We start from the raw sequence: 91,733 nt of genomic DNA, 5'->3' as shown, positions 1-91,733 counted from the left end.
TTACCGAAGCAGCGAGAAGTAATATACCATACTCATTTTTATTGTGCAACTAGTTTTTTTCTAGTTACTTTCATCAGCCTATCTTGCGGCCGGAGTGATAATATAACATGGATTACAATTACATAGCAATGTTTTATTCTTCCAATTACAAAAAAGTTTTTAAGGTTGATTCTTACCTACTCTTATAACATCTCCCTACTAATAGATCCTTATAACAAAAAAAACACCTGCTGCTTAAGCACGTGTTCATTATAACTCATCAATTTGAAAACAATCGTCAAACCGATTAATGTTTATTAATCCGAAAACAGAGGCATTATAATTTTGTTCACTATATTAGAAGCTTCTCTTCAAAAAGCGCTAAGTAACTTATTCGGCTGCTTTAGTTTCCATTGTACATTCATGAACCACATAACTGTTGACAATGGCAGCTACAAACGTTGCCCGGTTGTTTCGAAAGAATTGAAATAAAATACGAGCTTTCGGAGGATTCTGCAATTAGACTAGGGATAATCGGCTTTTTTATCGTTGTCAAATTCCCACTCCATGGAGTATATTCAGATACCGTTTATTACCCGTTTTTGCCCACATCAGAAAACAATAGCGATTATTTATAATAACGGGATTATTGGATGGAAGAATCGGCTTCTTTTGATTGGCTTTCTTCAACATGTTAAGATCACCTCCTTACTTACTCCTGTATTTGTTATTCAGTTGTATTTATTACTCATTCTAACCAATCTATTAATCTATTAATCTATTAAACATGAGATAACTATTAATTTTGATCTCACCCGAATCTCGAAGCAAACAAAAAGGAACAGCATTAACTGCACCTTCATACTGTATTTTCAATATTCCATTGTTATGATCGGAGTACCTACGGTTAGTCGCAACTTGCCAGTCGTAGACTCTTGATGCAAAGCAATCTGCAGATTCACCTCTTGGTTACCACTCTTAATAGAAGATTGGAACTCTCCAGAAGCTAGTGAAGCACTTACCGTGTTCTGATCCTTGTAGCTTTCTACGGTTTTACCTTTAAAAGCTAGAGCTATAGCATTTACCAGCTTTATGGAGCTCTCTTGACTAGACTGTTCTTGCTCATTTACATAACCTTGCACCATAACATTCCATTGACCATTTATACCGAGCTTCTTCAATTGTTCACTTGCTTGTTCCTGCCACTTGATCAACTCCGACTGTTCGGCTTCATGAGAAGCGTCTAATCGCAAGACGACATAGCAGGCCGATTGTCCTTGTGGACTTGCAACTATTACGGTGACGGCTGCTCCGGGTACAACCTCAGCTTTCGTTTTATATGTCGGATGTGAATTGGATTCACTCAACACTTCTGCCTGAGGAATTCCAAAAGCTCGGGACAGTTTCTTCCCAGTTTGTAGCATATCCTGAGCTACACCACCGCAGGTTCCGTAATTGCTTGTATATTTGAAGGTGATTTGATTCTCACTCGTCATATACGGTCTAACTGTGTTCAATAACTGAAATGCTTCTTGCTCGCCTTGTGCATCAGCATGACGAACCCACCCAAAAATAATGCTTATAATGGACATACAAATGATCGATAATAACCAAGATTTCTGCATATAAAAAAGCACCTCTTTACTAGAATCTTCAACTCTAGTAAAAGGATGCCCATATCTAGCAAATTTTAAACTGAGGAGGTTTTCTCAAGCTCTTTTTCTCGTCGTACGATTTCTTCCATAGAAGTGTTAAGTGCGGCCTGCGGGCCAGGGAAGTAGTTTTTATAATAAGCTAAGTCCATTCTCCTGCAATCACTCTCGCCGGTCCTTCGCCGTGTCGTACAGCTTTAACCTGGTTGCTCGTTTAAGGGGATTCCGGCTCTTTTTCAAGTACATATTCAACGCTTGTGCGAATCGCCGGCTGCGAAGCCATCCGAGCTCAATTTATCTTCGCCTCAACGTCGGATAAAAACTAGTGTGTCTGGCCATCCCGTTCCCTCCTCTCGTTTATATAACCATCATACATTCTGGATTTCAGAGTAGTGAATTCCGCTCCCTATAAAAATAAAAAGACCAATAGCTGGAGGTCCTATGCAATTGCACACTAGACAGTGGCATTAAGCGGGCCACCGGACAAAGCGAAAGCCCGAGGGAAAGCATCCCCGGGCTTTTATTTTTATTCTATAACATCAGAGCAAAACGCAAACACCATCGACATGACTTCTCTTTCGTAATCATCTTTCACATAAAAGCAATGACGTTTCCAGTCTAGAAGCCGTAGAGCCCCATCAATATCTCCAGCAATTGCATCATTAAAAGCGGCCTCAACCTGTTCCAAAGAAGGGATTCGTTGATGTTTACGGTGAAATCCAATGATTCTCGATAACTCACTACTCTTGTACTTCATCAATCAAATAGTACGCCTCCATATTTGTATCAAAAACAACTATTCGGTCGGTTACGTCATAATCCATATCATTCACATCTAAATGACTCAGCGTTTTCTCCTCGCCTGTCTCCTTATGCTTAACTCGGTATTCCATAAAAGTCATCCCCTAAACAATAAATTCCTCAAAGACTGGAAGCCGCATCGCTCCAGACTTATACCAATCCCTATATTTAACTTTGCAGCGCACCACAGGCTTTATATATACGTAATCCTTGCTCTCACCACTTTTAAATGAACGAAATACTGGCCACATTGATTCACGAGCAGATTGGGTTATACCAAGCTCCATAGTGCCGATCGGGCGGATACGTTCCCCATTTTGATAGCCGAGCAGCCAAGAACTTTCCTTCTTGCTGTAACCGGTTATGTAGACCTCTGCCTTTTGGTAGTTAATAACTTTTTGCCATGACCAGGAGCGTACTCCCTTTTCGTATCTCGAGTCTTTTTTCTTAATCACAATACCTTCAAGACCATGCTGGCATACGATTTTATAGAAGTCCTTTGCGCTGCCTTTAATCGGCCGAACAATTCTATAATGCTCCGTCTCCTGAAGTATCTCTTCAAGCAGCTGCTTGCGTCGCTCTAATGGCAATCCAGTCACGTCTATGCCGCAGTGGTACAAGATGTCAAAAGCCATGAATACGACTGGCTTTCGCTTCTTACTGGATCGGAAACCTGCATTTGTCTCTTCGAAGTCCGCTCGCCCTTGCTCATCAAGGACAACGATCTCTCCATCAAGAATAGTCCCTTTCGGAATTGGTGGATTGTGGAGTTCCGGATATTTTGCTGTTGCATTCGTGTTCTTTGTGTATAGGTTAATCTCTTCCATATTTGATACAATCAACCGAATGCCATCCCACTTTAGTTCGGCAAATGTGGAAATACCATCAAACGGTTCATTGTTTTTGGCATATTGGAGAAGCATTGGAGGAATAAACATTATCTTCATCACCCATAATAATGGTACACCTTAGAACTATCTGTGACTAATGGGATTTGAAGGAAGCAAGGAGCCCTATAAATGAAGAAATTAATAACCCCCAGTTCTTTTGTTTGTTTGAGCATAGCAACCGCCATTACATTTCCAGTGTACTACGCTCTTAAAAGAAGATAAATTGCAATAGGTGAATAAGCTCGGATAGCATTATTGTCCCTGGGCTTACTTGGAATCAACTCGAATTCAGGTAGTAAGGATTATGTATTACACAAATCTGACGATTGTACTGATGAAAGGCTAAATAGATAGATCACTACGCTAACGAAATAATAAAAGAAGAAGGCAGCCCAACTATAATTGGACCAGTTGCCTTCTTCTTATCGGTCAGGATAATATAGAAACAATTTCGGGATTTTATTTCACAATGATCTCTACTCTAGTTCCATCCGGGTATTTTTCAAGTTGATTTGAGATCCATGAGCCAGCGCCACGGTTGTCGGCTGGTGTGACGTACATAATATCAGCCCCTGCACCACCCTCTGCGCACATTGCCATTGGCCATTCGTCGCGGTCATATCCCTTCTTCGTTGGTACACCCTTAAGCGATAAATCTCGGTTATGATCTGCCCCGTCCCTATTGATTGTACAAATGTTTGATTCTCCATGTTCTATGGCGGACTTGATATGGGCTCCTGTTTCCGGATAACGTTCCTTCGGGAAGACGAGTGTCACTACTGAACCGTTTTGAACGGTTGTTTTGCTCTCGAAGATCCCAGATTGAGTCAAATATGATGCTGTAGAAATGAGCACCACTAGCACGAATAACCAAAATAATTTCTTTATGGTTCCATCTCCATTTCTGCTTTAGTACTGAATACCATTACTCAATTTCTGCTTAGCTTTTGTACGACTTCTCTTAGATCCACTTGCCTTAATCGTTTGAATCGGAGCGGGTCCACCCCTTGCTTATTGCACACTTCATCATCTATAAATACCCGGTTGTATTTTTCGAACAGGACTTTAGGATTCTTCTTTGCAATTCGGTGAAGCTCCGCCTTTCTGGATGCCGCCCATCGCAGATAGTGATATCCGAAGAGTAAATACAAGGATATAACCATCAATGAAAAGCATATGGCGAATTCCACTCGCCCCTTGCTGCTGCCGTCTTGAATGTGCAGGATCAGGAACACAATGTTAGTTGCAAGGAGAGCCGCTACGATTGGATAGAGCGCCCACCCCCACGATCTGGTTGGAGGCTTAAACAGCGGCGGGCTCAAGAACGCGCATCTCCTCTTCAGTGAATCCCAAGTTCAGCGCGGCGAGTTTGAATGCGTGAGGATCAACGTGTTGCGCAAGGACCTTGGATAATCGTTCGCACTCTTCCCGAGCAACTCTCTTTTCCTCCGGTCTTCCGAAATTCAACTTAGCCAGCACCACACTCATTTTCGTTAGTAAAATACCTGTTTCCATTTGATCAATACCTCTAAGCATAATGATTCCTCCTGACAGGTTAATTTTTTATATGGTCCCATTGTTCGATAATTTCTTGTGGAATGGAGCCAGCTTCGACGAGTACCGATAATAGCCGGCGCGCGTGTGCTAGAATCGCTTGTCGCTGCTCCAGACTATCTGAAAGCTGGATAGATGTGTTCAATTCCTTCAGGGCATCTATGATCAGATCATTCCATCAAATCTCCCTCTCACCAAATTGAAATTTGAAAAACTGTCTTTCTACATCTTACCGTTGCCAAGAACATATATTTCTATAAATCCCTGTTTGCTTCCTGCTTCATTGTGTCCGCTTTGGCCAGAGCTACTAGCGTTTGGTATAACACTCCACAAGGCGTTAATTCGGATACAACGAATCCTACATATTGGCGGAGACTTTCACGTGTCAGACCGCCAATTTCGATAAGTTGATCGCCGCATTCATGTCACGGTCAATCCTCAACCCGCAAACACATTCGTAGGTGCGCTCAGATAGTTTTAATTCGGCCTTTATTCGCCCGCAACACGAACACAATTTAGATGATGGAAAGAACCTGCTTGCTTGGATAAATCGTGCACCAATCTTTTCACATTTATATTTCATTTGTCGTACAAACTCATACAGCTTTTGCTCTGCAATCGCTTTGCTTATGTGGCGGTTCTTCATAAGCCCACTCACATTCAATTCTTCCATCACAATGACGCATGGCTTGGTTTTCGCGATTGCACTCGTTGCCTGGTGAATGTAATTGGTACGAATGTTCGTCAGTCGCCGGTGAAGCAAACGAATGGATGTTTCAACCTTTACAATGTTGCCTGTCTTGACGAAACGGCTTCCCTCCATGTTCATTTCGTATTTGCGAGAAACCTTACGCTGCAACCTACGCAAGCGTTTTTGCGCATTTCTTACGGTAATAGACTTGTTTATGTTTATGAACACCATGCCGTTACTGCATACAGCGAGATCTTTAATGCCTACATCAATTCCAATGACCCCACCTAACAGCTCTTTCTTCTCCTGCCCCTGCTCTATACCGACTGTTACATACCAATACTTCCCATCAAATGAAACTCGCGGATTGCTGTACTTGTCATGCTTGGGAAGGTCTTCACTCGTTTGCACCCAACCGATCTTCTCCAGATAAATGAGGCACCCGTTCACCTTAAAGCGATCATACCTGCTGTAAAAAGACGGTTTTGACCGTTTCCTGCATTTAAATTTCGGCTTCCCAGATTTGCCCCTAAACATCTTTATGTAGGCACCACATGCATCTTTGACGGCCTGCTTTGTCGTCTGTGCTGAAACTTCATTGAGCCACGCATATTGTTCCGTCTGCTTCAACTTTGTCAGTTCTTTCCGCAGCACGGCATCGGAAAGGAACTTCCCTCCGTATGCGTAGTTTTCTTCCTGTCGGGCAAGCGTCCAATTATACGCCCAACGAGACACACCGGCACAACGCCATAGCTTTTGTTCTTGTTCTGGAGTCGGTCTAATTCTTACTTTTTTTGCTAAAATCAACTTACATACACTCCTCAAACTCCGCTGTCCTTTTACTGATGTCGAATACTTGTTTCTATTATACGAAGAGCCACATTACCTAGCAATTTTACTACCATTATAAAGATTAATGCTGATCAAAATGCAAAGAAGCGCCTGAACAGATGTCAGGCGCTTGCTTGTTTGGATGTTGCCATTTCAAACTCGATATATACTGTCCGAGCTTATGTAGTTGAGAACTGATTATTTCCCGCTCTTCCTTCGTTTCTGCCAGCTCATCATCTCTACTCCATTCATGATGTAAAGGGTTTGGGTATGTTTAGATTAACAACTTCCCGGATGAGTAAAAAAAAGAAGCCGGGTAACCGGAGGTTCCCAACTTCCTAGGCAATTGCTTCCCCGTATAACAATGTGTTAAACGAGACTTTCTCCGGAAGAGGCATGGCAGCTGGGCGGTTGATTCGCTCACTGACAATCTCCTCGACGATACTTTCTACTTCCGCGGCCAGACCAACGCTGATCGTCGTGTTGCCGCATTTACTGCAAACTTGTGCCGGGAATTCCGTCACTTTGATTTCTTTTTGTTCATCGCCGATTCTGAATAACATACTCTCCGTCACTGTATTCGGAATCAACTCATGCTCTTCGTGGCATTGAAAGCAATACCCTTTCGAGGAAGTCGGCTCGGGCTGATCTCGTTCCACAAGTCCTTTTATGTAATCGGTAGTGGTTTTTCCACGCATGATGGCCTTTAGCTTTAACATGCGAATTTCCTCCTTACTCCATATGCTGAAATCCGGTATTGGGTATAACGCAGTCATGTTCCATCGTCCTTTCCGAACAATATCGTTACACCCATTTTACCCTTCAATCTCTTGCATCGCAAAAACAATTTCGACGCATGTAACCATTCGCCCACTTATATTCATGGGATCTTGGATCATACTCCGTCACGATAGTCCAGATATCAGGATTTTTGTCGCTGAATCCACAAACCACATGCATTGGACGAAACGTTTTCGGCCCCACTTTCAGATTGTACATGATCAAGATGGTCCGTTCTTTTGTTTCCTTGTTGTAGCCAGATTCAATAGCCCAACCATTCTCAACTGCTTCTCTGATCTCACTAATCGAAAAAGACCGCTCGAATTGACGGCGATCACCGTGTCTGCTCTTAATGAGAGCATTCACGTTTTGCTTCAAGACTGCCTGAAATTTTTCAAGACGATCTTGAGCATCACTCAAAAATTTCTCTTGGTGCTCATTGTGGTTCTTCGCCTTCTGAGCACATAATTCTGGACATGAGCATGTTACCCTCATCCCTTATACACCTCCTTTTGGACGCAAAAAAGCCTACCTAAAGGAGCTTCGTCTTCCTAAAAAGGACAGACTTAGGCACCTATAGGTAGGCGTTTTGGCCAGTTAATGAATCTAGCAACGGTACTCCATGGGCCGCTTGGCAGGAGCAAATAAAAAAGAAAAAGTATGCCTATATTTTAAGCTATCATTCGATAGATTGGTAGAGTCATAAAGCTCATTTGAAGTAAAAAAAAACGGATTGCCTCGGCAACCCACTCCACTTATTTGAAGTCATCAAAGTTCTTTTTGTCGTTCCAATTGTCCATGAGAATAATTACCGTTGTAATGTTCCTCTTCAATGTGATTACCTATTGCTTTAATTATATTTGACTCCGATTTGAGCCAGTAAAGTTACGCATGGGTAACTTGCTGCTCCGCAAACCGAATCCGGTCCGGGTGCAACTCTCCTATGCAGCTTTCCCCGGTATACGAATCCTGGATATAAGCGACATGGGAATTCCCTTTCCCCCACTCCTCGTAAAGTAATGGGCCGAAGAACTCTTCATGCTCATCGGTGAGCATATCGAAGTCAGATTGGTAAGTTTGAAGATACACCCTCGTTCTGATCCCGAGTTCAGGTATCGGAAACATCGTCTCTAGGGATAGCATGAGACTCATCGTGATCTCATCGGAGAGACTTCGCATAACATCGAGCGTACGGAAAATATGATTTTTAAATTCGGATTCGTGTTCTCCAAGCAAGATGTCCTTGTCCGGCTCAATGATCAGCATAAATTGCTGAGGATTATCAAGACGACAGATTTGTGCCCAAAAGCTCCACATGGCCAGTACCATCGCAGCAGCTTTCTCATATACCGATACACCCGCAGGGATGATGAATTTCCGACCTTCGGGCGTCACATGCCACTTTACTTTGCAAGTGTCATTGATGGCATGAAGCAGCACTTCTTTGGCACTTGAATTGCCCATCGATTCGAATATTCGGTGATATCCATGTGTCGGGCCTTCCATATGAGCTCGGTATGATACGGCCGGCACATACTCACGGAAATTGAATCCCCCCTTGCCTTGTGCAGTAAGATCAAAATATGTAGCTGGGAAAATGCCTCGACGGTCACGAAAGTATTGGTTTGGATCATGCGCTGCGGGCAAGTCCGGTTTCTCTTCGAGCCAGGCAATCGAATCATCGGTTTCTGTAGGATAGCTCTCTCCGCTCAGATCAGATGTGATCCAGAAAACCACTTTATCATCGTACAGATGAATGTTCCGAGCAACCTTACTGACAATGTTCTTGCGGGCTGACTTTTCCTTGTCGCCCAAAAAGGCGATTGTCGCATAGTCCGGATTCATCCAGTCCCAACGAATCGGAGTATTGGCTTGGTGTCCTTCTAGTACGCAACCCATAATCATTTCTCTTTCCAACTGGGTGTTCCTATATTCCATCTTAATCCTCCTCCAAAATAAAAAAACACCGGTAGGCATGGTTCTCCCATACGCTAACGGTGCTTCCGAGCGCTCTTTAGTGATTTGTCTTACCCCTATTATATTCATTTTTGATTCAGGAGATCAATGGATCAGCGTCGTTTCGATGGAGACGGTATTATATGTCGGATTCTCATATCAATTTACCGCCACATCCAACTCTATTCTACCTACCGTTCTAATGGACAAAGGTAAGACTGACACTAAAAAAGAGGAGCTGTGCTCCTCCTTGTTTCTAGTATTTCCGGTGGAATCGGAAGTAGTCGTTCCAATCACCTGCGATATTGATAGTAACAGTCGTCGTTTTTTGGACTCCGTTAGAGTACGCCACGGTGAAGGTGAAATTATAAGGCCCATCACCCAGCGTCTCTAAGCCTACCGAGGCATTGTCTGCTCCGATATATCCGGTCCAGTTCAAGACGGTCACTTTCGAAAGACTCGTGCTTCCGATACCCGTCGCGACAACACTAATGCTCGTTGCGACCGTACTGCTCGTTCCTGTATCAGTTGGAATGCCAACAAGATCAAACTGTTCGCCTGCCCAGAAGGTTTGAATGCTCCTTAAACTTCCGGGGTTAGCTGCATTGTATGCTTGTCGGTTCGCTTCCCACTGAGTCGTATGATTGACTTGTCCCATAACCCCCAGCTGGCCGACAACAATGTTATGCGTTACCGTACTGGATAATCCGTAAGGGTCAATCGCCGTCAACGTAACTCTGTAGGTGCCGGGTTGATTGACGGTATCGCTACCAAAAATCGATGTGTTTTGCGTAAAGGCTGTTTTGCTGTACCCGCCCGGTCCCGTAATGGTCCAAATGTACGCCAAAGCATCCCCATCTGGGTCGGTCGAAAGATTCGTAATCGTGATCGTATCGCCTTCCCAAGCTGGTTGCGGATTCCAATTGAATTCAGCGGTCGGCGGACGGTCGATGTAGAGCCATGTCTGAGCCGACCAGTTGGACCACACATATCCGTCATGAACTCTTACCCTGACTCTTAACTTCTGGCCAGCTGGCAAATCGGTAGGAGCTATCCATGATGCGGTTGTGTCCGTAGTGTTTTGCGGTGTTATCCCCGAATCAAGCACAACAACGGTATTTGCTTCGTTAGTGACTTCGATCTGGAAGAAACTGAAAATCGTTCCCGCATCCGTATCCGTTTGGCTCCACTTGAAAGTTGGCTTCGTTGTGCTAAAAATTGTTGGAGCTGCTTGCGTTCCGGCCGGATCGATCATGGTGGCTGTCGGAGGACTATTCGTTGTCATCCAGCCGATATTACTCCAATCGGACCAAACATTATTTTCATTCATGACGCGGAGCTGAACTTTCAACTTCGATCCTCTTGGAGCATCTACGTTCATTATCCAGCTATCTGACAATTTGGTTCGATCAGCTATGGGAACGCTAATATCAGCACTAGCAACGATAGTTGCACCATCCTCTGCCCAGACACGAACTTGCTGATAAGCAATCTTTCCTGTATCATCGTCCTTTTGGTTCCAGGTAATTGTTGGACGCAAATCAGTTACAGGTGTCGGGTTATCATAAGTTCCTGTTGGGTACGTCAGCTGAACCGTTGGTGGTCTGCGACTGCCTAAGTACCCATCATTTGACCAAGCAGACCAAGTGGTTTCATCCTTAACTCTAACTTTAATATGCCACTTATCGGTCAAATTTCCTACGATGCTTGTTGCCAAGTAACTGTACATTTCAGCTTTGGTACTAAATGTTTTTACACCTTGGCTCCTATCGTACTCAACTTCACTCCCCCACCAATCCTTTGTTACCTGGCCAATATATACCTCATAAGCGGTATAGGTCGTATCAGGGTCAATGTCCGATTGATTCCAAGTGATCGTTGGATTAGTTCCTACTGGAAAAAAGTCCGGCGTGTCCTTCGATCCCGTTGGGAAAGTCAAAACTGCCTTCGGCGGGTTATTTGGTTTTAGACCAACATCAATTGTATTTGTTTCCGGCCATGACCAAGCGCCAAATTCGTCTTTAACCTGTAACCCAATCGTGTACGTACCAGAATCATTAACCTTGTCCAATTTCGTTTCAGACATTGTTCCGTCCGGAGCAATGAACCAATATTTTCTCTCTACAATTCCTCTGCTCGTTTCATATCCCGGCTCAATATGCCCGGTTGGAACGTTGTATCTGTCCGGATCGAAGCTTGTGTCTGTCCAAGTCACCGATCCGTTTGTTTCCATCACGAGACTGAACTGCGCGACCGGACGCCGATGGACAATAATGCTCTTCTTGAACGAATTAGAATTTTTTCTGTAGGCATCAAAAGTCATGTTTGGAAATTTGTACTGAGGTATCGGATACGGATCATCTTTTGCTCTCAGTGAAACATCCCACTTCCCTACCCGGTCAAATGTCGGCATCCCCGAAGTGTAGCTTTGGCCGCTCAGTGGAGATACGCCGCCATTATCAATGAACATCGGTGTATGAACATAATTCCAGCTGAATGAACCAGCAATAGGGTCTTTCTCCGGATCATCGAAAATGACGTTATCATACTTTAGTTCCGCTTTTCCGGTTTGATCATCCAGGATCGCGTAATCAGCATTCCAGAGATCTGCTTCGGCGTATGGCTTCATGGTCATCCCTGAGTAATTCACGAATGACTTATTCGAGAATGGCCCGAATTTCCCGCTGACCGCATACGTATTATCTACGATATCAGCGAAGTAATTGACCTTGTTAATCCAAACGTTGAACGTGTTACCGACTGTCCGGATCTTCACGCTGTAGCCCTTGCTGTCCTGGATGTTGTATGCGGAAGTTGAGATAACTGTCCTTACGCCATTCACATATTTGGCCAGGTAGGTATTTGCTCCATCAAACTCCAAGGCGTAACGATTCAAGCCATCCTGCATCCGGAACGAAAATCCAAAAAGTTCCGTATCGATTTTAACTTGCTCGGTCTTGAAGTTGAACATGATTTCTGCATCTGTGGCTGTTGGTCCGGACAAAAACTGTCCGTATTGATATCTCGGTGTAATCGCTGGGGCTTCTGCTACCGGCCCCTTGTCAATCCAATATACGGTATCCCCATATGGTGGGCTGTTGTATCCAGTAGCCCAGCTATGGTACATCCATGCGCTCAGAATCAAGCCATCGCCCATGTACTCTTGGAAGCCTTTTTGATTTACAGTTTCAACTGCACTCGAAGCAAATCCGACACTTCCACTAAGAATCCGTGTTGATCCTCCGGTATTAACATCGGTACACTGGTTATAAATGTTGGCAGCGCAATTTCCTCCACCGACATAATTACCAGCACCATCAACGTGCATGGCGGTTGACATCCCGGTAACAACCGGACCTCCCCATCCCCAAACTGCTCCACTTGTCATGTCAATGGTATTATTGACAATGCTTCTGCTATCTCCCCAGGAGCCGCCAACTGTGTAGAGTGTCTTGGTCACAATGGTATTATTGAGTGAATTGACAATCATCGTATTGATGTTGTCTGCCCAATCATACGTCCAAGCAGCGCTGAAATATAAGGAGTTACCCCCCGTTCTCGCTCTCCAAACTATTTTGTAGTCTTTATCGTACTTGGCCACGTAGATTCCTAATGCAAGTTCAGGATATGCCCGCATGTTATATTCGGAATAACCCCTCATCGCACTTCCATCTGGTGCGTTGCAAATCTTTTCCTCATAAAAGTAAGTGTTGCCATCCCGATCTTTATATGGGGTGCTCGTTTGATTGAATCTACAAGAGGTATCAACATACTTTTTAGGATCATAACTTCTTGGCGTACTGGTATACGGCCATTGTACATATTTCGCTTCATACGTCACTGGAACCCAAGGATTATTCCCGATAATTGCTCCGGTGTTTACAACGTTACCGTATTGGTCAACCTCTGCAAAACTATTGCCGAAATAACCGTTTGTTGAGTAATAACCATCACTATCAGAATAAAAAAGAAGATGATCATTTTTTGTAATTGTATCTTTGTTACCACCAGGAACGTCGAAGCAGCCAATCAATGAAGCGTCCTGGGCTTTGAACGAACATGCCATTGGTGATTGTGAGTAATAGACTCTTATCGATGTATAATCATCTGAGTCAGTATAATCATATTGCTTGACTGGTGTATTCTTAGTAAACAATAGATAAACAGTCTTTTCAGCAAATTTAAAATTTACTGAGCCATAATTTAATGACTCCTTGATAGTCACTTGTCCCTTTGGACTGCCGTATTCAGTAGTGTAAGGAACCGTCTTATTTTGTAATAACTTATCAGCCGGGATGTTACTATAATTGAGCGTATAATCGTATGGATTCCCATCCAACCATTTATGTTTATACGTTCCATAGGGAAAGCATCCACTACAACCGGTAGTCCAAACTAAGTCTAACTGATACCGGCCAATCTTATTTTTATTTAAGGCATAGAACGTATTGCCGGTAGAAGATTCGGAATATCCACTGCCAAGTTGGAAATACATATGAACCTTATCCGTTTCAATCGGCGTTCCCCCAGCAACAAAATTTCCCGGTTGGCCATCTGGACCAGGAACCAATAACGGTTGTGCATAGCTCGGGTCTGGGGATGTCATCCCCTTATAGATCGAAAGACCATTCTTACCAAAACCATTGTCATTAAACGGTGAACTATAAGCCGTTGCTCCCGCAAATCCATATGGGGTTGAAACTCGATTTGCAGAGGTGTACTGCCTTTCCTTTCCCTTACCAGCCCCGGACAGTAGTCCTTCGTTTTCATTCTGCCAATTATAGGTCGGGCTTTTGCTCAGAACACTATTGGTATTTGTTGCAAACAACGTCCAGAGCCTTAAAATATCCGAAGCTTTGTAGAGCTGCGGTGGATTCGGATCCGGATTCGGACTGTTCCCCGAAAGATCAAAGCTAACTTCCGGAGCTTGGTTGATTACGTCCATCACGCCGGATTCTGCTTCTGCCCAAGCGCCGTATTCTTCAATCGCGCGCAGCTTGAACTTGTATTTACCGACTTTCGTAGGATTAAACACATATTTTGTCAAAGTGCCTGTTACTGTTATCCAAGGCTCAGTAGCATCGGAGAAAACACCATCATTGTTTGCATCATTTCTTTGGTACCAGATCGTTTGCGTCAGATTATCGCCGTCCGGGCTGTAAGATTCATTCAGCACGTCATAGCCTTCGCCACGGATCCCCAATGTAGGGGCATTGATCTTAGCGATTGGCGGGTAATCCGGATGAACAATGATGTTACAACTACTCGAATTTTCAGAAGCCAAACCAGCTGAATCATAGACCTTATTCAAGGTTACTGTGACTGTGATATCGCTCATCGTGGTGTTCAAGTACGTTGATTGCTTGTTCGTCCACTCGTCTTTCGAGTGATCGATTGTTCGGCCCATTGGGCTTCGGCTTTTGTCGGCGTTAATGGCTGACGGTGCTAATGGTCTGTTTGACTTCATTTGTGCCGGAGCTTCACAAGCTGCAATCGGATTAGGCTTTACGACATTGATCGTAGCCGATCTCCAACCGCTTTGTGCGCCCCTTGTATCCGTCAATTTCATTTTCACGGTATGGACACCTAAAACATCGGCCTTGATATTACTAAATCTTTCGTCGTGTTCGTTAAATCCGTAGCCATCCCTGTCATCACCCAATTTTTGAATCCATGGGTCCGAACTACCGGCAAAATTCCATGTTGGGAAAAATCCATCGCCTTCCGGATCGTAAGGTTCTTCTGGGGTCTTGAACTTGTCCTTGATAATACCCAGATCGATATAGTTATCTACGACAATTTCATCTATGGCAGGAAAGTTATTCGTATTACCCCTAGCAAACCAACCAGGAGAACCGAAAGGTGGGTTGTTATTTGCTGCGACTGTGATCGTGAAGCTCTTTGGCCCGACAACCTTTGTCGTTCCGCAAGTCGAAACAATTTTCATCGTGACGTTTACAGATCCTTCACCCATTCCCCCAGGATACGGAGGCCCGGAGAAGCCTTGGGTCGTCGCTGACGATTTGGCTCCAACGTAATCCCGAATGATGCCGTCTTGCTCGAAAATGAATCCGAATTGGCTGATTGCACATGACGTTCCACCGCTGGAACCACCTACACTAACGCCAACCGGGTACATCGTGTTGCTCTGACCGTAGGGCATCGTCAGCTTTTCAATCGTGAAATCACCCGTAATAAACGGATCCAAGGGAACAGCCGCGCAGCTGAGTTTCGGGACCACAGTCACCGACTTACTGTTATCATCCGTCTTGTTTTCCCCTGTGACAGTATCGACGAACACAGCTACGTTATAAAGGGAAGTCCCTGCAAACGTCTTAGTGAACGTTTCGGTCTTACTGCCCCCAGCTGCAAGTCCAGTGTAGTCAAAAGTTTTGAACGTGGCTCCGTCAATTACAACTTTCGCCTGAAATGGTGTCGTGATATCTGTTCCACCCGTGTTTGAAAAAGTAAATGAAAAGGATGATGCCGCATTAACTTCAACGCATGAAGGAGCCGATACGTCAGAAACTACAAGGTTCGGCGCGTTTGGCGGGTCCTCGTAATAAACAGTTACCTTGTCGTCGTATTGGTATGTCTTACCGGCCAGATCGACGATGAAAGCTGCATAGTAAGTAATGACCTTCGCACCAGCAGCAGGTAAATCTCTGGATGATTCATAGGAACTATTAAAGTTAGTAAATCTCTGTTGGAAGGTTACTCTATACTCCCCTGCATCATTCTTGTTAGGTGTAACGTTTATACCACTAATTATGCCAGGTTTTGGATAACCTTCGTGATATGAATCAGGTCCAGTTATCGGACCTTGTAAATTTTCATTTACTTCTGCATAGGTCGCGATGACATCAGTTACTGCCGAATCAGGAATTTTTACCCCGTTCAACTTAAAATCTTGATCTTTTCTCGCTCCCAAACTTAATGCACCTAGTTTTGAAAAAGCTGGATCCGTAGTAGAACATCCAGGAAGTGTCGGCATCGAGTATCCATTGATCGATTCCGTAGAAGCACTAGAAGTATTTCTGTAGGTCGCAGGACCATAGTCATCCGGACCACAGCTTATCTTCACGATATTTCCGTCTATATCCGGTACATCAGCGTACCAGTTTCGACCTTGGGAACCACCTGGGCTATAACGATACCAAGCATAATAACCTTTTGTTCCCGATGCATTACCAATGGATGTTACATCTTGAACGGTCCCTGAAATATCATTCAATTCCCCTTCATAATAATTAACACCGATTGCTTTAGGCGGTGTGATGTCCTGGCTACCTTGCATGATTTTAGTTATTACCTTTCCATTTGGAACAGTAACATTTATTGTAGCACCGGACATTTTTGGATAGGATGAATAATACTTATTATCCGATCCAGGACTAGCTCCTCCGTATTTCCACATTACAATAGGAGTTGTCATGGATTCCGGTGTAGCTGCAAAAACCTTGTTGAGCCATTCACCAAAAAACAATGTGGTTGGAGAATTGAAAAACATTACGATAAGCATAAACACACTTATCAATCTCGCACGTTTTCTGGTCTTATTTAAGCGCAAACAGATCCCCTCCCCCTTATAAAACGAACATCCTATTTACCGGAAGGAACCCAGACAGATGTGATAGTACGAGTTGAGTCATCTACTGGTGGTCTTGCAGGAGCATTCAACTTAATTGAGATATACTCCGCTGTTTCAAACCCTGATTTGGGCAAAATCATGCATTGCATATCCCCACGTCTATTTTTGAATACTGTCGCAAGTGTATTAAGCTCTCCTTTAGCTAAAGCAGTTGGATCTGGACTTTTGAATCCATAAATAGATAATCCAACCTTGCCATTCTCAGCATAGGCAGCCGTATCTTTGACATAATCCACATGACTCTTAACCAAGATTACATAGCTGTCCGGATAATCTTTCACCAAAGGCATTTCCCCTTCTCTACCAGGAGCAAACCAATGCAAATCATTGATATCCCCAAGAAGTCCTCGATTGGGGTCGTTTGGATTGGCCATATCAATTACTACGACTTGATCAATTTCGCCCTTGAACTTACCATCTGCAGTTTCCAAAACCAACTTATCCGGAGTCCATTCACTGGATTCACCCTTAGTACCGGCAAAGATTGGAATCATCGAAAACAGGTTCGTGCGCCTAAACGCAAGCTCTGCATTCGATATCGCCAACTTGTCGGTTTCCAGCTTTCCGCCACTATTCAAGCTAAGAATGCGTTCGATGATAGTAACGGATTGGGCGCGGGTCGTACTTCCATCCGGAGCCAATTCCCCGTTCGCAAGTCCTTGAATCAGCCCCTTGCTTGCAGCCGTGTACATTGCCCCTTGATCATTAATGCTAACGTATTTTTGCTGCAGTGTAGGATCGGTTGCTCTGACTGCAATTTTCGACATTTCAATCCTGGAAATCGGCTTGTTGATGATATCGGTATTGATAGAATCCTCTCTCACAATACCCTTCTCTACTGCCGCCTTAACATAGGGAACGTACCACTCCCGACCATCGGTACTACCGATAACAGGAAGCTGAGTTGCGGTTACAACCATTTTGATAAACTCCGCGGTGCTGACGTAATTCTCCGGCCGGAACGATCCATCGCCGTAGCCGTCAACGTATTTTTTCGTAATCGCCGTTGCTACGGCCTTTTTTGCCCAGTGATCTCGCATATCTGCGAAACCTGTTGGGTTATCGTCTGCTCTTGTAGGTACTGCGTTTACGGTAGACGCAAGCAGAACCAAAGCAGAAAATGTCAAAATGTTCTTTTTTAGGCTTTTCAATTTGAACAACTCCCTTTACCCTTTATGATTTATGAGAACATCCTAGTAAAGCTTTCCTAGGATGGACCGAATCAACTTCTATACTCTCACTATATCATCGGCACTTTAACACTTCATTTTTGAGACATGCTGAATTTTAGATGGGCTCAATTCAAACCGTCAACATTTCTACTAATCATCGCGGTTCCTCCTTCCACTATCTCGAGGTGCGTGGGTGTCGATATTTTACAAACAGAAAAAGCACCAGCAAACAAGGGTATCCCCTTGAATGCGTGGTGCTTCCCGCATCGGTTAGTAGCTTATACGTCTATCAGATATTATAAAAGGGTGTTTCTCTTTTGGCAACCACCTAATACCCTTTGTATTCGTGAGAACTTCCTACAATAAAACTACGGTCCGTAGAAAATGCAAAGGGACGCGGATGGCGCATTGAGATGATCGCCACAATACTCGGACCCACGATCGTATCAACGTAGCCATAGGTCGTGTTATTGTAGGTACACGGAAACCCCGCAGGACTACCGGGGCAGCCGGTTTCAAGTTTGTCAACCACTAAGACTTTCAATTGGTCAGACGTGCGAAACATGTTCGGCGCAATCGGTTGATTGTTTACATCAAATTTCAGATTTTTTTGTAGCGTTGAGTTCAGCACGTTATTTGAGTTGGTCGTGAAGATAATTTTTCCGTTTTTCGCAAGTTCATTCTTATCTATTTGCATGGCGGCATCATGAGTTGCAAGATCGAGAGTGTTTTTCAAACGATTATAAGCCGTGGCAGTTGTATGATTATCCATCTGCCATATCCAGAGCATCGCACATATTGCCGAGGTAAATAAAAGAAAGATCGCCCACTTCATGGTTCTGCCTCTTTTACATTATGGGATATATTCTGACATCTCCGTTGCGCTGAATTTGTAGTTTCCCGATGGCGTGTCCGTTCCAAACCAGTTCAGCAAGATAAACATTGATCCTATTGGGTATTGTACTGTAACGTTTACATCTATGCCTCGGGCTACCCTCCCCGATGTGCTTCCGGTGACAACAAGACTTGCTGTATTGAATTTTAACGCCTGCAGCTCCGTCCGCATGCTGTTGATGAGGGTGGGTGATAAATACCCATCTCGTGAAGCGAGTTTCGCATATTTGTGAGTAATATTTTCTAAAACAATTCCCCTCATGTGAACCACTTCACTCAGAAACGGTTGAAACATAAAAAATACCATAAAGGGAAACACAAGTAATAAGGTTATCGCCTGTTTCATAGTTTTCGAGGGAGAGTATTGCCCTCCCCCTCTACCCTCCATTTATTGAAACATATTTTGGTAGTGCTGTTTTGACCGGTCTTTTACGTCCTTTCCGTCCTGCCAAACGGTAGGAAAGGCTATAGCGACCAGACAACTCAGGGCAAGCGCAATTAAGAGTATCTTTACAATTACTTGCTTCATTATCTGACGCCCTTTCTGCCCTTGTGTTAGTGAGGGACATTTTTCTCCGAGAGCTTTACAGAGATATTAGTTTCAGTGGTTTTCGCTGTCGGGAACATATCCGAAAAGATGAATGCTGTAAAGGCCGAGCATACAAGAGCGATTATTAGAATCTTCATGATCACTTGTTTCACAGTCTAACCTCCCCGCTGATTAGTTTTTGCGGGATCATTGTGCGTTGTGACATCGCGTGTGTCGTCGGTTAAGTGATTGCTTCCGTTATCTCCAATGCGGAGAGGGGGGCGTCATGTTTGTGGAATCACAGAGCGTGTCACTTCGCTATCCTTGCGTCCATCAACCGTACCGCTGTCAGTCCAGAGTCCAGTTGCAACCCATAAGGTGAATGCTGATAATCCGATTGCGATAAGCAAAACTTTAATGATTACGTCTTTCATAGTTTGTTCTTCCTCTCTTATGATTCTATTTTTTTTGCAAATTATGGCTAGAGAGCCACCTTTGAAAGCTCAGTATTAGGTTTGCGGAATCGTGGAGCGGGTAACCTGAGTGTCTTTACGAGTGTCAACCGTACCCCCGTCTGTCCATAGTCCAGCTGCAACCCATAAGGTGAATGCTGATAATCCAATTGCGATGAGCAGGACCTTAATGATTACGTCTTTCATAGAAATTGCCTCCTTTGTTGTCAGTTATTTATTTCAAATCTGAAAAACAGATAGTTGATTAGGGTGGGGGAGGGGCCAAGCTAGTCGAAACTCTTGTGTGCGATCGGTCTCTGATTGTTTTACTGTCTCCCCAAAGGCCAGTTTCACTTGCCGCATATACGGTTATCGCTGAAAGAGCAATAGCGATAAGCAAAACTTTCATAATGACTTCCTTCATGTTTCCCGCACCCCCAAGCTAGTTCATGTTATATGTATAGGACATCATATCCTTATACTCCAGGTAGTAGACAAACAGCCCACATATAATGACCATCATTACCCCCGAGAAGGTTAGCATATAAGCAATAACGCCTCTGTCCCTCATCGCTCCCCGGTAAGCTTCCTGCCTCTTCTTCTTCAACTCCTCATATCTTTTTTCCAGAATCTCGGCCACTTCATCTGGTGAAGATTGCTCGACTTGAAAGAGTATTTCGGCAAGCGATTCCGCTTCCCGCGTACCTGCGATCTTTGCGAAGCTCCGGAATGCTTTTTCCTTGTTGTACGGATCCCGCGGATATTCTTCGAGAAACCGATCGACTGCTGGCCGAATGTAGTTCAGGAAGCGGCGCATATACAGAAACATGTGGTAGACATTTTGCTTTGTCGTATTCTTATCCGCATACTCATTGGAGATAAGTTGTTGAAGAATAAAAATTTCAGCATTCTTTTTCCGCTCAAATTGAACTTTCATGCCTTTCATAAGGTATTCGATTGGAAACGACTCCCGGAGCTGCAAAGCAATATACAGAAGTACCAGCAGGACAAGCCCGAAGATCGGGTACCTTTGATCCATGTTCATCAGGTAACGAATATTGAGGATCACAGCCAACGATAAAAAAGTGATATCACGGAGCAACCGAAATTTCGTTGGCGTAATACCCGCAGCGATTAATCCTGCTTCCTCAAACTGCTGAATCATATCCGCCCGTTTATAGAATTCGACGACGCCTTCTTTCTGGGCCTCGAAGTATTGCCTCATTTGTGTCCAAACTGACAGCCTTCCTGGGGCAATGATCAACCGAACGGATCTGAGAATATAAGCGACGAGTATGAGAGGCAGGACATAAAGACTAACAAGGATTATGGTATTAGCTTCCATCCCTCACACCTCATTTCGTGGTTTTTGAATGATGTAAGCAACAAGAGCACATATCAACGTAAATAACAGGGTGAACACAACCATCCGTATGCCCTGCGTTGTCTGGAAGTAGTAATGCCAAGATTTACCCATCGATGGAAATTGATTCAAGTAGATCACTGCTGGGAAGAGAAATGCGGGCAGATATGCCAACTGGATTGTCTCCCTGTTCTCGGACTTGATCTCCTCTGTTATCTTGGCCACTTCACTCATATCTGTGACGAGCCATCTAAGCCCCTGTTCGATATTGTCGCCCTGTTCTTCGGACTTATGGATCAGAATTCCTAATTGTATTGCCCACGTCGTATTAATTCTGAAAATGAAGAGCTCGATCGCGTCCTCGATTTTCGCAGTCCCTTGAAGTGCCGGTAGCAGCTCGACGAGGGCATTCAAAATATCTCCTTGCAATCCTTTCGTCGTTTCGAAAACCGCATAATACAGATTTCCTCGGTATTCGGAGTATTTAAGGATCAGCGTGTTTACAGCCGGTACAAGGTCATAACTGTTTTTGACCCGAACCCGATGAAGTCTCATACGCAGAAAGCAATATGGCAGAGAGCTGGCCATCAACGATATGAAGATAAGCCACTTGTCGAACAGATCCGTGTAATGAAAGTTGCTTCTATCGAACAACCCCGTCCAAAAACCATACACAAGGTATGTCACCACAAAAGAAGCGATCGTCGTCATGATGAATTGTTGAAGTAATTCCTCATCACTCTCATCACCGGTCTTGATCGATCGAGATAAGAGTGTCAGGTGTCTTGCCCATTTTGCTGTGGGTTTATCAGGTTTTGCCTGCGCATTGGACGTGGGTAATCCTCGGAAACGTACCACACGCAGAACCTTAGATACAGGGAATAACAACCTTCCCAACAGATACACCATTATTAAGGGAACACCAGCAATAAGAATAGCTCGTATTGCAGGGTCAAGTATTGTTTTGATATGTTCCAACATTGTATGCGAAATCATCTTCACCTCACCCCTTGATCGGATGTTTTAACGACAGCTTTTCAAGAAGCTTTTGCATGTGTTCGGTTTCCGTTGGGGCATATTTTTCTAGAATTGTCAGAATACGCTCCGGAATAAAGTTGGAGTATCTCCACATGCCTTCTTTCCGATCCCACTCCACCAAATCATGCGTCTTAAATTCTTTTGTGTTCGGGTTCCAGTCGAAGACAGATAGCTTAACAAGCCGCTTGCTCCTGTCCTTCATCTCTTCCATCACGAGTGCAAAGTGGATGTTTTTTGCTGCCCTCTCATACTGTGCAAGATGAGCTTTATTAGGATGCTCGTCCAAAATAACGTCTGCCAGCTGCGATGGTATATTATCCGGATCTGGAGTATGGTAGGTCGTAAGAGCTCCCGGCAACCCCCGCTCACATGCTTTCAAGAAAATTTCGGCTTCCAGTGAACGGAGTTCGCCGACAATGATATACTCATAATCGCTTCGGAGCACAAGGTCGAATATTCTCGATTTGTTGTCCTCTGTCATAATGAACTCCATGACTTCGTTCTTGGGATAGTGTTCGGAAATCTTCAGCTCGTCAAAGTCCTTTTGAATAATGATCATCTTGTCATAACTTTTACGCTCAGCGATCATTGCCGATAACAGGGTACTCTTTCCGCTCTTTACCGGCCCGCAGAGCATTGTAGTGCCCCGCCCTTTTGCAATTGCTCTAAGTATGTCAACCACTTCGTATGGGAATGTTCCGTAGTCCGCAATATCCTCCAAGTTTACGCGTTTGATCGTGTAATGCCTAAATACGATCATCGGGCGTTTTGTCCATGGAGGGATAACGATTGTCACGCGCGTCCCATCCGCCATATCGATCTGGAGTGACGGGTTATGCGGGTTAAGTGAAGTCAAGGGACTTCGGAGGCTGAGTTGCTTTGCGACCCTCAATACATCTGCCTCAGAAGCATATGAGATATCCTGCAGTTCCTCCATCTGGCCGGGGATTTCGAAGAAGATATTGGTTCCAATAATCCGGGCGGCTTGGGAGTCTTGATATTTATCGTGTTTCCACCAGGTTGAGATTGGTCCAAGTCCATATGTCTCTTGATATACCGCCTCCACGATGTCCGTGTAATACGAAGGATAGGAGCTTCCGAGCAAGTTGTTTCTGCGCAGATATTCTTCGATTTCCCGTTTGAACCAATCAATTGCCGTCTTCATACCAATGATGGATTCGTGCTGTTTGGTGAGCCACGATGTTTTCTCGTGATCCTTGCTGTTTTCAAACCGTTCAGTAAAATGCTCAGTGGTTGCCCGCTTTATCTTGTTGAAGAGCGAATCCGATTCAACGCGAGGGGTCGGATCTGCTTTTCTGTCCTCCTCCACAAGAAATTGCTGTTCTTGAAGGTAATCGCGGACATTAAACCGCTCTTCGCGCCAACCCCACTCTCTTACGACAGTAGCTTCCATAAACCCGTCTTCTCCTTCACTGTCGTTCTCCCTTGGGTTCCGATCAGTCGCCCAAGTACAATGTTGCCGAGCGCATCAAAACCTGCATTCGCCTTCTTCTTCACGTTTTTGTCTCGACTCTCGCAAAGCAGTTTCTTTTCAATTTCGCAGATCATGCCTTGAACACCGAAGTCTGGAATTGCTTCGATTACCGGCACTTCCATGATATTTTGAAGAGCATTTGAGTCGATTGGGAGATCCAAATTATAGCGGTTTACAACGAGCAAGAACTCGTCTGTTGTAATCCCAAGAAGACGTAGGATATCGTTGTTCATCTGGCTCCACAGTTTGGCCGACACAGGTTGTTGACTTCCAACGAGTAATTTAACTTCTGATTTGATTAACCCTTGAAGTGTAACGTTATTGCACGGTGAGAAACCGACATCGAGAAGTACGATATCAAACTGATCGGCAGCAGCCGAGATGACATGCTCGACTTCCTCCGACTTGAAATACCCACGCTTTGTGAAGTCTTGATTCCCTGCAAGGTAGTGAAACTTTCTTTCGTCGTCATAATGCATGTAATTTACCAGTTCACTTGGCTTAATAATTTGCCGGTTGTCAACGATTGAGGCGTACATCTCGTCAAAGCTGTTACCGACATAGTTCTCGACGAACGTAATTCCAGGATTGTATTGGTTTAGCCCGAGAACGCAAACTGTATGTTCGTTACTTTCTGAAATCTTCTTGGCGAGGTTAAGTGCAATTGTTGTTGCTCCAACTTGGGGGTGCGTACCTAGTACGGCGCAAACATTTCTGAGGCCCCTCGTTTTACTTGCAATGCCCAAAACTCTCTGAATGATTTGAGAGTTCGTTTGTCTCGGGTGGATCGGCTTTATCCCATGCTGCTTACAGAGGGCAATTTTGTTTTCTATAATCGAATTCTTCGGACTATTGGAGATCAGATAAAATTTCTGTTTAGCTTTGAAATCTTGGGCAAATGCAGATAGCATAAGCGGCTGTACTTCCCTGTCCGAAATAATCAGAATGTCGTACTCCTCATTCCGAGAAGCTTCGGAAGCTTTTGCAAAGATAAAATCTGTTTCAGTGTCAAATTGCTGGTATTCCCTGCGTAGGTTGGAGTCTTCGCCGATAAACATTACCTTTTTCATATAAAGGGCCCTCCTTTTACTGATAACTGATGACGAACTTATACGTGTTTTGAGTCAACTTATAAATCATCGCCCATTGTTCCGGGGTAACGGCTAATTCCAGACGTGCACCAAGATTGGATGAATTAATCCTCGGAGCAGAATCTTTTACCGCGTTCGAGTTCGCAGGCAGTGCATCAGTGATCTCATTTGCCGTGTTGTCTTTGAAATAAGCGACTGTCAAACCCTTAAGTAGCTCTCTTGCCTCGGCCAATATTGGCGCGTTTGGATCATCTTTCATCCCTCCCGCCGTAACGCTTGCGCTTCCCTGCACACTATTTGACTGCTGATTTGCAGTTGCCGTGAAGTCAACCCTTGCGTTCTTGGTCGTATCGGCTACCGGCAGCAGAGATACCTTATCCAATCGGCGGAGAGATTTGGGGAATGACATAACCCATTCTGTCGGGATCTCGATGATCATTTCGCCTTCCTTCTTGACCACCGTATTGATCTTATCCGCATTGAATTGCTCGTTCTTACCCATCGGTGCTTGAGTTTCTTTGCCTACGATTGTGTCTGGATCCACAATAGCTCCGCCAACCAAATCGCTTAATCGTACTCGTTTAATCGTTAGGTCTTCCGTACGGATAACTGTATGAAGCGGTATTTCCTTTGTTGTTACAACAACTTCTTTTGAATCAACTTTTTCAGAGTAATTTTTAACATAATAATTTACCCCTGCCACATGACCTATAAAAATCGCTGCATAAGTTACGACAACAATTAGCAGCCTAACCGATTGCGGTAATTTGATGAACCAGTTTTTCAAGTCGTTCATCCTTCCGGTTTTTTGTTAGTTAAACATCTGTTTTATTCCGATTTCTATGTCCACCTCCGAATATGGCACTCTGATATACCAATCGATGCCAGCAACGATGCTCTGAAGTATTTCGTCTTCGGATTTGCTCTCAGTAACCCACACTACTTTACATCCTGATGATAGCTTTTGTGTTCGGAACTCCTCAAATTTCAAACGGTCCAAGTTTTTGTTCAATGAGATAATGCATATATCGGCATGCAGGAATTCGACTTCCTCATAACCCTTAAACTCAACAACTTCAATCGGCAGTCCTATCGCATCGCTTTTCAACATTGATGTAATTTCCGTATTCCCGATGACGACCGCGTGGATCGGCTTGATTTCGTCCGCCTCAACTTGGCTCATGTTTATGTTGGAGAGAATCACTCGATTTCGGCCTTGTTCCTTGGCAGCATAGACCCCGTCATCCGCAGATTTTATCCATTCAGGGACAGTCATGCCGGTTTTCCATTCGCAAACTCCGCACGAGAATGTAATGAAGTATTCTTTACCTTCATGCTTAGCGATTGGTGTCTTTCTTATGTACTCCAGGATTTCATGCACCCTCTGGGATGCCTGCTCACCGTTAGAATTAGGAAGAAGGATAACAAATTCCTCTCCCCCATAACGAGCTACAATATCGGAGGACCGCACTTGTTGCTGCAAAGCGGCACTCAATCCTTGAAGAACAAGATCCCCGATATGGTGGCCATAGTTATCGTTGATCGATTTGAATTTATCAGCATCGATAAATGCAACCGAAATCGGGTATCCATTCCTTTGTGAACGTTGCAGTTCGAGCATGATTTGATGGTCAAAATAGCGGCGATTGTACGCTTTGGTCAGCGGATCCCGAAATGCCATTTCTTCGAAGCTGCCAATTCGATTGATCCATCCCCTGACTCTTGCCAGCAATTCCTTCTGATTCACCGGCAGAAGCAGGAAGTCGTCCGCTCCCTTATTGAAGCATTCTATCCGGAAAGCATCGTGGTTTTTGCGTGACAGGATAATAAGCGGCAGCCATCTTGTTTCTTGTTGTCCTTTCAATGCCCCGATAAATTCAAGGTGATCATTATTCGGACCATCATTGGATAAAAGCAACGCCTTAACGTTCGTTATGCTCAGGCATGTATTTGCTTCTTCCAGAGAAGCTCTAATGATCGCTTTGAATCCTCCATCGGAGAGAATCTCTGCGATCTCGTTCGCGGTAGACGGGTCTTCTTCTATGAGCAATACAGTTAGTTCCATACAAGTCCCCCCTCAACCGCCGAACAATTTGCCGATAAGTCCGCCTCGGCGCTGCTTTTTCAATTGGCTTATTGGGTAATCCTTGGGAACAATTCGATTAATTACCCCATACAAGGCATAGATCAAATCACCCCGAATGTCATCGTCATCAGCGATTAACTTGTTGTTCCATATTGAGTCGATCACGGCACTATACGGAAACTCCTGAATCACCGATATCGGAGGAAGCGGCAATGACCGCAACCATTCATTGCGGTTGGTGACCTTCACATCACGATTAGCAATGATGTTTGCCGGCTTACCCATATTGCGAATTTCAAATATGACATCCGTATTTTTCTTGGTTTCTTGCCTAAAGAAACGGATAGGAAGAAGCGGATCTACGATGCAGAATATTTCATCTGCGCTCAGGCAAGTTTCTCGCACCGTTGGATCACTCCATTTGTGCGAAACATCGAGCAGCACAATTGGCTCTTTTACGTGGTATAGCATCTTCAAAGTATCATCGGAGGACCACTCGTTTGTCCTTTTCAAACCTTCCGGATGAATCGGATACCAACTTGTATTTCCCTCGTTCCACTCCACCCTACGGTTAACGATGACCCCATTCTGCTGAACCTGCTCCGATAAGAACTTATATTCATGGGGGCATTTTTTTTCTCCAAATAACAAAGAGTATAAGACCGGATCTCCAGTTGGATGTTCTACAACTGCATTGCTAATTCCGATGTGGTGAAGAATGCGTGATAGCGCCAATGTCACAAAAGTTGAGCCGGCTCCGGAATACGCGCTGCCAATAGCGATTAATTTGGGCAAAACCTTAATTTCGCGGACCTTTTCCACGATTTGCACTACTGGCTTTTCAACAATCCGTTCTCGCTCAACAATTTTCTCTTTCTCAATAACTACCGACTTGCTTGTTGTCTCTATGGCAACATTTATGCTTCTCGCGCCATCCGTCGATGCAGTTCGATTTCGCCACTGGAGATCTGGATTTACTTCTCGCAGATGCTTCACATCGGCGAACGTTTTGGCGTACTCCATTAGCGTCACGAACTCGTCAATGTTTACATTGGTCGATGCGTTTCTGGTGAATATGTTATATATGCCAAATGAAACAAGCTCCGCTAACAAGGGATGTCCTTCACTTTCATCGCTCAGGAAGAGAAAGCGCATGTCGGATTGCCTTTCCCGAATTGTCAGGATCGAGTCCGAAAGAAGTTCCAGCCTCTTTCCAAGCACGTTGTTCTTTGCAATCGAACTGGAAATAATCAAGCCGTAAATCTGTGTCCCTTGAGCAATTTTCTCCTCGATGGTTGGAAGCAAATGCTCAAGTACGACGATGATTTCTATTACTTTCAAACCTCTATGCTCAAGTTTCTTTTTCATTTGCTCGGCAAATTTCAGGTCTTGGTTGGCTATGATGATATTTTTTGTTTGTTGTACGCTTTCCATATCAATCCCCCCTTTTACCGTTTAGCTTCCTTGTTATGCTGATTCCAGATTGAGTGCCCCAACACACGCTCGATTGCAGATTTTAATTGCTCATTAGGTTCCTCTATACCCGCCTCAATGCGACTGATCTGCATTTGGTAAGTGAGCTGTTTGGGATCCGTCTCATTTATAGCCATCGCCAGCTTTTCTTGACTCATCTTCTTTCGAATTCTGCACAACTTCATCATTTCGCCTGAATGTAGCTCCACAGGCAATTTACTCCTTTCTCGAAGCAAAAAAGCACGCCGAGCAACCCAATTACGGGTTTCTCGGCGTGCTTCGCCTACATGTGATTTATATTCGATTTCGTTTATTTAAACAGATTCATGTTCCTATATTACCGCCATCCACCTATGGTGTCAATGTTTGGATGATCGCACGAATTAGAAGGCAATATCGAAAGATTTCTTAAAAAATTTATTGCCCCTCTCGGGCATCTTCTCATGTCCTCTGGCAACACTGTTTAAGATAAAATATGCATCACTTGGGATGCCCATTTTCTACTCCATATATTCTTCTTTTACAACTTGCTCATAGTTTTCCCGTTTATACTTCCTAATAAAATTTTCTCGTTCTTCCCAGTTTTGATCCTTTCGGAAAAAACCAACTTTTTTCATACGAACTGACTCTGGCTGCGCATTCCACGCAGCGATAGCTCTTTCTTCGAGTTTATTATCAATCTTCATTTTCGTAAGCATGTCGTTGGATCTTTCATACGTAAGTTCTTCAAGCGTTTTTACTGCTGGCAGGTATTTATTGATATTTTGCTCAATTGTCGATTCTGCAATCTTTGTTGCTGACTGACGCAGTTCGTCGGAATCTCCGTATGATTCCAACTTACCCTTTAATTCTGTCACGTTTTCGTTAACACCGACTATTTCTTCTTCATACTTCCGCGTTATTTCATCTAGAGCCCCGCGATCCTTCTCACTTTGATCCTTAAGTCGGCTGATTTCATCGTCGAGGTGCTCCAATTTTTGCTGAGTCTGCTCTGTTTCTGCTGGAAGAAATGATGGTGCCATTAACTCAATTTGTTTCTCGATCAGCATTCGTAGATCAACTTGAATCTTTCCATCTACCTGAGAAACTGCACCAGCAGCTGTAAGTTGTGTGAACAGTGATTCCATAAATTGTTCATATAAAATGTCCTTCTGTGACTTCGGAGTTGCTGGTGATTGAGGGTTGTTCGTACCCTGCCCTCTTTGAATAACAGATGGGCTATAAGCCTTTGTTCCGGCTGTCTCATAGATCAATGCCGGCTTCATTCCATTCTTTCTTAGCAATAGAGCCATTTTGAGTTTGATTACACCTTGGTAATCAATGATTGTAGTTCGTGAAAGGTTCCTGGTTTGCAAGTAGCTAGACAGTTCTTTAACAAACGCACGCATAATACCAGGCGTTGATAAGTAACGAGAATCAGCTTCATTTAAGCAAAACCATTTCTCAAACTCAGTGGTTGTATATTCATGGCGTTCCACAAGTACCGATAGGGTTTCATGATCAAAAAGCTCGTCCACAAGATTCATTCGTTGAATCGCATCGAAAAGCGGATCACTACCAAATTCCGCTTCGAGGCGTTCCCTTGTAATTTGTTCAACTAACACACCAATGCCTCCGATCGACTGCTGCCTACTTTCTGCTAACTACCTCTATTTTATAAGATTTTATTAGTTTTTATCAACGTAAATTTTCAGATATTTCATTTGATTTTGTTACATTCAACTTATTTTTATGATCTTTTAAATATTTCTTTATATTTTTACGATTTTTTCATTTTTTTTAATTTTTTTTATAAAATTTTATGATGATAAATTTTAAAAAAATTTCATAAAAACCTATGTAATAGGGGAGAGGGCGCTTTGGGAAGAGTACTTTGAATGACAGGGTGATTCAGTAACAACTGGCCTCTACTGAACAGAATGCCGGCTCCGACCGGGAGAAAGGGGAGAGGAAGCAGCGCTAAGCGACCGTACCGAGGCGGATGGAATTCTGTTCGTGGCTAGCCACTAAAGGTAGACTTCAAAGGGAAGAGGGGCATTAGCTCTAATATTGACTCGAATTGTGTTTTCACCCATTTTGTTTTTTATGAATTTTTATGATTTTTTATTAGATTTTATTGGAATCTTCGTGTATTCGTTGAATATTTTTGTGGTGTTGCAGATGTTTTCCGTGCTGCTTTTAGACTAAAACTCTTTATTCGAAAGTTGAGGATTTTGTAATTCAAAAATACGGTTGGCAGTAACCACTGAAAAGAGTTCGCAGGGAACATTGATTCCGTACCGGCTGCGCCGTTACTGATCAGAATGCCGGCTACCAACAACTGACATTCGCTGACGGATTTTTTAAGCTTCCTAAGCCGTTTTTTTGACGTGATCTTATTGCATCAATAATTGCATCGATTCGCTTCAATTATTGATGCAATAAAAAATCCCCAGGGGAGGCATATACCTATGTAATTATTCTTCTTACTTTTTAGTATAGAGAAAAAATCTACGCCGTCGTCATTACTTTATTTAGTGCTTGCACCTTCCAAGCTTGAGGTAGAGGAAGACTGTTCGGTGGGCTTCTTTCTTGTGAAACCATTTAGAGCTGATAGAGTATTGACTACCTGGCTAAAGACGTCATCTTGCCTTTTCTTGAGCTTCTTTTTCTTTCCACTAGCTGATTCAATCGATTCGGAAAGGCCAAGGGACGGAATTTTGTTCGTGGTGCTAATATTGGATACGAATTGTGTTACACCCATTTTGTTTATTATGAATTTTTATGATTTTTGATTAGATTTTATGGAATCTTCGTGTATTCGTTGAATATTTTTGCTTTTCGTAAGCGTAGCACCAACCTGGCAGAAGCGGGGGTGGGATAGTCCCAGTGGATCGTAGTTTGCAGTAGCGGCGCAGCGGTACGGAAACATGTTCCCTGTGAACTCGTTTCAGTAGTGCTTCCCCGGGCCGCTTGCTGCTACACGTTTTATTGAATTATAAAATTGTCAACACCAACAACTGGCATTCGCTGACGGATTTTCTAAGCTTCCTGAGACGTTTTTTGACGTGATCGTATTGCATCAATAACTGCATCGATTCGCTTCAATTACTGATGCAATAAAAAACTCCCCCTGTCAGAAATAGAAGGGGGAGGGGAAGCTGATACCTATGTCATTATTGCTCTTACTTTAGTATAGAGAACGGATCAACGTCGCCGTCATTACTTTGTTTAGTGCTTGCAACTTCCGAGCTTGCCGCGAATGGGTCGTCTGAAGTAGAGGGAGACTGTTCGAATGGCTTCTTTCTTGTGAAACCACTTAGAGCTGATAGGGTACTGTCTACCTGGCCAAAGACGTCATCTGCCTTTTCTTGAGCTTCTTTTGCCTTGTCCACTAGTTGATTCACACGATTCGGAAGGCCAAGGCCAGCTACGATTGTATATATCGAAAGATCTACACCGTTGGGATCTTCGTAGGCAGCAACTGGCTTCTCTTTTGCCATAGGGGATAACCCTTCAATGGTCGTTTCTATGGAGTTAATAAACGACATTGAGAAGATACGTTTTGCGGCGTTAGGATGAGCAACCATACTTACAGCTATTCTGGAGGATTTAGCTAAGTTATATCCATCAGAGAGTGTGCCGCGTTCAATGGATCTCTTGAAGTCCGGTAAAAAAGTAGATTGGTTCGCGGTATCGATTGAGTTAGATGCGAATTCCAATTTACTTATAGAGATAAGGCCAGGTGTTCTAAATGTGTTGAGCAGCTCTGAGCTATCAAAGTGGTAGCCGGCAATGGGATTGAAGCTTGCTGTTACCACGTTAATTTCATGGAGCGCTGTTGCAATGTATTTATTACTGTAATCAAGGTATTCAGAGATACTCGCTTGAGATTGTTCTTTAATGAAGTCATTATAGAGCTTCTGATTATCGACAACGAGAATGCATCCTAGATTATTCATGGCTTTTGCAATCATTTGAAGTCGATCAAGAGCATTTTCAATAACGGTTGAACCTTCATTATCCCGAGGAAGAGTGATCATTAGACCACAACGATCCTTGAATCCATTTGCGTAAAGCATTCTGATAGCTTCGAGAATACTTCCTGTGCCAGTTCCACCGCCTAGACCGCCTGTGACCCACACAAAATCTCGGTCGGCAAAGTATTCGACTGCTTCTCTCTGGATTGTCTCTCTATGTTGTTTGAACGCTGCCTCACCAATTGCAATATCTCGGCCAGCGCCTTTCTCAAAACCAGTTAGTTGCAACTTGCGGACATTACTATGTTCTTTAAACTTTCTCAGGTCAATTTCATTGGTATTGATTAAGAGTGCTGTATAAGGATTATGATTATTGGTGATTTGAGTGCGAATAGTGGCGCTCTCATAGGCTATTGAGCAGCCACCCATTCCTAAACCTAGAAAACCAAACTTCAAGCTTAGACTTAAATCGTTTCTCATTAATACGTTTCTCATTTGGCACCTGCCTTTTAGATTTTATGCTCCTCTTTGACTTTGAATGTGAAGGATGACTTCATCTCCAAGTAGCGATAATTTGTACATCCGGGCTCGTCCCATCTCGGAAACATCCACGAGGCCAGCCCCTTCTAGTTTAGCAGCCATCTCATCAAGCATATGTCTAGATCCAAGAAGCTTCTTTTGACTTTGCGTTTGTTGCTGATATGCCTCATTAACGAGTTCACCGAGTAATTCTTTATTCAAGGGCCTGTTTTCCTTCTTTAGGATTGCGAGAGCCCATTTTCCATGTCCAAGACGGTCAGCAAGAATTGATAGAATCTGCTCTCTTGATAAAATGATTCCCGCCTCCTTTCCTTTAACTAAATATGAATCAATAATTGCATCGATTCGATTCAACTACTGCATCAATACACAAATCATACTCTATTGGATAATATTTCTGCAATATCTTTTTAATAACTTCATAAAACAGTCGATAGCCGTAGAGCACCCGTAAAACCGATTCAGACTAGAAAATTAGATTATCAAGTAGACGATTCTGGTTACTGATGCAGTAGCTGATTATATTGATGCAGTTAACTTACAAATTGAATCGAATAGAATCGATGCAATAAAAATTTTCCCTCTCGTTCCATATCGTGAGGTTAGTCCTCGGCATTACTGTTGGTTTGCGTTAGGAGTCGTCATTTTAACTTCCGTTAGGGACGTATCGAATCGGACGAAATTCTGTTCGTGGCTCGCCACTAGTTTCAGTCCCTTCTTGGAGCATGGTGCGCAGGATCACTACCATTATTTCTTCACGCTACCATTTACCGTGAGGTCGAGGAGCATCTGGACTTCAAAGGGAAGGGGCATTAGCTAATATTGGCTACGAATTGTGTAACACCTATTTTGTTTTTATGAAATTTTATAATTTTTGATTAGATTTTATGGAATCTTCGTGTATTCGTTGAATATTTTTGTTATTCGTAAGCTTAGCAAAACCAAGCAGAAGCGGGGGTAGATAGTCCCATGGATCGTAGTTTGGTGTTGCAGATGCTTTCCGTGCGTATGTTATGTAATTTCTCTGAATGTGAATAATCGCTGTCACAATAATCATGACAACACTCACACTATAACCTTGATTGTAGGCATGACAATGGAGTTGAACAATACCCATGACAACAGAGAGAAATACATATTCATTCCATTAGTCATGTTTATAGTCTATCTGGTTGTCATGTTTTCTATAGGTACATAAAGACCATATACACCAAGGGTTTCGTCGTGATAACGTAAATGACAACGAGGGCGACAACACAGTGCTGATTTTTCAAACCTGAGTTAGTTTGTATGCCCATAGACTTGAATTCGGGAGGGTTGAAAATGCGATTATATCTGGACGGTAATTTTGAGCTTAACAAAATAGAGGGGGCTATCCTCCGGAATCTATATAAGTTTCGGCTTCTGACAACTGAGCAGATTCTGTTTCTTATTTTCCCAGAGCTGGTGACAGATTCATTTCCGATTAACCCGAAAAACAATCCTAGTTGGAGAAAGAATTACCAATCGAAGTATTCAAGGGTTCGTAAGGAGCTACTTCGTTTCGAGGAGTTTAGATTTGTTCGTTCGCAGCATTATAAAGTTATGGCCGGCAGATCTGCTTTATCAGTTTTCACTTTGGATATCGAGAAGTTTAACGTTGTAAAGGATCTTCTGGATATTGACCCTTCCCATTTCGGATCCGGTTGGAACGATGACTTCGGCGATCTTTCGATAGACTTTTTCGACTTTCCAAAGCGGATCGAACATCATTTGGACTCCGTTAATTTTTACATCAGAATGCAATTCTTGAGTCCGCAATTCTCGTTCATGAATGAAATTGACTATGTTGACAACGTATATGCTGCTCGCACGTATTCGCTCGAAAATGGCGATGCGATAAAATTCAGACCAGACGGTGAAATGAAGATACACGGGTTCCGCCAAGAGAAGAAGAATCCGACGCCAGGCTTCCATGCTTGGATCGAAATTGACCGCGCTACCGAGTTTTCAAATGACTTGTCACTAAAGTTTGAGAACTACAGGGGGTTCTTGGCCCACGCAACTGCGACCAAAGCAGCCAAGCCTCCAATTATCATGGTATTCACCACTGCATCAACGAAGATCGGCAGAAGGTGGAACTCCTTTTTCAATGCATATCAATCGAACCTGATGAATTACAGTCCATTCATGAATATGCTCGTTTGTAATGCGGATAATTTGTTTCAGACCCTTTCTTCCTTTACGGAGAGAAGCGGGATGCTCTTAAAGGTCAAGCAGCGGATAGAAGGCGCGGCAAAACCGGACATGGGCTTCTTGGGTACGGTACATATGGGGACGGCCAGAAACCATGAGCACGATCAGGACCCGTTCACAGCTTTACAGCTGGCATGTCATGATCTGCTTGGATGGGCTCCACAGTTTGTGATCACAGAGAACAACCCTAATAGAGTCCAACTATATCTGTTCCAAAAATTTGATGGGTATGAAACACAGGGTATTTGCCGGGTACTGGACTTTCTGAGGAAGTGGTCCCAATTTCCGGATGAGTTAAAGAGGGTAAAGGAGATCGTGCCGGTCTTTTATTTCAAGTACGGCTCTCCCGTCGGAGTTCCAAAACAAATCGATGATTGTACAGATGAGGAGAGGACCGTGTTATCTAGGTCACTATGGTACGGCACAGAGCAGGAAGCGTGGTATGATGAAACGCTCAAACTCATGAAAAGCGAATCGGTTATAAATCCACTAACCTACGGACTCCACCAAAAAGTTTGAATACGAAGACGGCGCCATGAATTCGTTCATGGCACCGTCTTTTTTTGCGCTCATCGAACGCCAGTTGAGAATATATGTTGAGGTATATACGCCAAGGGATGCCTCCCGTTCTATGATATGAACGATTGCCCGTATAACTAACCTATTACTTCGCTTTCTTCGGCTTCATCCGAAGTCCTGTAGCTTGGGCAGATTTTTTCGCCAGCTCAGCGAACACTTTCGCCTGTTCCTTTGTGATTAAAGAAGACTTCGCCATAATTTTAATCCTCCCTCGTCATTCTATAAACCTATTATTGCCACCTTCATAGAATTTTAAGCATATTTTCAAGCTCCCTCTCATAACTTGTCTACTAAGATGGTCGAAGGGACAAACGGACATGTGGTCCTGAGCTAGTGGAGGCGAAGGGGCACTTTTTATAATAGGGGAGGAGAGAGTGTAATGAGCATTAACCCAATCTTTACTGAACCCGCTCCGGTAAAACCGGTTAAAGCGATCTTTACAGAACCCACACTGGTAAAACCGGTCACACCAATCTTGGCTAATCCCAACGTGAAGCTTGACCCCCCAGTGGAAATTCCAGCGCCAACGAGTCAAAAAAAAAGTCGCAGTGATAAGAAACAAGATATTCGGATCTGTGTTACACCAAACCAAAAAGCCCTGATCCGGCTTATGGCCAAAGAATTGAAATCGACGCCAACGAAATATGCAACTAACATGTTGTTAGCAGCCTTATCTAACTGCGCTTCCCTTCCGGAATATCAATACAGCAACACAAAACTCTTTGTCCATGTAAAGCTGAAGCAGCAGGACTATCAAAAATTATTTGAATTAGCGGTAGTACATGATGTATCAGAGAGAGAAGCTGCAACTCGCCTGGTTATGCACATATTGTGTCAGAGGAGTGGTGCCATGTGAGGGAACTAAGCAAACTCAATCTAGTCTCCGGGCGGATCCAAGAATTATCCTCACCTCGCAAGGGTATTCTCAGCACACTATTTGATTCCTTACGCGGATCGTCACCAAATAAGAAAATTGCCAAAGTGGATCTTCGCGTTCGTCTACCTCACCACGATTATGTGCGAGCAGAAATGTTTGTGGGGGATATTATGGAAATGGCCGGTGACGAAGTAAGCTTAGGTGTGGACGAGCTCATCGCGATCCTTTATCAAGACTTCCTGGCAACCGTCGTGAGAGGAGTCAATCAAAAGCAACTCGCAACCAAACTGGCAGAGAAGCGGGAAAAATATTTTCGCCCAGCTGTAAAAGTGGAGGAGTTTGTAAATAATGCGCCTAATCATTGGACGCTATCTGAACAGGTAGTTGCCAAAAAGGTAAAATGGGGTTTTCTTCAGATGGAGATTGCCCGGCATGTTGCGTTCCGAGGCGAAGGGTTCTTAATGGACCTATCATTGATTGAGCCGGGGTTCCATATGACCCTTGAAGAACTCATTTCAATCCTGACTATGGATTTTATTACACAACTGAGAGCCGGTAATGACGCAAAGGTGATCCAACGCATCATCAACAACCTTCAAGGGTAGTGAACCTCTCGTCTATGAATTGACGAGCTTCTCAAATCATCGGGACTCGTAACCTCGTCCCTCCTTGAAGGCCAGTTCCTGGCCTGATTGAAATATGCTACGATACGTTTTGCAAAGCTAGTTTCAAGATGTTAATGGCTGCATTTTCGTCTCGATCTGCAACGTATCCGCAAGAACATTGATGGACACGAACAGCGAGTGATTTTTTGACGATTTCTCCGCAGTTAGAGCATTGTTGTGATGTGTTGTATGGATTCACTTGCACAACCTGACGACCAGCGCTTTCAGCCTTGTACGTCACGAATTGAACAAGTCCACTCCATCCTGCATCAACAATACTTTTTGCAAGGCGATGGTTCTTGACCATCCTTTGTATGTTCAGGTCCTCAAAGGCGATGAGTCCATATTCATTTACTAGCTTTCGCGACTCTTTATGAGCATAATCCCTACGTTGATTCGCTACTTTCTCATGAAGTTTGGCTAGCTCGCGTACAGCTTTACGTCTACGGTTTGAACCGTGCTTTTTCTTCGAAACGGCACGCTGTTTTCGTTTCAGTTTATCTTCGCTTTTACGAAGAAATTTCGGTGATTCTATCCGATCACCGTCTGATGTTACGGCGAGCTGCGATACGCCAAGGTCAATGCCGATCTGTTTTTCTGATACCGGAAGCCGCTGACTCTCGACTTCACAGGAAAAACAAGCGTAGTAGTTGTCATTCTTAACGATGATTGTACATGTCTTGATCCTTCCTTGCGGTTGCCGATGAAGTCGAATACGCACATCACCGATCTTTGAAAGCAGAAGCTGCTTTCCCTCTATAGAAAAACCACTTTGAGGGTATGTAAAGGAGTTGTACTGACTTTCAGGCTTGAATCTCGGATAGCCCGCTTTCTCGGCGTTTTTGACGCGACGGAAAAAGGCTTGATACGCCTTATCCAACCGTTCTACGACATTTTGAAGGACTTGGGAGTGGACGTTTTTGAGTGCTGGTATATATAGCTTTCGCTCTGGAAGCGTTGCTTTTTGCTCATAGTAAGTTAAACTCCGTCCGCTTTGCTTATAGGCAGCTATTCGTTCTGCGAGCAAACGATTATAGAGGAGGCGACAACATTCCAGTACGAAATGAATGTTCTCTTGCTCTTCTTTGGTTGGATACAAACGGAATTTATAAGTTCGTTGCATGAGCCGCCTCCTTCTTCATTTCTTTTAAAAATCAAATATTTATAAATTCGATTCATATCTGATTCTATTATACCAAACAAATGTTCTCGTGTGAACGAGAGAGGGAAAGTATTGTAAGAATAACCTTGATTTTGCCTTGTCATCCCACAGGGGAATTCGGGCAAAGCGAACTTTCATCTACCCCATTAAAATGGGGAGGATTCTCGTCCGCAATATCCTAAACGATACAGAACGGCTTACAAGTGGTGGTTTATATGAGTATTTTGGATCGTCTTTCGGGTTGTTACGCCAGTAGGTGAATCGCATAGTCTTCCCCCTATGATTAGTTATCGGCTGCTACAGACATCATACCAATTATAAAAGTCACTACGAGGATGAACATCATCGTCGCTCAACTCCTTTCTTCTTTGTATTTCTAGTATAGAACAAGCTTAAAATCGAGGCATTTTTGCATACCCCTTATTTGAAGTCCGTCAAGCATCCCGCTCCAACTTAAACCGAACGAAGGGGTGATTGTTACCTCATGGTTAATCGGTTATAATCGGGTTATGCAATTACATATAACTCACGCGAGTAAGAAGCACTTACTTTGGCTCAAGGGCCTTAGTAGGTGCTTTTTTGTTTCCGCTTTGCGGTATTGGAGAGGGGGGATTCTATCGAAATGATGAGACTACTCAAACTGTCCGTCCTTCTGGCGGGCATTACCTGGATTATCTTTGTTGCTGTCTCCGGAGTTGAAGTTCGCAAATGTGCTTGCGCTCCGTTACCGACAAACAGTGGCAGCCATCTTATCATGTGATTTAGAACAAGGAGAGGGTTTCGAAAGGTGTTGAAGCTTATTGTCTAAGGAAATCTATATGAACGAGGAACATCAGTTCGGAAAAGGGTTGCTACCTGCTTACGGGCAGAAGGTTTGGGTGGATACGCGGGAACGAGTAATGGAACTGTACCGCCTCTATTTTCACACCGGCCTAGTATCCCTGTTCATCCTTATGAATACCGTTGTCGCAGTTTCTTCTGCGATGCTATACGTCAAACAGTTTAATCAGGCTGCAAGTGGCCCGGATGCGATTGCTCGATTACTTCCGGGACATTTGGATTGGATATCAAAGGTTCTTGGCGTTCTGTACTTGCCGCTCGATCAACGCCCGCTCCTCTGGCTGTGCTGCACCTTCATTTGCTACTTGGTATGGTGCTATTCCACCGTCACGCAGCCGATCCAGCGTGGGCATAAGACGATTCTTTCCTACACGTCGGAGCGGGGCCGTAAGTATACTTTGATCATTTCATTCGTTCACATGTCCCTCATGTACTGCGGCTTATTCGCCTGGTACATCCACACGTTCACTTTCGATTACTTTTCGATGATTCATGTCGAGAACGAGCCTTATTTGAAGATTACGAGCATGGTTGGCTTCGTTAATTTTCTTATGACTCTGCCGGTTGTCATTTGCCTAATTGTCGCGTTCCATATCGCCAGGGAGTTCTACAAGAACGAGGACTTCAGGAAGCGTTTCTATATGTGGGAATTTTCCTTTCTCTCGGACCAGTCGTTCTCACTCCGAAATAAGATGTGCGATGTGGTGGTCGGATGGGATAAGAAAACAAATAAACCTATCGTGCTGTCTGAAACCTCCCGATTTCTCCACGAGCTCGTCGTAGGAGCAACAGGAAGCGGGAAAACGAGTACAGCCATCCTCATCCGAATCGTTCAGGATTTGATCCGAATTGCCCGCGGACACAAGATGGGGATCGTGGTGCTTGAGCCTAAATCCGATTTGATTCGGGACGTGGAAAAGATGGCTGATAAGCTCGGTATTCCGAAGAGTAAAATCAAAGTGGTTGACCCTACAGACTTGGTTAAGTCGGTTCGGTTCAACCCGCTGGCTGGCCCGCTCGAGGTAGCTGCCGAAACATGGCGCGGTGTCCTCGATGCTTTGACCGGTGACCAGGATACCTTCTTTAAGGACCAACAAGGTGAAACGGCGGCCGCTTATGTTATGCTCGGAAAGATCCGCCACGGCAACCAGTTCAACTTTATTACTCACCTTCAGCGCATGTATACCGAACCCCGCTTCCTTGCGGATATGACCGAGGATGTGCGCAAATGGATAGACCGCAACTTGGAAAACCCAGTGATTACGCCAGATGAACGAAATCTGCTGGATCGTTACGATCGCGTCTGCAACTACTTCGAGAATGACGTATTGGAGTATGTCGTCATGAAAGACAAGGAAGGGGGCCAGCTTCCTGTCCTGTATCAGCAGGGGCATAAGCATGCAGGCAAACAAGTGGTTCTGAACAAGAAGGACAAGTTTATCGGCGGAGCAAAAAAGTACGTGACGGATATTAGCATGAATGCCATGCTCAGTCAGCTACTTGTGTCGAATGACGGGCAGGAAACCCTTGACCTTGATTCCTTCCTGAAAGATGGCGGCATCCTTCTGTACAACAGCGCTTTGGCGGAGCTCGAAGAACTCAGCCTCATGTTTGGCCAGTTCATCATTCGGCAGATGCAATCTGCTATATTCCGGCGCCCGCCGGAGGAAAATGGGCATAAGCGGATTCCAATTTTCTTCACGATCGACGAGTTCCCGCTATACATCAACGATGCGTTCCAACGATTGCTTACACTCGGTCGTTCTTTCAAGGTTGGTACGCTCATTGCAATTCAGAACCTGGGACAGCTAAGGGGCGTCAAGGCCGGCTACGATGAGGTCATTCTATCCAATGCCTCCAACAAAACGGTGTTTGGTCGCGGAGAGTTTAAGGATAATGAATACTTCAGTAAGTCATTCGGTGAAGAGTATGTTTTAGAGGAATCCATGAACGAGTCGGTCACACCGATTAGCATGCCGAATCAATCTCGGGGGCTTCGGTATAACACAGCTCGCAAGCTCGAGCCTCGGTTTACGCCGACAAAGATCAAAGAGCTGACGTTCAAAAACTTTATCGTTGAGCTTGTCGGTAAGGACGGCAGCATTAAGCCAGCAACTCATGCATACGGAAAATTCGTAGATGAAACCAAGTTTATGAAGCGGTTCATCGATATCGGCAGGATCGAGCTCGCCACAAAAAACTACAAGCCCCTGTCGTTCAAGGGGAATATCAATCAGCTTTCCTATTTAGTCCGCCAGCTTGAGGATAACAAGCAAGATGATGCTTCTGTGGAAGCGGGAGTGAATGCAGAAACGCCAAAATCGAAGGGAGTCTCTCAAACAGAAGTTGAATCCTCAAAGCAACAGGTGCAGGAGAGCATGAAGGAAGCAGCCGCAACTTCTTCTCCACATAAATCCGCTCCAGTAAAAGGAGAAGATGACGGCTCGTCGCTGGAAGGGGACGATGATGACAGCACGCTCTTCTGGCCGGATCCGAACACAGAGAACGATGTGTCTGGTGAATTACCTACACATCAAGGAGCAACGAAGGAGGGGTCTGGCTCACCTACCGCCCCAGATCATCCGGCCGTCAACCAACAGCAGCGGGACGACGAGATTCTGAAGCAAACTCACTCCATCCCGGACGACATCGATGCTCTGGTGAAGTCGGTGCACGATAACCTCGCTGGAACTGGTACCGTCTCTCCGTTAAGTGGCTCCGTCCCCGCTACAGGTTCGGAGACGAAATCAGCGGAACAGGCGTCTGCGCATCCACCGAAACCGGAAAGCAGTATCTTCGAAGATCTCCTTGATGATCTTGCTGCGTCAGACAGGCAGACCACCGACAAACAAAAGCAGTATGCCAATGACAGCATTCAGAAAGTCGCTGGCTACAAGGACGATGATATGTAACGAAAAAACCGTGTCCAAGAGGGCACGGTTTTTGTATGTGACAACTGAGAAGGAAGGGAAGGTAGTAACCTACATTATGAAGCATATATCTAAAAAATAAGACTGCGAAATGAAGGATTATCACAACCTAATCTAAAACGTAGTAAATCTATTGTCAGGTACACATGGTTGTTTATTGGTATTTCCACACATTAACGCTTCACCAATGAAGTAACCTGTATATTTATTTGGATACATCTGAGATATTCTTACTTTTTTCAAGGGATTTATTTAAAATCCGTACCGGCTGCATTGTTTATCACCGTCCATACAGTTCTTAGAGGCATTATCACATTCTATGTGCCCTCCACAAACATCTGAATGGGTAGATATAACATGGTTGCTAAAATACCAATTATCAAAACCATAGGGATAACGCGATTATCTCAAAATATGGTAATTCCACCTAAAGCTCGTTCTATTAGGTGGAATTATTTTTGTTTATACTTAGATTAATAAAAGTCAGGTGGTGCTAAATAAGTGGAAAATGGCAAAAAGTGGTTTATTCTTTTGTTCTCACAAATTAATTTTAATAATATTAAGCAGGTTTCTTATCTAACGGATAATTTACTTGAAACAGATCAAAGTAAGCTAATGACATTGATCGAACAACTTGCTAACCGCTGTAATGATGAAGAAGCTGAATTGTGGCTGCAAACTTGCATTTTACCAGAAGAGTATCCTGTTGAAAAAATTATTAATTTTCTCTATGGAAAACGAATCCAAATAATTAAGGTGCAAGAGGATGTAAGGATGTATCTAAATGAATTTTCCAAAGCAAACAAAAAGTTACGTATCATGCAGGATGAATTGGACCAAACGGGAAAAATAACAAACTTTACTTACATTGGCGGCCCTGTTGGAGAAAGGACTCTCGAGCTAAACAACAAGCTAGAAAAAATCACTTATGTTTTTGACACATCCCCAACGCTTTATAGAGGTAGAGATCCAATATTTAAATTACAACTACAACACACTTCTTTTGAAAATTTTATTTACTCAGAACTACTTAATTATATGAAAGGGGAGCCCTTAGGACCTGTTAGGTGCGATCATTGTCAGGAATTTATAGAAGATTTAACTCCCCAACAAAGGGCGAAAAAATTTAAATATCATAAAGAAGCGCGTCCTGGTGAATTTGACAGTTGTAAAGTGTTGGCCAAAAAGGTGAGGGACCGCAAAGGAAAACAAGAAAAAGTATTAAGAAGTGTGGCAAAAACTCTTGAGGAGGATGCAAGCTATGTTTAACACAAATGGACCAAAATTTTGGAATGGGAAAAGATGGATAGGAGGGGCAGCCGCTTGGGCACATACAATCAGTAATAACGGCGGATGGAACGAGCATCACATGAAATTTGCTGGAAAGGTAGCAAATGTAATTGATGAAATGAACCAAGAAGCCGCTAAACCTAATATCAAAAAAATTAAGTAACGTTTGGCCTTGGGATTTACAGATACGAAGATCATTTGCATAAGCAGGTGATCTTTTTATTTACATATAAACATTAGTATTAATATTTGAATTTATATTCTGTGAAAACGCGGCTTTAAAGGGGGAATTGAAACGTTTGTAGAGGGGGGAGAGTGAACGTCCTCACCGAAAGGAGAATTATATGCTATTCACAGTGGAGGGAAAGCCAATTCGGTACGTGTTTCATTATCAGCAATTTGAAACCTGGAAAAGAAGGATGGACCCAGAAGCACTAGATGCCATTTATAAAAGACTGGATGAAGAGATTTACAATAAGGATATTCATTATTCAAGTTGGGTGCCAGGAGCGGATTGGAATAACACTGTGTTTTTACCGATATACGAAATCATGTGCGGTGATGAAGTGAAATCACGTAAATTCTTTGGCAACATATTCATGGATGTATTTATTCGGAGAGCTGAGACCTGGATATTCAATAAGGGAGAACAAACGCTTTATGACCGTGTACCAGGGAGCTACTATTGGAAAACTGGAAAAAAGGATTGAGTGGTAACAAAATCATGTTTCATTCACCAAAAAATATCAGGAGCCTCGAGAGTGATATCTCGTTGCTCCAAAAACGACACCAATCAATTGACAGTAAGACGGGTTCGCTTTACAATGGACTCAAGTGAAAAATTGTCCGGAACATCTCAGGAAGCACCTGCGATTTGGGGAACCCCCATGCGCAGGTGCTTTTTTGCGTTCCGGACCTAACTCTAAATCAACACGAAGGAAAGGTGATTTTGCATGTCGAGTCAGAATTCTCAGGAGTTTGGTATTACTCCGGCAATGCGCTCTTGGGCGGATATCAAGGAAGCACACCGCACTGGCCGGATCATGGTTGGTCACACGATCGGTATTGAGACCAAGGCACTTGGCGACAGCAAAGAAGAAGTATTAAAAATTGATTTCAACGGCGTTTACGGCTACCTTCCGAAGTCTAATGTTGACAACTATAATCTGCGCGGCATCCAGTATTACTTGGATCGAGAACTGGAGTTTATCGTTGATGATGTCATCATCGACAAATCGGCAACAGTGGGTATTTTCCTTGCCAACCGTGCTAAAGCGCTTGAGAAGAGAGCAGAGCGTTTTTGGAAGGAAGCCCAAGAAGGGCATGTGTTCGAAGCATTTGTCCGCGGTGTCGATCAATACACCTTGTTCTTGCTTGTGGAGGGCATACCTTACGAGCTGAACCGGTCTGAAGTCGGTTATGTGTTCTACGAGGATTTGACCGAGGCATTCGAGATCGGTGATACGCTGCCGGTGAAAATCACAAACGTTACCCGTCCGACCAAGGATCAAAAGGGCAAGATTACGGTCGACAGCCGCACACTCCAGACTGATCCTTGGACCAATATTGTCAACTACCAAGTAAACGGTATATACGTCGGTGCAATCAAGAAAATTCATCCGGAACACGGAATGTTCGTCGAGTTGGTGGATTCTCCGGGCCTTGTCGTTCGTACGAACTTCCCTCCTTACAGCGGAAACCACATCTTCAAAGAAGGCGAAAACATTCGGGTTCGTATTGCGAAAATCGATGCGGCGGGTCGGCGCATGAAGGCAGTTGCATTCGTTCCCCAATATTCAAGAAAACGGGAAAATGCCCGCTATGGACGAATCGATTCTTATGGCTCAAGGTAATTTTACCAGCTTCGAAGAGATGAGTCCGAAGGGAGGAACGGGGGAGCGAGAAACATCGTTCCCCCGTTCCTCCCCGATGGTGCCTGAGCACCTGAATCCGTACACTGACTCCGTTTGTCGGAGCGATATTTACGAGCTCCTTCTTCCGGACGGAACACGGTTCGGGATGTTCTCCGACCCTTATGCTACCATCGAGTACCACGATCCGAAGTTCGGCTTGCAAAATGGGCGTTACTGGCTGGATGCACAAGTTAATGGTGCAGATGTATCGAAGAACGACTTGAAGCTGGTTGATGTACTTTCCACGAACAGGACGATGACCCGGAAGCAACTGGAGCGGGTTATATTCCCCGGTCTTCAGCCTGGCGAAAGATCAGGCGTTGATTTCATTAAACGATGCCGCAGTCGCGGTATCATATGCGCCTATAGGTGGTCGACCCCACTCAAGGACGAGCGGAAAAAGCCGCTTGCCTATATACTGACAAAAGTAGGTGCAGATGCGGCAGAAATCTTGTTCCACCGTAAATTAAACGAAGAGCAATGGGCGCGCCCGGTGGAGTACAGTCCTGGCCAGGGCCCGGATATGACTCCTTATTTCGTTGACCTTGTGGCAAATGAATTGTATACCGATCTCGTACGAATTGACCGCCTAATCTCTTGGCAGCGACGGCCGGTGATCCGCGTCGATCAAAACGTGTTCCATATTCCGGTTGCCTCCTTCGAGGTTATTCGGGACCGTAATGACTTCCTCCAGTTCTGGGTAGAGGTGTTTCGCCCGAGTAAAGATTTTATCCGCAAAACCGCTGAACGCTTTGCGCGTTTGCGGCAGGTTTATCTTAAACTTCCGGATCATAAGCGCCCCGCACGCATTATGTTGATCGCAGATGGCGATAGCCGGATCCCTCTACTTAGCCGCATCGCAGAACAATACATGCCTGAAGTCCCGCTCCGCTTTACTACAGACGAGCGGTTATTGGCAGGTATGAGCCGGGATACCTTCCTTGAATACAACAATTCCGAGAAGAAGATGACGGCAAGCACGATCAAGTTCCTATTGGAAGACGCACCTGGCATGAGAGCTTCTGAGTATTTCTCGGAATCGCGTGTAAACGACCATGACGACTTTGAAGATTGAGGCTATTTCAGATCGGAAAAGGCTTGATGGAAAGTAAATCGAGCCTTTTCCTGTTTTTATTTCACCGAAGAGACAGGTGACCCTATGACAACCGTACAAGATAATACACGGAGAAAAGCAACGGTTGACTTTATTATGGCAAACGAAAATAATGAGACGATAAAGTGCTCATTCAAGAAGCTCTTTGAATATAGCGGAAACATGTATGTTGCCTTTGAAGACACAACCGAAACGATACAAATTCTACGAGTGAAAGACCCCTATGGCACCACTCCAAAATTAGTCGAGATTCCAAAGGATCACTTAACCGCGATACATAACTTCTATAAATCGCTAATGGGCGAACGCCCCATATATACAGAGCCATCATAATCCAGAAATCATGCCACAGTCCTTTTCGAGGGCTGTTTTTTCTTCTGCATTACCCCCTCCATAGTTTGACACCCGTGCTTTTCAGTAAGACGCCAATGTGCTATAATTTGGGCATACATTTCTTTTTTTCTCTTGCTCCCGCCATGCGGCCCAGGGAGTACCGTTGAATTTACCTTTTTATGTAATTGATCTCAGGGCTTCCTATGCCCAATTTCAAAGAACCGTCTCTTGAGACGCAGATTATGAAGTCCTTTTTGGATTTCGAGAATTCGATCTGCTTCTGAAGAGTCGGTTTTTTTTGTTTTGCCGACTTATCAAAAGCCGAAGGGAGAGAATGTGTGTGGAATGGAATCTGAAGCGCATCAAATCAATGTGGGATAACGTCGAGGTAGTGCCACCAAAGAAACCTGAGTTCCGGATGAATCGGTATAATTCCTCGATAGTCCATCATGAGATCGAATTTGCAAATGTGGAGTACGTACCTGAATTGTTTGCGGAACTGCAAAGACTGCTTCAAGGGCGATGCCAGGACCTGCAATTCGTTTTTGATGGGCCTTTTCCCGGTTCGGAGCTAAAAGCTCTCGGGTTTGCACCAAGACAAGGGGAAAGCCGTATTTGGAACAAATCGCATCCGGAATACCGTATTTCAGCGATCCGCATTGAATCAACGAATTCGTGGATTCTGGAGGTCATGAAGCGGTCAGGACGCGGGGTTCTAAGTGATGCTGCTAGGCTTGATTTCCTCACGGATAGCGGCAAGTTTGAAGTGCAACTCACTATTCCTTTGGATGTGATTGCGTCATGAGAGCCGCGATTATGGTCGATGAAATCAATGCGATCGGTCAGCTTCACGACATAGGGATTCAAGGCATCCGACCTTGGGTAGAGTTCTATCGTGCCATTCACACGGTACTGAATCGGGATTTCGGTCGTGCAGACGTAGGATATCACTTCTACGGAAGTCTTCCACCGAAAGATGTAGCCGGATCAAAGTATTTTGACCGGAAAAGGTTTTTTCAGGCGCTCGAGCGCGACGACATACAAGTCCACGAAGGATTTTGTATCGCTGACCGAACCGGCAGCCTGATGGAAAAGGGAGTCGATATGGTGCGCGTTGTTCTCAGACAACCTGCGCAGTAATGCGCAACAAAACTGAGGCTCATCCAAAAGTGAGTAACTCTATTCCACATGTTGGGTGCAACCCCCAACTAGATTGAAGATTGGCAATCTACCCTAGAACTCCGACGTGCGCTTCTCACTAAACAGAGAAGTGTTCGAAGCTCGGCGAAGTCGGTGAAAAGCAGACCTGCGAAGAGGTTAGCGAAGTAATCGGGGGGGCCATAAAGCTGATATGCCTACACACCAGGAATCTCCGTTTGTACGGCTCGACAACTCCAAGGCATCGAAACAGAAGATGTCTTCCGCTTCAAATGCGGTTCATTCGCGGCTCCGGTACTCATGTCTGTCGGCGCTGTACTCACTCATAGAAGTGAAGTGTCTTTAAGCCTCCAATCAGGGCTGAAAAGACGGATGACGGGTCAAAGGAGAGGGCTAAGTCAGTATGTAAGGCAGATGGAATAGGGAACAACGGAAATCGGAAAGAGGCTGACAAAGATGTTTAGATCTGATGCCTCTAAGCGGTAGGAAATGACCGCATTATTCCGATGGCAGCTGCCCGTAGTAGTCCGAGCGTGGGAAAGCCACGTACATGGCGAAGGGGCATAGTCGATCACTAAAGTCCCATTAGAGACGCAACAGTCAAGGAAGCCGTTGAGCGAACCTGACTAAAGCCAAATGAGGCAATAACTCCGAAAGGGGTGATGCCAGTGGTACAAGAACTTGACAGCCCTACAACGGAATCACAATTCAGAAATATACAGGATCGCCTGTACAGCAATACTCTGAATGCCATCGACGGTGGCACAAAACCTTGCATCAAAGGACTTCTGGAGATTGCCTCTTCAGAAACGGTCATACTGACTGCAATCCACAAAATCAAAGCAAACAAAGGGGCGAACACCCCCGGAACCGACGCCGAAACCCTTCGTGAACATTTCCTTCATAAAGATTATGAAGAAGTCGTTCAACGGGTCAAGGAAGGATTCAATAGGTACAAGCCAGTTCCGGTTCGACGCAAGTGGATACCGAAACCCGGCAAGACGGAAATGAGACCTCTTGGTATTCCGGCCATCATTGATCGAATTATCCAAGAGTGCATCAGATCCACCATTGAACCCATCCTTGAAGCGCAGTTCTTCAAACACTCATATGGTTTTCGACCCATGCGCGATGCTCACATGGCCCTTAACCGGGTGACGGACATCGTACACAAAACCGGATATCGCTGGATAGTAGAAGGGGATATAAAGAAATTCTTCGACAATGTAAATCATCGTATACTGATTAGCCAACTATGGCATTTGGGCATACGGGACCGGAGAATTCTCTGCATTATCAAGGAAATGCTTAAGGCAGGAATCATGGGTGAGTGTGATACTAACACCGTGGGTACACCCCAAGGCGGAATCATCTCGCCACTCCTTGCCAACGCATACCTCCATGCCCTCGATCAGTGGATTATCCGAGAATGGGAAGAAAAGAAATTGCGGAGATCACAAGCAAAGAGCCGAAACGGGTTCCTAGGCGTTCTCCACAAGACCAATCTCAAACCTGCATACTTTGTCAGATACGCGGATGATTGGGTTTTGATCACCAACTCCAAGGAAAATGCGGAAAAGTGGAAGTGGCGTATTAGCCATTTTCTCAAAAACAGTCTTGCTATCGAACTCTCCGAAGAAAAGACGCTCATAACGAATGTCAGGAAGAAATCAATCCACTTTGTAGGATTCGAATTTAACGTTAGGCCAGGAAAGTCACGGCAAGGATTTATACCGTGCACCAGACCCGACAAAGGCCGTCTCCGCAGTAAATTGGAAGAGATCAAACAAAACATTCGCAACGTCAAGGGGTTATATCGCTACAAAAAAGGTAACGGACTTGAGCAGATGGTCCATGGCATCAATATTCTCAACTCTCAAATAAGAGGATTGATCGAATACTACGATGTCACCACCAACATTCACCGCAGCCTCCGTCCATACGCACAGCGAATACGGTATACCGGATTCAAATGCGTCAAGAGAATGGGGATGGGCGGATGTTGGAAGCCTGCAAATCAGGTGGATAACTTAATCTCGATTCACCACGACTACAATACGCTGATACCAGCCATACCCTATAAGGGCGTCTGGTACGGGATCACTGATCTCAGTTTTGGAAAGTGGAGAAAAGAAAAGACTGCTCTTAAGAGACAGAACGAGACACCATACACCCCCGAAGGACGGGCTATTTACGAGTCCCGCTCCGAAAAGCCTAGCCTAAAAGCACGGGCTGACGAGATGCTCTCCACAAGAACATCTTACGGGGTCATGATGAACCTCCGAAGTTTCAAAGCCGAACGGAAGAAGAAGCTGTATAACTTCGAGTTCTTCCTCAACCGAATCTATGCGTACAACCGAGACAAAGGCAAATGCAGAGTGTGCGGCATATATTTATCACCCTATGAGGTGCACACGCACCACATAAGGCCATATCTGCCAATCGAGTTGGTCAACCGAGTGAATGAGCTTGCTTCGACACATTTGGAATGTCACCAGTATATCCATGACGGCATTGAACATGCCGACCTTGGGCAGACGGTTTGGAATAAGATTCTGAAGTTTAGAGCCAAGTTGCAAAACTAATGGGAGTGTAAGAGTGATCGATGGAACGCCGTATGAATGAAAACATTCACGTACGGTGTGAGGCGGGGGAAAGGAGATTCCGACCGATAGCGTATGTTATCGAGGAATACTCTTACCTATCGCCATTCGATTGGGTTGGACTTATTTGAGTTTAGCCTTAACGACTTCGATCTCCTTTTTGTTTTTTCTGGGGATACGGATCTTGTCCCTGCCATCCAGCGAGCAAAATTGCGATCCAAGGTCGTAGCTGTCGTTAGCCGTACCCAACCGGCTCGACTCGTTAAGGAAATGGCAGACGGCATTTTGTACCTGGAAGATGTGATCGGTTTGATTGGGGATGAACATATCATCCCGCGTAAATCCAAAAAACCTGCGAAGGAGCGAGTTACCCATGTCCAACACAACAACCAATCTGAGCGTTCTGCTTAACGCACCATTTCCGTACACGGCTTATGGCGTGAACTATGAAGGACAATCCTACGTTAGCATCCAGTGGATTGTCGATCGTCTCAACGAGGTCGTAGGTCCGCTGAATTGGCGGCATGAATTCTTCGATGTGAACGAAAACATGGAAGATTTCTCCGTAGAATTGCTGGGGCGCCTCTCAATTTGGGATACCGATAAGCAGACCTGGATGGATCGGGTGAATTACGGGAACGACAGTGCGACAAGAAGCAGCTTCTCTCATTAAGTAACGCAGTGCTAGGAGACTAGCTTTCCCAGTTGCAGGGATATCCCCACCGAAACAGCGTCGAGGGTAACTTCGGGGTTGGTTGCAGGAGGCAAAAGGCTAATGATTCTTTAGAGTCATAGGAATCAGGTCGAGGGGAAGAATGGCATGGTTAACGCAAGTGAACCTTTTTAAGCATCGTGACCGTAGCGACGGATAGACTCAGCAACGCCGTCAGTAATGTGAGTAGGAAGAGTGGATTGTCGTGCCACTTGGTTGCAACCCATACACTCACCGGTGCAGTGAAGGAACCTAACCCATTCGTATCTGCGTGGAGCTGAACTTGTTAAGCCCTACACGGTCCAGCAAATGGTAACGAAGCCGTAAGGTCTAGTGATGCCGTAGAGGGTAAAGGATGCAGGAAAAAGCGAAAGCCGTCAGTCGAAAGACGACAGGAATGAGAATAACTGGACGGATAGTACCTATGGTGCAACTCGAAAGAGTGCTGAATTCCTGCAGGTGCACGTCATGGTGAAAAACGAAAAGGATACTCTTTGAGGAGGAAATATGCGATGAACGCATGTAAAACCATGTCCGCTATTCCTCCACTTATGGATTGGGATTCTGTCAACTGGCAGAAACTCGAAAAATACGTGAGGAAGCTCCAACAGCGGATTTACCATGCCGAACGTCTCGGCAAGAAAAGAAAGGTCCGTGACCTTCAGAGACTTTTACTAAGAAGTAAAGCTGCTTTGCTACTCGCGATCAAGCGTGTCACACAAATCAACAAAGGTAAGCGAACTGCTGGCGTAGATGGCATGAAGGTGCTTAAAGCCGAACAACGTGTTGTTTTATACAACTCCATGACTCGATTAAGCATCAAACTGCACAAACCTAAACCAGCCTTACGCACCTACATCAAGAAGAAAAACGGCAAACTTCGCCCTCTTGGTATCCCTACCATAATAGATAGGGTATACCAGAGCCTTACACTAATGTCACTTGAGCCACAATGGGAATACCATTTCGAAGGAACGTCCTACGGTTTCCGTCCTAAGCGAAGTACTCACGATGCGCTTACAGCCATCTACATGAAGCTCAAAGGAAAAACCTACAGAAGCTGGATATTTGAAGGTGACTTCAAAGGTTGTTTTGACAACCTAAATCATGAATTCATCTTGAATCAAGTATCCAGATTCCCTGCAACGGATATTATCAAGAAATGGTTACAGGCTGGTTACGTTGACAACGAAGTCTTCCACACCACAGAAGCAGGTACACCACAAGGCGGGATTATCTCTCCCTTACTGGCGAACATTGCTCTACATGGAATGGAAGATGCTATCGGAGTCAGATACGAAACCAAACCCTCCCTCGTTAGCAAGGGTAGCCTATCACTTAAAAAGGATAGCCCTGGAGTAATCCGATACGCAGACGACTTTATCATTATCTGCCATAGCAGAGAAGAAGCCGAAAGCATGTACGGTAAGCTCGAACCCTATCTACGAGATAGAGGTCTTCAACTTTCACAAGAAAAGACGAAGATCACTTATATCCAAGATGGATTCGACTTCCTTGGCTTTAACTTTAGGAGATACCAACGCAAACGGGGCCCAGTATTTCTTGTGACACCTAGCAAGGAGAGCGTAAAGAAAGCCTATGCCAAGGTGAAAGACGTATTCCTCAGAAATACAGGAAAGAACGTCTACCGCTTAATAGGGGAACTCAATCCTATCATCCGAGGTTATGCCAACTACTGGAGAGTAGCTGTTGCTAAAGAGACCATGGGAGACCTTGACGATTACATCTTCAGGTTAACCGTGAACTTCTTGAAAAGACTCCACCCACTTAAAACATGGGGATGGATCAGCAAACAGTACTTCAAGCCAGACAGAACAGGCGTCTCTAAAGATCAATGGATACTGACAGACCCAATTAGCGGAAGTCAAATCACCAAAGCAAAGTGGACACCTATCAAGAGACACGTTCAAATCACGGGCAACCACAGTCCTCATGACAAATACCTGAAAGGGTACTTTCAGTTAAGGGACATAAAGAAGTTCGAGATGAACAACGTACAGAGCAGACAGAAACTTGCCAAGAAACAACGATTTTTATGCCCAATTTGCAAATGTTCGTTAACTGATACTGATGAAGGACTGGAGCTACACCACAAAACACCAGTTAATCGAGGCGGTACAAACGAGTATCAAAATCTGATGCTTGTTCATATCTCCTGCCACATCAGCCATCACAAAACGAAAATAGCTAGGCACTACTAATCGAGAGACGTACGGAATATCGTGTGCTTGAGCCGTATGTCCTGAAAGGGACATGTACGGTTCTTAGGGGGGAAAGAAGTCGAAAGACTTCCAACCTACCCGACCGATGACCGTCATGAAAGGGTCGCAGATACCGACTGCTCAAGACCGTATGGACTGTAAAAAGTCTGCGGTATCTGATTCGCTGAAGAAATGCGCTGCCTGGTTTGGTGTGGCCTCTGATGTCTTCAAAAGCTTCATCGACGTAATCAAGCCGAAGAAGTCCGATGGCACAAGCAACACCATCTATAACCGGCTTGTTGCTGCTCATGGGTTCGTTGATCAGTATGGTACACACAAATACGGCATCCCGATTCTTCCGGATTCCTATCAGGATTATTACCGAGAAAAGAATTGGGAAGGGATCTTCCAATCGGATATCAATGCTTTGTTTACTGGAAACCGAATCAACAACAGCGAATCCTCCTCGAGCGGCCAAGGTAAATCGGGACAATCCGAGTCTTCGCAGTCGCTCCTTCCAGATGAAAATTCAGCAGTACCGACTGGCAAAGGAACAACCGGTTCTGCTTCTCGTTCTTCCGGGAGTAGAGGGTCCGGTAACAGCGGTACTCGGGGCAGTACTTCCCGTGACAGCAATCCCAGCAGCGGCTCCAATAAGCCGGAACCCATCCGAATGAAGGTGCTTGATGCACCAAAGTTCAACCAGGATGGATCGGCAACGTTCAGAGCAAAGCTGGAGAACAACAAGGATGTCACTGTCTTTGCCGGCAAAGAACTTGCAGAAGAAGTGAGAAAAGTCCGTCCGAACATCGTGATAAAAGCGAGCGGATGGTATCGTGAAGATCAGCAGAAGGTTACGCTCGCCAATAAGGGCGGCAAAATCGAAGTCGAAACAGCTGCATAAAAATCGGGCTAATAGCCCCCGTGTAGAAGTGCCAAGGAGCTCAGCAAGCTGGGTTCTTTGGCTTTTTGATTATTCCTCTAAAATCGGAAGGAGACAATGAACATGAAATTTTCGAGAAACAATCTGCCAGGCATCGTATCTGCACAATACAAGGAAAAAATGATCGACTACGTATCACGGATTAAGCGTGCTGAAGTTGTAGATGACGGCAAGGTTGCCTCTTACGTGAGAATCGATTACCTAGACGGAAGCAAGAGTATGTGGGTCAGCAAAGACGGACAATCGGACTACGTTCACTACTGCGAAGCATTCGCCGGTAAGCGCCCGTGTCCGCACCTTGCTTGCGGTGTTGCGATATCTGAAATGTCGTCGAGCAAAATTGAGCGCTTCGCCCTTCCTAAAGATCCGGACGAGTTGAATGCGTTCATCTCCTCCGTTCCGAGCTCCCAATTCCATGACGTATCTGATACGTTTGGAATTCCGGCAGCCCCGGAAGAAGAGGAGGCTCCGGCCGCAGCACCCGCTCCCGCATCGCTCGTACCAACTCCCGCTCCAGCAGCCGCTCCGATAGGAAAGCGAGACCCGAAGGTGGGCTGGAAGGATATCGAAAATTACTTGCTTGGTCAAGGCATCGATCGCCGACTGCTTCTGAGGATCGTCGATAAACGCAAGGCCGTTTGTGACCTAGCTGCCACTACCCCGATGTCTATTGAGCCAGTGGCTCCGTCGACTCCATACCAAGGCAAGATGTTGGAGCGGGCGCTACGCCACATCATCATGGGCAAGTCCTTATTGCTCGTGGGGGACAAAGGCGCGGGGAAGGATACGCTCATCAACACTATCGCTTGGGTATTGGGATACCCTATGTACCTGCAAACAGGGCATAAGGGATATACCTCCGAGACGATTATTGGCGAGAATATGCCGACCGGCAATGGCCTTGAGGTGGCATTCAAATACACGGCATATGCAACATGCGTGATGAACGGCGGTTTGGTTCACTTCGCCGAGCTCAACATGCTAATGCCGGATGCCACCTCGATCTTCCACTCCGTCTACGACGACAATAAACAGCTCTCGACACCACTTGGCACCGTGCCTTGTCATCAGGAGCATATGTTTATTGCATCGATCAACGTCGGAGAGCATTACGCAGGGGTAAAGGCGCTCAATGCGGCTCTGAAGGACCGCCTTGCGGTTCTCCACCTTCCGTACACGGCAGACTTTAAGCTCCTGATCGAGAAAAAATCCGGACTCACCGACCGGCATGTACTTCAGTGGCTCGAGGACATCAAGACTCAAATTGATCTCCTCTATGCAACTGAAGGCGCCGGTGATGAATCCCGGACAGTCCGTGGTTACATTGATGCCGCCAATTATTTGAAAGAATTCGGCATCAATGACCAGACCAAGATTGAAGCGATTGAGGACTTCGTAATCAACAAGTGCGAAGACCGCGAAGAACGCTTCGCCGTTCGCAATCAACTTCGTATGTCGGTTTGGAAATCACTACCGAAGACGAAAGAAGAGGAAGATTACGAATCTGGCGTAGCCTGAGATGATTGAGGGACCTCTTATAGAGTGTCCCTCTTTCCCATTTTGAGAGGAGAGTGATGGTTATGTCCATGACAGCAACCGCATTGAAAAATAAAGCCCAAGTGATTAAGGAACGGGAAGGTGCCCGCGTCAAACGTTGGTTACATATCCTTTTCGGTGGCCGCAAATTTGGCTTCCAATGGACGAACGAACCAACATCGTACACGGACGGGAAAGACGTATATGCCAAGTACGATATTGTACGACCCGGCGGAGGAACTGACTTTTCCGAGGAAGAGAAGCGCGTGATTCGGAAGGCCACTTCCGTACATGAACGCGGTCACATTGAGTACGACATCATTGAGGATTTCGTAAGCTGGGTCAAAGAACATTCAAGCCCGTTGCGATCTGATTGGGAGGCGAACTCCAAATATCCTGGCGACTGGACGAAGTTCTACGGCAATGTCATGCTAGATGGCCGCATGGAGAACTTTACGATCATCGACCATCCCGAAGTTGACGAGTACATCCAGTTTAAAAATTACAATTGGAAGTGCGCGCCCATGACTCCGCAAAATCGTGTCCAAGATTTTCGTCTGCTCTATATGACCCGCTCCCTCGGGATGATTGACCCCGAAGGGCTCCATCCTGATTCCTTGGCATTAATCGACTCGGTGCAGCCGACGATTGAGAAAGCCCGTTTCGAACCAACCACAAAGGAGTGTCTGGAAAGCGCCCTGGAGATCATTCGGGCAACATGGCCAATGCTGATGGATTGGATGGAGGCAGACGGGCAATCTCCGGCAGAGCCGATGTTTGGGTTTCCTAGTGATGCCGACGATCCTAATGTTTCTTGGGGGGATCGGGAGGAAGTTGAGCAAAACGTCCTCCGCGTGAAGATTCGTATCCAAGTTGCAGATAGTCCAGAGCAATCCGATTCTGATAGCGGCGATGACGAAGAAACGAACGGCAGCGACTCAAACGGCACAGCTCCGGAAGGCGAAGAGGGGGACGAAGAATCCTTTGAGGCTCCTGATTGTTCCGGCGCCCTTAGCGCTGCTGCAAAGGAAGCTGAGGCTGACGAAAAAGAAGCCGAGAAAGAACTAGGACCCTACGGCAACATCGAGATCCAGATCGAAATCGATCCCGGTCTGAAGCGGCCTTCTTTCTCTGCAACGGCAACGACAACGGCGTACAGAGCTCAAAATCTTTATCGGTACCAACTTACCGAGCGGATGATGAAGCGGGACATCGATTTAACCTCAAAGGTTCTAAAGGAATTGTGTGAACCTACGCCCGACGAGCTGCTCATGAACCAGCGGAGCGGGAAGGTATTGGTTAACCGGATGTGGCGCAGTGAAGCACTCGGCGAAACAAATTTTTTCGCCCGTAAGCTCATCGGCACGCCCGGTGCTGAGGTACGGATCGCAATGATGGCCGATATATCCGGCTCAACTGGTGATCCTTTCCGCGGAACTTCTTCCAGGGTGATCGACGAAATTCGCAAATCGCTCATTCTTATGTCGGCAGCGTGCGAAAAGGCCAGCATACCGAATGCGGCTTATGCTTTTACCGAGTATGACGATACCGTGATCTTCCCGTTAAAGCCGTATGGCCGGTTCGGTACCACCGAGAAAAGTTTTCTTGGCGGCATCGAGGACGAAAGCGGAAACCGTGATACGCTGGCTCTTCAGTACATGATTAACGATATGTCCAAGTACAAAGAGGGCATTCGCATTGTGGTCATGATTTCGGATGGCATGCCGTGCTTTGAACGGAATGAAGACGAAAACACCATGAGACTCATGGTGCAGCAGGCGGAGAAACATGGCATCGATGTCGTTTGCCTCTATTGTGGACCAGAACGCGCGAACATCATCAAGATGGTCCAGCATATGTATCCGGGAGGCGCAATCAACGTCGGTAAGAATCTGGCTCGGGACCTGTCCCGCCATGTGAAGCGGATTATCCGCAAAAGAAGATAGTCACGGACTTAGGGGAGCACACCTGTTGCTTCCCTTTCCTTTGCTTCTCAAGAGATATCCAATCCCATATATAAGGAGACGAAGAACATTGATAAATCATGTGAAAACCCTTTTTACCGGTGCAATCGAAATACTGAAGGTTGAGTTTGTCCGCCTGCAGGAGCTCTATCCGAATCTGTCGGAGGAAGAGAAACGCCGCCAGGACGAATTTGTTCGGGCGATCGCTCTCCTGTCCAGCGAACTTCCGGTATTTGCTCACCTTTTCTCTTTCGGCGGGGATTTGAACGTTAGCCTCCATCCTTCGGAAGATCTGGCGATCCATGACATAAAAAGTGTCTGGAGCAAAAATAAATTCGAACCGGAAGAGGACGGATCGATCGTCCTCTCAGTACGATTGAACGGTGAAGCGGGAGAGGGCAAGTGGATGCTCACTGATGAAGGCGGGCTAACCAGCGGCCACGGCGCCCAGTTGATCGGTTTCTCCATTCACGAACCAGCTGCGGGGGAAGAGGATGCTGCCGCTTCCGAAGACGGCCGCGTTTTGGACGGCAATATCGATTGGAGCCGTTATGAGCTCACAGCACAGGTTATAGCCACTCAAGAACTCTCCATCAATGACGAATGCACCCAAATCGACTGGAGCAGCATTGAGGAAATCACCTCTACAACGCTGGTTTTCGTTAGGGATGTCCAGCATGATATCGTCTTTGATGTGGATGTCGAGGAAATTGGCGAAGAGGGAATCATCCCGGCTATCGTCGAAGCCATCAAGGCCCACGAGAAGTATGAGTAAACAGACGTATAAAGCTTATGTACGTTGTCTGAGAAAACACCACAGGGTCTATTACCTTAAATAAACGATGGGGAGTGTTTCGGTATGATAAATATTGCGAAGATCGGCCATTATTTCGAGAAGCGCCATGAAGTTAGTTTTTGGGTAAACATCCTAATGTTTGCCACTTTCGTGATGTCTAATCAATACGTGTTCGCAGGCATGACCCTTGCTCTTGCCGTCGTACAATTCCATCCGATGATGGTCGTTCAGAAGATTCCGGCCGCCTGGCAGGAAAAGATCCTGAAGAGGGTCCTGCATCTAACGTATTGTTTGGGTCCGAAGAGTTTTCTTGTATCCACCAACGGGGTGATGAAGGTCGTACGCTATAAAAAACGTGGCGACAACACCTTGTTTGTCTGCAGGTGCAGCGGTGAATTTAGGGCAGCCATCGCCGAGTCAAATCGGTTCTGTAAAACCACACAAGGGGCCGTTCATCTCCTTGCTTCAATGTATCACGAGGAGTTGAAGGAGCTTCGTCAAAAAGTGGTTCATCAACCGGAAAAAGAATAAGAATTGTGGGGGATAGAGTTTCTATCCCCCTATTTTTTTTCCTGCTAGAAGGAAATAACCCTTAAAAGTCGTCCTCGAAGATTCGGAACACGATCCTAGTGTCTGGCAACGGCGTTAAGCTAACGGGCAGGATAGCGTGGCGAATCGTGTGGAATATCTGCAGTCGATGTAACACAAAATAGATTCTGAGTTACTTAAAGGGCATCAGATTTATGCTCAGTTATGCGAAGAATATCGGCTAGGACAATAATTTTTGAAGGCCAATAGCCTCTTATTGAATTAAAGGTAATTGAGCTCTGTTGACACAAGAATTTCATCATGATATCTTTAGTATGCTAAATATTATTCGTGACTACGGAGGTGAAATATTAATGACAGATAAGGTAGACTGCGATATTCGCCAGTCGTTGGATAGGATTTCCTCCCAAATGCGTCGAGATTATAGCGAGTCTCTACGGGAACTTAATCTTTACGTTGGCCAAGAGCATTTACTTTACCGTTTGTGGTTAGGTGATGGGGTAACACAAATGCAACTGTGTGAACACCTAAAATGTGAGCCGCCTACGGTAACAAATATGGTTAAATCCCTAGAGCAAAACGGATTTATATACCGTAAACGCGATCAAGATGATGCAAGGGTTATGCGAATCTTCCTTACCGATAAAGGCAAAGAATTAGAAAAACCGGTTGAATTCAAATGGAAACAACAGCAAGAAAAATTACTGCATTCCATATTACCGGAAGAGCGCTTATTATTAAGGCGGCTTTTGAAGCAAATGGAGAGTAACTTATTATAAGTTATCTCTTGCATTTATGTTTAGCATGCTAAATAAATGTGAATTAATTACAGCGGCTGAGACAAGGGCTTTCCATTCGAGACGTTCTTGCCCACGGAGTCATTAATTATCATCCAGTAGTGGCAGGTACCCCCGTACAAGTTGCTAACTTCTTGGAAATACCGTTTTTGGTCGATGCATGCGACGGCTCGATTGATCCAGAAATAGCCTATGCCCATTTTTTGGTACTGATTGTCCCAATTTTGCAGGACCGAGGTTTGTTCCACAAGGAATATGAAGGAAAAACACTGCGCGAGAATATAGGAGTTCCTTAACAATACGGAAGGCTAAATTATTTAAATAATTAATATAGGAGAGGCCTAAAATGAATAATAGAATATGCGAAATATTAAATATAGAAAAACCGATTATACAGGCCCCGATGTCTTGGATTACTAATGCCGAATTTGTTGCAGCGGTAAGTAATGCTGGTGGATTAGGATTTCTAGGTCCAAATGCCGGCCAGGTTGATATAACTCGTTCACCCGAAATAAGTGCGGAAAGAATGAGAACAGAAATACAAAAAATAAAATCGTTAACTAATAAGCCATTTGGAATAACTGTGATCGTAAATCGTGATTTAAATTACACATGGCGAATTTTAGAAACAGTTATTGACGAGAAAGTTCCTGTTGTTCTTGTGAACGATATACTGGATGAAAGAATCTTTAAACCATTAAAAGAAAACAATATTAAAATTGTTTATAGACCCCTTACTCCTACTATTGAAAATGCAAAAGCTGCAGAAGAATTCGGAATAGATGTTTATGTAGCGACTGGATTTGATGAAGGTGGTACTGTTCCTGAACGAGTCATTGGAACATTTTCGATTGTTCCAATGATTGTAGATACTATAAATACTCCCGTAATGGCAGCTGGTGGTATTGGAGACGTTAGAGGAGTGCGTGCCGCATTTGCTTTAGGCGCTGAAGGTGTTTTTGCCGGTAGTGTCTTTATTCCAACAAAAGAAAATCCAGCAGCAGAAAACGTGAAACAAATGATTGTAGATGCTACAGCAGAAGATTTACTAATGTTCCGTACTTTACCAGCATACTATCGGTCTCTACCTACTAAATTAGCGAATAAACTAGTCGAAATGGATAAACAAGGTGTTAGTCGTGAAGAAATAGCAAAAATGATGGTTGGATCAATTGGAATGCGTATCGGCATGCTAGAAGGCAATACAGATGATGGCTATATTTCTGTAGGTACTGGAATTGCGCCAATTAAAGAAATCAGAACTGTAAAAGAAGTGATTGATGCTTTAATGCAAGACTTTAATTGAAATATTTAACAACTGATTTGGAATATAAAAATTCTCTCTATCTTCTTGATACGTCTGAAAGCGATGTGTCCAGCCGAAACAACGATAGCAGTATGGCTAAAACGCATTTGCTTCATTTCAGAGGAGAATATTTTTCTAAAGACGTACATTGAATAATATCCGTCTCCACAAGGAAGCCTTGTTATATCGAAAGCGGGAACCAGACATTGCACTAGCCTTATCGCGAGGCAATTAGTTCGATGCATTAACACGACGGCAGCCGACCAGTTGATCGCCGAAGTAAAATAACATTTAGAATAGGATGGTATGAGAAATGAAAATGAGATTTGGAATTATAGGTGCAGGTCCAATCGGTTCAAATATTTCAAAAAAATTAGTTGAGAATGGATATGATGTCAAAGTTGCAGATGCTCGCGGAATTGAACGGCTAGAAGGAAAAAAACTTTCGGGAACACCTGTGAGTGTAGAAGAAGTCATTACTAATATCGATGTTCTAATCATATCTATACCTTTGCACGCACTGCCAAGCATTCGCAACGTTATGGATAAAGTTGGGGAGGAAGTGGTCATTGTAGACACCTCAAATTATTATCCTTTTAGAGACAACAAAATTGAAGAAATTGAGAACGGGTTGGTTGAAAGTGTTTGGGTTTCAAATCAATTAGGTAGACCAATCACTAAAGCTTTCAACAATTTATTAGCCTATACGTTAGAATATAAAGGAACTTCAGAAGGTACTAGTGGACGCATTGCCATTGCGATTGCTGGTGATAACCTAGCGCATAAACAAATAATGATGGATATAGCAAACGAGCTAGGTTTCGATACAGTAGATAGTGGTTCATTAAATGATTCATGGAGGCAACAGCCAGGTACTCCTGCATACTGCACAGAGCTAACCATAGAGGAACTAACCGAAGCAATAAAAAAAGCAAATAAAGAAAAAGCCCCATTCCTACGGGATAAAGTGATAAAGAAGCTAACGGCGGCTACTGGCGGATATTCGCACCAAGACATTGTGAATCTGAATAGAGAGATATATAATTCCTGAGGAGAGATTCACAGAGTTAACACAACCTACAGACGACTTATCACCAGCCATGCACAGTTATAAACACAATGGTGTTCATATCAAACTCAAACGACACGAATGAGTAATCAATTCTTAAGCTAACGAGAGAACGTTAGTTGAATAATAAGATGAAACAGCATCGTTGCGACGTCTTTCATTTCCTTGGCTCATCTCCTTTCAGAGGAGCCAACACCCCATGAGAGCACTCTATGATACAGAAAATATGGGGCTCTATGATTCCATATACTATTTACCCCTTATTGCCAAAACAGTGTCGAAAGGTGTAACATTGTAATAAATTGATATTGTAACTACTCACGGAAGCACCGTCGGGTCATGGAACATCCATGTCCGGCGGTTTTTTTATGGATTTTTTCTCATTGTCTTGTTTGAGCCAAACAGATAGAATGAAAGGAGGGCCCTAAGTGGAGGGAGGTAAGAATCAGTTGAGTAAAAAATTGCTAAACATTTTGGAAGAGATATCTTCCGAGATTTACGCGATCGTCAGTGTGAACAAGACATTGTTAGATTCAGTCAATAGCATGATCATGCGTTTGCTTAATGACAGATACAGCAGAATCGTAAACTACACTTCTGGAGATCTCGACAAAGCTTATATTACCATTGGCCGCAGCATCAACTCGCTGAAGGAAAAACAATTGAAAGCAATGGAAGTGGGATCCGATCTCGATGAAGGCGAGATTTACGACTTAACTACCCTTGATCTAAAAATGAAGGTACTAGATGCCGCAATCATTAGCCGGAAGGAAGCCCGATCTAAGAAGGGGGAACACCCGGTACTACATAAGCATATCGACTATCCAGTATTCAGCGTAGATAACCCAAGACGAGCTTCCCTTGCGAAATTACAGAAGCCTAATGGGATTATCATTGAAAAACGTGAAGGCGGCTATCGGCAGCTTTATTTTAAGAACGAGAACGGGATGCTACTTACCGATTACGATCATAAAGTATTCTCGTCCCTTTGTAAGATTTGCCTTGATAGAGGCTTCCCAAAGGAAATGCACGTTGAGATAAACGAAATTATCGAAGAGATGAATACTCCTTCTCCTGGCGGCGGTGACTATCAAAGCGTTCGGGATAGTCTGATGGACATTTACAACACCTCAGTCGTTTTCGAGGACTCCATCACAGAAGACTTCGGGGAAGATACTTCTTTTGAATATCATCGGATTTTCCAAGCCTTCTCAGCAACTGGCAAGAAGTTTCTAAGCTTCAAAGTTCTCTTTCAAGATTACATACACGCTGCCTTGAAGAATGGCGACTTTGTCAGTATCAACATGTACTTGATGAACGATCTGACAATGGATACTGCAAGGAGTCTGTATAAATTCATCCTGAATGAATACAGCAGGGAAGAGAAGGAAGTCTACGAATTTGAATTTAAAACCCTAAGAGCGCATATTGATGTGGACCGGAGCAATGATCATCGTGCAAACCAGTCGATCAAGAAGGCTTTTCAGGAACTACATTCATCCGGAATCATTAGCCGCATTGAAGATGTGAAGATCGGTACCGGAAATTGGTTGTACTACGTGAAGCCCAACACCCTCCAACTTCGATATGCAGCAACAAATCGCGGTGCGGAGCGTCTCTCTGATCCTAATCGAGCTATTCAACAGTCATTTTTATTTCTTGACGAAGTGGCAGCTGCGTCACATCCACATTCGGAATAACTGTTAAAAGACCCCAATTCACTGAATTGGGGTCTTTCTTTTCCTCATAATTGGCCTTTCTTGGAAAATTTTTTTTTGAGACAGGACATTTTCTACATTAAACTACGAACTTTTCTACATTAAACTACGAACCTTTATACATTAAACTACGAGACTTTCTACACTAAACTACGAAATCTACATTAAACTACGAAATCTACATTAAACACCGACCTTCTATACATTAAACTACGAGTTCTACATTAAACTCCGATCTTCTATACATTAAACTACGGTTTTTTCTACATTAGTTCCAGTTTGCGCCATTTTCTTATTGGTGATACTGTCGAAACAAGGGAAAAGCAAAAAACCTCCATTTGTCGATGGAGGTCGAAATTTAGTGATTGATACACCGGCGCCAACCGGTCATCAAATTGTATTTCCCTTACAGGTCTGTTTCACATTTAGCACCTATCCTGCGTCAACAGGTAAAGGAGCTTCAACCACACATTCAAACTCTAAGCCTTCTTCGCAAAAAAACGCGAATTAGAAGGTCTACTTAAATTTTGCCTGCAACTGGTTTGAGCTTCATTATATAACGAACTGCCAAGCCCGTAAAGGGTTAGAAGAGAATTTAATGCGGAAAGGAGGTCCAGGAGATGGGGGAAGCTAAACGAAAGCTCGAAGCGTATTATGAAACCTATATGCATTTGAACAACAGTAACATTAATGCAACATACCCCGTCTCAGTGGACTATACTTTCCTTTCCGATTTGTTTGATCTCGAGAGATCATATGCAAGCGATTCTGTGATTATGTTTCGCCGGAACAGCCACCCACTTCGAAAATTTCATGTTACCGAGACAACGATTCAGATGATGGTGACGATCTCCAAGCACTTCAATACCGAGGGGACATTATCAGGGTGCCCCATTCACAAATTGTATAAGCTGATGGCAGATGAATATGAGGATCCTTGCTCTAAGGAACAATTTTATGCAGAGATCCATAAGTTCATTGCATTAGGCATTCTTTCTGTTTCCCAGGATGGTGTCGTGGAAACGTGGAAACTAGAGCCTTACAAAAGAGATACAGGCCGCTTCGTACTGTTTTCTCCACTCGTATATACAAAAGCATTTACTGATCTCCCGGTCGCAGCGCAAAAGTTGTACATGTATATCGTCTCGCGTAACGGTGAAAGGTTAGGGACACCGTTCAAAATCAATTTAGATAAGAATTCCTGGGTTTATACTCTCACCCACAAGACTCGTCCTGTTCAGATTCGCGAGCTGTTGGAATCTTTACGCAAATTAGAGCCAATTGCCGGCAAGCCACTGATTCTTGAAAGTGCTGTTGAGAAGGACACTTTCGGCCAGTGGTCGCTTCGTTGCCTCCTGAATCCCGCTTACATTGTAAGACATGTGGAGGGAGCTCAATACCGCATGGTACCGAAAGCTAAAATTCCATACAGTAAGACAGTAGGGCGCCTTCGTATGCTCCTGCATTACAATGGGATCGGGGAAGTCGAGCACATTGATAACGGCACGGTGTTTTTAGGTCTAGTTCGGCTCCTCAACAACTCCGGCATCAAGACGCTTAGATTTGCAGTTTTGCGGATCAAGGAGCTGATGCAAAACAACTTTGGACTATCGTATAACCTTGTAAGTGCTCTGGAGCAAGAATTGAAGGACCGCACATATATAGCTTTTACGGAAATCCTGAAAGAAACCGGCGCTTATCGTTATTTAGGCGTTGGAGAGGGAGAAGACTATTCCGATGTGCGGCCACTGCAGTTCTTCAGGGCAGTGAAAGATGTGTTCTCGGTGAATGAGTTCAAATCGCTTTGTGTCGCTGCGATCCCGCTCCTTTCTGATCAATTCGGGAAGCAAATGTTACCTAGCGATCCATACTATTCCTATCGAAAGATAAGGCCAGCATTGCCAATTCCCGATAACATCTTCTACCTGGAAGATTTCCTGATAGAGCTCAAATCGGTTATGGCTAAAAAGACGAATATCGCATCATAACCCGCTCCTCTGCAATTTTGGGGGGCTATTCACCGTGCCTCTAATATCCTAAACCAATGTCCAGATCAATCGTCAAGTCAGAAACAATACGTTACCGGACCCCAATTCATCAATAAGGCAGCCCATATTATCGCCTCCCGATAACGGCTGCCTTTCATTTTTCACGAGCCGTCAATATTTCAGAATTTAAGAGCTTGTCCACTAAACATAGTGCAATTCCTTTCGGTTATTTTTTTAGACATAAACTGTGAATAGTGAATAGTTTTCGGGGATATGTAGACAAATAGGGGTGGTCCATAAAGGGACTGGCAGTGATTTTCAAAATTTATAACCGTATTTTCATTATGTCTAAATTTATAGCAATTGATCGTTCCCGAGTCTAAATTATTATTCACAGGATTCTCCCAAGCCCTTGTCCCGTATGAGATAAAACCCTGCATAACTGGCCCTAATAGATTTTTATTTTATTAGATACTAGTTATTAATAGATATATATGTATATGCTTCGCCTTATTCATCTTATTCTTGAAAGAGAATGGGAACTCATGATAAGATAAATACATACTTCTTTTCTAGTTATTATTGCATCCGCCACGCGGCTCAGGATGTTATGTAAGGGTATTGTTTTTTAACCCAGAATGACCTCGTTAGGTATTGACAAGCACACTCCTTATTTCTTTGTGTGCAAAAACGTCGATGGCTAACGAGGTCATTTTGTTTTTATTTGACCTAATATCACGACGAAAGAGGAGGTTGGCTATATGCCGAAAATATCCCAAAGCACCATAGATGCAGTTGAACGAGTACATACGTATGACCTCGCAACGCGCATGGGTCATTGGGCGAAAACATCCGCTGGCTCCATTCAGGTAGGCTGTCCAAACCCAAATCACGTTGAAAGGACCCCCGATACGTATATCAAGAAATCGACGGGCGTTTTCATGTGTTATGGCGGAGGTGGCTGTGGAGCTAAAGGAAAAGCGCTCCAGTATTACGCGTGGGCAACATGGGGCTCTTGGGATCCGAGAACTCATTTTGTGGATGCAGTTATTGGCATTTGCGAACTCATGGGAATTCCCATTGATTATGACGGGCCATCTCATGATTCGCCGCGCAAGAGAACGCAGCCTGCCATGCAGCCTGCCGCAGCTACAAAAGCTGTTTTTGAGAACATTCCGGCTCAGCCGGCTGAAGTTTGTGACCGTGCATATCGGCGCTTTTTAGAATTATGCCCGATCTACCGGGAACACGCTCAAGAATGGATGACTAAACGTAAATATACGAAGGAGCAAATTACTGCCTTCGGATTACGCTCCATTCCAGCAACCTGGCAGGAAACGAAACTCATCGTTGAAATGATGCTGAAAGAAGGATATTCGCTCGAACGAATTCCGGGCTTTACCCAGAAGCTCCGCAAAGACGGAAATCCAATGAACGACAAGGACTGGTACTGGACCATTAACGCCTATGGTAAGTATTTTCTTCCTGTACGTGACGATTCCGGCCACATTGTCCGTCTTAGGATGGCGACAGGTCAGGACAAGAAGAAATACACATGGTTTTCTTCTTGTCCTAACGTTCTTCCTGAACGGAACTCAGCTGGCCAGATTACGGAGCTGAAGGTTCTCGATCCTTCCCTCGACATCAACGCCAACCCCTACGATATGCGTAGGGGCGGTGCCTCTTCGAGTCACCACATCAACGTTGTAATCCCATATCAGCAACTAGCTCATTGGGAACCGGGGGATGAGATCACCGATATTTTCGGGTTTGATTCTGTCGTGATTACTGAAGGAGAGCACAAATCTTTCATCGCTGCGAACATCCTGAGAAAGCCGGTTGTTGGCGTTCCGGGTGTTGGTAATTATCGTGATGTTCTCCCCGCTTTGAAAAAGTGGGGCGTGAAAAAGGTCGTTATTGCTTATGACGCGGATGCGTTTGTAGCGAAAGAAAAAGACGGCCAGAAAGCGAAGAACGCTGAGGTATTTAAAAACCTCATCAATTTTTCAAAGGAAATTCTCGAAAGTGATGGAATCGAATTGGTATTCTGGATTTGGAATATCGCAGACGGAAAAGGTTTGGACGACGTACTTCTGGGGGGCAGATTGCCGATTGAGGTTAACCCCAGGACACAAGCTCGTACTCCAGTGGCTATATAAAAATACTAATTTACTAGAAGGAGAGTCTATTAATCTATGTTGAACCGAGTCATTTTGATAGGGCGCCTTAGCAAAGAGCCTGATTTGAGATACACTTCGGCAGGAGGAGTTGCAGTATGTCAAATGATGATCGCTGTAGACCATCCGTTTACCGGACAAGGTGGCGAAAGGGAAACTGATTTTGCTCCTATTGTTACTTGGAGGCAGCTTGCGAAATCAACTGCAAATTATCTTCGCAAGGGTCGTCTCTGCGCGGTCGAAGGCCGTATTCAGGTCCAGGTCATACGAGAACAGCGAAAGCAAGAAGGTTTACTTGGCAAATCTCCAGTCGACGGAGTCAGTGAAAAATAAGCTCAACGAGTTATTGGGCATGATTCTAATCGAGTCTGCGTAACTAATGGGTGCATGTGTTTTTTGAACGTCCATGCAGTTAGTTTGTTTTACTCCAAAATGAACAGCCTCAACGAGACGTTTAGCGTTTGAGAGGAAAACGCTAGTACGACGGTAAATGGTTTAAAAGGATAGTTAAATAGAATATCTCGCTTTCCATCCCAAGCGTAAAACGGGTGGCATTGACTCTGATGCCGCTCGGCGAAGGGTCATTGGAGGGAGGAAATGATGAGCCATATCAATGCCGTTCGAGATGAGTTAGCCTACTACAATGTGACGGATATAGACACATATTCACTTTTGTCGGTTGTATGTTTTGTGAACAAAGACGACCCGGTTCTTCTAAAAAGATTATATGACATCGGGGTAAGGAAGCTTGCAGAGTTTACGCTAGTAGACCTGCAGGAAATTGGCGTTTCCCGTGCAGTAGCTTGTCGCTTGGTGGCTTGCTTTGGTTTAGCAAAGAAACTAGCTGCAAGCCGAATGGAAGAAAAGGTGATTATCCGATCACCACAGGATGTGTTTAATCTATTGAGTGAACGTATGAGGTATCTCAGACACGAAGAATTTATCGTACTATTTTTAGATTCCAAAAACGGTGTGATCGGGCAAGAGACGATCTCTAAGGGTTCGTTAAATGCATCAGTAGTTCATCCGAGGGAAGTATTTGTTGCGGCAATCAAGCGCAGCAGCTGCTCCATCATATGCGTCCACAATCATCCGAGCGGAGATCCAATGCCAAGTCCCGAGGACATCCAGCTAACCGAGCGACTTTCGGAGTCGGGTAATGTCATCGGGATTGAGGTGCTGGATCACCTCGTTATTGGTGATGGGAGGTATATTTCCTTAAAAGAACAGGGTCTCATATAATCAATCAGCCTCAATGAGACGGTATATGATGTTCATTGACCAATTTCCTGTTGCAGGAGCCAGCAAAAAAAGGCTTAGCGAGTTGCTATTGGGGATGACAATCTTCCCTTCTGATTTCCATCGATTGGGAAAAAAATTCTATGAACCATCCCTGACAGGGGGATTAACACACACCTCCCTGTTGAAAGGGGTGTGTTAATAGGAGGATTTATATATTATGAGAAAATCGACGACTGAGCAGAACGAAAAAAAGAAGGAACGTACATTTGGAACGCTTGCACCATTTATCATTGTAGGGTTTCTTCTGTAAAAATACTCAAGGGTATGATAACTTATCCTGTTTATTATCTATTAAAATTGCTAACCCTCGGTAGATATCCGAAGGAGTAATTAGGAATTATCAATTGAAAAACCATTATTGGACGGTGTTAGGAGTCTTTTCCTTATCTTCAGGGAAAGGACTCTTTTTTATTTCCAAGGAGGGGTGCGTATGAGCACTAAAGTCTACAGCTACTCGCGTCTCAAGACGTTCGAGGATTGCATGCGGATGGGATACCACAAATACATCGAGGGTCGACCGGACCCTTCGGGGCTCTCTGCTATTATCGGTAAGATATTTCACTCCGCATTTAGCAAGGTAATCAACGAAGGGCTAAGTCCAGACGACTCCGTTATGTCCAGCATATATGAGCATGGTGGTTTACCAGAGGGAGAGCGGGCGTATGATCTGGTTCGGATGACCGAGTACACATTCCGGCGCATTTCTGAGGTTCAAGGTGAGTTCTCGGATATTACCTCCGAGACTCACCTGAGGATCGAAATTGCACCTGGTATTTTCGTCCAAGCCTATCTTGATCTGATTATCGAAGATCCCGCAAACGATGAGGTCATTATCGCCGATCTAAAAACGAGCTGGGCCCCGTTTGAGGCTTCATCAACGAGACAACTTCCTCTTTATGGGCTTCTCTTCAAAGAGATGCGAGGGGGGTTTGTACCAGCAGCATTCCGCGGTTTATTGATCTTCACTAGGCATGTAAATGCGGACTCGGAAATCACCTTCACGGATGAGCTGCTGGAAGAAACTCGGGAATGGGTCGTGAGAATGGTTCAGAACGTTCAGGCGGCTGGCACGGATATTAATAATTTTCCGATGACTGATGACCGGAGAACGTGTGAACATTGTCCTTTCGCTTCTCTATGTGCAGCAGGATACGTAAATGACATACCTGGCGATGGCGTCCCGAAAGACGACGTAGAAGCTGCACTCATTGGCCAATATCTCTTGTTCCAGGAGCAGGCGTTAAAGCGGATGAAAGAAGGGCTAAAAGCGTATGTGAAAAGCACCAATACGCCCATTGACTTACCGATGGGCCGCTGGGAGTTTAAACAGAGCGAACCAACCCCAAAAATCATGATCGAAGTCTTGCGGCAGTTTGCAGATGATCACGGCCTTAACGCAGATCAAGTAATCACAACCGACAGCAAGAAGGTAAAAGAATGGGTGGAATCGGATGTTACTGGCTTCTTGAAGTCACAGGCGACATACATGAATCCCCGCTCTACTTTCACCTTTTCGGATCGTAAGGAGGAGAATATTGATCTCTGTGTTGGTGTTTGATATTGACAATACATTGGCTGATACGAATGGCGAATCATGAAAAGGGTAGATGGGTTTACAGAAGCCCTGTACCCGTTTCCATTGAGCTCTGATTACTTTGAGAAGAACCTGGATGTGTTTTTGTTTTTGGGCGCAGCCGCTTTTGAAGACGCTGCAGATACGCTCCAGAGCCTCTCCAAGGCTGGTTCACAAATCATATATGTAACCGCTAGATTTCCGTGGTTCGAATCACTCACCGGGCATTGGCTTCGTCTGAACGGTTTTCCTGATGGGATGCTCTATTGCACATCGGATAAACGGTCCATGGTCGAAAGGTTTAAGCCTGCTTATATGATTGATGATGCTCCATACGAAATCGAACGTGTTATGGATTTGGTTGACGTTATCGTTCTGGCGAAGCCGTATAACGAGGGGTTCGACAACCGTTTTGAGAGATGGGCTATGTTTCCGCAGCTGCGGAACCCAGCTTAAGAAAGAGGAGGAACAGAGATGGGATACTTCAGCTACATTTGCAACGGCTGCCACAAAAACATTCGGTTTGATGGTGTACATGGTGAATGGTGTGTTTTGCAGCATGTACGTCAGAGCAAACTGATTGGCCAAGTGGAAGGGGAATATGACGGGTGCGGACGCATTGTCGGCAACTCGGTTTTCCGCAATCCGAATCCGGAGAATCCGAACGGTCAAGAAGAGATTGGCCATTCGGAGTTAATGCTTGACTCCCGCAGAGAGCTTAGGGCTTTTGCGATGTCAGGGATTTCTGCTTGGCATAAAAAGTGTTATTACGAAGCACCCTCGGAAAAGAGAAATAGGCTCTTAATCTCCAAAAGTGATCCGTACCAGGGATACGGGGATAGCCTGAGAGCAGCATTTGTAGAGAGTAGGGATGAAGGAGCGAACTCTATAGGTATAGAATTCTTCGATCTTCTCAACAACACTTCCATTCGTTCGATAAAGAAGTTCTATGGTCGAAGGGGCTTTTTCTTCCTCCAGGATCACGAAAAGCCTTTTTCCGATGGGGAGATGTTGGAGCAGGGTGAATCTGGGCTCTACGAGGTACATAACGCGTCCTACTTCCTCGTACAAAGACTATGGCAGGGTGAAACGTCTTATGAGCTCCACTTGGCCAGCTTCCTAATCAACGAGACGGGGAATAAGAAATTATGGGAGTTGCTTAGTTTAGTTCACTCCATAACTACATGAAAGCAATCTAAATGGATGGTGACAATATGAAAACAGCTCAAGCCGCCTGTGATTGTTATGGCACGGATGCCCTATGTAACGATTGCGGCGGGAGCGGGAAGGACCTTCGTACGCTGGATGAACTTGTGGAAGCCTTCTACGCGTAAGTCTCGTAAGTCTTGCCTTCCAAATATAAGCCCCAGCAGGTTTATCAATTGATAACCCATTCATGTCTACTAAGTAGACTAGTTTACTTAGTAGACCATATGGGGTGGGAAATTTTTTCAGGAGAGAACGGCATATGAATCACTTTGACTTGAACCTCTCATGACTGAAGTCAAGAGATTCTTGGGTAGTCTCTTCCAACGAAGAGAAGTTTACCAAGCTAGCTCCGCAGTCCCTGCGGTTCTGACTGTGCTACGCAGTCAAGAGCTTTAGTCCTTCTTGCAATATATTCTTAGCTGCGTTTATATCTCTGTCATGATGCGCCCCACATTCTGGGCATATCCATTCACGTAATTTCAAATCCTTTACTTCTTTGTTTTTATATCCACATTCAGAACATAGTTGGCTTGATGGGTAAGATTTTCCGACTATCGAAATCGTTCTCCCGTACCATTTCGCCTTGTATTCAAGCATTGTTCTGAATTGTGACCATGATACTTCACTAATTGCCTTAGCAAGTTTGTGGTTTTTAAGCATGTTACTTACTTGTAAATCTTCTAAGCAAATCACTTGGTTTTCGTTAATGAGCTTAGATGAAGTTTTCTGTAAGTAATCTGTTCGTGCATTAGTAATCTTTTCGTATATTCGAGCGACTTGAAGTTTGTTCTTGTGGTAATTCCTACTGTCTTTAAGCTTTTGTCCTGATTTCTTCGCTTGTTCTTGTTTTCGCGACAACGTTCGCTGTGCTTTTTCTAGTTGCTTTTCGTATTTACGTAGATATTTTGGATTTTCGAACACTTCTCCATCCGATGTGATTGCAAAATCTTTTATTCCAAGGTCGACACCAATTACATTTCTTATTTTGGGAAGTTCATGCACTTCGACTTCTGCAAGCATAGAAACAAAATATTTACCTGATGGATTTCGTCTGATTGTCGCGTTCAGGATACGTCCCTCAACTTCACGGCTTTTTGCGAATTTCACAAACCCAAGTTTGGGAAATTTAATTTTGTTATCTATAATTTCAATGTTTCCATTGGTGTAATTTGTTTGGTAAGACTGCACAGCGTTCTTTTTGCTTTTAAATCGTGGTGCATCATTTTGTTTTTTGAAAAATCTGTTGTACGAATCAGCTAGGTTTCTTAAGGAATTTTGTAGAGAGAACTTATCTGGTTCTTTCAGCCACTCTATTTCTTGCTTTAACTTAGTGAGTTCAGCAGAACATGACCCGTAAGACAATCCGATTCCAGTTTTTGTGTATGTATTATTCCATAATTCAAGGAAGTGATTGAACACAAACCTTGCACATCCAATCGTTTTGTTGATGAGTGTTGCTTGTTCTGACGATGGGAATATTCGGAATTTGTATGCTTTATGATGCAGCATCGTAAGCCTCCTTTCGTCTTGGAATATAAACTATTATAGCACATACGTTCGCTATAAGGCGTTGACCCTTCGGATATTTCCGTGGGGTTCTTTTTTCTTATGTCCACTAATCGGCTTAGTAGTTGGGCTATCTATGTTTTTCATTTTTGCGTCTGCTCTCGAAGGATACGACTTTACCACCGGACGCCTGGGTCACTTCTCTGATTTCCTCGCGTTGTTTTTCCTTGAGCTCGTCGTTAAGCTCATGATACATCGAGTCATAATTCCCGGCCCACTCAGGGATCTGCTCTTCGGGAAATGGGCATGCAGGAAGAGAGGGGTTATCGAAAGCGTAATTCGTCTGACTCTTTACCGGATAATGAAGAGGGGTACTTGTATCCAGTTTACGAGTTGCCCTGTACTGATAATCCCGATCCTGACGAAGACGACACTCAGCGTTCCAGGTCTCCAAGATTGATTTTCCTGCCGGCTGATTCGGATACAGTTCCATCCAACGTGTTTTCGGTTCAAGTTCACCAAATGATTTAATCAATAGTCGATCGATTTGTTTCCAACTTGCGTGATCTTTAATCGCAAGGGCCACAACCGCTGACCGCGCCAGAAATGCGATGAGAACCGGCATTGTAAGCACGTAATAACCGTTAAATAGATGAATCCCGTTCTGTTTGAAGTCGTAGGCAAGAATCAACAGGGGGATCAGCGTATAAACGGTTATGCTAGCCCATGCTTTGTGAGGCACGACCTGCCAAATAGTCGGTCTTTTTCCTGTAGGGGCGTACTCCTTGTATTCGTACCTTCTATAGATCACATCCCGAAATGCTTGGACAACAAACTGGTAGAAGTTGTTGCGAAATGGATTCTTATTCTCCCACCGAATCCAGCGTGGGGGATAGAGCATATACAGGTGATGCAAAGGTGAGATATAGGGTGTATTCAACCACCGGATCATCTCTTTTTCGAATAGGTTATGCCTGATTTCTTCTGCAAGAGGGGCATACAGGGAATAAGCTCCCCGACAAAGGATAGGTGTTACCAACAACACCGTTGCCCATTCCCAGTTAGCCACCAACAATGTCCATGTTGTACCTATCATTTTCTTGTACTGTTCAAATGGCAAAAATGGTCCGTCAGTTAAATAATCTATGGCTGCGAGAACTGGGAATGCGATGAGTGCTAAGAGACTAAGTTTGGTACATATCGAAAAAAGTTGTTTTACTGTGTCCTTCATAACGGATCACCTCGCCTAATGATGTGCGTATTTCCTATTTCTAGAATAATTCTTAACGCAAAAGCCCGCAAATTTACTCATGGGCGATTTGCGAATAACAAAATAAATCCATCTACTCAACACTAATGAATTAGGCAAATAATACTCTTAACCTTCAATAACGAAAACGATATTATAATAATTATAATTATCTGTATACCGCCTAGGACATTGACAACACGGAAGAGCTCGTTATATATTAAGTGCGTACAAAACTATCTTTTTACATCAAGTTTCCATTTTGTCAACAATAAAACCAACTATAAGAAATGTCGAACAAGCTTATTTTTTTTATCGCATTTTGTCGAAATGTGTATTTATTTATTACAAACACTTTAAATGAAAATAACATCATGGGGGTTTTGTCTTTGGATAAAGTTACAAAATCGCAGCTAACATGGAGAAATCTCCTGAATACGAAGGAAGAATCAACCAAGTCTATTACCCTTAATATATCGTTTGATCAAGAAATCGATGAAGAAGACGTAAAACACTTTGTTTTCGATGCTCTTTCTAAACATGCACAGAGCTGTTATCTCGACGAAAATCATGAAGTCACCGAAAAAGCCAAACCAACTGTGATTAAAGTGGAGTAAAGAATTATAAATTAGTAATCTATTAAGGGCTGGTTAGTGATACAATTGACTATATTAGCCCTTTTATTTTATGCTCCGCCACGAGGTCCAGGAGGACTGTTGGCAAGTATAATCACTTCCAAGAGTGTCGAAGTCTGCTTATTTGCAGAAAAAACATCCTTCACCAGAAGATGCCTTCGTCGTTTTTAGAAGTGATTTTTTTTATTTCACTTCAAAAACACGATAGAAGGGATGATTTTACGGCGGTTCTTCTACTTTTATCTTTTTTTCGCGACCTGTCATATGGTATAATTCGAGTATCTTATCTTTTTCACTAATTGCTCCTCTGCCAAGCGGCCCAAGGAGTTCCGTAGCTTTACCAGCGAAAAGGCGTCACTCAGACGACCGATTTATGATTTGTAGGGATTCGTATATCTACATTTCGGAATCGATCGTGTGAGGGACGTTTTTTTTTTTACTCCCACACAATGATCCGGAGGAGGTTTACTCTTTTTTGATGGCCATGAGGTAATCGTGGCGGAATGACGGCTTATTTGAAGTGAGTATTTGTCTCTTAAGGACGAAATAAAAAATCTAATCGATGGTTAAGGAGGGAAGCCCCTTTCAGGGTGAATGAAAGGGGCTTTTTCCTCTTTCATTTTTTCGGGGCGAAAACATGAGCAAAGTTCAACTGATGGCTATGCAACGGAAGTATGAGACGCTTAAAAAGTTAAAGGAGTACACCGTTATCGGTTCACTTAATCTGAAATAAGCGAAGATCACATTTTTTTGAGGAGTAAGGATGAGGTAATGAAGCTGGCTGGAATTTGCGCGTTGCAGGGCAATCGCGTCGTATTGTGGCGGTACTGAATAATCATCCAAAACAAATATATGGAGGGCGGGCGATAATACATCGACCTGCCCTTTTTTGTGTGCGCCCAGCATGGGCGCTATCTATAGGGTGTAAGTCCCGAATGGCGAAGGCAGTAGTAGTCATTAGCTTAAGACAAGGGTGTCTACCGCGAGGTAGAATCTGAAGGAAGTCGGCGGCAAACCTCCGGTTCGAGGAACACGAATCTCATATAGGCTAACGTTCGTTGGATGAGGCTGCACAACAAGTCAAAGTCCATACTGCCAAAGGCGAATGGGAGTAAATGAGGCGAATAGATGGAGGGAAAGATAGCGTCCTTACCTGGGGAGATCTGTACGATATGCGAAGTAACTTCGTAACCCTGCTTGTGAAAGTAGACTGAACGTACAGAAGTCAGCAGAAGCCATAGTACGCAAGTGTTGCAACACTTGCGGAAGGGCTGAACATGAAATAGGTATTTGTATATCAAGGCGTTCAGGATGAGTGTTGAAAGCAGAAAATCCGAAAGGACCTGACTGAAGGAGGAAGCGGTGAATCCCGTGTGGGACTTCGGCAGGGCAGAATTCATCCCTGGCACAAGAGGAAGGTACAAATCACGCAAGGAGTTGTTGAAATGTTAGAGCAGTTACTGTCGCGGGAAAACCTTCTAGAAGCATTAAAGCGTGTGGAAGCAAATAAAGGAAGCCATGGCGTAGATGGTATGTCCGTAAAATCCTTACGTGAACACATCAAACAAAACTGGCAGTCCATACGACAAGCGATAGAAGAAGGAACTTACCAGCCTAGTCCCGTGCGTCGGGTCGAAATCCCGAAACCCAGCGGCGGAGGCGTCAGGAAGTTAGGTATACCTACCGTGACAGACCGAATGCTTCAGCAGGCAATAGCCCAAGTGTTAACGCCATTGTTTGATCCACAGTTTTCTGAGCATAGTTATGGGTTTCGCCCGAAAAGGCGGGGACATGACGCAGTGAGGAAAGCCGGAGAATTCATGAAAGAAGGATACCGATTCGTAGTCGATTTAGACTTGGAGAAATTCTTTGACCGCGTCAACCATGACCGTTTAATGATGAAGATTTCGGAGAAAGTGAAGGACAAGAAAGTTCTCCTTCTTATTCGTAAATATCTTCAATCGGGAGTGATGGAGAACGGGGTAGTTAAACCTACATCAGAAGGAGCGCCGCAGGGTGGTCCACTGAGTCCGTTATTATCTAATATCGTACTGGACAAGTTAGACAAAGAACTAGAGAAACGTGGACATCGATTCGTCCGTTATGCGGACGATTGTAACATCTACGTGAAAACCAAGAGAGCAGGCGAACGAGTCAAGGCATCCGTAACCCAATTCATCGAGACGAGATTGAAACTAAAGGTCAATCAAGCCAAAAGCGCGGTAGACCGTCCTTGGAAACGGAAGTTTCTTGGGTTTAGTTTCAGTGTGAACAAGGATCCGAAGGTAAGAATTGCAAAGCAATCCTTACAGAAAGCGGAGGCTAGGATTCGAGAGATTACCTCTCGAAGAAAATCGATAAAGATGGAAGAGCGAATCAAAGAACTAAACCAATACCTTATTGGATGGTGCGGGTACTTTTCGCTTGCGGATACGCCAACTGTCTTCCAAGACATGGATAAATGGATTCGAAGGAGGCTACGTATGTGCCTTTGGAAACAATGGAAGAAACCGACAACCAAAGTCAAAAGGCTCATATCCTTAGGCATACCTAAGGATAAAGCCTTTGAGTGGGGGAATACCCGAAAAGGGTATTGGCGAATTGCAGGAAGTCCGATTTTGAAGCTTACGTTGAATAACCAATACTGGAAATCCAACGGATTAAGTAGCTTATTGGACAGATACAACTCACTACGGAGTATTTCATGAACCGCCGTATACCGAACGGTACGTCAGACTGTCTAACAATTATTAATAAATCTTTGTTGTTGGCATGGAAATAGATGATCTTTGTCGAATCTCTATATAAAAGGGGATGAGCGTTTATGCCTTTTATCAAAGGTGAAGATAGAAATCAAATTCATTTACTTCCAAATACGTTGGATGATTTTGTCGAAGAAGAAAGTCCTGTACGAGTGATCGATGCTTACGTCGATAGTTTGGCTTTGGAAGAGTTGGGGTTTCAGGTGTATTCGGGAACCAAAGCTGGCCAAAAACCTTATCGTCGGGAAGTTCTTCTCAAACTCTATCTTTACTGTTATATGAATGGTATTCGTTCTTCTCGTAAAATGGAAACCGAAACGAAAAGAAATATTGAACTGATGTGGCTAATTAACAAGCTCCAGCCAGACCACGGCACTTTATCTGCTTTCATGAAGAATAACCAAGCAGCCATAAAAAAGCTGTTTAGAGAGTTCACCTTAATGTTAAAAGGTTTCGGATTGATTGATGGTCAACTTATCGCAATTGACGGCACAAAAATAAAGGCGAATTGCTCTAAAAAGCAACACTTTAATGCCAGTATTGTCAGTAAGAAACTAGAACATATCGATGAAAAAATAGATGCATATTTGCGTGACTTTTTAAGGGAGGATAATCGCCAAAAAAAGCAGGAAATCACTGAAAAGTTAGATGTCTATCAGAAGAGAATGCATGAGTTGCAGTTAATTAAAGAAGAACTTAAAGAAACAGGTGAAAACCAGCTTTGTGTTACCGACCCTGATGCCAAATCAATGAAAAACAACGGAAAGCATGAAGTTTGTTTCAATGTTCAAACTGCAGTGGACAGCAAATATAAACTAATCGTGGACTGCGATACGGTCAATGATGTTAACGACCAAGGGCAGTTGTCTAATATGGCGCATAAAACAAAGCAGGTTTTTCGTGATCAAAAAACTACAATTGTGGCCGATACAGGTTATTATAATTACCTTGAAATCATCGACGTTTTCGACGAAAATACAGAACTCTTAATTAAGCCGCAAAAGGGAAAGCAAGACAAAGTGGCAAGTGGATTTGATAAAGCGAACTTTAAATATGATTCCATAAACGATAAATATATTTGCCCGTTGGGTTATGAATTACCTTTCAAATGGAACGGAAAACAAGATGGTAAAGAGTATAGGCGTTACACTTGCGAAGCCTTCGATTTTTGCGGACAAAAAGAGTCCTGTACTTCTGCCAAAGGCGGAAGGGCGGTAACTAGGCTTAGTGACGAAGAAGTGATCGAACAGATTACCGAAAATACACGTAAACAAAGTAATATTTATAAGCAAAGAGGGCAAATCGTTGAGCACCCTTTCGGGACGATAAAACGTCACTGGGGCTATACATACTTTTTAACACGAGGGTTGGGATCAGTAGGTACTGAGACCAGTCTGATTTGTCTTGCCTATAATTTCAAGAGGATAATCAAAATAATGGGTGTGAAGGAGCTCATACGTCTCTTAAGAGACCGAGCTCCTTTAATCTTAAATATGTATAACGTTTATTTGAGAAAAATAGCATGAATCCACATTTTAATGAGTACTCAGCAATCAGTTGTTAGACAGTCTGACGTACGGTGGTGTGAGAGGTCGGGGGCTAGTCGCCCCCTCCTACTCGATTGGGAGGAAGCGTAAATGCAGATGTTTAATCGCAATAGCGATCCGAAAAAGGCGGTTAAAGGAGCTATTCCTGTAATGAAGTAATTTGAGCTTTGAAAGAAAAAAGCGCCTCTAGTATACTGGGAATCGTTGTTCCGGCAAGAACAAAACCCACATACGAAAAGAGACACTCATTATGAAGCATAAGATGAAACAGAAACAAAATCAACGTATTACAAGAATTACCGAAAAAACGCTCGTTGTTGGTGTAGATATAGCCAAGCGGCTTCATGTCGCTAGGGCAGTAGATTTTCGTGGAATTGAGCTCGGCAAGGATTGTGTTTTCAGTAATGATGCAAAGGGGCTAGGAAGCCTTGTAACGTGGATGAAGGAGCTCGAGCAGTCTCACAGCAAGACGGATCTCATTTTGGGTATCGAGCCTACCGGACACTACTGGTTTCCACTAGCTGCTTACTTGCAGAATGAAGGAATCAAATTGGTTCTCGTCAATCCTCACCATGTGAACAAAAGCAAGGAACTTGAGGACAATACCCAAATAAAAAGCGACTACAAAGACGCCAAAGTCATTGCTAACCTCGTTCGAAACGGGAACTACACAGAACCCAAATTACCGACAAAGGAATATGCAGACTTACGGATCTCGATGAACACAAGGGAGCAGATTATGGGCAGCTTAACACAAGTTAGATCCAGGATTGCCAATTGGTTCGATCGTTACTTTACAGGGTATTCGAAGGTGTTTAAAAGCTGGGATGGTAAGGCGTCATTGATGACGATGCGTGAGTTCCCGACACCAGAAGAGATTGTCTCTAAAGGCGCCAGAGACATCCTTGCGTGCTGGAAGAAGGAAGTTAAACGCGGAGTCGGAATCAAGCGTGCTGAGCAGCTCTGTGCAGCAGCAGAGGTTTCAATTGGGCTTAAAGAGGGTCTAGTTGCTGCGCGGGTTCAGCTTCGTATGCTGCTCGAAGAATTCGATCTTTACATGAAACAAGAAGAGCAGATTATGAATGACGTTTTAGAGATATTGGGGAAAATCCCCGGAACTGCCGAAATGCTAAGTATTCCAGGCGTAGGTGTTGTCACCATTGCCGGTTTCCTTGCTGAAATAGGAGATATCAATAGTTACGACCACGGACAACAGATCATACGGTTAGCTGGACTGAATCTCGTAGAGAACAGTTCAGGTGATCGCAAAGGAAAGACGGGTATAAGTAAGCGAGGACGTTCTCGTTTAAGGGCACTGCTGTTCCGCTGTATCTTGCCGCTAGTGGCTAAAAACGAAGAGTTTAAAGTGCTGCACAAGCATTACACGACGCGACCTCGAAACCCATTGAAGAAGAAGCAATCGCTCATCGCATTATGTGGAAGACTGATCCGAATCCTTCATACATTGGGGACGAAACAAAAGTCATACAATGCTGCTGAAGTGTTAAGACCTATTCATCAAACCAGCATACAACAACAGAGTGCTGCTTAAGAAAATAAACAGCTATTAACCTGAGTTTTCGCTTATTCACATGTGTATAACAATGACAATAGAAGCATCGGAGAAGCCGAAGAACTACACACCATAAGGGCTGCGACCCCGTAAAGGAGCAAGAATCGGCATCCACCCCTTGAGAGGTAGAACGAAGGAATGTAAGGGCATAGACCCAGCGTGACATGGGAGGGTGAACCCCAAGGGTGAATGTGGAGATCCACTGTGCGATCATATCCAATTATCCACAGTTTTGGAATCCAAACGATCCTAAGCTCTGTTCCCGCCTACGTCTTTACAGAAAATGATGTAGAGTCTACATTCTCCACCACTACCACACAAGGTGTCAAAGTTGTAATACTGAGAATAAGCGAGAAAACGGGAGAAAACATTACTTTATAGTGGGAGGCAGGTCTATATGTCCCAAATGCAATTTGATCTATTAAACGGCGGCATTTTGGAACCCTTAACTCTTGTTGAGCACATGAAGACTAATGCCCCTGAAGTAGATCCAGCTGTAAAGCATGTTGTTTGTTACAGCGGTGGCGAGACCTCGGGCATTGTTGCTTACGAAGTTACCCGCAATTATGGCGCTGAAAACGTCATTCTGATCAATCACGATATTAACCCTTGGGTCGAGCATTGGGACATTAAGAGGTACAAGGTGGAGTTGGCTGAACGACTTGGCGTGGAGATCACTTACGCGAATATGCTGTTTTGGAATGAAAAAGATCAATTCGATGTTTGTGTTGAGGCAAAGGCTTTTAAGGTTGGAGTACATCCGCTCTCTGTACGAATCGGTTGAAGACTTCCCCATTCCTTAAGTGGTGAAATGATAATTTTCCTCCGAATCCTGAAACGGGACGAAACGACGAGATCATCATCTATTACGGATTCGAAGCGGGAGAGACGGACTAGGACGTATAAAATGGAGGATATCTATGGAGTGGTCAAGCACGGAAATTGCATTAAAACCGAACCTTAGTGAGCTTTACTGTATAGCAGTAGCCGGCCACAAGTCCTGTTTTCGCACAACGAACAACGATCGAGTCCCGATGGAGATTCCTATATACATGAATGTTGGTCATACGAACAATTCGCATACCACTGCATCTTCTATCACCACGGAACCTTGCACTTCTTATTGCGCGTTATTCGCTTTATGCATCCAATTGCTTCTGTTTATTTCGCAATGATTTTGTCAAATCCCTACTGCTTTTAATTGGCCGTTTATGAGTGCCTACAACAAGTTGAACGGCACCTATGCTTCAGAGAATAAGCGGCAGCTCCTCTTTACCATCCACCGTCTCAAGATAGGCCCGATCGTAGCTGACGACGGGGTTTTGGCACGAGTCGCATTAGCCGAAAGTATCTATCACTTCGTGAAGCTGATGTAGCCGTTATTTTCGCCGGCTTGCCTGACCGGTATGAATCGGAAGGCTATGACCGGACCCATCTAAAGCTGCCGGTCAACCAAAATGAGCTGATCGAAGCGGTTGCCCGCGTGCAGCGTAACGTTGTCGTTGTTCTCATGAACGGCTCAGTAGTCGAGATGCCATGGGCTGATCGCGTACTGTCGATCTTGGAGGCATACCTGGGCGGGCAAGCTGTCGGCGGAGCGATCTCCGATTTGTTATTCGGTGAAGCGAACCCAAGAGGTAAGCTGGCGGAGACGTTCCCGCAGAAGCTGAGTGACAACCCGTCGTTCCTCTTCTTCCCTGGAGAAGCTGATCGAGTGGAATATCGGGAAGGCATCTTTGTAGGTTACCGATATTACGATACCAAGCAAGTGAGACCGTTGTTTCCATTTGGCTATGGACTCAGCTATACAACGTTCGCGTATTCCGATTTGCTGTCGACCGCAAGGAGATGCTCGATTCGGATATGCTTCAAGTGACGGTAAAGGTGACAAACACAGGAACTCGTGCAGGAAAAGAAGTAGTACAGCTTTATGTGATGGATGTCGAAAGCACCGTGATTCGCCCGGTGAAAGAACTGAAGCAATTTGCAAAGGTTGAACTTCAGTCAGGAGAGCAACACAAATTTGTGTGTTCACTAGAATGGTTGTTAAAAGGAAACGGGGTTCAGAATACAGAGTTTTCAAAAGATGACTCAGCAAGCTTAGAACTCAGTAATTTTTAAATGGAGTTAATCAGTACTTTTAGAGAATTAGACATAAATAATCAAATGAAGCTTTGGAAATGTAAAGCTTAAGAAAAGGAGTCAAACAAGTCGGATTCCTGAATTAAGGTAATTAGCACAAACGGTAAGGGAACAAAATATGATGATGCATATTGTTGTCTAAATCCAAGGACAAGAACTTGGCCCCATTTAAGATATAGGATAAGATTGACCGCGGCAGATAAACGAGTTGCTCCTATTCCGAGTCGATGCGCACCCTATTTATAGGTAAAGATTCCATTATGCACATAAATAACTACTGTGGGCGTATATATATGGACACCAAGAAGCTGTCCCGCATCCTCTCCGTTCCGACAGGTTCTGAAGCCACTTGCTTGCAGGCAGTGTATAACTTAATGGATTCAACTGCCGCAGGCTGTGAAAATAATGAATGGCCGCATGATGATCATGTCCGACGTGTTGGGGCATTTTAAAGAGTAAGTAATAGGGCTTGCTTATAAGGAAGGATGTTCTCTCGGGAACGTTCTTTTCTTTTGTCACGGAGGGTGTGAGTGAGAAACGTGGTGTGAGAAATTTAAATTTACACAAACATTAGGGAAACATGTTTCCCATTCTGTTATGATTCGTTATGCGAGCTACCCGTGCTTGTTACGGGCTTTCAAAAGGCTCTTAGGCCGCTTTCGATCCAATATTTATGCGGTTATATGCTCCTTGGCTGTTTTTATGAAGCGGTCCCATATAGCGTAATGATTAATATTTATTTCGAGTCATAAAAAATACTGTTGACTTTATTTCAAGTCAGTACTATTCTAATAACAAGGAAACATGTTTCCTAAATCTTGAAGATCCCGATGTGATATATTATTACTGATCCTCACGTTTGATTATTAGTCATATACTTATTATTTTATGATGAAAGGAGAAGATTATTGAAAACAACCATTTACGACGTAGCAAAGACGGCAGGCGTATCCGTTTCAACGGTATCCAAGGTACTCAATAATACAGGAAGCATTGGGGAAAAGACTAAGCTGAAGATTTTGGATACGATTCGCAAACTAGAGTATCAACCCAACGTAGTCGCTTCGGCAAGAAAACGTCTTCAAACCATTGGATTTATGATGCCAAGTATTGCGAACCCCTTTATGGCGGAAATTGCAAGAGTTATCGAGGATTACGGTCGGCAGCATGGCTTCAGTCTTATCATTTGCAGTACGGATAATGATCCGGAGAGAGAGAAAGAATACATCTCCATCTTGCGAGAAAAGTATATCGACGGAATTATCATTGGTACAGGTTTGTTAAATGATAAATCAATTAAGAAAATCATCGAAAGCAACATCCCGGTTGTCATGCTTGCCCGCGATGTGCCTTCACTTGCTGTAGATGCCGTATTTGTTGACGATTTTTTAGGGGGATTTCAAGCGGCGTCCTATCTGATCGAGCTCGGACACGAGAAGATCGCCATGATTACGGAAGACCTCAAAATCTCTCCTGCGAGAAAACGGGTTGAAGGCTACCGGAAAGCGCTGGAAGAAGCAGGGATCAAGTATGATGAAAAACTCGTTATTCAAAATAACGTAACCTACAACGACGGCATGCTGGCTTCTGAACAATTGCTAAAGGTTCCTTCCCCGCCTACCGCCATTTTTGCTTCGACCGAAGCTTTAGCTATTGGCGCGATAAAAAGGGTGCGGGAATTAGGGCTTCGTTTACCTGAAGATATCTCAATCGTAGGATTCGATAATACCATGTTTGGGCAGATGTTCGATCCTCAAATCACAACCATTGCCCAACCTATTTACGATATGGGGCAAAAAGTGATGGAGTTGTTAATCGAGGAGATAAATGAGCCTAAGAAGGTAAAGCAGCGCATCGTTATGACGCCGGAGCTTGTCGTTGGAGGCACTACCGCTAAGAAGAAGTAAGCATGTCTTGCTCATCACAAAAACTTCAATCCATGCACATCTCTTTTCGCTTGGCTCAAGTCTTGGTCTTCAGCTGTTTAAGGTTGACCAGACTTGAACCACCGAGTTGAAGGATAGGCCTGTTTACTATGCCCTTTTCGCAAACTGAGCACAATTAAAATATAATTTGTAAGCACATACATAACCAAATAAGTTATTATTTATGATATTAATGTTCGAGTGAATCTCTATCCTACTCCGAAAGGGATGATCCAATGAGTGATGACTGCTTGGTAAGAATGGAGAACATTACGGTTCAATTTCCGGGTGTTCTAGCACTTAATAACGTTAGATTCGATGTGAAGCGTGGAGAGGTTCATATTCTGCTCGGAGAAAACGGGGCGGGAAAGTCGACGATCATGAAGGTGCTCGCAGGTGTGAACACCGACTATCAAGGGGTGATTTATTACAAAAACCATGAGATCAAAAGCTTAAGCGTAAAAGAGCAAATAGAACGCGGGATCAGTATGATTTTTCAGGAAACCAATTTACTCAAAAATTTAACGGTCGCGGAAAATATTTTTTTGGGCAGACAGCCAACGAAGAGCAACGGAAACGTAAATTGGAATTTGATGAACGAACAGGCCCGGAAGCTTCTGGATGCTATAGGCTCCAACATTTCTGAGAAGGCGATGGTGTCCTCTTTGAGTATCGGTCAGATGCAAGTGGTCGAAATTGCGAAGGCGCTTTCATATGATGCGGATATCATTATTATGGACGAACCGACCTCAGCGCTTTCCCAGAAGGAAGTAGAAGGACTTTTTAAGATTATTAGGGAGCTTACTTCAAAGGGCGTAGCCATTGTTTACATTTCACACAGGCTGGAGGAAATTATTCAAATTGGGGATCGCATCACCGTCTTTCGGGATGGAAGATATGTCGAAACCGTACCTGTAGACGGAATCACTGTTGATAAGCTAATCAGCATGATGGTAGGGCGCTCATTGTCAGAGCAATATCCTAAGCTTCATGTTGAGCCTGGGGAAAAGCTTTTGGAAGTGAATAACCTCGTACAGAAGGATAGTCTGAACAACATATCGTTTTATGCCAGAAGCAATGAGATTGTGGGTTTCTATGGTTTGATGGGAGCCGGGAGAACTGAGCTTATGAGAGCGGTATTCGGGGTAGACCCATTTGAAAGCGGTGACATTCATATCGACGGCAAACCGGTTAACATCAGAAATTGCTTAGACGCCAGGAAACATGGAATCGCATTTTTAACAGAAGACAGGAAAAATCAAGGGCTCATCTTGGACTTTTCCATAAAGGATAATATTCCGCTGGTCAACTTCGATAACATCATGAATTGGTTTGGGATCAACCAAATAATGAATACAGCCAATTGCCAGAAACTGACGGACTCTGTAAGGGTTAAAACACCATCCTTGAATCAGAAAACCAAGTTTTTAAGCGGAGGGAACCAACAAAAGGTCGTCATCGCCAAATGGCTGAATACCGATTCGCAAATCTTTATTTTTGATGAACCTACTCGAGGGATTGATGTCGGGGCCAAGTCGGAAATTTATAAAATTATGAATTCACTGAAGAAAGAGGGAAAAGCGGTCATTATGGTTTCATCCGAACTGCCTGAAACGTTAGGGGTTTGCGACAGATTATATGTTATGCATGATGGGACGATCACGGGCTGTTTTGATGATATGTCGGAGCTGACAGAGGACGAAGTCATTAAGTATGCGACTGGGACCCATAAATAAGATCAGGGAGATGAAATTGTATGAGAAAAAGCAACGTCGAACAAAATGCTTCTCCAGCGCCGTTTGTTTGGAAATATAAGCTGAACTATACCCGATTTTCAACCATTATTGGACTGGTCATTCTTTGCGTTGTTATATCGGTTCTGTCACCCGTTTTTTTAACAACCAACAATTTATTAAATGTTTCATCTCAGATTACAGTGAATGCGATCCTCGCTTTGGGCATGACCTTCGTGATCTTAACCGGTGGGATTGATTTATCCGTAGGCGCAGTGGTTGCTGTATCCGGTATTGTCATGGGGCTGCTTATGAAAGCGGATGTCCCTGTCGGTATAGCCATGCTAGCTTGTGTTGCTATCGGCACCGTGATTGGTTTACTCAATGGACTGATGGTTACGATGGGCAAGCTGCCTTCGTTTATCGCTACTTTAGGTATGATGAGTGTCTCCCGGGCGCTTGCCCTCATTTTAAGCAGCGGTGCCGTTTTGTCTACGTTTCCGGATAGCTTTCGCTGGATTGGCGTCAGCAAAATCCCCTTCACATCGATTCCCGCCCAAGTTCTTTTGATGATCATTTTGTACACCGTGGGTTATTACATTTTGGTATACAGAAAAACAGGACGATTTATTTATGCTATCGGAGGTAATCCAGAGGTAACGCGATTGTCGGGTATCAATACAAAAAAATATATCAACATCGCCTATATCATTTCTGGCATGACATCCGCCATTGCAGCCATTGTCTTGACATCCAAGTTAAACGCTGCGCAGCCTTCAGCAGGGTATAACTATGAGTTGGACGCAATCGCTGCTGTTGTGATCGGAGGCACAAGTCTCTCGGGCGGCGTAGGAAGCGTCTGGGGCACATTGATCGGTGCGGCCATAATGGGAGTTCTAAGAAACGGCTTGAATTTGCTAAACGCCAGCTCCTATTTGCAAACAGGAATTATCGGTTTGGTCATTATTGCCGCCGTCTTATTGGATACCATTAAGAAAAAGGTGTAAACACGCCATTGTGTTCACATAAAAAAAATGAGAGCGAGGAATAGAAAATGAAAAGAATAAAAAAAATTCAAACCTTGGCTTTAGTGGCAATGATGATGGTTATCTTTATTTTAGCAGGCTGCAGTGGAAGCGCTAACACAACAATGTCTGGTTCTGCTCCTAACGAAGGAAGTCCAACGAGCACATCTGGCGAAAAAAGAATTACAGTGGGTTATGTTGTAAAGCACTTGCAGGATGAATTCATGAATACTCTCAAATCCAGCGCAGAGGAGCACGCGAAAAAACTAGGCATGAATTTAATCTTCCAAGCGCCGGAGAAGCAAACGGAAATCGAAAAGCAAGTTCAAATGGTTGATGATTTGATTGTTAAGCGTGTAGACGCGATTGTGCTGTCGGCTATGGGGCCGGTCGAATTAATTCCTTCGATTCGCAAAGCGAATGAAGCAGGTATTCCTGTCATTCTAGTCAATGACACCATTAATGATAAAGAAGCTGATAAGCAGGGTGCCAAGTACGTAACTTATATTGGTACGGATAATCTTCAAGGCGGGAAGGTTGCGGGTGAATATGTTAAGGCTAACTTTAAGGATGGAGTAAAAGTCGCGATGATCGGCGGTATTCCCGGCGTTATCGGCAATGAGGAAAGACTTGCCGGATTCAAAGAGGGCATTAAAGGAGCTACGAATATCGATATCGTTGCTGAACAACCTACGGATTGGACACGCGATCAAGGCTTTAGCGTAATGCAAAATATTTTGACTGCGCATCCTGATATCAAGCTTGTATACGCAGTAGCGGATCAGATTGCGTTTGGCGCACTCGAAGCCATTAAGCAGGCTAACCTCGAAGGGAAAATACAGGTGATTGGCTTTGATGGATCGAAGGAAGCAAAGCAGTTGATTAAAGACGGTAAGCTGCTAGGAGACGTAGCTCAATATCCGGAAGATATGTCCAGAGTAGCGCTTGAAACCGTTCAAAAGATTCTTAAAGGGGGCCAAGTCGAGAAATCGATGCCAACAAAAGTGGAGCTGCTGACGAAAGCTAAAGTGAATTAGTGATATAAGGATAACTTCTACGGACGAAAGGTGATGGGGACATGCAGGCAGTCGTTTTTAAACAAGAAGGTCAATTTTCAGTGGAGGATCGACCGATTCCTACAATAAAAAATGATGACGAGGTTCTGTTGAAGGTTCTTGCAGCAAGTATTTGTGGAACAGATGTTCATATCCTGGCATCGCCTCCAGGCCATCCGGCAACTGAAGGAAAGATTCTTGGACATGAGTATGTTGCTGAAATCGTAGCCATTGGGAGTAGGGTTGAGAACGTAAAGGTCGGCGATCGCGTATGCATAGATCCTAACTTGACCTGCGGCGGATTTTGCAGCTCCTGTAAAAATGGCATGCCGAATTTATGCGAGCATGTGATTACTTACGGTATTTTCGAAGATGGAGGCTTTGCAGCCTTTAATGTCGTACCCGCAAGGATGATATATCCTATATCGCATGATGTGCCCGTTGAGCTAGCGGCTTTAGTGGAACCGTTATCATGTGTTGTGAATGGATGTGACAAGATTAATGTTCAGCCTGGGCAGTCCGTTGTCGTACTCGGAGCGGGTCCGATGGGCCAGCTTTTCATTCAAATGGTAAAGGCTGCTGGCGCATCCAAAATAATTTGTGTTGACCTCTCGGATTATCGTTTGGATATTGCTATAAAATCGGGTGCGACCCATACAGTTAGTCCCAATAAAAACGATATTCGTGAATTCATACTTAAAGAGACTGCACTTGGAGTGGATGTCGTGATCGATTGTGTAGGATCGTTGTTTGATCAAGCTGTTAGTTTGGTTCGCCCGGGGGGCCAAGTGCTGTTATTGGGCTTAAATTCACATGCCCTGCCTGCGGTTAAGCAATACGATATTACCAAAAACGAAATTTCCGTAAAAGGAACCTTCATTTCTAAGTTCAGCTTTGCCAAAGCTATCCACATCGTGGAATCCGGCCTGTTGAATTTGGAACAGTTGATTACTCATCGATTGCCGATGGATCGGATTGGGGACGGTATTATGGCTATGCGTAAAGGTGAAGCGCTTAAGGTTATAATTTATCCCTTAGATCACGAGGAATAAGACTGCATTCTATCTGCCGGCGGAAGCCGGCAGAACATCACAATGTAAAGGAGGAATCATCACTTGAAAAAGTCATTATGCCTCGAGACGGTATTTACAGAAGAGAGTTTTGAGAGAAGATTTGAGCTTGCAGCTCAGGCTGGGTTTGATCATGTGGAATTTTGGACGTGGCAAGATAAGGATATTGAAAAAATAAAATACCTTTCTGATAAACACAACCTGACGATTGCCAGCTTCTCGGGAGATCATGAGTTTTCCTTGGTGAATAGAAATGAAAGCTCCGAGTATATCCAATTCGTTGAGGAGTCCATCAAAAGGGCGCATGTTTTACAGTGCGAGCATTTGGTTATTCACTCAAACGCTCTGGGAGAAGAGGGCAGGGTTCTAAATCGGTATGAGGATATTAGTGATTTTGCTAAATTCGCTACTATATACGACACCTTGAAAAATTTAGCACCTATAGCGGAACGAGCAAAAGTCACGCTTTGTTTAGAGCCATTAAATATTCATGTAGACCACGCGGGAAATTTCTTGGCCTATTCGAGGGATTCCGCTGATTTGATTCAGCTGGTTAACTCACCGTACATTAAAATGTTGTTTGATGTTTACCACATGCAGATTAATGAAGGCAATTTAATAGGAAACATCGAAAAGTACGTAAAACAAATCAGTTATTTCCACATCGCAGATGCCCCCGGACGGCATGAGCCCGGCACGGGAGAGATCCATTTTAAAAATATAATGAACACGTTAAGAAAGCTTGAGTATAAAGGGGTAATTGGTTTTGAGCTGTACCCTTCAAACAATAGTATTGAGATTTTAAGGGATTTGCTTTGTCTTTGAGTATGAATAAAGATCTGAGCATATTGACTTTGCAAAGCTCGTCATTTGTATGGGTTTAGAGCACAAATTAGAGCGCGATGGGGATGGAAGTGCTTGTGAAGGTAACTCGCTGGGCCTCAGATCGATAAGGACTGAGGCTGTTTATGGTCTATTTGTAGATTATTGCGAAAAACAATTAGAAAATGAAAACGCTAACATAACTCTTGTGTAGTTTTGATTTTAGTGGTAATATTATTATATAAATAGGGT

General features: G+C 44.2%; 75 protein-coding genes and 2 pseudogenes. 46 read left to right on the top strand and 31 right to left on the bottom strand.

Annotated features, from left to right (window positions below):
* Nucleotides 1-851: 851 nt before the first annotated feature.
* The 28 genes from G519_RS0113110 to G519_RS0112955 all read right to left on the bottom strand — a co-directional run bounded on the left by G519_RS0113110 (nt 852) and on the right by G519_RS0112955 (nt 33,231).
* Nucleotides 852-1,604 (bottom strand): YwmB family TATA-box binding protein, encoded by a 753-nt coding sequence (locus G519_RS0113110; protein WP_029195084.1) that lies wholly within the window; start codon nt 1,602-1,604, stop codon nt 852-854.
* A gap of 553 nt (nt 1,605-2,157) precedes the next feature.
* Nucleotides 2,158-2,391, bottom strand: a complete 234-nt coding sequence (locus tag G519_RS0113105; RefSeq protein ID WP_127527615.1) for a hypothetical protein — start codon at nt 2,389-2,391, stop codon at nt 2,158-2,160.
* A complete protein-coding gene (locus G519_RS50175; RefSeq protein ID WP_154669570.1) occupies nt 2,372-2,524 on the bottom strand; it encodes a hypothetical protein in 153 nt (50 codons plus the stop codon). The genes G519_RS0113105 and G519_RS50175 overlap by 20 nt, the downstream gene beginning before the upstream one ends.
* Nucleotides 2,525-2,536: 12 nt before the next feature.
* Nucleotides 2,537-3,370, bottom strand: a complete 834-nt coding sequence (locus G519_RS0113095) for an ATP-dependent DNA ligase (protein WP_029195082.1) — start codon at nt 3,368-3,370, stop codon at nt 2,537-2,539.
* A 411-nt stretch (nt 3,371-3,781) separates the two neighbouring features.
* Nucleotides 3,782-4,153: a NucA/NucB deoxyribonuclease domain-containing protein gene (locus tag G519_RS0113090; protein WP_244280103.1), complete on the bottom strand. Its 372-nt coding sequence runs from the start codon at nt 4,151-4,153 to the stop codon at nt 3,782-3,784.
* A 98-nt stretch (nt 4,154-4,251) separates the two neighbouring features.
* Complete coding sequence (locus G519_RS0113085) at nt 4,252-4,644, bottom strand: hypothetical protein (RefSeq protein WP_029195080.1); 393 nt, start codon at nt 4,642-4,644, stop codon at nt 4,252-4,254.
* A complete protein-coding gene (locus G519_RS0113080) occupies nt 4,625-4,858 on the bottom strand; it encodes a hypothetical protein (protein WP_029195079.1) in 234 nt (77 codons plus the stop codon). Before G519_RS0113080 ends, G519_RS0113085 begins: the two co-directional genes overlap by 20 nt.
* Nucleotides 4,859-5,261: 403 nt before the next feature.
* On the bottom strand, nt 5,262-6,374 hold the full coding sequence (locus tag G519_RS0113075; protein ID WP_029195078.1) for an RNA-guided endonuclease InsQ/TnpB family protein: 1,113 nt from the start codon (nt 6,372-6,374) through the stop codon (nt 5,262-5,264).
* Nucleotides 6,375-6,736: 362 nt separating this feature from the next.
* A complete protein-coding gene (locus G519_RS0113070) occupies nt 6,737-7,117 on the bottom strand; it encodes a hypothetical protein (protein WP_029195077.1) in 381 nt (126 codons plus the stop codon).
* 103 nt (nt 7,118-7,220) lie between these two features.
* Entirely contained in the window at nt 7,221-7,673 is a 453-nt protein-coding gene (locus G519_RS0113065; RefSeq protein WP_029195076.1) for a DUF4258 domain-containing protein, read from the bottom strand.
* A 390-nt stretch (nt 7,674-8,063) separates the two neighbouring features.
* On the bottom strand, nt 8,064-9,116 hold the full coding sequence (locus G519_RS0113060; RefSeq protein WP_029195075.1) for a hypothetical protein: 1,053 nt from the start codon (nt 9,114-9,116) through the stop codon (nt 8,064-8,066).
* A 274-nt stretch (nt 9,117-9,390) separates the two neighbouring features.
* On the bottom strand, nt 9,391-16,704 hold the full coding sequence (locus G519_RS0113055; RefSeq protein ID WP_029195074.1) for a CARDB domain-containing protein: 7,314 nt from the start codon (nt 16,702-16,704) through the stop codon (nt 9,391-9,393).
* 32 nt (nt 16,705-16,736) lie between these two features.
* On the bottom strand, nt 16,737-17,936 hold the full coding sequence (locus G519_RS47425) for an S-layer homology domain-containing protein (protein WP_051253361.1): 1,200 nt from the start codon (nt 17,934-17,936) through the stop codon (nt 16,737-16,739).
* Nucleotides 17,937-18,285: 349 nt separating this feature from the next.
* On the bottom strand, nt 18,286-18,792 hold the full coding sequence (locus G519_RS0113045) for a hypothetical protein (RefSeq protein WP_029195073.1): 507 nt from the start codon (nt 18,790-18,792) through the stop codon (nt 18,286-18,288).
* Nucleotides 18,793-18,810: 18 nt separating this feature from the next.
* Nucleotides 18,811-19,113: a hypothetical protein gene (locus G519_RS0113040; RefSeq protein WP_127527618.1), complete on the bottom strand. Its 303-nt coding sequence runs from the start codon at nt 19,111-19,113 to the stop codon at nt 18,811-18,813.
* A 551-nt stretch (nt 19,114-19,664) separates the two neighbouring features.
* Nucleotides 19,665-19,814 (bottom strand): hypothetical protein, encoded by a 150-nt coding sequence (locus tag G519_RS50170; protein ID WP_154669568.1) that lies wholly within the window; start codon nt 19,812-19,814, stop codon nt 19,665-19,667.
* A 75-nt stretch (nt 19,815-19,889) separates the two neighbouring features.
* Nucleotides 19,890-20,039: a hypothetical protein gene (locus tag G519_RS50165; RefSeq protein WP_154669567.1), complete on the bottom strand. Its 150-nt coding sequence runs from the start codon at nt 20,037-20,039 to the stop codon at nt 19,890-19,892.
* 235 nt (nt 20,040-20,274) lie between these two features.
* Complete coding sequence (locus G519_RS0113010; RefSeq protein WP_029195071.1) at nt 20,275-21,177, bottom strand: hypothetical protein; 903 nt, start codon at nt 21,175-21,177, stop codon at nt 20,275-20,277.
* A 3-nt stretch (nt 21,178-21,180) separates the two neighbouring features.
* A complete protein-coding gene (locus G519_RS0113005) occupies nt 21,181-22,191 on the bottom strand; it encodes a hypothetical protein (protein WP_029195070.1) in 1,011 nt (336 codons plus the stop codon).
* A gap of 7 nt (nt 22,192-22,198) precedes the next feature.
* Nucleotides 22,199-23,647, bottom strand: a complete 1,449-nt coding sequence (locus G519_RS0113000) for an ATPase, T2SS/T4P/T4SS family (protein WP_029195069.1) — start codon at nt 23,645-23,647, stop codon at nt 22,199-22,201.
* Nucleotides 23,629-24,798 carry an AAA family ATPase gene (locus G519_RS0112995; RefSeq protein WP_029195068.1) on the bottom strand — a complete coding sequence of 390 codons (1,170 nt, stop codon included), beginning with the start codon at nt 24,796-24,798 and terminating at the stop codon, nt 23,629-23,631. Before G519_RS0112995 ends, G519_RS0113000 begins: the two co-directional genes overlap by 19 nt.
* Nucleotides 24,799-24,814: 16 nt before the next feature.
* Complete coding sequence (locus tag G519_RS0112990) at nt 24,815-25,606, bottom strand: SAF domain-containing protein (RefSeq protein WP_029195067.1); 792 nt, start codon at nt 25,604-25,606, stop codon at nt 24,815-24,817.
* 24 nt (nt 25,607-25,630) lie between these two features.
* A complete protein-coding gene (locus G519_RS42845) occupies nt 25,631-26,884 on the bottom strand; it encodes a GGDEF domain-containing response regulator (RefSeq protein ID WP_051253360.1) in 1,254 nt (417 codons plus the stop codon).
* A 12-nt stretch (nt 26,885-26,896) separates the two neighbouring features.
* Nucleotides 26,897-28,339 carry a hypothetical protein gene (locus G519_RS0112980; protein WP_029195066.1) on the bottom strand — a complete coding sequence of 481 codons (1,443 nt, stop codon included), beginning with the start codon at nt 28,337-28,339 and terminating at the stop codon, nt 26,897-26,899.
* A 14-nt stretch (nt 28,340-28,353) separates the two neighbouring features.
* Entirely contained in the window at nt 28,354-28,587 is a 234-nt protein-coding gene (locus tag G519_RS0112975; protein WP_029195065.1) for a helix-turn-helix domain-containing protein, read from the bottom strand.
* Between the two features lie 291 nt (nt 28,588-28,878).
* Nucleotides 28,879-29,982, bottom strand: a complete 1,104-nt coding sequence (locus G519_RS0112965; protein WP_029195064.1) for a hypothetical protein — start codon at nt 29,980-29,982, stop codon at nt 28,879-28,881.
* A gap of 1,560 nt (nt 29,983-31,542) precedes the next feature.
* The gene (locus G519_RS42840) at nt 31,543-32,832 is read right to left on the bottom strand and encodes an FtsZ/tubulin family protein (RefSeq protein WP_064743443.1); all 1,290 of its coding nucleotides are present in this window, start codon (nt 32,830-32,832) and stop codon (nt 31,543-31,545) included.
* A gap of 21 nt (nt 32,833-32,853) precedes the next feature.
* Nucleotides 32,854-33,231 (bottom strand): hypothetical protein, encoded by a 378-nt coding sequence (locus G519_RS0112955; RefSeq protein WP_029195063.1) that lies wholly within the window; start codon nt 33,229-33,231, stop codon nt 32,854-32,856.
* Between the two features lie 969 nt (nt 33,232-34,200).
* On the opposite strand from G519_RS0112955, the gene G519_RS0112950 reads away from it, so the two are divergent.
* The 3 genes from G519_RS0112950 to G519_RS0112935 all read left to right on the top strand — a co-directional run bounded on the left by G519_RS0112950 (nt 34,201) and on the right by G519_RS0112935 (nt 37,173).
* Complete coding sequence (locus tag G519_RS0112950; protein ID WP_029195062.1) at nt 34,201-35,631, top strand: hypothetical protein; 1,431 nt, start codon at nt 34,201-34,203, stop codon at nt 35,629-35,631.
* Nucleotides 35,632-36,070: 439 nt separating this feature from the next.
* Nucleotides 36,071-36,547 carry a hypothetical protein gene (locus G519_RS0112940; protein WP_051253358.1) on the top strand — a complete coding sequence of 159 codons (477 nt, stop codon included), beginning with the start codon at nt 36,071-36,073 and terminating at the stop codon, nt 36,545-36,547.
* The gene (locus G519_RS0112935; protein ID WP_029195060.1) at nt 36,544-37,173 is read left to right on the top strand and encodes a hypothetical protein; all 630 of its coding nucleotides are present in this window, start codon (nt 36,544-36,546) and stop codon (nt 37,171-37,173) included. The genes G519_RS0112940 and G519_RS0112935 overlap by 4 nt, the downstream gene beginning before the upstream one ends.
* A gap of 97 nt (nt 37,174-37,270) precedes the next feature.
* Here G519_RS0112935 and G519_RS0112930 read toward each other — a convergent pair whose 3' ends face one another.
* Entirely contained in the window at nt 37,271-38,356 is a 1,086-nt protein-coding gene (locus G519_RS0112930; RefSeq protein WP_029195059.1) for an RNA-guided endonuclease InsQ/TnpB family protein, read from the bottom strand.
* A gap of 661 nt (nt 38,357-39,017) precedes the next feature.
* Between G519_RS0112930 and G519_RS50160 the strand changes: the two genes are divergently transcribed.
* The 30 genes and pseudogenes from G519_RS50160 to G519_RS0112765 all read left to right on the top strand — a co-directional run bounded on the left by G519_RS50160 (nt 39,018) and on the right by G519_RS0112765 (nt 72,416).
* Complete coding sequence (locus G519_RS50160; protein ID WP_154669566.1) at nt 39,018-39,155, top strand: hypothetical protein; 138 nt, start codon at nt 39,018-39,020, stop codon at nt 39,153-39,155.
* A 40-nt stretch (nt 39,156-39,195) separates the two neighbouring features.
* The gene (locus tag G519_RS0112920) at nt 39,196-42,147 is read left to right on the top strand and encodes a type IV secretory system conjugative DNA transfer family protein (RefSeq protein WP_029195058.1); all 2,952 of its coding nucleotides are present in this window, start codon (nt 39,196-39,198) and stop codon (nt 42,145-42,147) included.
* 519 nt (nt 42,148-42,666) lie between these two features.
* Nucleotides 42,667-43,434 (top strand): hypothetical protein, encoded by a 768-nt coding sequence (locus G519_RS0112915; protein ID WP_029195057.1) that lies wholly within the window; start codon nt 42,667-42,669, stop codon nt 43,432-43,434.
* The gene (locus tag G519_RS0112910) at nt 43,427-43,618 is read left to right on the top strand and encodes a hypothetical protein (protein WP_036632817.1); all 192 of its coding nucleotides are present in this window, start codon (nt 43,427-43,429) and stop codon (nt 43,616-43,618) included. Before G519_RS0112915 ends, G519_RS0112910 begins: the two co-directional genes overlap by 8 nt.
* Before the next feature lie 181 nt (nt 43,619-43,799).
* Nucleotides 43,800-44,165, top strand: a complete 366-nt coding sequence (locus G519_RS0112905) for a hypothetical protein (protein ID WP_029195055.1) — start codon at nt 43,800-43,802, stop codon at nt 44,163-44,165.
* 243 nt (nt 44,166-44,408) lie between these two features.
* Complete coding sequence (locus G519_RS0112900) at nt 44,409-45,308, top strand: hypothetical protein (protein WP_029195054.1); 900 nt, start codon at nt 44,409-44,411, stop codon at nt 45,306-45,308.
* Entirely contained in the window at nt 45,277-46,443 is a 1,167-nt protein-coding gene (locus G519_RS0112895; protein WP_029195053.1) for a hypothetical protein, read from the top strand. Before G519_RS0112900 ends, G519_RS0112895 begins: the two co-directional genes overlap by 32 nt.
* Nucleotides 46,444-46,527: 84 nt before the next feature.
* Nucleotides 46,528-46,815: a DUF1292 domain-containing protein gene (locus tag G519_RS0112890; RefSeq protein WP_029195052.1), complete on the top strand. Its 288-nt coding sequence runs from the start codon at nt 46,528-46,530 to the stop codon at nt 46,813-46,815.
* A 340-nt stretch (nt 46,816-47,155) separates the two neighbouring features.
* Nucleotides 47,156-47,620 (top strand): hypothetical protein, encoded by a 465-nt coding sequence (locus G519_RS0112880; protein ID WP_029195051.1) that lies wholly within the window; start codon nt 47,156-47,158, stop codon nt 47,618-47,620.
* Nucleotides 47,617-47,955: a hypothetical protein gene (locus G519_RS0112875; protein ID WP_029195050.1), complete on the top strand. Its 339-nt coding sequence runs from the start codon at nt 47,617-47,619 to the stop codon at nt 47,953-47,955. Before G519_RS0112880 ends, G519_RS0112875 begins: the two co-directional genes overlap by 4 nt.
* Nucleotides 47,956-48,641: 686 nt before the next feature.
* Nucleotides 48,642-50,558, top strand: coding sequence for a group II intron reverse transcriptase/maturase (gene ltrA / locus G519_RS0112870; RefSeq protein ID WP_029195049.1), 1,917 nt, complete (start codon nt 48,642-48,644; stop codon nt 50,556-50,558).
* Between the two features lie 228 nt (nt 50,559-50,786).
* Nucleotides 50,787-50,987 carry a hypothetical protein gene (locus G519_RS53510; RefSeq protein WP_327195615.1) on the top strand — a complete coding sequence of 67 codons (201 nt, stop codon included), beginning with the start codon at nt 50,787-50,789 and terminating at the stop codon, nt 50,985-50,987.
* Nucleotides 50,950-51,249 carry a hypothetical protein gene (locus G519_RS0112860; protein WP_029195047.1) on the top strand — a complete coding sequence of 100 codons (300 nt, stop codon included), beginning with the start codon at nt 50,950-50,952 and terminating at the stop codon, nt 51,247-51,249. Before G519_RS53510 ends, G519_RS0112860 begins: the two co-directional genes overlap by 38 nt.
* A 551-nt stretch (nt 51,250-51,800) precedes the next feature.
* A complete protein-coding gene (gene ltrA, locus G519_RS42835; RefSeq protein ID WP_036632813.1) occupies nt 51,801-53,510 on the top strand; it encodes a group II intron reverse transcriptase/maturase in 1,710 nt (569 codons plus the stop codon).
* Nucleotides 53,511-53,625: 115 nt separating this feature from the next.
* Nucleotides 53,626-54,414: a hypothetical protein gene (locus tag G519_RS0112850; RefSeq protein ID WP_127527620.1), complete on the top strand. Its 789-nt coding sequence runs from the start codon at nt 53,626-53,628 to the stop codon at nt 54,412-54,414.
* Between the two features lie 102 nt (nt 54,415-54,516).
* Entirely contained in the window at nt 54,517-55,971 is a 1,455-nt protein-coding gene (locus G519_RS0112845; RefSeq protein ID WP_029195045.1) for an AAA family ATPase, read from the top strand.
* 62 nt (nt 55,972-56,033) lie between these two features.
* Nucleotides 56,034-57,935 (top strand): vWA domain-containing protein, encoded by a 1,902-nt coding sequence (locus tag G519_RS0112840; protein WP_029195044.1) that lies wholly within the window; start codon nt 56,034-56,036, stop codon nt 57,933-57,935.
* Nucleotides 57,936-58,023: 88 nt separating this feature from the next.
* Nucleotides 58,024-58,728: a hypothetical protein gene (locus G519_RS0112835; protein ID WP_029195043.1), complete on the top strand. Its 705-nt coding sequence runs from the start codon at nt 58,024-58,026 to the stop codon at nt 58,726-58,728.
* 84 nt (nt 58,729-58,812) lie between these two features.
* Nucleotides 58,813-59,280, top strand: coding sequence for a hypothetical protein (locus G519_RS0112830; RefSeq protein WP_029195042.1), 468 nt, complete (start codon nt 58,813-58,815; stop codon nt 59,278-59,280).
* Between the two features lie 371 nt (nt 59,281-59,651).
* Complete coding sequence (locus G519_RS0112825; protein WP_029195041.1) at nt 59,652-60,077, top strand: MarR family winged helix-turn-helix transcriptional regulator; 426 nt, start codon at nt 59,652-59,654, stop codon at nt 60,075-60,077.
* Nucleotides 60,078-60,441: 364 nt separating this feature from the next.
* Nucleotides 60,442-61,401: an NAD(P)H-dependent flavin oxidoreductase gene (locus tag G519_RS0112820; protein ID WP_029195040.1), complete on the top strand. Its 960-nt coding sequence runs from the start codon at nt 60,442-60,444 to the stop codon at nt 61,399-61,401.
* Between the two features lie 319 nt (nt 61,402-61,720).
* Nucleotides 61,721-62,452, top strand: coding sequence for an NADPH-dependent F420 reductase (locus G519_RS0112815; RefSeq protein ID WP_029195039.1), 732 nt, complete (start codon nt 61,721-61,723; stop codon nt 62,450-62,452).
* A 467-nt stretch (nt 62,453-62,919) separates the two neighbouring features.
* Complete coding sequence (locus G519_RS0112810; protein ID WP_127527622.1) at nt 62,920-64,170, top strand: hypothetical protein; 1,251 nt, start codon at nt 62,920-62,922, stop codon at nt 64,168-64,170.
* A gap of 638 nt (nt 64,171-64,808) precedes the next feature.
* Nucleotides 64,809-66,176, top strand: coding sequence for a hypothetical protein (locus G519_RS47420; RefSeq protein WP_051253357.1), 1,368 nt, complete (start codon nt 64,809-64,811; stop codon nt 66,174-66,176).
* A 761-nt stretch (nt 66,177-66,937) separates the two neighbouring features.
* Nucleotides 66,938-68,335 carry a toprim domain-containing protein gene (locus tag G519_RS0112795; RefSeq protein ID WP_029195036.1) on the top strand — a complete coding sequence of 466 codons (1,398 nt, stop codon included), beginning with the start codon at nt 66,938-66,940 and terminating at the stop codon, nt 68,333-68,335.
* Nucleotides 68,336-68,371: 36 nt separating this feature from the next.
* Nucleotides 68,372-68,660, top strand: a pseudogene (locus G519_RS42830) (single-stranded DNA-binding protein); the annotation flags it as partial.
* 290 nt (nt 68,661-68,950) lie between these two features.
* Complete coding sequence (radC, locus tag G519_RS0112785) at nt 68,951-69,595, top strand: RadC family protein (RefSeq protein WP_029195035.1); 645 nt, start codon at nt 68,951-68,953, stop codon at nt 69,593-69,595.
* 490 nt (nt 69,596-70,085) lie between these two features.
* Entirely contained in the window at nt 70,086-71,213 is a 1,128-nt protein-coding gene (locus tag G519_RS0112775; RefSeq protein ID WP_029195034.1) for a RecB family exonuclease, read from the top strand.
* Between the two features lie 36 nt (nt 71,214-71,249).
* Nucleotides 71,250-71,684: an LNS2 domain-containing protein gene (locus G519_RS0112770; RefSeq protein WP_029195033.1), complete on the top strand. Its 435-nt coding sequence runs from the start codon at nt 71,250-71,252 to the stop codon at nt 71,682-71,684.
* Between the two features lie 18 nt (nt 71,685-71,702).
* Nucleotides 71,703-72,416: a hypothetical protein gene (locus G519_RS0112765; protein WP_029195032.1), complete on the top strand. Its 714-nt coding sequence runs from the start codon at nt 71,703-71,705 to the stop codon at nt 72,414-72,416.
* 396 nt (nt 72,417-72,812) lie between these two features.
* Here G519_RS0112765 and tnpB read toward each other — a convergent pair whose 3' ends face one another.
* Together tnpB and G519_RS0112750 are read right to left on the bottom strand one after the other, a co-directional pair.
* A complete protein-coding gene (tnpB, locus tag G519_RS0112755) occupies nt 72,813-73,946 on the bottom strand; it encodes an IS200/IS605 family element RNA-guided endonuclease TnpB (protein ID WP_036632811.1) in 1,134 nt (377 codons plus the stop codon).
* A gap of 127 nt (nt 73,947-74,073) precedes the next feature.
* Nucleotides 74,074-75,174: a hypothetical protein gene (locus G519_RS0112750; protein ID WP_029195030.1), complete on the bottom strand. Its 1,101-nt coding sequence runs from the start codon at nt 75,172-75,174 to the stop codon at nt 74,074-74,076.
* Nucleotides 75,175-75,581: 407 nt separating this feature from the next.
* Between G519_RS0112750 and G519_RS0112745 the strand changes: the two genes are divergently transcribed.
* The 13 genes and pseudogenes from G519_RS0112745 to G519_RS0112675 all read left to right on the top strand — a co-directional run bounded on the left by G519_RS0112745 (nt 75,582) and on the right by G519_RS0112675 (nt 91,484).
* Nucleotides 75,582-75,809, top strand: coding sequence for a hypothetical protein (locus G519_RS0112745; protein WP_029195029.1), 228 nt, complete (start codon nt 75,582-75,584; stop codon nt 75,807-75,809).
* Nucleotides 75,810-77,272: 1,463 nt separating this feature from the next.
* Nucleotides 77,273-78,535: a group II intron reverse transcriptase/maturase gene (gene ltrA / locus G519_RS0112735; RefSeq protein ID WP_029195028.1), complete on the top strand. Its 1,263-nt coding sequence runs from the start codon at nt 77,273-77,275 to the stop codon at nt 78,533-78,535.
* A 116-nt stretch (nt 78,536-78,651) separates the two neighbouring features.
* Nucleotides 78,652-80,115 carry an IS1182 family transposase gene (locus tag G519_RS48940; protein ID WP_208860889.1) on the top strand — a complete coding sequence of 488 codons (1,464 nt, stop codon included), beginning with the start codon at nt 78,652-78,654 and terminating at the stop codon, nt 80,113-80,115.
* 271 nt (nt 80,116-80,386) lie between these two features.
* On the top strand, nt 80,387-81,688 hold the full coding sequence (locus G519_RS0112725; RefSeq protein WP_029195027.1) for an IS110 family RNA-guided transposase: 1,302 nt from the start codon (nt 80,387-80,389) through the stop codon (nt 81,686-81,688).
* Between the two features lie 418 nt (nt 81,689-82,106).
* Nucleotides 82,107-82,493 (top strand): MDR/zinc-dependent alcohol dehydrogenase-like family protein, encoded by a 387-nt coding sequence (locus G519_RS42820; RefSeq protein WP_029195026.1) that lies wholly within the window; start codon nt 82,107-82,109, stop codon nt 82,491-82,493.
* Between the two features lie 582 nt (nt 82,494-83,075).
* A pseudogene (locus G519_RS48935) lies at nt 83,076-83,725 on the top strand (glycoside hydrolase family 3 C-terminal domain-containing protein); the annotation flags it as partial.
* Between the two features lie 419 nt (nt 83,726-84,144).
* On the top strand, nt 84,145-84,303 hold the full coding sequence (locus G519_RS50155; RefSeq protein WP_154669565.1) for a hypothetical protein: 159 nt from the start codon (nt 84,145-84,147) through the stop codon (nt 84,301-84,303).
* A 456-nt stretch (nt 84,304-84,759) separates the two neighbouring features.
* Entirely contained in the window at nt 84,760-85,758 is a 999-nt protein-coding gene (locus tag G519_RS0112700) for a LacI family DNA-binding transcriptional regulator (RefSeq protein WP_029195022.1), read from the top strand.
* 254 nt (nt 85,759-86,012) lie between these two features.
* On the top strand, nt 86,013-87,512 hold the full coding sequence (locus G519_RS0112695; protein WP_029195021.1) for a sugar ABC transporter ATP-binding protein: 1,500 nt from the start codon (nt 86,013-86,015) through the stop codon (nt 87,510-87,512).
* A 20-nt stretch (nt 87,513-87,532) separates the two neighbouring features.
* The gene (locus G519_RS0112690; protein ID WP_051253356.1) at nt 87,533-88,516 is read left to right on the top strand and encodes an ABC transporter permease; all 984 of its coding nucleotides are present in this window, start codon (nt 87,533-87,535) and stop codon (nt 88,514-88,516) included.
* A gap of 47 nt (nt 88,517-88,563) precedes the next feature.
* Nucleotides 88,564-89,571, top strand: a complete 1,008-nt coding sequence (locus G519_RS0112685) for a sugar ABC transporter substrate-binding protein (protein WP_029195019.1) — start codon at nt 88,564-88,566, stop codon at nt 89,569-89,571.
* A gap of 41 nt (nt 89,572-89,612) precedes the next feature.
* Entirely contained in the window at nt 89,613-90,641 is a 1,029-nt protein-coding gene (locus G519_RS0112680; protein WP_029195018.1) for a zinc-binding dehydrogenase, read from the top strand.
* A gap of 63 nt (nt 90,642-90,704) precedes the next feature.
* Nucleotides 90,705-91,484, top strand: coding sequence for a TIM barrel protein (locus G519_RS0112675; RefSeq protein WP_029195017.1), 780 nt, complete (start codon nt 90,705-90,707; stop codon nt 91,482-91,484).
* The last annotated feature ends 249 nt before the right edge of the window (nt 91,485-91,733 follow it).

This window comes from Paenibacillus alginolyticus DSM 5050 = NBRC 15375 (genome assembly GCF_000422905.1).
GTDB classification, from domain to species: domain Bacteria; phylum Bacillota; class Bacilli; order Paenibacillales; family NBRC-103111; genus Paenibacillus_E; species Paenibacillus_E alginolyticus.
Note: the sequence above shows the minus strand (reverse complement) of the source record. Positions and strands in the feature narration are given on the sequence as shown.

Bases quoted from the DNA above. Each gene is read 5' to 3' on its own strand.
- G519_RS0113110 (WP_029195084.1), bottom strand. From the start codon at position 1,604: ATGCAGAAATCTTGGTTATTATCGATCATTTGTATGTCCATTATAAGC.
- G519_RS50175 (WP_154669570.1), bottom strand. From the start codon at position 2,524: ATGGAATACCGAGTTAAGCATAAGGAGACAGGCGAGGAGAAAACGCTG.
- G519_RS0113095 (WP_029195082.1), bottom strand. From the start codon at position 3,370: ATGTTTATTCCTCCAATGCTTCTCCAATATGCCAAAAACAATGAACCG.
- G519_RS0113080 (WP_029195079.1), bottom strand. From the start codon at position 4,858: ATGCTTAGAGGTATTGATCAAATGGAAACAGGTATTTTACTAACGAAA.
- G519_RS0113070 (WP_029195077.1), bottom strand. From the start codon at position 7,117: ATGTTAAAGCTAAAGGCCATCATGCGTGGAAAAACCACTACCGATTAC.
- G519_RS0113065 (WP_029195076.1), bottom strand. From the start codon at position 7,673: ATGAGGGTAACATGCTCATGTCCAGAATTATGTGCTCAGAAGGCGAAG.
- G519_RS0113060 (WP_029195075.1), bottom strand. From the start codon at position 9,116: ATGGAATATAGGAACACCCAGTTGGAAAGAGAAATGATTATGGGTTGC.
- G519_RS0113045 (WP_029195073.1), bottom strand. From the start codon at position 18,792: ATGAAGTGGGCGATCTTTCTTTTATTTACCTCGGCAATATGTGCGATG.
- G519_RS0113040 (WP_127527618.1), bottom strand. From the start codon at position 19,113: ATGAGGGGAATTGTTTTAGAAAATATTACTCACAAATATGCGAAACTC.
- G519_RS50170 (WP_154669568.1), bottom strand. From the start codon at position 19,814: ATGAAAGACGTAATCATTAAAGTTTTGCTTATCGCAATCGGATTATCA.
- G519_RS50165 (WP_154669567.1), bottom strand. From the start codon at position 20,039: ATGAAAGACGTAATCATTAAGGTCCTGCTCATCGCAATTGGATTATCA.
- G519_RS0113010 (WP_029195071.1), bottom strand. From the start codon at position 21,177: ATGGAAGCTAATACCATAATCCTTGTTAGTCTTTATGTCCTGCCTCTC.
- G519_RS0113005 (WP_029195070.1), bottom strand. From the start codon at position 22,191: ATGATTTCGCATACAATGTTGGAACATATCAAAACAATACTTGACCCT.
- G519_RS0113000 (WP_029195069.1), bottom strand. From the start codon at position 23,647: ATGGAAGCTACTGTCGTAAGAGAGTGGGGTTGGCGCGAAGAGCGGTTT.
- G519_RS0112995 (WP_029195068.1), bottom strand. From the start codon at position 24,798: ATGAAAAAGGTAATGTTTATCGGCGAAGACTCCAACCTACGCAGGGAA.
- G519_RS42845 (WP_051253360.1), bottom strand. From the start codon at position 26,884: ATGGAACTAACTGTATTGCTCATAGAAGAAGACCCGTCTACCGCGAAC.
- G519_RS0112980 (WP_029195066.1), bottom strand. From the start codon at position 28,339: ATGGAAAGCGTACAACAAACAAAAAATATCATCATAGCCAACCAAGAC.
- G519_RS42840 (WP_064743443.1), bottom strand. From the start codon at position 32,832: ATGAGAAACGTATTAATGAGAAACGATTTAAGTCTAAGCTTGAAGTTT.
- G519_RS0112950 (WP_029195062.1), top strand. From the start codon at position 34,201: ATGCGATTATATCTGGACGGTAATTTTGAGCTTAACAAAATAGAGGGG.
- G519_RS0112940 (WP_051253358.1), top strand. From the start codon at position 36,071: ATGAGCATTAACCCAATCTTTACTGAACCCGCTCCGGTAAAACCGGTT.
- G519_RS0112930 (WP_029195059.1), bottom strand. From the start codon at position 38,356: ATGCAACGAACTTATAAATTCCGTTTGTATCCAACCAAAGAAGAGCAA.
- G519_RS50160 (WP_154669566.1), top strand. From the start codon at position 39,018: ATGATGAGACTACTCAAACTGTCCGTCCTTCTGGCGGGCATTACCTGG.
- G519_RS0112910 (WP_036632817.1), top strand. From the start codon at position 43,427: ATGTTTAACACAAATGGACCAAAATTTTGGAATGGGAAAAGATGGATA.
- G519_RS0112905 (WP_029195055.1), top strand. From the start codon at position 43,800: ATGCTATTCACAGTGGAGGGAAAGCCAATTCGGTACGTGTTTCATTAT.
- G519_RS0112900 (WP_029195054.1), top strand. From the start codon at position 44,409: ATGTCGAGTCAGAATTCTCAGGAGTTTGGTATTACTCCGGCAATGCGC.
- G519_RS0112895 (WP_029195053.1), top strand. From the start codon at position 45,277: ATGGACGAATCGATTCTTATGGCTCAAGGTAATTTTACCAGCTTCGAA.
- G519_RS0112890 (WP_029195052.1), top strand. From the start codon at position 46,528: ATGACAACCGTACAAGATAATACACGGAGAAAAGCAACGGTTGACTTT.
- G519_RS0112875 (WP_029195050.1), top strand. From the start codon at position 47,617: ATGAGAGCCGCGATTATGGTCGATGAAATCAATGCGATCGGTCAGCTT.
- G519_RS0112860 (WP_029195047.1), top strand. From the start codon at position 50,950: ATGTCCAACACAACAACCAATCTGAGCGTTCTGCTTAACGCACCATTT.
- ltrA (WP_036632813.1), top strand. From the start codon at position 51,801: ATGAACGCATGTAAAACCATGTCCGCTATTCCTCCACTTATGGATTGG.
- G519_RS0112850 (WP_127527620.1), top strand. From the start codon at position 53,626: ATGAAAGGGTCGCAGATACCGACTGCTCAAGACCGTATGGACTGTAAA.
- G519_RS0112845 (WP_029195045.1), top strand. From the start codon at position 54,517: ATGAAATTTTCGAGAAACAATCTGCCAGGCATCGTATCTGCACAATAC.
- G519_RS0112840 (WP_029195044.1), top strand. From the start codon at position 56,034: ATGTCCATGACAGCAACCGCATTGAAAAATAAAGCCCAAGTGATTAAG.
- G519_RS0112830 (WP_029195042.1), top strand. From the start codon at position 58,813: ATGATAAATATTGCGAAGATCGGCCATTATTTCGAGAAGCGCCATGAA.
- G519_RS0112825 (WP_029195041.1), top strand. From the start codon at position 59,652: ATGACAGATAAGGTAGACTGCGATATTCGCCAGTCGTTGGATAGGATT.
- G519_RS0112820 (WP_029195040.1), top strand. From the start codon at position 60,442: ATGAATAATAGAATATGCGAAATATTAAATATAGAAAAACCGATTATA.
- G519_RS0112815 (WP_029195039.1), top strand. From the start codon at position 61,721: ATGAGATTTGGAATTATAGGTGCAGGTCCAATCGGTTCAAATATTTCA.
- G519_RS47420 (WP_051253357.1), top strand. From the start codon at position 64,809: ATGGGGGAAGCTAAACGAAAGCTCGAAGCGTATTATGAAACCTATATG.
- G519_RS0112795 (WP_029195036.1), top strand. From the start codon at position 66,938: ATGCCGAAAATATCCCAAAGCACCATAGATGCAGTTGAACGAGTACAT.
- radC (WP_029195035.1), top strand. From the start codon at position 68,951: ATGATGAGCCATATCAATGCCGTTCGAGATGAGTTAGCCTACTACAAT.
- G519_RS0112775 (WP_029195034.1), top strand. From the start codon at position 70,086: ATGAGCACTAAAGTCTACAGCTACTCGCGTCTCAAGACGTTCGAGGAT.
- G519_RS0112770 (WP_029195033.1), top strand. From the start codon at position 71,250: ATGAAAAGGGTAGATGGGTTTACAGAAGCCCTGTACCCGTTTCCATTG.
- G519_RS0112765 (WP_029195032.1), top strand. From the start codon at position 71,703: ATGGGATACTTCAGCTACATTTGCAACGGCTGCCACAAAAACATTCGG.
- tnpB (WP_036632811.1), bottom strand. From the start codon at position 73,946: ATGCTGCATCATAAAGCATACAAATTCCGAATATTCCCATCGTCAGAA.
- G519_RS0112750 (WP_029195030.1), bottom strand. From the start codon at position 75,174: ATGAAGGACACAGTAAAACAACTTTTTTCGATATGTACCAAACTTAGT.
- ltrA (WP_029195028.1), top strand. From the start codon at position 77,273: ATGTTAGAGCAGTTACTGTCGCGGGAAAACCTTCTAGAAGCATTAAAG.
- G519_RS48940 (WP_208860889.1), top strand. From the start codon at position 78,652: ATGCCTTTTATCAAAGGTGAAGATAGAAATCAAATTCATTTACTTCCA.
- G519_RS0112725 (WP_029195027.1), top strand. From the start codon at position 80,387: ATGAAGCATAAGATGAAACAGAAACAAAATCAACGTATTACAAGAATT.
- G519_RS42820 (WP_029195026.1), top strand. From the start codon at position 82,107: ATGTCCCAAATGCAATTTGATCTATTAAACGGCGGCATTTTGGAACCC.
- G519_RS50155 (WP_154669565.1), top strand. From the start codon at position 84,145: ATGGACACCAAGAAGCTGTCCCGCATCCTCTCCGTTCCGACAGGTTCT.
- G519_RS0112695 (WP_029195021.1), top strand. From the start codon at position 86,013: ATGAGTGATGACTGCTTGGTAAGAATGGAGAACATTACGGTTCAATTT.
- G519_RS0112690 (WP_051253356.1), top strand. From the start codon at position 87,533: ATGAGAAAAAGCAACGTCGAACAAAATGCTTCTCCAGCGCCGTTTGTT.
- G519_RS0112685 (WP_029195019.1), top strand. From the start codon at position 88,564: ATGAAAAGAATAAAAAAAATTCAAACCTTGGCTTTAGTGGCAATGATG.
- G519_RS0112680 (WP_029195018.1), top strand. From the start codon at position 89,613: ATGCAGGCAGTCGTTTTTAAACAAGAAGGTCAATTTTCAGTGGAGGAT.